Consider the following 114343-nt stretch of genomic DNA (forward strand, 5'->3'; position numbering starts at 1 on the left):
TATTTTCACTAAGGGTGTACGTAATACTTTGCATTATGTGGAGACAGACTAAAAATTTGCATGGGTGTACCTAATGACACGCATGTGAATTTGAGAAAGTAAATTAGAGCGACATTTTTCACGTTTAATCAAGGCGTTTTCTACCAGGTTGATCGAACGGACAGGGTTGTTTTTGAAATCAAGACTCACATCTACCGAACTTTGAGTTGATTTCGTCCTGCATTACGCGACTGAGTAAAGAACGAGATTCCTTATGCGTGAAAAGCTTTCTGTTTCGGCGGCTTTCCTTCGGCTCTTTCAAACTGGATTACTCCTTCAATTCATCACAGGCTTGCTTAAATTGCCCCGCCGCTTGCGACGCTATATTTTGTTCGCAGGCGACAGTATCATCTTTCTAATTGCTGCCTGTATTGCGCTCAATCTGCGGTTTGAAGATTCCCCTTTGATTGACCAATTCTGGTATTACCAAGCATCTCTTGCGCTAACTGTTCCGGTTAAATTCTGCATATTTTATTTATTAGGCATGTATCGACCTCTGTTACGGCATACAGGGGCAGAAATCTTATGGTTGGCACTAAAGGCAGTCATTTTGAGCGAAGCGGGACTGGTTGCATTCAGTACCCTGCTACATGTGCAGGTTTTACCTCGATCGGTTCAAATTATTTCTGCGCTGATTACTTGGATTGGAGTAGTCGGAATTCGGTTCTCAATCCGGCGCTTTTTGGTCCTGATCGATACTGCACCTCAGGCAACTCATGCGGCTGCTGTGCGATCGCGTCAGCGCCATAAGTCGCTGCCATATTCAACGTCACAGCGAATTATCATCTATGGCGCAGGGTCGGCTGGATTTCAGCTTTCGCAGGCACTGCTGCGTGAAACAGAATACCAAGTCATTGCTTTTGTGGATGACAATCCTGAAATTCATGGCAGATCGCTCGATCGCGCTCATATTTACAGTCCAACTCTGTTGAGAACGCTGATTGCTCAGTACCAGATTACGATGGTTTTACTGGCAGTGCCTTCTGCGAGTCCCCAAGACAAGCGTCGCATTCTTCAGAGTTTGAAGGGATTGCCTGTCAAGGTCAAAACAGTTCCTTCGGTGCGTGAAATTGTTGCAGGTCATGTGCCGATCGGTAAAATTCGGAATGTTGATATTTCTGATCTGCTCGGGCGCGCCGAAGTTCTGCCCGATCCGAGTCTACTTCGAGTTAACATCACTGATAAGTCAGTACTGGTGACAGGAGCAGGCGGCTCGATCGGGTCAGAACTCTGCCGCCAAATTGCCCAGCAAAATCCTCGACTTCTGGTGCTCTATGAGCTGAATGAGTTTGCTTTGTATTCGATTGAAACAGAGCTAGCAGAAACGTATCCCAATGTGCCTCGTTTTGCTTATTTAGGCTCGGTCACTGATGGCGATCGCTTATCGGAAGTATTGGAGAAGCATCAAGTTGAGACGGTCTATCATGCAGCGGCATACAAGCATGTTCCTTTGGTTGAAAGCAATGCAGCGCAAGGAATCATCAACAATGCCTATGGCACAATGGTGACTGCACAGACCGCAGAAAAATGCAGAGTTGAGACTTTTGTCTTGATCTCAACGGATAAAGCTGTGCGTCCAACCAATGTGATGGGTGCGACAAAGCGGATTGCAGAATTAGTGCTGCAAGCATTAGCAGCACGGGCGAAAACACGCACCCGCTTTGTGATGGTGCGATTTGGTAATGTGCTGAATAGTAACGGGTCAGTTGTCCCCCGATTTCGACAGCAGATTGCAGCAGGTCAGCCGATTACACTGACACATCCAGAAATGACGCGCTATTTCATGTCGATTCCAGAAGCGTCACGGCTGGTGATTCAAGCAGGTGCAATGGCTCAGGGCGGTGAAGTTTTTCTGCTCGATATGGGTGAACCTGTGCGGATTTATGATCTGGCGGTGCAGATGATTGAACTGAGTGGATTAGTACCCGGAGCAGATATTGATATTGAAATTACGGGATTACGACCGGGCGAGAAGTTGTATGAGGAGTTACTCATTAGCGGAAATTCGATGGCAACGAGTCATCCTAAGATTTTTGCAGCACGAGAAGCCATGATACCCTGGGAGCAGCTAGAGCCATTGTTGGATCAGCTTTTCTTAGCGGCGTATCAGAAAAATGCTACTAAACTACGATCGCTGCTCAAAACTTTGGTTCCAGAATATCAGCCCAGTAGTCCGAAGTCGATGGATTCGGTTCTCAATCCGCAGCGTCGAACGAGTTGAGACGAGTCTGTTTGAGATGGAGATGCTCAAAGAGTGGGGGTAGGGAGCTAGTAAGGAAACAACTCCCCACTCCTCACCCAACTTAGGGCTACGATAGCAACTAAAGCTTCTCTTGCGCAGGCGGTGTTACTCCCGTTTGAACTAAGCCCTGCTCGATTTCTCTGAGCAATTCAAAGTCCTCATCTGGTAAAACTCGATCGCTCTCTTTTTCCAAAAAGCTAAATGCCGATCGAAACTCTTGTGCATCTGCTGGAATAGGAGCATCGAAGTGGCAGGGAATAATCCGCTCAAAGTTCCAGCTTGCAACTTGATTTGCCCAATCCATCACCTTTTGCGGTTCACGATTGAGGATCAATTGCTGCAAAATCGGAGCAACCATTAATCGATGCTTGCGTAATGCTTCAAACGATCGCTGCCAGCCCGCTTTCCAATGAAACGGATACCAGCCGAATAGAGCTTTCTTTGAGCGATCGGGAGCTTTCATTGCTTCTCGAACCGAAGGAGCTAAGTCTGCGATATCCAGCGCACTAGGGCGAAAGTAAAATGTAAATAATGCCACGCGCTGCCAGCCTTTGAGACGATTGGCTTCTGTATCTTCGATGCGATCGACAGCAGTCTCACGCGCATGAAACAACAACGGATAAGGATCAAGCTGAATAATCTCTGGAGCAACTTCTGGCACTGAGACAACGGAATCTGTCACCAGTAAGGTGCGTGAGCTTTTATCCAACAATGCAATCTCTCCAAAAGGGCCGAGTCCCAATCCAATCGGGCCGAGAGTTGCAGACTCAAATTGGTTACTAAAAGAAACATTCTGCCCATCTAGCACATGAGTGCGTTGCTTTGGAAATCCCAACCAGGTCAGAGGTAAATTGGCTGGATAGCTCCATTGGCTCGGTGGAACATAGATTTGAGCTTTAGGAAACCGACGCGCAAAAGGCGGAACACAGACTTTATGCTCTAGTCCCGATATCGTTGGCAGAACAATGTATTTTACCTCGCCGTGTAGGGCGACTAGCTCATCGAGTAATCTTGAACATTCGCGGGTTAGGGCAACCGGAGCATAGATTAACAGTCCACCCTCATCGAGCTTAATCACAGTCATGCGAATCGGTGTGACCACATAAAAGATGCCTTGAAGCTGGTCAAATGTCCAAACGGCATCTTTCACAACTTCAGTTCTAAGGGTTCGACGCTGACGATAGGGATAAATGGGGAGGAGAAACCAATAGAACCACGATCGCTCTCTCGAATCTGTTGAAATGTCTTGCACCGATTGCATCCTTTCTCAAATCTTTCTTCATCTTAAAACGATGGGCTATACCGAATCGAGAAATAAATTCCATTCTCTTGTAAGGTGCGTTTCTCATTTTCGATCGACACGAGCGGAAAGCCAAAATCGATCCGCGCTGAAAAGTTTTCTCCTTGCCGCCACAAAAGCCCTAGACCCGCTCCGACGAGCGTATTCTTTTCAGGATTGTCTCCGCTGCGATTCCAGCCTGTTCCTAGGTCAACAAACGGTGTGAGTTGTACCAGTCCGTTTCTCGGTCTGAAAATCGGCAATCGTAATTCGGTCGAGAACAAAAAACCGTTATCGGTGAGCAGGGCATCTTGTCGATATCCTCGAACTGTTTCTTGTCCTCCCACGCCAATTTGTTCTAAAGGGACGAGTGTACGATCGGCAAGTTGCATATCTCCTCGCACTAGGAATAATGAGTCTCTTGCTAAAAGTCTTGTCCACTGTGCTTGACCTCGCCAAGCAAAAAAACGGCTGTCTGGTGCTTGCTCGTTGATGGTTGAATTCAAGAAATTCAAGCCCAAGCTAAATTGCGATCGCGCGGCAAAGACTTGGCGATCGCTGCGCTGCACATATTCCTGAAAGAAGCGTAAAGCTGAAATTTGAGTGCGTCCCTGTTCATCTGCGCCAGGAGAAAGGGGAAAAGGTCCAATATTATCTAGACCAAGCTCGGTCTGGCTTTCTTGGCGCGAGAACGTCCAACCGATTGCAAACTCATTGGTTGGGCGCTGAACAATCGGCTGTCTTAGTGTCAGTTCGTAGTAGCGCGATCGCGCTTGAATCTCCAAAATATCAAACGGCTCCTCAATCACTCGGCTGCGAGTGCTGCCATAAGCTAGTCGGAGTGTCCCGTTGCGCGCATTGAATGGAACAATATAGCTCAAATCAATGCCATTACTTCCGTCTGTGTTGGTGTAGCTAGCTCTAAGACCATCGCCTAAGCCGAGTAAATTTGCCTGCGAGACTTCGAGTTGTCTGCGGAACGAGCCGACACTCGGAGAACGGGAATTATCGAGCAAAGGCGAGAGGGTCAACGTTTTCGCTTCTGCGATCGTAATTTGTAAAACACTTGTGCCTGGGCGTGTACCTGCTTGCAAGTCGGCTGAAATCGAAGCAATCAAGGGGTCAAGCTGTAACAGCCGCAAGCCTTCTAGCAACCGATTTACATTCAAAGGTTTTTGAGCCACAAGCCCAATTCGGCTGCGGATATAAGCAGGATTAAGGCGACGGGTTCCGATGACATCAATGCTCGCGATCGCACCTTCAATGATTTGAATTTTGACGGTGCCACCCGTTAAAACCTGAGGTGGGAGAACTGCGGCAGAGGTGACATAGCCTTGTTTGATATACAGTTCAGTAATTTCAGTTCTAATTTGCAACAATTCTGCAAACGAGATCCTGCGATCGACATATTTACGAGTAATCTCCGCGAAATCTTGCGGGCGAAAAACAGTACTGCCGACAATTTCAATTTGTTTAATTTGAATCGTGTCTGAGACATTCTCCGGAGGTTCAGGAGTGGGGGGAGTTAGACCCGGGAGTAGTTGATCAGGTGGGGGAAGTGGAGTTGAAGTGGGTTCTGGTGGAGAAGGCTGCGGCGGTTGCGGTCTGGGTAAATCTTGAGGTGGGGGAATTGGCAAAACGCGCTGAGCGAGAGCAGGCGATGGATGAAAAAGAGGAAGTAGCGACAGGAGCAGAATTTGAAATCGCGAGTGAGAAGCCATATGTATTTTTCATCGTGGAGAATTATCGCCCACGTTTTATTTAAACCATAGTTAGGTCAGGAGATGAACGCGGCAAAATAAAAATTTCTCCTCGATGAAAAGGATTCAGCAGGAGGTGAATCAAACCAGAACGCGAATTTCAAGGTAATCTTGAAATCTGTCTTATCGGGACGCGTTTTCTAGTTTTTGATCCTCACTCCCATGCACAATTTCCTCCCCATCGCCTATTTCAAAAATCAATTTCTCCCTTTTGAGAATGCCAATTTGTCGATCGCAACCCATGCGCTGCATTACGGAACGGGTGCGTTCGGCGGATTACGCGGGATTCCGAATCCAGAGAATCCAAATCAGATTTTGCTGTTTCGCCTCGATCGCCATTGTCAACGCTTGAGTAATAGTGCAAGATTGCTGAATTTTGAGCTGCCTGCGGATAAGATCCAATCGATTATTACGGATTTTGTTAAGAAAAATCAGCCAAAAACATCGTTTTATATTCGTCCGTTTGTCTATACCTCGGATCTGGGGATCGCACCGCGATTACACAATATTGAACATGATTTCTTTGTGTATGGGCTGGAGTTAGGGGATTATTTGTCGCCGGATGGGGTGAGTTGCCGCATTAGTTCTTGGTATCGACAGGAGGATCGCAGTCTGCCGTTGCGCGGCAAGATTAGTGGAGCCTATATTACGTCTTCATTGGCGAAGACAGAGGCGGTGTCTTGTGGGTTTGATGAGGCGATTTTGCTGAATTCGCAAGGCAAAGTCAGTGAAGCGTCGGGAATGAATATTTTCTTGGTGCGCAATGGGGAATTGATTACGCCAGGATATGACCAGGATATTTTGGAAGGGATTACGCGGGATAGTGTGTTGACGATCGCGCGCGATTTGGGGATTAAAACGATCGAACGTCCGGTGGATAAGTCAGAGTTATTCATCGCGGATGAGGTGTTCTTAAGCGGAACGGCGGCGAAGGTAACGCCTGTGAAACGCATTGAGACGTTTGAGTTTAGTAAGCATCGTCCAGTGACGGATAAGCTGCGTGAAGCGGTGACGGCGGTAACGGAAAATCGGAATGAGACGTATCGCGACTGGGTGAATGTGATTGAGATTTAAGTCGGAAGTTGTGATGGTTGTAGAGCGCTAGCGCGAAGCTGATTATCACAAAGAATCCCCAGAAAATCGCTGTTATCCTTGATTAACGGAACGGTGATTTTCTGGGGATTTTGGAATTGATGCTGCGATCGCTTAATTGACTGCCGATGTGACCCAAGTCCGAATCAGTGCGTTCACTTGGTCAGGAATTTCGTCATGCGGACAATGTCCTGCATTCAAATAATGCTCGGTCAGTTGGGGATGATAGCTGCGGAATTTTGCACCGCGATCGCGCGCGTTAATCCAGGGGTCAGCTTCTCCCCACAACATTAACAAGGGTCGCGTTAGTTGTCCGAGCAACACATCGACTTTTTCTCCTTGTGGAGTGCGGAAGACTGATGCAAAGACTTTATCTGCGCCTTGATCAAAGGCAGGGCGTTGGATTTCCTCGATTAAGCGATCGGTGACTGCCGTTTGATCTAAGTAGACTTTTTCTAAGGTTTTTCGGATCGTTGATTTCTGCCGCACATACTGAAAGAGCAACCAACTTGCCCAGTCCTGGTGAAATAAGCTCATCACAAAGCTTCCCATGACTTGGCGAATCGGATCAGGCTTGGTTGTGCCTTGAATATCGGTAAAGGGACCTGCACTATTAATCAAAATTAATCCTGCTGACGATTCGGGACGTTGGGAAGCGGCACAAAGTCCAACATAGCCACCGAGCGAATTTCCAGCAACAACGGCAGGCGCACCGATGACTTCAGTGACAAATTCATGAATCTGGTCGCGCCACAGTTCACCGCTGTATTTCCAGTCTGGTTTTGCCGATCGCCCAAATCCGAGTAAGTCGATCGCCCACACTTCAAACTCTTGGCTCAATCCGATCACGTTTTTGCGCCAGTGATCAGTCGAAGCTCCAAATCCATGAATCAATAACAGCGGGGGGCGATTGTTCCGTTCGCCCATTTTTACATAGTAAACTGGCTCGTTTCGCCAGTTCCAATACTGTCCTGGAACCGTATCGATCGAAGAAGCGACCTGCATGAGACAATCCGCAATACATCACAGATTCAATTGTAAAACTTAGGGGATGTATCAGGGGCAGAGAGCCGGAGAACTGCCTCAAAGAATGAGGGGATTGGGCTTGCTGAAAGTCTGTAGAAATTTTTAAAATCATTCCGACACTTGAATCGTAGACAGCGATCGCAGAATTTCTAAGCGCGATCTCAATTACCCATTTAGCAAGCTACAGAGCTTCTCAACTAATACAGCATGAGTCTGCAGAGATAATTCGCCCAAGCGACGCTGAACCATCGATCGACGAAGCGTAATCAGATGATTCAGACGGAGCGTAGAAGGCTTTCGCAACCCACTCATCACAAAATCTGGGTGAGACAAATCTAGAACGAGATCCGAATCGAGTAGCATGGCCGGAATCCGACTCGTAATCAGTGCAAAAATCAGATGGCGATTCTCTCCAATTGGGTCAGTGAGACAATATGCAGGACGAATCTTGCTAGCTGAAAGATCATCATAAGGAAACTCGATCAAGACAATCCTATGCTTCATCACTCACAGGTTCGCCATCTTCTAACGTGTAAATATCTTCCGCCGGATCATCTAACCAATCCTGAACAGAAGCTTGAACTGCAGAGGATGACCACTCTTGATTCAAAGAACTCTCTGAGTCAGGGAAGAGCAAAATCCCTCGAAATCTGGTTGATTTTGCTGCAGGGAGCGGTTGATCGATCTGGATACAACCTTCCTCATTCACGCTGCCTGTTACTTCAATCGCTCTCATAAAGTAGTACTTAGACGATCTATTTCATTTTACGCGACTTCAAAATTGGCGCGCCATTTCTGAAGGGCAATTGCTATTTTCCAATTTGCGATCGCACCTTCACCTAAAACCGCTCAACGCCCTCAAAAACCTTCTGTCCATGCGCTTGTGCCGCTTCTCCACAAGTCCGAGGAGTCGGGAACAACTTCGTCGGATTGGCAATTCCCTGCGGATCAAATGCCAATCTCACCCACTGCATCGTCTCTAAATCCGCAGGCGAAAACATCTCTGGCATATAGCACCGCTTATCTGCTCCAATGCCATGCTCTCCAGAAATACTTCCCCCCACTTTCACACAGAGCTTGAGAATCTCTCCCCCCAACGCTTCGACTTCTTCTAATGCTCCTGGAATTGCATTGTTGTACAAAATCAACGGATGCAAATTCCCATCTCCCGCGTGAAACACATTCGCCACGTTGTAGCCGAACTTTTGTCCCAAGGCTTCAATTTCACGCAGCACATATTCCAACTTCGTGCGCGGAATCACCCCATCTTGGACATAGTAATCGGGGCTCATCTTACCCATTGCCGCAAAGGCAGCTTTCCGTCCCTTCCAAATTGTTAGCCGCTCATCCGCCTCGGTTGCTACCGTGACATTTCGCGCTCCATTCTTTTTACAGATCTCCGCGACTCGCTGACTATTCAAGTCTGCTTCAACTTCTAAGCCATCTACTTCCACAAGCAAAATTGCAGTCGCATCGCGCGGATAACACCCAGTCGCGACGACATCTTCGACTGCGTTAATACTCATGTTATCCATCATTTCCATCCCGCCCGGAATGATGCCCGCACTGATAATGTCAGACACTGTAGCTCCAGCCGCTTCAACACTCATAAAGTCTGCTAACAGCACCCGAATCGACTCTGGTGTTTTCAAGATTTTTAACGTGATTTCAGTTGCGATTCCGAGCGTTCCTTCTGACCCAACAAACACTCCGGTGAGATCGTATCCTGGCGATTCGGGAATCTCACTGCCCAAATCCACGATCGTGCCTTCGGGAGTGACAATCTTCACCCCCAACACATGATTCGTCGTCACTCCATATTTCAGACAATGCACCCCGCCGGAATTCTCAGCTACATTACCGCCGATCGAACAAATAATCTGACTCGATGGATCGGGCGCATAGTAAAATCCGGCTCCACTCACCGTCTGAGTCACCCAACTATTGATCACGCCCGGTTGAACAATCACGCGCTGATTTTCCAAATCCACCTGAAGAATTTTCCGCATCAAAGAGGTAACAATCAAGACACAATTCTCGATCGGTAAAGCGCCACCTGACAGTCCTGTGCCTGAACCTCTCGCTACAAAGGGGACCGAAGCGCGCGCGCAAATTTTCACGACTTCTGCGACTTCTTCTGTCGTGCGCGGTAACACTGCGATCGCGGGACGTTCTCGATAGCTCGTCAAGCCATCACACTCATAAACCAAAAGTTCTTCGCGGCGTTGCACAACCCCCGATTTTCCCACAACTGCTTCAAATTCGCGTGCGATCGCTTGCCAATTGGGTTGGGTCACTACTGCCGTCATGATCATTCCTGTGCAACGTTATCCTTAACGTACCAAATTACCCTGATTTCGGGTCACAAGATCGTAGATAGAAACTATCAATTGTCCGTCGATTGCTTCTCAATCTGGCAAACTTCTGACTTACATCTATATGACCGTGCTGATTTTGGGACATGCCGCGGATCTTCATGCATCACATCTGTATCAAACCTTAGAACGATTGGGAATTGTCTGCCACTACTGGGATGTGGCAACGTTTCCGACCCAAGCACAAATTACTTGGTCGCCCGTGTCTCAAGAAGGCTTATTGCGTCTGGCAGATGGGCGACAGTTAGCTGTCAGCCAGATTCGCAGTGTGTTTTGGCGACATTTTGCCGGGGTACGAGTGCCCAGATTACCTCATGCATCGGTGCAAAAAGCCGCGTATCAAGATGCGATCGCGCTCGTTCGCTCTCTGATTCAAATTCCTTCAATCCACTGGGTGAATCCCATACAGGCGTATCAACTGCATCGCGAGAAACCGCTGCAACTCAGCAAACTTCATCAATTAGGAGTCAACCTTCCCGATACGATCGTCACGAATGATCCAACTTCAGTGCGAGAGTTCGTCTATCGACATTCCAAAACGACCTTCAAACCAATTTATGGCGGAGCTAGAACCCAACTCATTTCAGCAGAACACTTGAATCCTGAACGCTTGAAATTGAGTCTAAAAATTGCGCCTGTGACGCTGTGCGAATACATTGCCGGAGCGAATATTCGATCGTATGTCATTGGTGACACGGTTTATGCAGCCGAGATTTGCAGTGCTGCATTGGATTTTCATGAGGATGACGATGTTAAAGTCATTCCGATCATCTTTCCGAAAGCGATGTGCCAGCAGGCAATTGCGATCGCTCAAGCCTTGGATGCGGAATGGCTGATGATTGATTGGAGATTAACACCGAGCGGCAAGTATCTCTTTCTCGAAGCGAATCCCAATCCATCCTTCTTAGCCTTTGAACAACAGACTGGATTTCCAATCACGCAAGCGTTGATTGAATTGTTGTTGAATTCAGACTGATGTGCTGCGGCTTGAGCAGGTTTGACAGTGTGAGAATCTTGACCAACTCTAGGGAGATGGAGATGGGGACGGAGATGCTGTCGATGAAGGAGATGCTGTCGGAGATGGCGATGCAGACGGCGACGGAGACGGTGAAGGCGCTTGAATTGTTAGGGGAATCCCATCACTGGTCGATCGCTCGGTTGCTTCTATTTGTCTTGGATTCGTGCTGGCTTGTAGCTGTGCTGCTGTCAAATTGGTTTGATACTCGGACAATTGCTTGCGGATTCGAGGAATTTGCGCCGCAGGTTTGAGAATATTGATCGCTAATTTCCAGCGATCGATCACCAGTCTCCAATCATCCTTCGACTGCGCCACTCTTGAAAGATTCGCAGCACTCGCCGCTTTATCATCGGCTTGAGTCAGTAAAGTCTTGATTTCTTCCTCAGAAAGTTTCTGACCCGGTTTTACTGTGACCGTTGGCGGGAGCTTTATCTCAGATCCAGAAGGCTTGGGTGCATCAGGTTGTACTGCAACCAAACCTTGTTTCTCGTAGGGCGTTGGATCAACGGGACGAGACTCGACGTAGGCTCTGATCTTTGTGGGTAAAGGAGTACAGCTTGTGAGAAATCCTAGCATTGCGACGAGTGACAAAACCTTAACCATGAGCAGAGAACAAATTCGACCCCGTTAGAATGCCTCAATTTCCACATTTGATCACACAACAGCGTTAAAATTTCTTAATGAAGTCATGTCAGTGAGATGAGCGAATGCGTGTTGCGATCGTTGGGGCAGGATTAGCGGGATTAGCCGCAGCCGTAGAATTAGTCGATGCGGGTCACGAAGTTGAAATCTTTGAAGCACGATCGTTTGTCGGCGGGAAAGTTGGCAGTTGGATCGATGCGGATGGCAATCACATTGAGATGGGATTGCATGTGTTTTTCAACAATTACGCGAATCTATTCGCCTTAATGAAAAAGGTCGGCGTATATCAAGAATTGCTGCCGAAAGAACATGTTCACACGTTTGTGAATCGTGGCGGTGAACTTGGCAAGCTAGATTTTCGCTTCTTAGTCGGTGCGCCATTTCACGGATTGAAGGCGTTCTTTACAACCGGACAACTCACGATTCAAGATAAATTGCAAAACGCGATCGCGCTGGGGACAAGTCCGATTGTTCCGGGGCTGATTAATTTCGATGCCGCGATGAAAATGATTCGCGCTTTGGATGGAGTCAGCTTTGCTGATTGGTTCCGCAGTCATGGCGGTTCTCAGAATAGTTTGAAGAAAATGTGGGATCCGATCGCTCTCGCTCTCGGCTTCATTGATACCGAAAATATTTCTGCACGCTGCATGTTAACCATCTTTATGATGTTCGCCGCGAAGACAGAAGCGTCGCAATTGAACATGCTATCTGGCTCACCTGCGGAATATTTGCACAAACCGATCGTAGATTATTTGGAAGCGAGAGGTGCAAAGATTCACACCCGCAGACAAACCCGACGGATTTTGTTTGAAGGTGAGGGAACGAATACGATCGTGACTGGACTTGCGATCGCGAATGGTGAAACAGAAGAGATTATTACTGCTGATGCCTATCTTGCAGCCTGTGATGTTCCTGGAATTCAGAGACTGCTTCCCCAGGAATGGCGCAGTATCAAGGAGTTTGACAATATCTACAAACTCGAAGCAGTTCCAGTCGCAACAGTGCAAATGAGATTTGATGGCTGGGTGACAGAAATGAATGATCCAGCCGCGAGAAAGCAAGTTGACCATGCAGCCGGAATTGATAACTTGCTGTATAGTTCGGACGCAGATTTTTCCTGTTTTGCAGATCTAGCACTGACAAGTCCCAAAGATTACTACCGAGAAGGTCAAGGTTCTTTGATGCAAGTCGTGCTCACGCCGGGTGATCCGTTTGTGCCAATGAGTAATGAAGACATTGCTCAACATGCTCTCAAGCAAATTCATGATCTGTTTCCTTCCTCGCGCGAACTGAATATGACCTGGTTTAACGTGGTGAAGCTAGCACAGTCGCTGTATCGGGAAGAACCCGGAAAAGATCCGTATCGTCCTTCGCAAAAAACGCCGATCGAGAATTTCTTCTTAGCAGGCAGTTATACTCAACAGGACTATATCGATAGCATGGAAGGTGCAACGATTTCAGGCAAGCAGGCGGCTCAGAAAATTCTGGAACCGACGGGCTATAAAGTTCAAGGGGTTGGATTGTTTAAGTATTAAGCGATCGGTTGCATCCATCTTGTGGGATGGGGAGACGGGGAGAAACAGCCATGATTTTAGAGTTTTGCCCTATCTCCCATCAGATTTACTCGGTTGCTATTGACTGAGGTAGTTTCCCATCGCTGAACCAAATCACATTTTCCTGACCCGTCACACTGACCCAACGAATATCTGAAAACCGATCGCCGTTGTAATCTCCAATTTCGGGAAAGAATGTAGCAGACTGCGCTGGAATATCGGAAATTTGCACTTCGATGTCTCCGGCGCGCCAGATTTGATTCTCGCCTGTACTTGGATTGCGAACGAGAAAATCTGTTTTGTGATTGCCATCAAAATCGCCCGTTTTGATCACAAAATCGCTGCTTGTGCTGGGTAAATCGATCGCGATTGGATCAGGTTGCAGACTGTCGCTTGTCCAAAGCCAAATTTGGTTTTGTCCGGTTAAGCGATCGCGCCAAAACAGATCACTGCGCCCATCGCCGTTGTAGTCAATTATTTCATAGTTCCAAGTTGGAGACTTCGCCTCAAGCCATTCTCCGGAGATACCCAGTGTCTGCGGATCGATTGTCCAGACGGCATTCTGTCCTGTCAACGGATTGCGCCAGAATAATTCATGGCGATGATCACTGGTGAAATTTGTAGCAGCAGGTTCCCAACCCGGTTCAATCTGAGCAATCGAGCGTTTCACACGCTGCGCCCCATTCATTGCCCAGATCTGGAACTCCCCAGTCGTAGAGTTATACCAAAACAAATCGCTGGTTCCGTTGCCGTCAAAATCGCCGACCACTTCTGTCCATGCCCCTTGCAGAGAATCAAGCCATTGGGCATCCAAGGATGAAGTTCCATCCATCAGCCAAATTGCATTTTCTCCAGTTTTGGGATTTCGCCAAACGAGATCCGTTTTACCGTCTTGATTAAAGTCGCCATATTTTGGAGTCTGCCAACCTTCTGGAATGAAGAAGATCGGACTTGATGCACTCGTTCTGATATTGGCGGATAAATTAATTTCTGGAATGCGTGTCGTGAGATCAAAACTGAATAAATCAGTCCGCCCATCTCCATTAAAATCAGGTGCTTTGAACGAATTCAAACTATCAAAAAATGTCATACTTCTCCTCACATAGGAACTCAGCAACAAGATGCCACGCTGGAATTCCGTTGCTTGAGTATCAGAGTGATGGACTCCGTGATGAACTCAATCATGAATTCAGCAGGCAGATGTAAAGTGATGAGAGCTAATCAGTTAATTTTTATCTTTAACCCTGGATTTTATCCCATTCAAAACAGAGATGGAACTGGATACAAATCCAAAGCATTGTTTGACATTATACAGAGTGGCTTGCCAACAAAAATCCGGCGAAGTTGTTGCCGTGCAATCTTCTAACAAAATGCAATCGTATCCTAAGAAATTTGCATCTTGTAGAGTTGCCATCACACACTGATCTGCATTTACGCCTGCAAAAAATAGCGTCGTTTTTCCTAAATTTCGCAGAATACTATCCAGCGGTGTATCCCAAAATCCACTCATTCGATATTTATCGATTTGAATATCACCTTCTATCGGTTGAAGTTCATCGACGATCGCTGCCGCCCAACTATCTTTTTGTAAAACAGGAGCCTGATTTTTCGGGAGCGGATCGCCGAGTCCTACACTTTGTCCGTCTGAATTGTAGACATATCGTGTTGCGGGGCTAATATTCAGTAAGTCAGGACGGTTTCCCCAATTGACCCAAACGATCGATAGACCAACTTGTCGCGCGATCGGTAGAAATTGTTGAATCGGCACAATTGACGATCGTGCAGGGGTAACATCCACTCCGATATGGGCTAACCATCCATCCGGGTGACAAAAATCATTCTGCATATCGATGACAATCAATGCAGATTTGTTTAGGTCTAATCGTATTTTTTTTGTTGCGGTTTCGACCGTAATGATTTGAGGAGGAATAGGAGATCGAGTTAGATCTGCGATCGCTGAATTCACATACCAGGCATTCGGTGGAAGACCGAGTGGATACATCGGCTCATTCATATTTGGGGAACTCTAGGTTTCAATTCTTCTTCAATAGGTACTACAACTTTTGATCACAAAGCTGTTCGAGGGATCACGAATTCATCCGTGAGATCAGCTCAATTTTCTGATACAACTACTCTTAAATCTTGGCTTCTGATTGTTGAATTGAGTGCTCTAATTCTGTGAGTTTAGCAATGCGAATTTCTACATTAACGGCTTGTACGATCGGATTAATTTCCATATCAGATCTCGCGCAAACAGCAGCAGCAACGAGCGCGACGAATCTCGATGAAATTGTTCCGATTGAAGCTGAGTCTACTCAGACGCAGAGTGTTTCAGACGCTCCGAGTCCGAAGAGTGCTGCCGTTACGCAAGCGATCGCGGCTCCAGAATTTTCGCGCTCCGCGCAACTCGTTCCTGCGATCGCAACTCCTGTCGCGGCTCCAGAATTTTCGCGCCCTTCCCAACTTGCTCAAGCCCAATTTGAGCAGACCTATCAACCCGTTTCTCCGACGCAAGAGTGGATCGTTCCGAGTCGTTCGCCTGCCTCAACCGCTCAAACTGCTCCTCGCCAAACTCCGCCGCGTCCAACCCCGACTCCTGCAACCCCGGCTCCGGTTCCTGCTAATCTCGTTCTCACAGCAACCGATGTGCAAATTGTGGGTGCAGACTCGGAGCTGCAATCGATCATTCGCTCTAAGATCCGCACTCAAGCGGGCGGAAATGTTAGTACTCCTCAGCTTCAGAGCGATATCGCCGCCATTTTAGAAACGGGGCTGTTTAGTACGGCAAACTTTACGACTCAGGCGAATCCGAATGGATTAAGTGTGACGTTTCAAGTGCAACCGACGACAGTACGCACAGTGAATTTGGTGAATGCTCAGGCGTTGACACCTGCGATCGCTAATCAATTTTTCCAATCACAACTTGGCGCGCCCGTCAGCCCAACAGCAATTAATGAAAGCATTCGTCAAATCAATGCTTGGTATCGCCAGAATGGATTCACTTTAGCGCGTGTGATTGGGGTCGTTCCGAGTCGGGATGGAGTCTTAACGCTGGAAGTTGCAGAAGGGGCAGTGAGCGATATTCAAATTCGCTTTACGGATGAGCAAGGCAGACTGGTTAATGATCAAGGTGAACCTGTGCGCGGCAGAACCCGCGAAAGTTTTCTACGCAATCAGATCCAACTAAAGCCCGGTCAGATCTTTCAAGAATCTGCGGCTCGTCAAGATCTTCAGCGCATTTTGCAAACAGGGCTGTTTACAAATGGGCGAGTTTCACTCGAAGGCGATGCCCGTCGCACTACGGTCGTGTATAACCTGACTGAGGCGCGCAGTCGTGCCTTAAATGTCAGCGGTGGCTTTAATGATGATTTAGGCATCTTCGGCAACTTCAACTACAGCGATAACAACTTCAATGGAGTTGGGCAACAGTTGAGTGGGAATGCCTCGATCGGGACAAAAGATGCACAGTTTGATGGCAGATTTGTCAGTCCTTATCGCGCGACAGAACCCGATAAGCTTGGCTACAGTATCAGCGGATTCCGGCGACGTGGGGTGTCGCGGGTGTTTGATGACGAGCAGAGCGAATTAGCAAATGGCGATCGCCCAAGAGAAGGGCGATTTGGGGGAACCGTTGCGGTCAATCGTCCGATTGGGAATGGTTGGGATGGAACGTTGGGCTTGAACTATACGCGAGTGAGTATTCGCGATCGCGATGGTGATGTCGCGCGACGCGATGCTAATGGCGCACCGCTTTCCTGGAGTGGTACTGGGATTGATGATCTGACGACGCTCAGTTTTACAGCCGTTCGAGATCAGCGCAATAGCGCGATCGATCCGTCGAGTGGTTCGATTTTGACGCTCAGTACCGAGCAATCGATTCCGATCGGTCGAGGGAACATTCTCTCGAATCGTCTGCAAGCGAACTACTCGCAGTATATGCCAGTGAATTTCTTTAATTTAGAAAAAACGCAGCAGCAGCCAGAAGTGTTGGCATTTAATGTGCAGGCAGGAACCACGATCGGAGATTTGCCGCCCTACAATGCCTATACGCTCGGCGGCCCCAATTCAGTTCGAGGGTATGGAGTCGGAGAAGTTGGAGTCGGACGGAGTTTTGTTTTAGCTTCGGCAGAGTATCGCTTCCCGATTTACAGCATCATTGGCGGAGCCGTGTTTGCCGACTTTGCGTCTGATCTCGGATCTGCAGATACAGTGTTAGGTGAACCTGGCATTGTTCGGAATCGTCCCGGAACTGGTTTTGGGTTTGGCTTAGGGATTCGCTTAAAGTCGCCTCTGGGAACAATTCGAGCAGGCTATGGAATTAACGATCAAGGCGAAGGGCGTTTCCAATTTGGATTCGGGGAGAAATTCTAAAATCGCGATCCAAAACCACTCCCCACTCCCCACTCCCCACTTCACAATTGATTCAGGACTGATAGAGAAGCGCTAAATTAAGCCGATCGCTGTTTCAACAATTTTTCAGGAGAAATTTTCAAAAGATTTCGTCGTTTGTAAAATATCGATAGGGCAACTTACAAAAACCATCCTGTGGAGTTCAGTGTCATGTCTAAGAAAAAATTCGCGCTCGGTTTGATTGCAGGGTTTGGAATAGCAATGATCGCTGCTCCCTCACATGCCCAACAAGCTCCGAGCAGTGCTGATCTGCTCAGAGATCCCCAATCTCAAGATTCGCTCAGCAACTTATTCAACAACCGAGGCGATAACGCAACGAGCAGTCTGATGGACTTGATTCAACGAGTTTCGCAAGGCAGCGTTGATCCCGAAGCCTTTCGTCAACAGCAGCGAGAAAGCCTAGACGCAGCAACCGCAGAGTTTCTCAACAAACGTCGCCAAATGCTGCAAACTCAGCCTCAAGTCGCACCTGCGCCTGTGGTACAGCCATTGAATTAGTTCAGCCACTGAATAGTTCAGCCATTGAAATAACCCCGCACGAGGTTAGAAACCCCGTGCTCATCGAACGAAGTCTCTGAAGAGACTGTATCTCTAAGCCATTAGCTAGGTTCGGGAGTCCCTTGAGGGAGTTCGCACAGTTAGCACCGGGTTTTGAATCCGGTGCAGGACAGGAACGCAGTCTCGAACCCTCTGCTATTTCGGAATCGGTTGAAAGATAAATTTGCCAGATTTCGCACCTGTGACTCGCACGAGCGTAATTTCTGTTTCACGATCGCCTTCTGGGGTAAAACTGACGGACTGAACTGCCCCAATTGTGGTAAAGCTTGGGGTTGAAAGTGTCGCTCGAATACCATTTCGCGTTGGGGCTTTTTGCAGTGCAGCGATCATGGCTTGCGTCGCATCGTAACCTAACGCCGATCGCCAGCCTGGGGCACGCCCCCAGACGGATTTCGCTTGCTGTTCAAAGGGCGAATTCTGAAGCTGAGTCTGTGCCGAAGGAATCGCCACAACCATTCCACTCGCTGCGCTTCCTAACTCAGTCAAAATTCGAGAATTGTACAACGCATCTCCTGCGAGAATAGGCAGACGTTTCTGATTGGCATTAATGATAAGTAGAGTGCGATCGAGCAATTCTGCATTCGGAGCCAAGAAAATCACTTCTGCGCCTTTTTTCATCGCTTGGGCAACGTTTTCTGCAACTTCGATCGCAGGATTACTCAAATCCACTTCATGCACGACCTTACCTTTATCCGCATAGTAGAGTGCATCTTTGAAGGCTTCTGTCAGCGATTTGCTATAGAGATTTTTGGAATTGAAAAAGACGGCAGCTTTTCGCTTCTTCAATTGTTTGGTCATATAACTTACGAGCCGCTTGGCGGGCAGTTCATCGCTTGGCATTGTGCGGAACACATAGCGACTAAATCCGGATAAATTCTTGGCTGAACTCACCGGAGATATTGCAACCAGTTCTCCTTCTTGGTAAATCTTGCCTGCTGCCAGCGTCGTATCGCTCGTTCCATGTCCAATCACGCCCAAGACGGTCGGATCGCGAACCAGTTGGGTCGCAATTTGGCGAGCGAGATCCGGATTCGCATCATCAGACGCGATCGCGATTTTCAATTTCATTGCTTTCGTTTGATTGATCCGATCTTGTGCCTGAGCAATTCCTCGCAAGACTTCAGCAGAAGCGGTTGGATTTGTCCGAATCGGCAGAACGACAGCGATCGTGTTTGCCTGCTCGGAACCAATTCGCGCATTGTTGAGATAGATCAGCGTTTCAGGATCGCTCTGATCGATTTTGTGGGCTTGTTCAAACAAACTGACGGCTTCTGCAAACTCGCCACTTTTCATTTTGTCGATTGCCGCTTGTTTCAAGGGTTGTGGCGGTGTGTTTGGACTGAGTAACGTTTGTCCAACGCTGAGAAATTGCCCGCGTTGTCCGGGTGGGTCGGTCGGGGTTGGAGTGTTGCGGGTCAGTGTCCAAGCTGAAGCGCCAATGATCGCAGTGAGTCCGGCCGCGATCGCGCTCATTTTCAACGGCTTGTTCAAGACAGGTTTTGGCGATCGCAGTCGATTTTTTGCCTCGGAAATTGGCATCTGCGTAAAAATCGAGGACTTGACCTGATTGAGCGCCTCTAAGATTTCTGCCGCAGTTTGATAGCGATCGTTGAAGTGAAACTGCGTCATCTTCTCTAAAACGGCGGCAAAATCATGGCTGACCGTGACGCGATCTCGCCAAAGCAAGTTATGAGTATTAGGATCGTAAGCCAGTTGAGACGGGCGTACTCCAGTCAAAGCCTGAATGGCAATCATGCCCAACGAATAGAAATCACTGTTATATCGGGGCTGACCTAAACATTGCTCACTGGCGGCATAGCCAGACGTATAGATTGGAACACTGAGATCAACGGGTTCAGTTGCGATCGACGATTCTAAAATCGTTTTAACGGCTCCAAAGTCGATCAGTACGAGTTTCTGATCGCGATCGCGCCGGATTAAATTCTCGGGTTTCAAATCGCGATGAATCACGCCCTGCTCATGCACATATCCTAGAACTTGAGTCACATCTTCGACCAAATCAACGACTTGTGCTTCTGCAAGTCTGCGATCTCCGCCGATTTCTTCGCTCAACGGATGCCCTTGAATGAATTCTTGAACGAGATAAAACTCTTGATCTTCTTCAAAATAAGCGAGAAGCCGTGGAATCTGATCGTGTCTGCCTAAGCGTTCCAGGGTTTCTGCTTCTGCAAAGAACATGCGCCGCACTTGACGTAGAATGGCTTCATCTTGACTCGAAAAACTCAAATGTTTGAGAACACAGCGAGGATTTCCGGGGCGTTTAGTGTCTTCGGCGATGTACGTTTGCCCAAAGCCACCAGAGCCAAGGGGTTGAAGAATTTTGTACCGTGCGTCGAGTATACGTCCTAGCATTGCAGCCCTGAAAAGCGATAATGGCATTGTAGGTCGATCGACAAGTTCAGGCACATCCAGTCATGAAAATTGAACAGCGTCACGAATGGGTGTTGACCGCAGAAGCCGCGATCGTCATTCAACAAGAACTATCCCAAGAAGTGATCACAGACGATCAGTTTGGGACAGTGAACTATGTGGCGGGGATCGATGTCGGATTTGAAGCAGAGGGAACGATTACCCGTGCTGCTGTCGCGATCTTAAAGTATCCCGAATTAGAGTTCTGTGACCATGCGATCGCGCGTCGCCCTACTACTTTTCCTTACATTCCCGGTTTTCTCTCATTTCGTGAAGTTCCAGCCGTGCTAGATGCGTTGGAGCAAGTCAAGACAAGCCCGGATTTATTGCTGTGTGATGGTCAAGGGTTAGCTCATCCGAGACGGTTTGGGATTGCCTGTCATTTGGGGATCTTGACGAATCTTCCCGCGATCGGAGTCGGCAAGTCTCGATTGGTGGGCAAGCACGAAGAACCGCCGGATCAGCGCGGGGCTTGGGTTCCTTTGATTTATAAAAGCAACACGATCGGAGCCGTTCTCAGAACTCGTCCAGGGACGAAACCGCTTTATATTTCATCTGGACATCGCATTCGTTTAGAAAGTGCGATCGCGTATGTAATGGGTTGTACAACAAAATATCGATTGCCAGAAACCACGCGACATGCTCATAAGTTAGCCAGTGGGTGATCGCTCGATCGCGAAAGATATCCCGATCGGCAAGCTTGAATTGATGGCGGCGCACCCTGTACGATCGAGCAAATTCCAACTTGTCGCTGAGAACCGTGAAAAGATTTCTGATTGCGTTGCTTTTATGGTTGAGCATTGCATTTCCCGCCTACGCTGCTGAACGCTGTCGCCCAGTCAACGATCAGGAAGTCTGCATTGTTTCAATTCGGCGCAGTGCTAAAAACTATTGGGAATACCGAGCGATCGTCAAAGTCGATGGCGCAGTCAAACCCTTACAGATTTACGATTGTCGATCGAAAACAACGATTCAAGACAACAAAGTTTTAGAACTGTTTGAGCAAGACGGAACCGCTGAAGCCGTCTGTAGTTTTTTCAAACCTCCGCGTGATGCTTTTGGAGTAGCAAACGGCAAACCCAGAATCATGTCCACATTACCGACGGCAAAGTTACCCAAACAAAAACTGCCACCGCAGCGATCGCCAGAACCAATTCAATAAGATTTCCAATCAGTGCGCCAAAGCCAATTCCCAATGTGACTCGTCCAGCCGTTCTCAGCCGCTCTGAAGTCGGCAAATCACTGCGATACAGAAACTCACCGATAAATCCCCCGAGCAATCCGCCGACTAAAATTCCAGCGATCGGTCCACCGAGCGGCAGTGCAGGTAGCAATCCAAAAAAGCCGATCGCCATCCCGATAAACATCCCCATCTGGCTCCACCGACTTGCGCCGATCTGTTTTGCACCCCAGTAAGATCCCAGCCATTCCACCACTGAACTGAGCAGCAAGGCGACAAAAATCAATCCCAATGGCAGCAGCGGAATCGCAAATTTCGTGACAATGCACCACAGCAAAATTGCCACTAAGATTAAACTCGGCCCCGGAATCCCTGGAACGACTGCTCCTACGACTCCGACCACCATTACTGCCACCAATATCCAATAGAGCACTGTCAATTCCATAGTTTTACTCCGTCTGACCTATCCAAACTCGCCCTATCTACGCAAGACTGCCTGAGCAAATCGATCGCGCCCATCTTCGAGATCTCTCGGCAATCCTTGTGGAAATTGTTTCTGAATTGCTGCTTTTAATGCCTGCAACCGATTGCCGGGATCGGGATGAGAACTGAGAAACTCCGGCTGTCGTCCACTCCCTGCACTCTTTGCCAAAATCTGCATCACTTCTAAAATGCCACGGGGATCGTAACCTGCGTCCAGCATAAACTTGAGTCCTAAGCGATCGCTTTCGGATTCATCATTGCGACCGTAGCGCAGATTCACTAACTGGTTCGTGGCTTGTGCGATTGCAGCTGCGCCCTGTCCGCCATCTTGTCCCCCACTGGCTGCCACCCCGACTGCTGTGACTAGCGCGCTTCCTAACTGCTGTTTTGCTAAATGTTCTGCTCCATGCCGACCCACGACATGCCCGATCTCATGTCCAAACACGGCTGCTAACTGTGCTTCTGACTTCATTTGTCCAAGCAATGCTGCTGTGATAAAAACTTGCCCACCCGGTAAAGCGAAAGCATTCACGATTTTCGGATCGCGTAAGAGGTGAAACTCATAGGTATAAGGCGATTTTGACGCATTAGAGCGCTGCACAATCCGCTGTCCTACCTCATCCATATAAGTTTGCAAGCCTTGGTCGGGAAACAATCCACCGTGCCTGGCTGCCATTTGCTGACGGCTTTGTAGTCCGAGCACAATTTCTTGTCGAGGAGTCAGTTGGACTCGCTGATTTTCGCCTGTGACTGGGTTTTGGCTGGTATTGCCGTAGTAGCTAAACAATCCCCCGATCGCGAAGATCAGCCCCAAAATTAATCGAATTAAAACACTCACAGCATATCTCTGTCTTAAACTTGCAGTCCATTAATTCTCAAATGCTCTGATCAGATAAATCAAGTGTTCTGCTCTGCAATTCATGATTTTTAGCATGAACGTTTTAGATACTGAGATCGTTCGGGCACTCTCTAGACTGAGAAATGAGGGAAAGACATGAGCGATCGAATTGCAATTTTGCTAGCCGGTAATAAGATGACTGGCGACACGAGAGTTATCTTTAATTTAGCCGAAGGACTGATTGCTAGAGGGTTTGAAATTGATTTACTGCTCGCATCTTCTGCACAATTTGTTTTATCAGATTTGTCGAAGCAGGTGAATGTGATTGATCTGCAAACTCCTGTCACCGCCCGCACGTCTAGTATGATCAAGCTGTTGTTTCCGTTGCTTCATTACCTTCGGCGTGTTCAACCCAAAACCTTGATCTCGAATTTGTGTTTTGCAAATGCGATCATGACCCTCAGCAAATTTCTCACGTTTCCAGCCCCAAAACTGGTTCTGGTGGAGCATCTTGCCCTCTCTACCGATGAACATGACGGTGAACCTCACAGTAAACTTCTCCCACTGCTGATTCGAGTGCTCTATCCACATGCGGATGCTGTGATTTCTGTGTCTCAGCAAATTGGTGCAGAATTGAGAAGTAAGTACAATCTCACGAATGTGCTGGCGATCGCAAATGCGGTCGTCAATTCTCGTCTCACTGAACAAGCGCAATCAGACCTAGATCATCCCTGGTTTGCATCCGATGAGATTCCGGTCTTTCTGGGAGCCGGAAGATTCGCGGCGCAAAAGGATTTTACGACGCTGATTCGAGCGTTCTCAATTTTGCGACAAGAGATGCCAGCTCGATTGGTGATTTTAGGAGATGGAGCTTTGAGATCTCAGTTAGAAGCTCAAATCCAATCCTTAGGGTTACAAGCCGATGTCGAGCTTCCAGGCTTTGTTTATAATCCCTACCAATACATGAGTCGCGCCACTGCTTTTGTTTTATCCTCGCGCTGGGAAGCTCTGCCGACCGTCTTGATCGAAGCGATGGCATGTGGGTGTCAAGTGATTGCAACTCAGTGCCGATCAGGCGTAGATGAGATTTTATCTGGCGGCGAGTTTGGGCAAATTGTTCCGATCGCAGATCCAGTAGCAATGGCTGCTGCGATGAAAAATTCAATTCAACATCCCATCTCACCGAGACTGCTAAAATTTCGCGCCGATGATTTCAGTATTGAACAAGCGGTTGATCGCTATCTAGAAGTAATCTAATTGCGATGATTATTGTGATAGTGAATTCTAGCGCCTGCCCATTGTAATTTCTCGCGTAACGTCTGGTAGTAAGAGTAATTTTCGCGCAGCACGATAAATCTTGCTTCTTCTGCTGCCATCCGAATATCCACCCGCTGTCCAGGCCAAATCGAAGTTGCCAGCACTCCGTCCATCCAAAGTTTTGTACTCAAGTCATAATCTGCCAAAGGCCAAATACTCACGACTGATCCAGACGGAATCAAAATCGGGCGACTAGATAAACTCAGGGGACAAATCGGCGTAACGGAGATCGCTGCCATACCGGGATGAATGATTGGACCATTCGCTGCAACGGTATAACACGTTGATCCCGTCGGCGTTGAAATAATCAGCCCATCTCCTTGATACTGATCGACGACTTCTCCATCAATTTCCATTTCTAAAATTGAGGTGATCATACGATCGGCAGATGCAGGCTTAATACACATCTCATTTAAGGCGAGAAAGCGATCGCTGACAGGCTCTAAATTTGTGCGATTTCCTTCATGTACGGTTGCTTGAAGCATCATTCGGGTCTGCACGGCATAGCGATCGGCTTCTAATCGATCCCAAATCGTCTCACTGTCAAAATCATCGGGTGATTCGGTCAGAAAGCCTAAATGTCCCCCAACATTCACCGCTAAAATCGGAATGCCATCAGAGGCTAAATTCCGAGCAGCAGACAATGCGGTTCCATCGCCCCCAAGTACGACAGCGAGATTGATCGGCAGAGACACGGAGGCTAGAAATACAGGATAGGGATTGTCTTTCGGACCACTTGGTCCCATGAGGACGTTGCAACCCCGCTTTTCTAACGCTTCGGCACACTTTTTCGCCCATCGTTGGCTGAGCGCATCACCGGATTTATGAATAATCAGAACTTGTTTTAACTGCACAGGACTCAATCGCAATTTTAGGACTGATTCTTATTGTGCAGCCATAATCCATCTCAGAAAATGAAACAAACTTTACGGGATTGCAGGCGTTGGCGATAGGGGGATAGGGAGATAGGGACGTGATCGACGATTGGCAGTGTGTTCGATCGATGAGCAGTGAGAGTTTCAAGTAGAATGAGGACAGCTATCTTCTCATGCCGCTTTATGGATTACCAACACATCATTACAATCGAGCCAGGAAAGCGCAGCGGCAAGCCGTGTATTCGGGGAATGCGAATCACCGTCTATGACATCCTAGAATATTTAGCAGGTGGGATGACTGAGGCGGAGATTCTAGAAGATTTTTCCGAACTTACTGTAGAAGACATTAAAGCTTGTCTTGCGTTTGCCGCTGATCGTGAGAAGAAGATATTTGTGGCATCGCTGTGAAATTGTTACTGGATGAAAACTTATCAGACCGGATCGTTCACAGAATTATTGATTTGTATCCGGATTCTGAGCATGTCAAGACATTGGGCTTGATCAATACCGATGATGCACTGATCTGGGAATCTGCCAGGACAAATGGCTTTGTGATTGTTTCCAAAGATGCTGACTTTCATCAGCGCAGTTTACTTTATGGACATCCACCCAAATTTGTCTATCTTCGGATTGGCAATTGCCCAACATCGGCGATGATTCAAATCTTGAGAGAGAGCTTTGATACGATTCTTCAGTTTGAAAGTAGCGAAACGGAAAGTCTTTTGGTGTTGACGTAGGTCAAAGTATTGCGATCGCGATCGAGTTGATTGGGGCAACTGAATCTAACATCTGTCCAACGGTACTGAAAGCAACAAACCCGATCGCAATTGACAAATCAAAACGAGAACATGCAAAGCAGGGGCTTATTTTTTCCTCACAAGTTCCTCAAATTTTTTTTCTATAACTTCAGCAGGTTGGAAGCCTATCCGATACATTCCGTTGGGAAGTGCAATTATGCTAGAAGCTCAAGTATCAAACTCCTTCATCCATGAGTCCACCAAAGCACAAGCGCTGGTGTTGCCCTTTCAGCAAGTTGGAATTGCAGATATTCCCATCGTCGGCGGCAAGAATGCTTCACTCGGTGAAATGATTCAACAACTTACATCCAAAGGCGTGAATGTTCCCAATGGATTTGCGACGACCGCATTTGCTTACCGCTCTTTCATTGCAGGTGCAGGATTAGAAACACAACTGCGTCAACTGTTCGCGGATTTGAATGTCGAAGATGTGCAAAATTTGCAAGAACGGGGCAGAAAAGCAAGATCGCTGATTCTCCAAACTCCTTTCCCGGTCGAATTAGAACAAGCGATCGCGAATGCTTACCAAACGCTGTGCGATGAATATGGAACAGATACCGATGTAGCAGTCCGGTCGAGTGCGACCGCAGAAGATTTGCCAGATGCCAGTTTTGCAGGACAACAAGAAACCTATTTGAACATTCATGGCTTATCGAGTTTACTAGAGTCTTGCCATAAATGTTTTGCTTCGATCTTTACCGATCGCGCAATTTCTTACCGTCAACTGCGCGGCTTTGAGCACTTAGAGATTGCACTATCAGTCGGGGTGCAAAAAATGGTGCGTTCAGACCTTGCTGCGTCGGGCGTGATGTTCTCGATCGATACTGAAACGGGATTTAGAGATGCAGCGTTGATCACGGCAGCCTACGGTTTAGGCGAAAACGTGGTGCAAGGAGCCGTCAATCCTGACGAGTATGTTGTCTTCAAACCGACGTTGAAACAAGGCTATCGTCCGATTCTAGACAAACGACTGGGTTCTAAAGAGATCAAGATGGTCTATGACCTCGGTGGAACTAAATCGACGAAGAATCGCTCGGTTTCACTCGAACAACGGCAGCAATTTGCGATCGCAGATGAGGAGATTCTGCAACTCGCAAACTGGGCTTGCATCATTGAAGACCACTATTCACAAGTGCGTGGCGTTCCGACGCCGATGGACATTGAATGGGCAAAAGATGGCATCACAGGCGAACTGTTTATTGTGCAAGCTAGACCCGAAACGGTGCAATCACAAAAGACTCAGCAAATTCTGCGCACGTATCGGTTAGTCGCTACGCCTCCAGAACCCATGATCACGGGGCGGGCTGTCGGTGAAATGATCGGGCAAGGTAAAGCACGAGTGATTCTTGATGTGCATCAGCTTGATCAATTCCAAACTGGGGATGTTTTGGTGACGAATCGGACTGATCCAGACTGGGAACCCATCATGAAAAAAGCAAGCGCGATCGTGACGAATCAAGGCGGTCGAACTTGTCATGCGGCAATCATTGCAAGAGAAATGGGGATCCCAGCGATCGTCGGCTGCGGCAATGCGACGACTCAAATCTATACGGGTCAAACGATTACCGTAAGTTGTGCAGAAGGCGAAACCGGGCGAGTCTATGCGGGAATGATCCCGTTTGAAATCAATGAAGTTGAGTTAGAAACCTTACCGCAGACCAAAACCGACATTTTGATGAATGTCGGCAATCCTCAGGAAGCATTTAGTCTTGCTGCCATTCCAAACGATGGTGTTGGGCTAGCACGCTTGGAGTTTATCATTGCCAATCAAATTCAAACGCATCCACTCGCATTGATTTACTTTGATGAGCTAGACGATCGCGTTGCCCAAGCTCAAATTGCAGCACTCACTCCCGGATACGACGACAAATCTCAGTTCTTTGTCGATAAGTTAGCCTATGGAATTGGCACGATCGCGGCTGCGTTCTATCCGAAACCTGTGATTGTTCGTATGTCGGACTTCAAGAGCAATGAGTATGCGAACTTACTTGGTGGACGGCAGTTTGAACCCCGCGAAGAAAACCCGATGATTGGCTGGCGTGGTGCTTCTCGTTACTATGATGAGCGGTATCAAGAAGGCTTCGCCTTGGAATGTCAAGCCATGAAGCGAGTTCGAGATCAGATGGGATTGACGAATGTGATTCTGATGATTCCGTTCTGTCGAACACCCGAAGAAGGAAAACGAGTCCTAGCCGAGATGGCAAAATACGGTTTAACTCGGGGCGAAAATGGGCTGCAAGTGTATGTCATGTGTGAGTTGCCGAGTAACGTCATGTTAGCGACTCAGTTCTGTGAAGTGTTTGATGGCTTCTCGATCGGGTCGAATGATCTGACTCAGTTAACATTAGGACTCGATCGCGATTCTTCACTGGTTGCTCATTTGTTTGATGAACGTAATGAAGCGGTCAAGCAAATGGTCGGACTGGCGATCGCGAAAGTGAAACGCTGTGGACGTAAGATTGGGATCTGTGGACAGGCTCCCAGTGACTATCCAGAGTTCGCCAAATTCCTAGTTCAGCAGGGCATTGATTCGATTAGCTTGAATCCTGATTCTGTATTGAAGACGAGAATGGCGATCGCACAGGCAGAACAGTAACGAGGACCCATGAGGTTATATAGCAAAACGGAGCCTTGATCTTCAAGGCTCCTAGCATGAAAGGTTATTTAGAACTGGGTCGATCGCAGTTTATGGTTTTTGCGACATCGGATCAGCAATATACTTGAACGTGGGTTCTGAATTCCAGGGACCACGCTGATCTTGACCATTTTGAGAGAGGTTGTAGTAAATATCCACGGTTTCATCCGGTTGAATATTACCAAACATCGGATCAGTCAGCTTACCCATAGAATCCAATGCTTTCATGAACATTTGGGTGTGCGAAATTTCGCGAGTTAGCAAATGGACTAGCGTTTTCTCAGTTCCTTTGTCTGGAGCGAGTTTAATCAGCGCCTCATAAGTTTGTCGCGCTCCTGCTTCTGCGGCAATGTTAGCGCGTAAGTCACGGACAACATCACCGCCTTCGTTAATGTAGGCAGCCGTCCAAGCTGAGCCTTGGCTATCGAGGAAGTGAGGTCCCATCCCGCGCACAGCAAACAGAGAACTCTTGTAAGCTTCGGTTTGGTCTACATTTTTGGTATGGGATTCGATCAGTTTGCCCACCATTTCCAAGTGCCCAAACTCTTCGATCGCAATGTCCTGGAGCATATCTCGAATGCCAGGATTTTCGCAGTGAAAAGACTGTACCCAGTACTGTAGAGCAGCAGTCAACTCACCCGTGGCACCCCCGAATTGTTCTAATAGTAATTGAGCAAATTTTGGATTTGCGTCGTCAACATTGACAGTATGGATAGATTCTTTTTTGTGAAAAAACATTTTGTCCCCTTGTTCTAGCTTATGAAAATACTTTCTTAGAAGGCTTTATCGTTTGGTGAATGAAACACATCTAAGAGATTAGGTCAGGGTTTTAGGAAGTACCTTGACCTTTAGGAAGACTTCTGCCAAATGTTCTAAACTCTGCTCTTAGACGTTGCTGGATTTGTTAGAAATAGTTTTAAGCTGTGGCTCCGGGTACTAATTCTACTTTGACCCATCCTGGTTTACGTTGATCAAACGATTTATAAGCATCTAGCACCGAAGTCATCGGCTCGATTTGTGACAGAATTTGCGTGGGTGTTACCATTCCGCTTTGTACCATATCAATCAGTTTCGGAATGTATTTGCGGTGATTGCAATTTCCCATCTTGATCGTGAGATTTTTGTTCATTGCCATCCCGATTGGGAAAAACTTATGCGTCAGGGGGTACACCCCAATAATCGATAATGTTCCTGCTTTTGCTAGTGCTTGGACTGCCCATTCCAACGCTTGAGAAGGAGCATTGCCCGGATGCCAATTCCCATTCTGCGGATTGATTTGAGGCGCAATCTCATGGACTTGTTGCTGAAACTGCTGCATTTGTGCTTGAGCTTTTTGAGCAGCAGCACCTGAATGCGGCGCAACAGCATCGACACCGACAGCATCGATCGCTCGATCGACTCCTGCTCCTCCCGTTAAACTTTTCAGCGCCTCGACCAGATCTTCGATATTAAAATCAATGATTTCGGCTCCGAGTGCCTTTGCCATTTGCAAACGAGACGGAATCGTGTCGATCGCAAAAATTCGTCCTGCACCCAAGAGTTGTGCGCTCTTAATAGCAAATTGTCCAACTGGACCGCAGCCAAAGATTGCCACTGTATCTCCAGGTGTAATTTCTGCTAGTTCTGCTCCAAAGTAAGCGGTTGGGAAAATATCGGATAGTAGAATTGCTTCATCGTCAGTCACGCCTTGAGGCAGTTTGACAAGACCCGTGCTGGCATAGGGAATCCGCGCATACTCGGCTTGCAGTCCATCGATCGGGCCTGTGGGTTCGGGTCCACCAAAGAATGCGGTTCCGGCATCGGGACCATTGGGATTAGCAACGTCGCATTGAGCATAGTAACCCGATCGACAATATGAACAGTAGCCACACGCAATGGTAGACGGAATCACCACTCGATCGCCTTTGTTCAAATTCCGCACATTTGCGCCGACTTCTTCAACGATTCCTACGCCTTCATGTCCGAGGATTGTTCCTGGCTTCATGCCTGTAAACGTTCCGCGAATCATGTGGAGATCGGTTCCACAGATCGCACTGGCAGTTAGGCGCACGATCGCATCTAGGGGATCTTTTATCTTGGGTTCAGGGACATTATCTAACCGAATATCACCGACTCCGTGAAACACAACAGCTTTCATCACTAAGTTCCTCTATTGTCTGAACCGTGAAGTCGATGTCATTCGCCATTTGTTGGCAGGCTGAAAGCAGAGACAACACTTGGACGGATGATAGAGAGGCAGGATCCGAACTTCGTCTAACCAGAGGCAGAGCGATCGAGACAAAAGCTGTCGCTGAGAATTGTTTGTTCAGAATCTAATTTTGGCTATCCGCGATCGACTCGGCTCTCGATCGCGGTTTGCACGGCTTCCGGTACGTTGGTCAAAAAGTTATAGCCTGTTTTTGCTTCAAGCTGATCGACACTCACTCGAAAGTCTCGCCAAGTCTTATCTTTAATGCCTTGAATATTGGGAACATCGACTGCAATCACCCGCGTTTTATTCGTGACATTTGCCGCTCTTAACCCCGGCTTATCCAGAACGACAATTACTTTCCAAGTCGAAGCAGGAATCGAAATTTTTGCTGCCCCAATCGTGCCTTTTTCCCCAACTCCACCTGCAACGATATAAAGTTCTTTGCCCAGATTTGCCAATCGACGAGACTCGCTTTCTAAGCTCTCCCAAACATCACGATTGTTATCTGGCGTTTGGGGAACAATGTTGGTCATCAAGAAAGTTGCAGAATTCGTCGCGATATCTTTGGCGCGATCGGCAGAAGGAGCCATATGTCCACGATCGTATCCACTACCGTTGTAGTCGCTTGATTTCACTTGATACCAGCCCTTCGGCAAAGTGGGATCGGCACGAAAATCATTAGTTCGAGGAGCTGTGCCTAACCAGCTTTTATTGAGCTGCCAACTCACCCAGTTGGGAATCCGTTTGCTGTTGTTGTATGACAGTGCATAGGGGCGCTGATTGTCGTCAATTAAATAATCATTGGCATTTTGAATGTCGCGAGTTGCTTTGCTCGGAATCCCCATCGTCAGATGAACATTGCCGACAACTGGAGGGAGAAAGGGTTGAGTTCCAGTCGGTTCCTTGGGGCGATTGATTAAAATAATGCCGCCTACAATTAAGGCAATGACCAGAGCCGCGATCGCGAAAATTTGCCAACGAGGTTTCAGCATACGAAAACTAATCTTTTGGACACCATTATGCAGTGGTTTTTGACTTCCATAGTACGCAAAGTGTTCAATCTTAACGCTAGAGTAGTGATGTGCCCGCTACTTCTAAGAAATAGAGAAATGTATTGCAATCATGTTACCGACTGAGTTATTAATTCATCGATTCAATGGAGAAGAAATTGCACCAAAACGGTTAGAGTTTGATGCGAAAGTTTTAGCGATCGCTGAAGATTTAATCACTTTATTTCAAGAAGCTCGGAACGGAACTAGAGGCGCACTCAATCGGCAACTGCAAGAGCTTGAAGGAGAAGAGACGGACTATCGAGTCAAGCGAGGATTAGCCCATTTACTCAATAGCTCATTTAGTACGTTTGAAACTGTGAGTCCCCTTGATCCGCCGATGTTACGAGAGCGGGTGTTTGCATTGTCCGCGCAAAGTGTTCCGAGTGCTCAGGCAACTCAGATGACGATCGAGAAGGTTGCCAATGATTTGGGTCAGGAACTCGATCGCGAAGTCTTACCCGAACAAGTAAAAGCTGGACTGTATGCGGACTTACCAGAGAATCAAATTCTAACGAGCTTTGAAGCTCCAACGCCAGAAGCACTGCTCCATCGCTACAATTTATCGCAAGTGCAAGGTGTGTTTTATCGGGCAAGTCATTTGGTGATCAATGCTCACCGCAATGATCCGGGACAGTATAAGCTCTTGTTTCGGTACATGAAATTGTTTCAGTTGATGACGTATATCGAAGGCGATGCGGATCATGGATTTACGTTGACGATCGATGGACCTACCAGTTTGTTTAAGCCTTCAACCCGGTATGGACTTGCGATCGCAAAGTTACTTCCTGCTTTACTGCATGTAACTCGCTGGAGCCTTGCAGCAGAATTGCAGATCAACGATAGCTATTCAGGTCAAAAGCGACAAGGGCGATTTGCTCTAGATTCTGAATGTGGATTGGTCAGCCACTATCCGCCTGGAAAGACCTACGATAGTCTACTAGAAGCAGGATTTGTCGATCGCTGGAATAAAGCGAAGACGGAATGGCAATTAGAACGAGAAGTGGATTTAATCCCGATTCCCGGTAGCGTGATGATTCCAGATTTTCGAGTGGTGCATCCAGATGGGCGATCGTTTTTAGTGGAAATTGTGGGCTATTGGCGACCTGAATATTTGCGGAAAAAGTTTTCACAAGTTAGACAGTCGGGACGGGATGATCTGATTTTGGCTGTTTCAGAGCGATTGAACTTAGAGAATGCAGGGGTGAAAATCTCAGATACACCTGCTCGAATTGTTTGGTTTAAGGATCAATTGCTCCCGAAGGCGATTTTACAAGTCTTAGAGGATGTTTGAACAGTATCGTTCATCGCATTCACCCGCCCTGGAATGGAATTCCGGGCTAGTTGAACAAAGTCCACTCAAGGGACTAACAGTCAGTTAGAACCGGGTCTTCAGTCCTTTTCAAAGGACTTTGCGCCGTTAGCCCTGGACTTCTAGTCCGGGGCGAGCTAGAACGGAGCGAGGAGACTGTTGATACGTTTCAAACACCCTCTTAGAGGCGAAATTAAGATGAAAAGCTAGAACTCTTCGTCGATCGTATCTGAAATGAATACTGAGTTTTCAGTAGCTTCAGAACTGTGGCTGTTTCACAATTAATGATGCCAGGTTTTGCTCTTAACGCGGTTAGAAAGTCAAGCAATCCTTCATTCGTATCGTAAGTAACTTCTACAAATAGATCATAGCTTCCTGCGACGAACGCAACATAGCTCACTGAATCTTGCTCGACTAACTCAGAGGCGATCGCTTGTGCTCGCTCTAAATTAACCGTTTTCAATTCAATCAGCGCAATGCTGCGGAATCCTAGCTTATTCGGGTTTAAGTAAGCCTGAATTGTAATTGCGCCAGAATTCGTCAAGCGCTGAACCCGATTGCGGATCGTGGCTTCTGACACGCCTAGCTTTTTAGCAATTTCCGTAAACGGCATCCTTCCATCTTTGTGCAGGAGTTGAACAATTTCAATGTCCAGCTCATCTAAGTTTGACTGAGTGCCTTCGACTCCTTGAGATGCGGGTTCATCAGACATAGCACCAACTTTATCGCACGGAACCCGTAGTATACATCGGAATGTCTGCAACTCATTCGATAGAGTTAAATTCGATATTCGCAGTTATAGGCAGAATTTTGTAGCTAAAACAAATCTGAATAGCTTTGAGGCTCTAAATTCGCAATTATTTTGGCACATAAGTACGAATTTTGTTGCTTGAGACACATTTTTCTACTAGATATCCTCCTAACCTAGACAATGATTTTATCCCTATCGCTTGTTTGTCGTGCCTTTGAGTGACTACTTGAGTGACTACACAGTTCCATCTAAAACGATTGGAGAGTGACTAGAGTGATACAGCGTCGTCAACTGCTGAAATATGGCTTGCTGGCTGGAACAACAACAGCGATCGCAGCCTGTCAAAATCGAACGAACTCCTCATCATCAGACAAACCCAGTTCTCTCAAACCGATCAAAATTGCGATTTTGACCTGGGTTGGGTATGGTCCTTTCTTTGTTGCGAAAGACCAGAAACTCTTTGAAAAGTATGGACTCGATGCAGAAATTCTCAAAATTGAAGATGCAGCCCCCCGTCGCAGTGCCTTAGCTTCGCAAGAAGTGCAATTTTCGATTTCTACACTCGACTGGTTTGCGATCGAAGCGGCTCAGGGACTCCCTGCATCCTGCATTCTCAAATTAGATGATTCTTACGGCGCAGATGGCATTGTTTCGAGTAAAGAAATTGCGAAAGTTGCCGACTTGCGAGGACAATCGATCGCCGTTGAAAAAGGCTCTCCCTCTCATTTCTTTCTCCTGTCTTTGATGAAAGAAGCTAAGTTATCGGCTCAAGATGTTCAAGCCATATACATGCCAACCGCAGGCGATGCGGCAAGCGCATTCAGCGCAGGGCGTGCCAAAGCTGCTGTAACCTGGGAGCCATATCTATCCACTTCTGCAAAACAAGCCCCGAATGCTCATATCCTGACCACTAGCCGAGAAAAACCAGGACTTTTACTCGACTTGTTGATTGTTCATCAGGAATATGCCAAAACAAATCCAGATGCCGTGAGCGGGGTAATTAAAGCCTGGTTTGATGCAGTTGAATACTGGAAAGCGAACCCAACTCAAGCAAATGCTGTGATTGCGAAAGGTTTAGGTGTGTCTGAGCAAGAAGTCAGCGAAATGGTCAAAGGGTGTAAGTACGCAGATCTCCAAGAGAACGCCACTTATTTTGGCTTAAAGGGAAATGGGACTGCTCCATTCTTTGAAAGCTTTCCGAAAGCACAACAAGTTTGGATAGAAGCAGGATTGATGACGAAGACTGTTAAAGCTGATTCGGTCGTCAATACCTCTTTTCTGAAAGGGATTCAAGCTTAGATCGATCAATAAGGAGTTGCATTTATGACCGTCTGTTCCCATCCGCAAAAGCTTGTTGAACTCCAACAGAAGATTTTAGAAGCTGCGAGTAGACCTTTAGAAACTGCGATCGCACTACCCGCAGAAACTTACACTGATCCAGACTTCTACCAATGGGAAGTTCAACACATTTTCAAACGACAATGGCTCTGTGTCGGGCATTGCTCACAAGTGCCTCAGCCCGGCGATTATATTAACCTTGATCTAATCGATGAACCTCTTGTAATTGTCCGAGGCAAAGATAATCAGATTCGAGTGTTGTCGCGAGTCTGTGCTCATCGCGGGATGGACATGATGCCAGAAGGATTTGGACATGCAGCACAAGGCAATCGTCGGAGCTTTCTCTGCCCGTATCATCATTGGGTGTATGGATTAGACGGAACGCTCGTCGGCGCGCCAGAAATGCACCAGAGTCAGCAGTTTGAGCCGGACAAAGTTTGTTTACCCAAGTTTCGGTCTGAGATTTGGCACGGCTTTATTTTTATCACCTTCGACCCTGAGATTGAATCGGTTAGCACTCACTATGCTGCACTCTCTCCCTATCTAGAACGTTGGAACATTGCAGAAATGCAGATGGTTGCGAACCTAGAGTGGAATTGCCAATTTAATTGGAAGGTCTTAGTTGAGAATTTTATGGAACCCTATCATCATTTAGGGACTCACGCTAAAACCTTTGAACCGATGCTGCCTGCGGCAAAAACATGGACAGAGCCAGAAGTCTTAAACGGAGTTGTCTGTCATTTACCGTTAGCAAAATCGATCGTAGAACGGATTAACGCAGGGCAGTCTCCGACAATGTTTCAAACGCCAGCGAATCTGCTCCCTCAAGACCATTATGAATATGCGGTCTATCTTGGAACTCCAAATTTCTTATTGTTTACAGGACCAGATCGCGTTTATTGGTACTTGCTACTGCCGACGAGCGCAGGTGAAATGACGCTGCATACAACATTGTTAGTGACTTCTGAAAGCAAAGATATGCCAGAGTTCCCGCAGATTCTCGAACGAGAGATTGCCGGACTCAAAGAGTTTCACTTAGAAGATGTTGAGGTTTGTACTGCGGTACAGCGAGGATTGCGATCGTCGGTTTATTCACCCGGAGCGTTGGGACATTTAGAAATGCCGATTTGGTTATTTCAAAAATATCTAGCCCAGCAAATTCAAGTCGCGAATTCACAATGAAACTATTGATGCTACGTTCAGTCTGGTCAGGTTCATCCGATCTCGATGAATTGATTGAGCAGACGCTTCAGGGCGGGTTCGATGGGCTAGAAGGCCCGATTCCAAAAGAAATTGAACACCGCCACAAGCTACGTCAAAAATTAGCTGAACATCAACTAGTCTACATTGCTGAAGCGACCACTGGAATCCATCCCGATGCACCTGAAGATTGGTGGATTCCTCAGCGCGATCGCACAATTCAAGATCATCTCAATGATTTACGCTGGACTGTCGAACATGCGATCGACATGGGGGCGATGTTTGTTTCGACCATGTGTGGTTATGATGCTTGGTCATGGCAGCAGAATGTAGACTTTTTTGGACAAGCGCTTGAACTAGAGCAAACGTCAGGAGTAACAATTAGCTTTGAGACACATCGAAGTCGATCGCTGTTTAATCCTTGGATTACGCGAGATTTACTCGCACAATTTCCAGAGATGAAATTGACGTGTGATTTTAGCCATTGGTGCGTCGTCTGTGAACGTTTACTCGATAGTGAATGGACAATTCTAGAGCAGTGTGCTCAGCGAGCGATGCATATTCATTGTCGAGTCGGCTATGCTCAACATGCTCAAGTTCCTGATCCGCGAGCGCCAGAATATACGGCAGCTTTGGCGGCGCATGAACGCTGGTGGGATCTCATTTGGAAGGCACAAAAGCAACGAGGATTCTCTCAAGTCACGATGAATCCAGAGTTTCTATGGGATGGCTATATGCAGACCTTACCGTTTACGAAAATGCCGATCGCGGATGTGTGGGATGTGACCTGCTGGATGGCAGAACGCCAGCGGCAACAGTTTATGCAATCCGGATTTGGAGAAGCTGCACTCATCAACAAAAAGCTCAGCTAGTGCTTTTAAACTAGCTGAGCTTCAAGACAATTGAAATAGCAAACCAATTAGATATCGAGGTCTGCTAAATTCATCTTCGAGCCATAAGTCTCGATGAATTCGCGACGGGGGGCAACGCGATCGCCCATCAACACCGTAAAGACGCGATCTGCTTCTGCTGCATCTTCGATTTCAACTCGTTTGAGTGTCCGAGTTTCAGGATTCATCGTTGTATCCCATAGCTGCTGCGGCATCATTTCACCCAACCCTTTGAAGCGCTGAATGTTGTAACTCGCATTGTCTGGGAAGGTTGCTAAGCGTTCTTGCAGTTCTCGCTCACTGTAGCAATAGTAGTGATTGCGTCCACGTTCGACTTTGAACAATGGAGGACAAGCAATATACACATAGCCTTGATCCACCATCATGCGCTGATAGCGATAGAAGAAGGTCAGTAGCAAGGTGCGGATGTGCGCTCCATCTACGTCTGCGTCCGTCATGATGATGATGCGGTGGTAGCGAAGCTGAGACACATCGAATTCTTCGCCTTTGATACCCAAGCCCAATGCAGTAATTAAAGCTTGAATTTCAGTATTCTTGTAGATCTTCGAGTCATCGGTTTTCTCGATGTTGAGAATCTTACCGCGCAACGGCAGAATCGCTTGGAATCGGCGATCGCGTCCTTGTTTTGCAGAACCGCCCGCAGAATCCCCTTCCACAATGTAAATCTCGGATTCGCTTGGATCGCGAGATGCACAGTCTGCGAGTTTTCCAGGCAGTGTAGAAGATTCGAGAACCGACTTGCGGCGCACCATTTCTCGTGCATGTCGAGCCGCTTCTGCTGCTTTGAACGCCTGAACTGCTTTCTCAATAATCGCATCCGAAACGTTCGGACGGAATTCGAGATACTCAGTCAGCACTTCACCGACCAGCGAATCAACAATCCCACGAACTTCGGTATTGCCTAATTTCGTCTTGGTTTGACCTTCAAATTCAGGATCAGGAACCTTCACCGAAATCACAGCCGTTAAGCCTTCTCGGATGTTTTCCCCGGCAAGATTCGATTCGTTTTCTTTAATCTTGTTCCGCTTACGCGCGATCGTATTCAGGGTGCGAGTCAGAACTGCTTTCAAGCCTTCTAAATGCGTTCCACCATCGACGGTACGAATGTTATTCGCAAAGCCAATAATATTGTCGTTGTAGGCATCGGAACACCATTGCAGCGCCACTTCAACTTGAATGCCGTTGCGTTCCCCACTAACAAAGATGACTTCTTCATGCAGCGGTTGCTTTTCGCGGTTCATGTAAGAGATGTACTCACGAATTCCGCCTTCGTAGAAGTAGACATCTTCTCGTTCAGAGCCTTCTCGGTGATCGGCGAATTTGATCCGAACCCCACCGTTAAGATAAGCAAGCTCCCGCAATCGTCCAGAGAGGGTAGTGTAGTCGAACTTCGTGGTTTCCGTGAAGATCGAAGCATCGGGCAGAAAGGTGACGGATGTTCCGGTTCTCGCTTGAGGATAAGGCTCGACTTGCAATTCCCCCATCGCAATTCCCCGCTCAAATCGTTGCAGGTGAACTTTCTTCTCGCGCCAGACGGTGACTTCGACCCATTCGGAGAGTGCGTTAACAACTGAAATCCCAACCCCGTGCAGACCGCCTGAGACTTTGTATCCACCGCCGCCAAACTTACCGCCAGCGTGTAGAATCGTCATCACGGTTTCCAGTGCTGACTTCCCGGTTTTAGGATGAATTCCAGTGGGAATGCCGCGTCCGTCATCGGTTACGGTGACAGAACCATCGGCGTTAATTGAAATATCGATCGCTTTACAGTAGCCCGCAAGTGCTTCATCGACGGAGTTATCGACAACCTCGTAAACAAGATGGTGCAGTCCGCGAGGTCCAGTACTGCCGATATACATGCCGGGGCGTTTTCTTACGGCTTCAAGACCTTCAAGGACTTGAATCTGCTGCGCATCGTAGTTTGTCGTCATAGGAAGCGTTCTTTTAGGGCAATAAGGAGCGAAATCAGTAAGAGAGAGACAAATTTCACCAAAATTATAGCACAAATGGCTTATGAGCGGTTTTAGGACAGTCTCTGATGAATTTTGAAAGTAGGATGGATCGGTCTATTTTGGCTTATAAATCGCAAAACGATCAAAAAAGATTAAGCAATACACCTGTACTTATTATAATCGCTGGCGCGACGGCAAGTGGCAAATCGGGTTTAGCGATCGAGCTTGCAAAACGCTCGCAGTCTATCATCTTGAGTGCCGATTCGCGCCAAGTGTATCGAGAGTTTACCATCGGAACGGCAAAACCGACTCAGCGAGAGTTAAATCAAGTGCCGCATTTTTTGATTGATATTTGCGAGCCGACGGAGACGTTGACGGTGGCGGATTATCAGGAGCGGGCGAATGGGTTGATTGAGAAAGTGGGGAGTAGATCCACTCCCCACCTTTTCCTGGTTGGTGGAACTGGACTCTACATTAAAGCGATCGCGCGTGGGATGAAGATTCCGCGAGTTGCGCCTCAGTTGGAATTGCGATCGCAGTTGGAAACACTCGGGCAGAAGACGCTTTATGCAATGCTGCAACAAGTAGACTCGGCTGCGGCAGAGCGGATTCATGCGAATGATCAGGTGCGAACGTTGAGAGCGTTGGAAGTCTTTTATGTAACGGGTCACCCGATTTCTGAGCAGCAAGGGGAGAATCCGCCGAATTATCCGATTTTGCAGATTGGATTGGAGTCGGATCAACTAGAGCAGCGGATTGCGAAACGGGCAGGACAAATGATTGAAATGGGATTTGTCGAAGAAGTAGAACGACTGTGCCAGAAGTATGGCGAGGATCTGCCACTGTTGAATACGTTGGGTTATGCAGAGATGCGGCAGTACTTGAGAGGAGAATTTTCTCTGCAAGAGGCGGAACGATTGACGGTGCAGCACACGCGGCAGTTTGCAAAGCGGCAAAGAACTTGGTTCCGAGCCGTCCCGGAACTGGAATGGTTTGATGCGGATGCAGGAAATTTAGTCGATCGAGTTTGGGATCGGATTCAGGTGTTTTTAGCAGAAGCGCGATCGCTGCCTGGATGAGGACTAAGAGGATGTTTAAAAGGTATTGTTCATCGCCTTCACCTGCCCGTGATTGAAAATCCGGGCTAGTTGAACAAAGTCCACTAAAGGGACTAAAAGCTAATAAGAATGGGGTCTTCAGTCCTTTGAAAAGGACTTCGCACGGTTAGCCCCGAATTCATTCCGGGGCGAGCTAGAACGGAGCGAGCAACTGTTGATACATTTCAAAGACCCTCTAAAAGCAAAGAATTTCGCGATCGTAGTTCTCTGGCAAGGGTTCTGTTTCCCAGACTAAAGTATCGCCAGGGCTAAGCCGCACTTCTAGATAAAGACACTCGATCGCATTCATGGCGACATCTTCGTTATTTTCAAACGGCATCAAATCTTCTAGAAGCAATCGCAGCTTAAAGCCACCTGGAATTAATGCTCCAGAAGTACTTTGTAGCTCAAAACGCCAGACATCATCGCTCTTTTGAAACACTCTCAACTCATAAGGTTTTCCAGCGATCGACAAATGGCGTAACAATGCCTTTTGTGAGCTAATCTCAGACCCACGCGCCCAAGCCAGATTTGACTGCATCTCTGTTGCTCCCCAGCCGAATTGTTCTGCTAGCGTGGAAATGCCGCTCTGAAGCCATTGTTGTACTGACCATTGTTCGGGTAGACCTAAGCGTCGTTGATACAGACGTTGCCGCCAACCGCCATGCTCCAGTAATGCGCCCCACTGCTGAAAGGGTATCGCTAAACGCGGCACAACCACATCCGTAGTTCCCAACCGAGCAAGTAGATTTTCAGCTTGCTGAAGGGAAAGCGCAGGTAAAGGCGCAAGCTGCGATCGCAAAACTTCATCCGGACAAAGCCGTCGCGTAATCCACAGCACATTCGTATCAGGAATCAGATCGGCTTCATCGAGCGAATATGTTCGATCAAGAGGATCATACTGAGCGCGCTGCTTGAGCATTTGATGGGTGGTGTATCCCAAAACCTGAATTTCATCGTCTTCTAAATTGACGGCAACCGATAGATAATAATCCCCTGCCCAACTGGGAAGATCCACCCATTCTTGGGGCACTCGCAGTTCGCGATCGTCGATCGCAGCAGTTGGAATCACCACTAAACGCTGATTCTCAAACTCGATCGCTCCGCCGTTCACCACTTCCCAAAAACTAGAAAGCGCGGCTGAATTTGCCCAAATTCGCGCATTCGGCGCAAAACTTTGTACCCAGGGCAAGAGCGTTTTGAGACTCGCTTGATTGAGTGCCGCTTGCCAATGAATTCCATCCGTCGTAAATGCTTGTTGCTGCCAAACCTGGGACAACGCATCGCTCGGAATTTCTAATTGAAGTTGCGGGGTGTCAGCGATCATAATGGGTGATGTACCAGGATAAGACATAGGACTTGCCTCAGAACGCGCTAAATATCGCTCGATATTTAGGAGGGCAGGTCTGGATGACTGTAGTGCAGTTTCAGCCATTCCTCCAAAATCGTACTCATATTAGACACTACGTTCGAGTTGAGAGTTTGATGCAGGGTTGTCTGACTCCATTCTGCAAGAATTTGTAACAGGGTTTGCTTGAGATTGGTTAATCGTCGCGAAACTGTGTATTGTTTTGTGTCTAATTCTTTCGCAATTTCTTGCTGCGTCATGCCTTTACCGTAGTACATTTGCAGCAACCGTTGCGCGGGTAAATCCAGTTTGACGAGGGCTTTCAAAAGAGTCGCATTCAACTGCGATCGCGTTTGTTTCCGCTGATCTTCCTCTTCTGCTTCAATAATTTGGCTGAGATTTGACTCCTGAAAGGTCGATTCAAAATTGTCTAACATTTCCGTATTCTCGGCTCCCGGCTGCGGTGTGTCTGCCGAAATCAAAGACGGGTAGAGATACGATCTCGCTGCCTTGCCGCAAGTGGTCAGCCATTGCTCTAATAAAGCTGGATTGCAAGGTTGGGCAGTTGCGCCTAACGTGGCAACGCGATCGCGATTATAAAGATCGACGATCGCTTGCAGGGTCGAAAGGTCAGGTTTTGCTAATTTTCGTAAGCCTTTGCCTTGAGCAGGTGCGTAGATGATTTTGAAACATTGCCAAGCGAACACTCGTTCTGCGATCGCAGAAGCATCTAGCCCAAAATTCTGCAACGATTCGACAAATCGTTTGTGGCTGAGTTTGTGCATCAGTGCCCAATCGGTGCAGATATCGACTTCTTGGCGCAGACGCAATGTATCTTTAATCACATTGCTAAACGCTAGGCTTGCGTAGCGTTTCAGACCTGAACTGTGTTGAGGATTGAACCCTTGCAGGACACGGTGAATTTTGACGATCGCGATTTGAAAGAAATCCGCAAGCGACTGACTGCTGCCGATATTCAATGCCAGCTTTCGAGCTGACCAAAAGCAGACTTCTTGCAAATAAGCAGATAAATGAGCGACTGCGAGAGGATGACTGTCGGCTTGCCAGAGCCGATGCCAATACAGCGACCAAACCATTTCGGAAAGGTCTTGTTCATCGGATTCTTCAAGACAGCGTTGCATACTCCGACGCAGGCGAGCATCTGAAACCCATCGAGTCGCTGAATCGCTCTCAAACTGTAGAAACGTGGAAAAGATTTCAAGAATACTTTGTCGCGATCGCATGAGTTCAGATTGAGCGAGAGCTAGTCTTCAAACTATATCCATTTTCTAGAAAAAGCACCAGAACTGCATATTCTTCTTCACCCGGTCGTAAGAATGACTAGAAGCAATTTTTGGAGGTGGGTGATGAATGATTGGCGATCGCTCAAGGTGAGCCAGGAGCAGGAGAAGAGCTTGCGGTCGGTGAAGCATCAGGTGTTGATGCAGGAGATTCTGACGCAGGCGAAGCAGTGGGCGAAGCAGGAGCAGGTGAAGCAGCTTGAGGCGCTGCTGGCTGTCCATCTGTAAACAGTCGAACGGGTTTTTGGGCGAGTAAAGCTGCACCTTCAGCGCGATCTGCCGGAAAAATTGCACGCACACGATCGACGACCGAAATCATATATTTGTAGTCCGGAACAGTTCCCGTCGGAACAAATCCTGCTTCTTGGGCAACGACTGAAGGCGTATCTCCCAGAACTTTGCGAATCGATTCTAGCAGTGTGCGATCGACACTCGGACTAACTAGCACGACTCCCGCTGGAACTTTGTGCGGGTCGTTGTACAAAATGCGAAACTCTGCTGAGCTAAGTTGCGATTTGTAAAGATTGAATTCTTCGAGGGACAGCGCTCCCGCATCTGCTGTTCCTTGTGCGATCGCTTCTAAGACTGCTTTGGGAGTGGATGTCACCAGAAGCTCTTTGAGCGTCAAACCATAGAGATTAAAAATGGGAAAGTAATAGCCTGTCGCTGATCCAGGTTGTCCGATTGCTAACCTTTTACCTGATAAGGCTTGCAAGTCTGAAATAGGACTCTCTTTGGGAACGACCAGAACCGAGCGCAGATTGTTCACCCCGACTAAGGGAAACAGCGGCGTGTATTGATATTGCGACATCGCGATCGCGGCAAGTCCAGGAGGTGCAAACACGATTGACCAAGCTTGTGCTTTGATGCGCTCTAAGGCTTTGCGTTCATTAAAAGCAGGCTCAAATTGGATGACCGCTTGCAGTTTCTCAGCCAGATATTGTTTAAAGCGATCGTACTGATTGCCAGAATTGGCGGCTCCGTAGCTAACCGTTCCAATGGTGAGTTGAATTGCTTGAACTGAACGTGAACCGATGCCACATCCTGATAGAAATAACAGAATTAGAAATGAGCGCCGGGAGGTTCTGCTATCCATTGCTGAATGAATTTATGAATGCTAGTTATTGTTTCATACTGCCGGATGCTCGTCTTGTTTTGCTCGGAATACTACCTAACGTTTTGTGAACCGTAACTGTTTGTAGCGCTTTGATAGGAAAAGACCCAAAATTCGCTACTTTTAAGAAGAGCATACAGATTGATTCGATCTCCTTTTCCCTGCCTGAATGAGCATCTATTTGTTGATGTTTCTTGATCCCCGCGAGGTTGTCTGAGTCATGATTTTAAAGAAACTAAAGCTTGGCGCTAAATTTAATGTCTTGTTAGCAGCCGCATTTTTAATTGGATTGCTGTTGAGTAGTTTGGCACTATCGCAGGTGCTCGAAAATCGAGCTAGGGGAGAAGTGACGACGAAAGCTTTGATTCTGATTCAATCCATGAACTCAGTGCGCGATTATACGAGTACTAAGATTCAGCCGTTGCTCAAATCGCGCTTAGAAACAGAGCCGACTTTTATTGCTGAAACGGTTCCTGCTTACTCTGCAAATGAAGTTTTTCAGCGGTTTCGTGAAAATAACGAGTACAAAGATTTCTTTTACAAAGAAGCCACTTTGAATCCAACTAACCCGCGAGATAAGGCAGATGTATTTGAGGCTTCTTTAGTCGAGCGGTTTCAAAAAGAACCTAACACTAAGGAAATCTCTGGGTTTCGCGATCTACCGGGTGGGCAGGTTTACTATATTGCTCGTCCGTTAAGTGTGAGTAAGCAAAGCTGTTTGGAGTGCCATTCGACCCCGGATAAAGCACCGAAAAGTCAAATTGCAACCTATGGCGATGCGGGTGGATTTGGTTGGAATCTCAATGAGATTGTTGCAACTCAGATTATTGCTGTACCAGCAGGTGAAGTGATTAATAACGCTTGGCGATCGCTCTTAACCGTGATGGCAATTTTAACGGCAGTCTTCATTGCGCTCGCGCTGTTAATTAACACCTTGCTCAGACGATCGGTGATTCGTCCGATTCGTCGGATCTCGAATGCTGCGGAAGCAGTCAGTATGGGGCAAATGGATATGGAGTTTGAGCAAGATACTCAAGATGAGATTGGAGCGTTGGCCGCAGCTTTTAATCGGATGAAGTCGAGCCTGGAGATTTCAATGAACTTGCTGAACAAGCGCAAGTAAAGGATTTACGATTCAATAAAATCCTGTTGTTTATCGCGTTCACCCGTTCCTGTAGAAGTCAGGGCGGGTGAACGCGTATCAGCGAAAACTTTTCATTCACCCGCTCAGATGCGCTTCGCGAACCGCTCAAAATTGAGGATTTTTCGCAGGTTGGGGCGAAGTCGAGACCCAATTCATACAGCCTCAATGAACCTAAGTTCGCCGAGATGTTTAATTAACATATGAGCGATCGACGAATCGAATTCGCGCCGATTCTAATCTCTTAATTTCTCAATATCTTCCGCCGAAACTCGTCTGCTTTCTGACGATCGGGAATCTCTGTGATCAACTCCTCCACAAACGTGGTCAGAGACACCTGATTCTCTAAATCTCGTTTCGTTGTCACAATAAACTTCGCGATCGGCCCAATCAAACAGGTCAGTTCTTGCTCACAGACCTGAATTAAGTGAGCATTGACTAAGCGATCGCTCAGCGCTTCTTGAGTCTGCTGTGGCTCTCGGACAGCAACTCCATACCCTTTTGCCGTACTCAAGCGAGGACTCTGTGGTTTCGGAGGCAACTGCATCAGTGCAGTAATGCGCTGCGCTAATTTTGTCTGCTGCACAGGTGATAGATGCACGGCTAACTCTTCCTGCATGACTATCGGATCACAAGCTGCGGGAGAGAGTTGCCCTAAGAGCATGGGTGCGATCGGTCCTACAAGTTCAATCAGAAATTGCTCAATGCTTGCAAGCTGTTCTGCGGTGAGACGGGGAGCCGTTTGATCGACAAATTGGTCGCGTTGCTGAGGGGGTACGCTTTGCTGGATAGATGGATGAGTTTGTGGCTGAATTTGCTCGGGGATCGGTAAAGCGATCGCTCTTGCTTCACTGACATTTTCAGGCTGAGCAGGAACTTGGATCAGCGATCCTGCCTCTTGTTCAAAATATGTGCGATGCTTGGCGGGGATCAGTGCAGACAAGGCGCGAATCAAAAGTTGAGGACTGCTTTCTTGCAGCGGTTCTGCTGCCTGCTCGATTAAACTCGGCGCGATCGGCCCGACTAATTTCAACAACAAGGGCTTAATCCGAGCGATGAATTCATCCAACGGAATTTCAGTACTCGCCGCTTGCGAATCATGCGAAGTGTCTGACTGAACCGATTGAACGGTTTGCGTCTCTAGGACTGGAGGCAGCATTTCAATCAATCCTTGCGTCCCAGACAGCCAAAGGTAGCACGTCAATCCCAAACCATCTAAGTTCGTTTGCAGCTTTGCCAGCAATCCTGCCATCGACAACCCTGTTTGAGCCGGAGCCGCAATCAATGCTTCGAGCAAGACTTGAGCAAACAATTCTGGTTCATCTTGAGGCGAAGCACAGGCAAGAATGCACTGACCATGATCCGACGAAAACTTGAGATCCTCGACCCAATCTTCTAAAGAAGTTGCGCCCGGACAATCGAGAATGACAATTTGCTGAGCCGTGCGCGATCGCCGAAGTTCTTGCCGCAGCCAAGTTCGACTCAGCCAAGCCCCATCTCCCAAAAATAACCAGGAATCGCCATCCTCTGAAGATTCAATCCGTCCTCGCAAATACAATAATCGCGTTGCCACGGTTTGAATCGACCCGGACGATCGCTGTTCCGGCACCGTCATGTCTTGCTGAAGAAATGTTGCAATCTCAGATCGAACATTCGACCAAGCATCACTGGGCTGGGGGAAGTAAGTTAGGTCAAAATTACCATCCTGACGCAGAACGTCCGATACGGCAGGACTGACTGTATGATGAATCAGCCCGTCCACAATCAAAGCTTGTCGTTGTTGCACTACTTCAGTGTGAGTTGGTTTAAGTCCTAAAATTGTCTCTCCGATCCCCTCAACAATCCGCTTTGGTGTTTGCAAGGAATACTCTGGATGTAAATCTGTTTCGCCTTTATTGCGTTTCTGCTGATTGATTAACCGTAACTGCTGATTCGTTTGCTCAATATACTGAAGTGTTTGATGATACACATAGCGATAGAGAGCATCTGCATCGATAATGCCATAAGCTCCCGCCGCTTCTCCGCGCAATCCGCGCATTAAGTAGTAACTAAATACACCATGACCCAAATCGGGAAACTCCCAAGATTGCTGTCCTTGATCGCACGAAAGCAAGGCATAAAATCCGCGACTCTTTGCTGCTCTTTGGCGCAGCATTTCTAAAAGTTGCGGCGTTGGATTGAGCAGAGCAGGTTCAGAGAAGTGTCCACGCGCACCAGATAGGGAAATATTGCCGCTGTGACAAGCGTCGAGCCAAATCAGTTGACTATGAGCCGCACAGTTGCCCAAAGTCGCTAATAGATTTTGAAAACATAGTCCAGTCTTGAGCAGATGCTGTTTTTGTGTGTCCGCAAGACATAACACGGTTTGCTGGCTCTCGGGTTCTAGAACACCATGCCCAGAAAAATAGAATAAAACTGTATCTTGCGTTTTTGCCGAGGCAACAATGCGGTCTAAGCTCGCCTGAATTGCTTGTAGCGTCGGTTTGTCTGGAGTCAGATCGTGATGAATAAAAAACTCTTTCTGCGGAAATGCTTGCGTTGCTTCAGCGAGTGCTTGGCTCAACCCTTGACAGTCAAAAGCGGCATAGCGTAACTTTGGCAATGTTGCATCTTGGTAATCATTGATCCCAAGCATCATTACCCAGAGTTTTGCTTCACCTGTTTCTAAGGCGGAAGCAAATCGACTCGCACCAACACCGACTGGGGGCATTTCTTGACCTCAAGCGAAACAACACGAATGTGTCCGTTCTGTCATAAAACGCGGAAAATGTGACGATACTCCCTATCAAGATTACAACGTACTCTCGATAGATACAGCAACCGTAGGGGGTTAGTTCGCATTTTTTGCTACCTAATGCGAACTGCAACACCCAATCTTCCGCAGATTGTGGCTGATATTAATTAATATGTTCAAGCCTGCTCGCTTATGCAGTCAAAGAATTGCTGATTCAGATCTAGAAATCTGAATCAGTGAGGTTTATCCGCTATGAGGGAGGATTCGCTACGATCGTGCAATTGAAGTACATTCTCAGGAACACAAACTCTCATGCTCGATCTCTACTACTGGACAACACCCAATGGGCATAAAATTACAATCTTTCTAGAGGAAGTAGGGCTACCTTATAATCTTGTGCCGATCAATATTGGCAAGGGCGATCAGTTTCAACCTGAATTTCTCAAAGTTTCTCCAAACAATCGGATTCCGGCGATCGTAGATCATGAACCAGCAGACGGCGGTGAGCCGATTTCTCTGTTTGAATCGGGTGCGATCTTGCTCTACCTGGCTGAAAAGACAGGTAAATTGATTCCAAGTGATCTTCGAGGTCGGGCAGATACATTGCAGTGGTTGTTTTGGCAGATGGGAGGGTTAGGTCCGATGGCAGGACAGAATCACCATTTCAGCCAGTATGCGCCTGAGAAAATTTCGTACGCGATCAATCGCTACGTGAATGAAACGGGAAGGCTTTATGCGGTGATGAACAAACAGTTGAGCGATCGCGAATTTTTAGCAGGCGAATATTCGATCGCGGATATTGCTTGCTACCCGTGGATTGTGCCTTACGAGCGTCAGGGGCAAAAGCTCGAAGATTTTCCCAATTTGAAGCGCTGGTTTGAGACGATTCAATCTCGTCCAGCAACGGTACGAGCTTATGAGAAAGCAGAGGCGTTTAAGGCAGATCAGATTAGCCCAGAACAATCACGAGAACTGTTGTTTAATCAATCGGCGGGGACAGTCAAGCCTGCAAGTTGAGGATGCTCATTCAAGTTCGCTTAATTGCTAGGGTAGGGAGTGGGGAGTTGTTTGTTTGGTAGCTCTCTACTCCCTACCCCCTACTCCCCACTTTTTCTAGCCGTTGCAACTCAGACAGGATCGCTACATATCACTTCCTCGAAACTCGATGCTTCGGGTACTCACCCATCCACGACCAACCCATCTTTCACATGAATCGTCCGCTGAGTTTGTGCGGCAATATCAGGTTCATGCGTCACAATCACGATCGTAATTCCTTGCTGATTGAGTTCCGTCAACAATGCCATCACTTCGGCTGAAGTTTGCGTATCTAAAGCACCTGTTGGCTCATCAGCGAGGACGAGCGCCGGACGATTGACTAAAGCTCGTGCGATCGCAACTCGTTGCTGTTGTCCGCCAGACAGTTGATTGGGACGGTTGGATAAACGTTCTGCAAGTCCAACTCGTGTGAGAGCTTCTTCGGCTCGGCGTTTTCTTTGCGATCGGGCAACGCCTGCATAGACCATTGGCAACATCACATTTTCTAAAGCCGTTGCCCGGCTGAGCAAATTGAACTGCTGGAAGACAAACCCAATGCGTTGATTGCGAATAAAGGCAAGTTCATCATTATCTAAGGTGGTTAAATTCCGACCTTCGAGCACATAATTGCCATCGGATGGGCGATCCAGACAGCCAATGATATTCATCAACGTGGACTTACCCGATCCGGACATGCCCATGATGGCAACATACTCGCCTTCTTCGATCGCCAGATCAATCCCTTTGAGAACCGGAACATCTACTTCACCTAAGCGATAGGTCTTGGTGATGTCTTCCATCCAAATCATATTTGCCATTGGATTAACCTCGATACTGCACTCGCCAACGTCTGACCGTTTCCGGTTCGTTCAGGTCTTCAAACTTGACTTCATGCAGTCCAGCTTGAGTAAAACCAGATAGCTCTATTTTAGTCAGCGGAAATGGCACGGTCGCTAACGGCTGTTCCGGTTCTCTGCCGAGACAAATCACAAGCAGTTGTCCCGATTCTGCAACAAGTTCGGCGATTTTGGGAATCGCTTGAGCGCGCAATTCTGGCGGCATCGCTTGAATCGTGTAAGACTCTAGAACAAAGTCGAATTTGCCTAACGCAAGCTGGAATAAATCAGCGACTTGATAGTTCACAGATGAGTCGGGAAATCGTTTTTTGCACCAAGCGATCGCGGTTTCCGAAATATCAAAAGCTGTCACTTCCATGCCTCGTTTTGCGAGTTCTTCGGCATCGTCTCCTAATCCGCAACCGATGACGATCGCCGTTTTTCCGACAAGCGAGTGTTGATTTAACCATTCCACAAACAGCGGATGCGGGGTTAACCTTGCCCAAGGAACTGTGGTGGGATCTCCGTTTGCAGTCGCATAGAGTTCTTCAAACCATCCCAAGGGGTCGCCCTTGCCGATGAAGTCAGTTGCGAGTTGAACGGTGCGGGTAGATGCATCTGTCATACTGCTACCTGAGCTTGCCGAGCAATGATACCGCGATCGAAGACTAGCCCATCTGTGCCGATGCCTTCGATTTGGAGGCGATCCGGATAGACTTCGATCGCACTAAATCCAAAGCGAGAAACTGAGTATTCAGTTGTTTTTGAAGTTCCAACGGGACGGAGACTTGCGCCTCCAATACCAGTGACTAAGTAAGTCGTGCCATCAATGGATGTCGATCGCTCATAGTGATGCTCGTGCCCATTGATATAAAGCTGCACTTGATGTTTTTTGAACAATGGCGCAAATTTTCGGATCATCTCTCGATCGGTTCCGTAATGCCCGGAGGAATAGATCGGATGATGTCCATAGACAATTTTCCACGGAGCATTACTCCGTCCTAGCTCAGCATTCAGCCAAGCCATTTGATCTTTCCAGTCAGCATTGCCATTAGTATCCAGCACGAAGAACTGCACATCTTTTTCGCGGTAGGTGTAGTACCGTCCTTTCATGTGAAAGTTCTTGTATTGAACTTGTGGATCGCCGTTTGCTGTGCGAATGTCATGATTGCCCAGGCAGGCTTGGAAGCGAACATTTTGCTTCAACAAAGGTGCATAAGGCTGCTCGAAAGCAATGCCAATCCGCTCCATTTCGCCACTGTTGTAAATATTATCTCCGGCGAGCGTGACGAGTGAATAGGGATGCTTCTTGTGATAGTTTGCCATTGCATTCGCAGAATCAAACTGATTTTGATCGCCTGCTCCTGAATCTGCGACCGCAACAAATCGCAGCATCAATTCTTGACTTGCAGGTTTAGGCGGTTCAGAAACCGTTTGTGGCATTGGCTCAAATTGCCGACTAAAGCTCTTTCCGGCGACGGCAAGTCCGGCTGCACCGACTCCCCCTAACACCAGCAGTTGACGACGACTTAATCTCATACGACTTTGTTCTTAACAACAGTTGCGATCGCTCAGATGGTAGATTGAAGATCTTACCGCTCTTTACTCTACTGGATTCATACAGATTTCTGTTGTCGAGGAGGTCACATCTATGTCACAAGACTCAAACCAAACCCCAGAATCCCAGTCTAGTGTGGCACAGTCTCAGACAACGGATTTTATTTCTTCGCTAAAAACTGGCACGATTAAGCTCTTACGATCGACGATTCAGTTTCTCGAAAAAACTGCCAATACGCTAGAAGGTTCGTCAGAACCGAATCCAACGGTTGCGAAGATTTTGAAGTTCTTCTCTGTCGTGTGGGAGAAGTTTTTACCGATTTGGAATCAGTTGTTAAAACTGGTACGCGATCGACTCTCGCCCGAATGGAATGAGAAATTAGGCGATCGCGCTTTAAGCGGGATTTTGGCAGGCGCGATCGTGATTTTATTCTGGTTCACGACATCGCTTTTTTCCTCGAAACCCCCTCAGCCACAAGTCGCAAATCGTCCCCCGCTGATTCTGCCAGATCAGACAAAATCGTCTTTTCCCTCTGATTTATCCACTCCTGACACTGCACCACAAACCGTGACGACTCCGGTGGTGAGCGAGCCGGAAGTAGTGAGTGAACCGATTGTCGTCAGTGAGCCAGAAGTGGTCAGCGAACCGATCGTCGTCGGTGAACCAGAAGTAGTTGGTGAGCCAATTGTTGTAAGTGAACCGATTGTCGTCGGTGAACCAGAAGCGGTTAGCGAACCAGAAGTCGTTGCAGAGATTCCAGTTGAAGCAGCAGAACCGATTGTAGAAACGCCAGAAGTAGAAGTGCCGGAAGTTGTTGCAGAACCAGCTATTCCTCAACCAGAATTGACACCTGAAGAGAAACGCATCGCTGCGATCGAGGATCAAGTGATAGAAATTAGCGATCGCTTCATCAATGGTCTAGTCGTGTCAGTTGAGCAGAACGAAACACGAGGTCAGATGAAAGTTACGGTTTCAAATGACTGGTATCGATTTAATGCTGAACAGCAAGACCGATTTGCAGACGAATTGTGGACACGATCTCAGACGTTCAAGCTTCCCAAATTAGAGGTTCGTGATCCGCGAGGTGTGTTACTAGCACGACCGCCGATCGTAGGAGATTCAATGGTTGTCGTGAAGCGAAAAAGCGCGATCGCATCATAGCTCTTAAAAATCCCCACTCCCTATCATCTAAATTCCGGCAAACTACTAGCCTTCCCCAAACCCACCCCCGCCCGGAGTTTCAATTACAAACACATCTCCCGGCAACATCTGTACTTCCGCTTTTCCCGACACTTCTACGATCGTTCCATTCGCTCGTTCGACCCAATTTCGTCCTGTCTTTCCGGCTTGACCTCCGGCTAATCCAAACGGCTGAATGCGCCGATGTCCTGACAAGATTGCAGCAGTCATTGCCTCGCGAAACCGAATCCGACGAATCACCCCATTTCCGCCTGAATGCTTCCCCTGACCGCCACTTCCTGCCCGGATTGCAAACATATCGACTAAGACAGGAAAGCGCCATTCCAACACTTCAGGGTCAGTCAATCGCGAATTGGTCATATGAGTTTGAACTGCATCTGTCCCATCGAATGTCACGCCTGCTCCAGACCCGCCACAAATCGTCTCATAGTACTGATACTGCTCATTGCCGAATGTGAAATTGTTCATTGTGCCTTGAGAAGCCGCTAAAACTCCTAATGCACCATAGAGAGCATTCGCGATCGCTTGTGATGTTTCCACATTGCCAGCCACGACTGCTGCCGGATATTGAGGATTCAACAAGCATCCTTCAGGCACAATAATTTCTAGAGGCTTCAAACACCCTGCATTCAGTGGAATATCATCTTGAACTAAGGTACGAAAGACATAGAGAACTACTGCTTTACAAATGGCGAGCGGTGCATTTAAGTTCGATGACTGTTGCGGAGAAGTTCCAGTAAAATCAACGATCGCGCTGTGGTCTTTGATTTTGACACTGACTTGGATCTGATTGCCATCATCCATTTCGTAAGTAAAATCGCCATCTTGCAGCACTGTAATCGCTTTACGCACAGCTTCTTCAGCATTGTCTTGAATATGCTGCATGTAAGCTTGAACCGTTTCTAACCTATAGCGATCGACCATTTGTAAAAGCTGCTGTGATCCTCTCTCATTCGCTGCAATCTGAGCTTGCAAATCAGCGATATTCTGCTGAGGATTGCGAACTGGATAAGGCTGATTCCGGACCTACTCGATACCGAGATCCATCAAAGCGAAGGATGGATCCGCCTCCTGCTGCAACCGTGTGAATTGCCATCATTGGCGATCGCAATCTCACTCCGGCAACTTCAGTTTCAAAGGTGCGTTCATACTGTCCATTAAAATGCGAGACATCTGTAGAAGTCCCGCCCATATCAAAACCAATGATTTTATCAAACCCCGCTAATGCACTGGTTTTTACCGCTCCGACAATTCCACCCGCAGGTCCCGATAAAATACTATCTTTATCTTGAAATTGCTGAGCATTGACTAAGCCCCCATTAGACTGCATAAACATCAAATCAGTGTTGTTGAGCGCGGCTGAAACTTGATCGACATAACGGCGCAAAATTGGAGAAAGATAAGCATCAACAACGGTTGTATCGCCTCGACTCACAAGCTTCATGAGTGGACTCACCTGATGCGAAACAGAGATTTGAGTAAATCCAATCTTTTGAGCTATCTCAGCGAGCTGTTGTTCGTGCTGAGGATAGCGATATCCATGCAGTAGAACGATCGCACAAGCTTGAATCCCGTCTTCATACGCAGCAGTGAGCGATCGAATAAGTTCCTCCGTAATTTGAACCGGACAAAGTTCTGCGCCTTGAGCGCTAAAGCGTTCTTCTACTTCGATCACTCGCTCATACAGCATTTCTGGTCGCACGATCTGTTGAGCAAAGATGTTGGGGCGGTTTTGATAGCCAATTCTCAGCGCATCTCGAAAGCCTTGAGTAATAAGTAATACAGTGCGATCGCCTTGACGCTCTAACAAAGCATTGGTTGCTACAGTCGTTCCCATTTTCACAACTGCGATTTGGTCGCAAGGAATCGGCTGATCATTCGTCAGTCCTAACACATCTCGAATGCCTTGAATTGCAGCATCTTTATAGCATTCAGGATTTTCAGACAGCAATTTGTGAACGACGATCGTGCCATCTGGACGTTGAGCAACAACATCAGTGAATGTGCCACCTCGATCAATCCAAAACTGCCAGCCCTGATTTGCCATAAGAAAAATTGAGTGAAATACGGGGTAAGGTGCGGTGAGACTTTGCTCAAAAATTCAAATCTGAGTCCTCGGAGGTTAGAGGACTTTAAAGAAGTATCGTTCATCGCAATCACCCGCCCTGGAATGGAATTCCGGGCTAGTTGAACGAAGTCCACTCAAGGGACTAACAGCCAATCAGAATCAGCTCTTTAGTCCTTTTCAAAGGACTTCGCACCGTTAGCCCTGGACTTTCAGTCCGGGGCGAGATCGAACGGAGCGAGGAAAGGTTGATACTTAACAAACGCCTTCTTAAACGCAGTCAAAATCAAATCCCCACGACAAAAACCTCGTTATCGAGATTCTTGTGATTTTACCTTGCTTCTTAGTTGCGCGATCGTCGCTGAAATTCCCTGATATGCTCTGGAATTGATCTGACCATTCTCTCGCAACAAGTTCATCACAGCCTCATAAGCAACGATCGCATTTTGCAGATCTCCTATCCGCTCATACGCCATCGCTTGCACCGTATAAGATTCGCTCAATTTCGGATCAAGCCGACTCGCTGTTTTCGCATCTTGAATCGCATTCTGAGGATTGTTTAAGCCAAGCCAAGCAAATGCTCGATCGGCATACGCGATCGCATAAGTAGGATTGATCTCGATCGCGCGATTACAATCATTCAAAGCTGCCTGATAACGATCCATTCCCATTTGAATAAAGCAGCGCAGATCGTAAGCAACGGCTGAGCTAGGATCGAGTGCAATCGAGCGATCGAGATCTTTCAATGCACTCGGTAATTGTTGCAGTCCGAGATAGCTACGTCCTCGTTCTCGATAAGCAACTGCATCTTTAGGCTGAAGTACAATTCCCGCTGTAAAATCGTCTACTGAGGCTTGATAGTTCCCCAGTCGGCTGTGTGTCATGCCTCGATTGAAGAGCAAACTTGGGGTTTGAGGAGCATGTTGTAGGGCTTCGGTGTAATCTGCGATCGCGCCTGTGAGATCATTCCATTGAATGCGCATTTGTGCCCGTGCAGATAACGCATCACTGCGATCTGGATTGAGCCTCAGCACTGCCTCAAAATCGCGCATTGCACCTTGTCGATCGCCCATTCTGGCTCGAATTGTAGCTCTCGTTCGATACGGCATCATCAACTTGGGATTTAGCTCAATTGCTTTTGTCAAATCAGCGAGTGCAGATTGAGGTTGATCAATTTGACTGACTCCTCGCAAAAAGTAATCTTCAGCCGTTTGAGGTGTGCTCAACTGTGGTCGAGTTCCGGTGAGAGCAGAGCGATCGACAGTCAGTGTCATCTGATTTAACTTCGACGATTTTTGCAATAAATCCGAGACAAAATTCGAGGGAATGCCTGCTAAAACGCCCATATCGCCGGATTGCCCAAAAATGGCAATCACTCGCCCGCTTGCATCAAAGATCGGGCTACCGCTCATTCCAGGAGCCGCGATCGTTGTAAACATCAATGAGTAACCTTCACTATGAGGATCATTCACCTGAGAGGTGAAAAAGCCTTTGTGAAATGCAACAGGCTCTGTCCCAGGAGATTGCTGCGGACTGCCTGGATAACCATTAATCCAGATCAGATCCCGCTTAGCTAATTGGGTTGAATCCCCGAATGTTGCAACTGGATAACTTTGTGAAGATTGAAATAAAACCACTGCAACGTCAGGAATGCCTTTTAACTGCTCAAATGTATGAGTATTTGCGACTGGATAGCGTTGACCATTGGCAGTCCGAATCTGAAGTCTTAAATTGCGATCGCATTGTCCCGCGAAATCCAAATTGCAAATTACATGGCGGTTGGTTAACACTGCATAAGTATTGCCCTGTTTCGCAATGATCACACCTGATCCCGTCTGACTTCCTTCTGGACTAAAACCTAAGATCTGAACGGTCAGTGGTTGAGCCGTTTGGCGAATTTCAGACGGAGAAAGAACTGCTTTGGCAAGTGTAATCGAAGCTTGACTAAATGCGAGTGTGATGCCGGAGAACAAGCCGACTATCCAACCAATTCGAGCCATCTGGGAACCCTCTTTGAGCAAAATTTTGTAGGCGAAAATCTGAACCGGGTAGGAGATAAGCGAATGATTGGCGCAAGTTATGAAGGTTCGAGATGATGTCTTTTCATCTCTCAAAAGGTGTTTTGAAAGTATCAACAGTTTCCTCGCTCTGTTCAATCTCGCCCCGAATTCATTCCGGGGCGGGTAAATGCGATGAACGATACTTTGTCAAACATCCTCTTATACTTGCACCATCACGCTCAATCAATTCGGTACTAAGACAAGCCCTGAGACAAAATCTTGAAAAGCTCAATGAGTAAAATTCTACAACTTGTTGCGTTTTGATAGGTATCGCTTAAGCTTGTTTACGGATTGCTTTCTCTAAACTCCCTATGCCCCAACCCATTCTCTATCTTGCAATTACGAATCATGGCTTTGGTCATGCAACTCGCGCGGCAGCGATCGCGGCTGAAATTCAACGCCTTGATCCCGAAATTGTTTTAATCCTGGCGACAACGGCTCCACGCTCGGTCTTAGAAGCTTACATTCCCGGCAATTTTATCCATCGCCCCAGAGCATTAGACGTGGGAATTATTCAGCAAGACAGTTTAATCATGGATAAGCCTGCAACGCTAGAGAAATTAAGAGAAATTCGATCGCGTCAACAAGCAACGATCGCATCAGAAGCGAATTTTATTTTGCAAAACAAAGCCGGATTAGTGCTTGGAGATATTCCACCTTTAGCGGCTCCCATTGCTAAAGCAGCAGGTGTTCCAGGTTGGATGATGAGTAACTTTGGTTGGGACTTTATCTATCGAGATTGGGGCGGTGAGTTTCTAGAAATGGCAGATTGGATCAGCGATTGTTTTTCACAGTGCGATCGCTTATTCAGAATGCCATTTCACGAATCGATGCAAGCGTTTCCAACTGTCACAGATGTCGGTCTAACTGGCGTTGCTCCAAGATTCGAGGCAGCAGAAGTTTTAGCAAAGTTCAACCTCACGGATACTCCAAAAGAAAAAATCATCCTAGTAACGTTTGGTGGACTAGGACTCGATCGAGTTCCGTACGAGAATCTCACTCACCTGTCTGACTATCAGTTTCTCTGTTTTGATAACAATGCTCCAGACTTGCCCAACTTGATTAAAGTAGACGATCGATTTTACCGTCCGATCGACTTAATGCCCATCTGCGGTCGCTTACTGTCAAAGCCTGGATATAGTACTTTCTCTGAAGCCTGCCGTTATGAAATTCCGGTGATGACTGTGACTCGTGAAGGCTTTGCAGAATCTCCGATTTTACTAGAAGGCATTCAAGACTACGCTGAACATCAAATCTGGTCACTCGATGAATTTTTTAACGGAGATTGGATCAACATCCGTCAACCGATGAATCCACCACGTAAATCTGAAAAATTGCCGAAAGATGGGAATCTTACGATCGCTCAAGCGGTTGTTGATTATTTGCGATCGTAGAATCGTTAAACTTCCGGTCGAGATGCGATGTATTTTGTCTCGACCTAGTAGTTCACTACAATTAATCTGATAGGGGGATAGGTAGAAGATCTAAAATCATGGTTGTTGCTCCCCACTCCCCACTCCCTACTCCCTACTCCACAAAATGCTCGACGACTAGACAAACTCTCACTTCGGAACCGCACTAACCCGCTCATCATCCGATGTCCGCGATCGCGCAACCTGGCTCTGCTGATGATAGCTCATTGCTTCTGCGATCGCTCCTTGCCGCCGCGCCTGATCTCGACTAATCCCTTCTAGCGTATTGCCCAATCCAGGAGCCTCCCATCGATTGGTGCGAGGATTGAGGTAAGAGTAAGTTCGAGCCTGCAACACTGCCTCAGAACCGCGAAAACCTCGCTCATAAGCTTGCCGTAATCGATCGACATAACCTCCTTCATCCAAAGCTGCAAGTGGTGCTTGGTTTGCTAAATCAATGCCATTGAGTTGTTCTTCTAACCCTAATCGCAATCCAGCCGCGATCGCAGATTCTTGAATCACCTGATACTGCCGCCATAAGCGATCAAGCTGTCGGCGATCGGCATCATCTGGAGAGCTAGCACCATGCTGATAAGAAAAGCTTCCCATATTCCAAGCCCCATTACCTGGATCAACATGTCCATAGTACGCCCAAGTCTTTCCTCCTTCTGGTGTGCGAGTTCCTTCAGCACTTCCGACTGCTCTTGCAACGAGCGAATCCGATCCTCCTGCAAAGAGTTCATCCGGTGCAACGGCAACTAAGCGAGTGTCATCGGTTGAAGTATCAATGTTTTGGGGTTTCGGTTGGGGTTGTGGTGGACTCGATGGTTTGAGAGGAGTGAGAATTGCAGGCGAACTTGCTTGAGTCTTAGAAGAGGGACTCTCTTGAATCTCAGACGGGGTACTTTCTTGAATCTTTGGAGATTTTTTTACTTCAGATTTGGGTAGGTTCGGGGTGAATTCCAATACTTGAGCTTGCGTCGATCGTACTCCACTTAAGGTGAGAACAATCACGCTTATCATCAGGGAAACAATTTTCTTCATCGTGGCTTCAGGGTTCGTTCCAATAGGCTTTTATCAGGCTCGACGAGTGCCCAAGTTCCGTCGGATTGTTTGAGTAACGTTGCAAATTGCAAGATGTCTCCAGTCGCGATCGCGTCTCCAGCTTTCAATGCTCCGAGCTTCGGAGACTTTAATCCACAGAGCCGAAACAAATAGGCTGGAGTATCTGTCCCTGCAAAGTACACACAGCCTCGCTGACCTAAATAAACATTGCCTGTCGATGGAGCGTAGACAGACTTACCGTTTAATGCGATCGAAATATCTCCTAATCCTCCTATCACAGTTGATCCAGCAATTTGATCTCCGAGCTTCAGTTGCCAACTTTGGTACAACTTCGGTTCTGAAATGCTATGGTTTGGCTGTTGAGAAGAAGTACAACCCGAAATCAGCAGCAGCAACAAAAAAATAGTTCCGAGCTTAACGAATCCAGAACTTATACCCCAGATATTGATCACCTTCATAGGAAACCACAATAAACGTTTGAGAAGTTGATTTTTCTAGGGCATCGGATGCGACCCGATACGCTTCCCGCTCAGTCTGCATCCCGCTGCGAATGGCAATTTTCGGCAGAACACAGTACGGCTCTTTAAGCACCTTGCGAACTGAATCTTTTGTATCTCCTGTTTTGAATTGAATCAGATTCGCGATTTTGTCTTTCGCAAGTGCAGAGTCCGATCGCACGGTTCCCTGACACTCTAAAGTCGCCTCTTTACTTCCAAAAGACGGTAAGCCCATCGCTTGAATGAAGATCCCAATGGCGAGAACACCTGCGATGCTTGCTAAAAATTGATTCGAGTTGAGTTTATCAATCATAGCCGTCCTCCAACGAACAGTCCTAAGGCTAAAAGCAACAGTCGATAGACCCCGATTCGATTGACGTTCGGAATAAACAATGCAGCATAAGCAGCGAGCAAGGCTGGCACAAACACAAGAATCATCACGGGAAGTTCCAACATTGGAAATGCCATGACGACGTATTTCAAGCCAACTCTCAGTCCGGCAGCCGCCATCACCCACAAGGCAGCATCGATCGCGATGCCAGAATTTTGTACCGGAAGCCGTAAGACACTCTGCATCAGCAGATCAAACGGCTTGCGGCGACGGACTCGCACCGAAGTCGGAAAACCAGAAGTCGGGCGAAAGGGTGGAATCGCAGACTGCGGCGCTGTCTCTGGTACACGTGCCCGTGTTCGCGAGACTGGAACAGATTGTGCAGGTTGGTGAGGCGTAACATCGCTCATCTGTGCCTTGGGTGGTTCTAAAGGCAGTTGGACGCTTGCGGGTCTTGCCGTTTGAATTTGCATCTGTTCGACGGTAGCTTTGAGTTCGTCGATCGCCATCCAAGTTGCATTCAATTGCTCATTGAACTGTTGCAAGCTTGCTTCGATCGAAGGAGACGGCTCCCAAGTTAATTTCACGCGGGTAGAAGCGGATTGATTGGTAGACTTACTTGCCGCTTGACGGGTTTGAGTTGTTTTTTTAGTTTTCGTGGTGCGCGAAGTTTTTTTCGCAATATCTTCAGTGTTAGACTCAGCAGGCGCTTCAGACGGGGATTCTTTGCCAGCCGCGATCGCTGATTTCTTAGATTGTCGTCTTGCAGTCGGTTGGGTCTGAACGATCCGAGTAGACTGACTTTCTGTTTTAAGTTCTGTCATCGCGGCTCCTAAGGCATATGAATCTTTAGTACGCAAGTACTATAAATAGTATTAATGTACGATTCATCAGAAGTCAAGAGGCAAGTTCAAAAAACGTAAAAACGGGATGCTTTACCATAAGGTGTCACACTTTAGAAGTATTTATTATCTTTTGTAATAATAAGCACAGCCGCTTCCCAGAGCAGCGATTAGATTAGAAAAAATGCGATCGTCACTAGGAGATTCGTATGGGTATCACAACGCAAATTGAGATCATTCAATTGCAATCGATTAAAGGCGGAATGGCAGAATTCTACACGCCGCAATCGAGTCATGAAACCATGTTGGTGAATGTCCCCGCCAATACGATCGATGACCTTTTCGTTCACCGGACTCAAACCGACCAATTGCTGGTGGTACGGGGAAGTTTTATCCTGGTTGTGTTACAAAATCGTAAGTATGAATACATCCCATTAAGCGAGTCTTACCCGCAAGTGGTCAAGATTCCGCCAGGAGTGCCACATGGAGCCATTAACTTGAGTGATTCGCCCTGTGTTTTAGTGAATGCTGTGCTGCGTCACCGACCCGCGATTGAGCAAGATTATCGTCCAATGCGCCGACCAATCCCCTACGATATAGATATTGCTCACCAACTCCAAGAATTTTTGCGTCCTAGTGCCGCATAATAAATCGCTTTAATATCCGATATGCCGCAATTTCCGGCATCTGGAGTTCTTGCTAACCTGTGTTTCATGCCCCTGACGATCCTCGTTGCTGAGGATGATGTCGGAACCCGACTCTCGATCAGCGACTACCTTGAATGTTCTGGTTATTCCGTGGTCTCGGCTGAGAATGGGGCTGATGCGATCGCACTGCTTGACACGCATCAACCCCATCTCATCGTGACCGATGTTTCGATGCCTTTAATTGATGGCTACGAGTTAGTTCGCCACGTCCGTCGCCGTCCCGCTTTGCGGCTTTTGCCGATCGTGTTCCTCACAGGACGGACTGAGACAACGGAGCGAGTGAAAGGGTATCAGCTTGGCTGTGATGTTTATCTTGCCAAACCGTTTGAATTGTCTGAATTAGGTGCGGTCGTGCGAAATTTACTAGATCGCACTCAGATGATCGAAACAGAATGGCGATCGCGGCAGGGATTTGAAGCATCCGGTGAGGTCGGAGAAAAACCGATCGCAGATATCGATATTGCTTTAACCGATCGTGAGAAACAGGTTTTAGCGCTCTTGAGTGATGGGCTATCGAATATTCAAATCGGCAATCATTTACATCTGAGTGCGCGAACCGTAGAGAAGCATGTCAGTAGTTTGCTGAGAAAAACTGAAACGAGTAATCGAGCCGAATTAGTTCGATTTGCGATGGAACATCATTTGGTCGTTTAGAGGATGTTTGAACAGTAATCGTTGAGACGCATTCACCCGCCCCAGAATAGAATTCCAGGGCGGGATGGAAACGTGAGCGAAGAGTCTTTTGCATCCTCTTAGAACATCTCTCAACAGTCGATCGCTCTATCCAAAGCGTTATCCTCAAATTTCACAGCAATTCGCCTGCTTTATCCACAAAGCTTTTAATCTTGTCATCAATCTCGCGCAAATAGATTAGCCACACTTTCTGAATTGGCTGTGTCAACGTTTGTACCAAAGCAGAAAGCTCTCCAATTTCTCGCAGTCCGGTTGTTGTTTGAATATGAATGCCACGATCGTACAACGTATACCCTCGACTCACCGCGATTCTCAGCCCGCAGTAAGTCGATGAATCAAATCCCGCTTGCGTTGTCCAATATCGAGCCTTTTCTAGCAGTAAATCTCGATCGCTTTCTTCTAACTGGGAAATATCCAAAGATTTCAGCAAATCTCGATCGAGAAATCGCCGCGATAAATCCGCCAAAACAGGATCACTATGCGATCGCCACTGCTGAAAATGATAGAGAAAAGCTCCATCATCTCCGGCTAAATACTGGTCTAATTCGATTTGATTACCGTCTTGATTCAGCCAAGCTCGAACATTTTGATCGGCTTCTAGATTGCCAAGCTTCAACTGATATCGAGCTTGCTGAAATGTTTTGAGTAAAACCCAAGTCGCAGCAATATTTTTACGATGGTTATAAACCTGAGAATACATAAAATAGCGCACGATCAAATAATGCTCGATCGCGGCCATTCCCTTTTTCGCAACCACTAACTGCTGAGTGACCGGATCGTAGCGCATCGCCATCAAAATACGATCGAGATCAATATGTCCATAAGACGCGCCCGTAAAGTAGCTATCGCGCATCAAATAATCTAACCGATCGCAATCTAACTGACTGGAAACCAACTGCCAAACCAACGGCAACGGATATTTTTTCAAGAAAACGGCTTCGAGTTGATCAATCAAATCTGGCGCAAAGCGATCGAGTAATTGCCGAATCGGTTCTGACTCCCGCAAAATCCGCCGCGTCCAAAGCTCATGATCACTGCCAAAAATCTCTTCTGCCGTATGGCTAAACGCCGCATGTCCAATATCATGCAGCAATGCCGCACAGAGTACGATCGTGCGATGCGGAAGCAATTGCGGATAATCCCGTGCAATCCGATCAAATGCCCGTCTCGCGACCGCTAACACGCCCAAAGAATGCGTAAATCGCGATCCTTCCGCGCCATGAAACGTCAAACTCGCAGGACCCAACTGCCGAATCCGCCGCAAGCGTTGGAATGCAGGCGTATCGATCAATTGAATCAACAATGCCTCAGTCGGATCGCTTTGATCGAGCGCGATCGCGCCATGTAACGGATCGTGATAAACGCGCTCAACCATGACTATTGAAAACTAATTCACTCACTACTTCGCCCCAGCTACGAGCGAATCCGAAAACGCCGCGATCGCAGCTTGATATTGGCGATCCGCTTCTGTTCCAATCTGCTCCAGCGTAAACGTTTGGTCGATCGGCACAACTCGATCGGGCTGAATCCCCAACCGATTAATATCTGTGTGATTTGGCGTTTCGTACTTGGCAACGGTGACAGCTAAGCCCGATCCATCTGACAAATCAAACAACGATTGAATCAACCCTTTGCCGAATGTTTTCTCTCCGATAATCGTTGCTCGTGCGTTATCTTGCAGTGCTCCTGCTAAAATCTCGCTGGCACTTGCCGTACCTTGATTGACCAAAACAACAAGCGGATCATGCGTCAAGGCTTTCCCAGTCGCTTCAAAACTTCCTAATGTCCCTTGGCGATTGACCGTGTAAACGATCGCGCCTTCATCTAGCCATAATCGCGCAATCTCAATTCCAGCATTCAACAATCCGCCCGGATTATTCCGCAAATCGAGAATATAGTGATCGGCTCCATTTTTCTCTAATGATGCGATCGCATGTCCCAGTTCCATCGCTGCGTTCGCATTAAACTGGCTCAACCGCAAATATCCAACCTTCAATCCATTCGGCTGCGATCGCAATTCAGCCACAACCGGATTCAACTCCACACGAGCGCGCACCAAATCAAATTCGCGTTCTTCGGTTTCTCTCTTGACTGTCAGCATCACATGACTTCCGATCGTCCCGCGCATTTTCTCTGCCGCTTCATCGAGACTCAATCCTTCGGTAGTCACGCCATCAATTTCAAGAATGCTATCTCCCGCCAAAATCCCCGCTTTTGCCGCAGGCGATCCGACGATCGGCGAAATCACCTTCAAGCGCTTCGTCTCCATATCCAGCGCGATCTGCAAACCCACGCCTGTCAATTCACCTGACGTACTCGTTTGCAAACTGCGATACTGATCGGGCTTGAGCAATCGGGTAAACGGATCGTCAAGCACTGCCAACATTTGGCTAATCACTCCATACGTCGCCTCTCGATTCGGCAAAGATTGCTTGAGATATTTTTCTCTCAGTGCCCACCAATTTTTATGATTAAAAGTCGGATCGACATATCCGCGATCGATAATCCGCCAAACCTCGTTGATTAACTTTTGTTCTTCCGTCAGTGCCAGTGCTGGAGCCGCAAGAAACAGGAGCGCCGCCGCGATCGACAACCCAACAATCGTAAGAGAGCGAACCCAAATGAATCGTTTTTCCATAGCGATCGTGATAGTAGCGCCAAATATTGCGTCAATCGGTGTCCCAATTCAAGCATGATTCACTCTGCCAGAAATCGAACGTTCCGATAAAAAATTCTCAGAATGAAATTATTCTTCATGAAGACTTATAAAAGCCTAACATCCCAAAAAGCCGTAAAACCCCTGACGAATTGACTCTTTCCGCGATGAAATGAAGCGTTCTCATATGTTACATTTTTTATGAACAGCAATCATTTTTTAGGAACGCTTGCTTTATGGCAAATGTGTATGACTGGTTCGATGAGCGCCTAGAAGTCGGTGCGCTCGCCGAAGACGTAACCAGCAAGTACGTGCCTCCCCACGTCAACATCTTCTATTGCTTGGGCGGCATTACTCTGGTGTGCTTTTTGATCCAGTTCGCAACTGGATTTGCAATGACCTTTTACTACAAGCCCACCGTTGCCGAAGCATTCACTTCTGTTCAGTACATCATGAACGAAGTCAATTTCGGTTGGCTGATTCGCTCCATCCACCGTTGGTCTGCCAGCATGATGGTGCTGATGATGATTCTTCACGTGTTCCGCGTTTATTTGACTGGTGGCTTCAAAAAGCCCCGCGAATTGACCTGGGTAACGGGCGTTATCTTGGCTGTGATCACCGTTTCTTTCGGTGTGACGGGCTATTCCTTGCCTTGGGATCAAGTCGGCTACTGGGCGGTGAAAATCGTATCCGGTGTGCCTGAAGCGATTCCAGTTGTGGGAACCCTGATTGCAGACTTGCTGCGCGGTGGTGCAAGTGTTGGTCAATCGACCCTGACTCGCTACTACAGTGCTCATACCTTTGTCTTACCTTGGTTGATCGCCGTCTTTATGCTGGCGCACTTCCTGATGATTCGGAAGCAAGGAATTTCCGGTCCGTTGTAATGAATTTTAGATTTTGGATTTTGGATTCAACCGTAAGATGAAATCAAAGTCTAAATTCTGTCTCTGCTGATCTCTAGAACTAGGAGAGCCTCCGTTAAATGGCAACGATTAAGAAGCCGGATCTTAGCGATCCTCAATTGCGCGCTAAGTTGGCGAAAGGCATGGGTCACAACTATTATGGTGAACCTGCTTGGCCCAACGATTTGCTTTACATTTTCCCGGTCGTTATTTTAGGTACGATCGCGCTTTGTGTCGGTTTGGCAGTGCTTGACCCTTCAATGAATGGTGAACCTGCAAATCCCTTCGCAACTCCGCTGGAAATTCTGCCTGAGTGGTATCTGTATCCTGTTTTCAACATTCTGCGCCTCGTGCCGAACAAGCTCTTGGGTGTGGTTTTGATGGGATCTGTGCCTTTAGGCTTGATTGCCGTTCCGTTCATCGAAAACGTCAACAAATTCCAAAATCCCTTCCGTCGTCCTGTGGCGATGGCAGTGTTCTTGTTTGGAACCTTTGTGACCATGTGGCTTGGAATTGGTGCAATTATGCCCGTCAGCCAAGGTTTGACGCTCGGTTTGTTCTAAATTGAATTTTGAACCAAAATTTAATGCCTGCTAGATCGCTTGGAGAAGTTCAAGCGATCTAGCAGGCATTCTCTTTGTGATTGATAGAATCAATTCATGGATTTGGAGCATTTCTGATGACTCAAGCGACCACTTCGTACAGCGGAGCTACCGCACAAGAACAGCGTCTTTACACACCAGAAGAGTATCTTGATCTAGAAACAAACGCTGAATTTAGAAGCGAATACGATAACGGAGTGATTACCCCAACGACAGGTGGAACTGCAAATCACAATCGCATCTGTCGGAATCTCTGTACTGCTTTAACAATCGGGTTAAGAGGACAGAGGTTTGAAGTATTTATTTCAGATTTGAAAGTTTGGGTTCCAACTTCCCAAAAGTTTCGATATCTAGACATTATGGTGACTGCTGGAGAACCAGAATACTATCAGAATCGCAAAACAACAGTTACAAATCCACAGATTATTATTGAAGTCTTATCGGAATCTACAGAAGAATTTGATCGAGAAGATAAGTTCAGACTTTATCAATCGATTCCGTCTTTTCAGGAATATCTCTTGATTGATCAAAGCCAGATCGCGATCGATCATTTCTACAAAACTCAACCAAAACACTGGCAAATTGATCAGTTTGACGATCAAGACACTGAAATTAAACTGAAATCAATCGATGTCACCTTGTCGATCGCTGAAATTTACGACAAAGTGACACTTTGAAAGGATGATACAGTGAGCAAAAAGGTTTGAAATCCATGGATGCAGCTCAACTGATTCCGATTTTTGCAACTGCGATCGCGACTTCTACTCCGCTTGTCTTTGCTTGCCTAGGAGAAACGATCGGAGAACGAGCGGGAGTGATCAATCTCTCGGCTGAAGGCACGATTTTAATGGGTGCAATGACCGGATTTGCGATCGCGAAAACGCTCGAATCCACCGGAACTATTCCCAGCTTGCTCGCAGGCTTTACAGGTGCGGCATTGGTTGGAGCCGCGATCGCGTTCATCGTTGCGTTTGGAGCGTTAACACTGAAACAGTCTCAAGTTGCGATCGGGTTTGTGTTGGCACTGTTAGGAGCGAGTTTATCGTCATTTCTGGGGAATCCGTTTGTGCGAATTCCAGGACCGACCGTTCCCAGTTTTAGAATTCCATTGCTGCAAGATATTCCCTTGATTGGGCAGCTTTTCTTTCAGAGTGATTGGCTCGTTTATTTGAGCTATTTCGCGATCGCGTTTGCCTGGATCTACTTCTATCGGACTCGTGCCGGATTGATGCTAAGAGCGATCGGAGAACAGCCGAATGCTGCCTTCGCTAGAGGTACAAATGTTGTTTTGATGCGCTACATCTATACTTTGGTGGGCGGTGCATTCATGGGCATTGCAGGAGCAGCATTCTCGCTGAATTTCAAAGCGGGTTGGAGCCAGTTACATACTGCCGGATATGGTTGGGTTGCTTTAGCGATCGTCATTTTTGGTGGTTGGAATCCTTTAAGAGTGGCGATTAGCTGCTACCTGTTTGGCATTTTGCAATCTCTAGCTGGGGTCGCTCAAAGTACAATTCCTGATGTTCCGACGCAAGTGTTCACTGTTGCGCCATTTTTGCTGATGATTGTGCTGTTGGTTTTGACTTCGAGCGAATGGGTGGAAAGAGTGTTGAAAGCTCTACCTTCACCTCTCGATCGCACAGCTTCGGAATTGATTCGGAGTACTCCACCTGCTGCATTGGGGAAAGTATTTGAGCAGGATTAGGCAGTAGTTTAGCTCTGCTCACAACAGCCGTTGAGCAGAGCTGAACTGAGCAGAGCTAGCCAACTTGAACGATTAAGGTTGCTTAAGGTGATTTCATTCAACAACAGCTTTGTGGACTACAGCAATCACCGCTTTCGGTCGTCACGTTATAGTTCAATCCTTTCGTTTGCTTTGGATCACGAATCATGTCTTTTGTACAAGGAAAGGGCGGTGCTGAATCTAATGGGACTTCTTCATAAGGTGCGATCGCAATAATATCGGCATGATAAGCCCCTTTTGGATTGGTATAGATATGGAAAGTCTTATCACAGACTGCCATGCGTTCTCCACGCTGTAGCGTATGTCCATCGTCATCTTGTACCGCTTTCCAAGGTCCACGATAGATCACCGCTTGATTGCGGTCTAAACATTCACCTTCTTTCCCTTTGAAAGCTTGAACCGTCAGCGATCGAAATTCCACACCATCAATCACTTGCCAAGGCTCACTCTGCCTTGCCAAAATCTCAATGCCATAGAATCCAGTTTGCTCAAACATTTGGAGAAACTCATTCTCTCGAAAGGCTCCAGCAATACAGCCGCTCCACAATTCAGGATCATTTAGAATCTTGGCTGTCGGAGCTTCATCACAAACAATGTCAGAAATTACAGCCCGTCCCCCGCGTTTGAGAACCCGAAAGATCTCCTGAAACAATTGTTTTTTATCTTGAGGACGCACCAGATTTAAAACACAATTGGAAATGACAACATCAACGCTATCGGTTGAAATCAGCGGTTGAGATTGGCGTAAGCGATCGCATTCTGCTTCAAATGCTGCAATTTGCCCGACCGAAGTAATGGGGGTCTTTTCCAGCCAAGCTTGAACTAAGTCTAAGTTCAATGCTAGATCCTGAATTTTACCTTTCACGAATTCCACATTCTGATAGCCAAGCTTCTCGCTCATCGGTGCAAGATATTTGCGCGACAAGCCTAGCATTTCATCATTAAAATCAACGCCAATCACTCGCCCACTTTCACCGACTTTCTGCGCCAGAATGTAGCAATTTTTTCCAGCCCCAGATCCCAAGTCAACCACGACTTCGCCTGCATTCACGTATCGTGTCGGATCGCCACAGCCGTAGTCTTTCTCGATAATTTCTTGCGGCAAAATCTCTAAGTAGCGACTCTCATAGCCATCAGTCGGACAACAGAGTGCAGCCTGAGGCTGTCGCGCTCCTGCTTCGTAGCGTTCTAAAACTGCTTGCTCGACATCGTATGTGAGAGGATTGATTGTAGTGTCGGTCATACTGATTGTTGTTTCAAGATATCAATCCAGTGTAATCAGTTCGCAAGCCAGTACGATCACGGAAATTTGAGAGTGCAGGCATTTTCATAAAAGCTCATGAGTAAAGATTTAAGAGTTCAATGCTTGCCAATCTTTTGTCAAAACTTCGCCCCATTTTGCTGCGAGTTTGACATTGGTAAACGGTACTTCGATCGCTCGATCGCCCAATTGAAACTTCAATACAATCTGCTTGCCTTTTTCAGGGGGTGCTGCAATATCAACCGTTTGCCCGTTTACTTGTAATTGAATGCTTTCGACTGCTTTGAGTGAGAACGTTTCGATGACTTGAATCCCTTTCCGAGAAGCCTTGCCGAAAATCAGCGTTTCGCTTTGCTGTCCTAAAACGGAATAGATATCATACTTCGCCCGTTGAAACGGGTCTGCCCAGCGTCGATATGTTTCTAGAGTTTGATATTCATTCCATCCGGCATAGGCCAAGCCGATGAATACTGCGAGTAAGGGAAACCATAACAGTCCGTGAATCATAACGTAAACGCACGATCGACACCCTTCATCCTGCCACAGCTTTACTACTCTTTACGATTTTGTCTCCCCAAGGGCGGATTTGATTCGCTATCGTTGGATCGCAAGCACGATTTCTAAGTATGAAAAAACTCCTGATCATCGCCCTATTTCTGGTTGGATTGGGGTGGACAATTGCACAGTTTCCTGGGTTGGCAACGCAAGGAAATTACGATCAGATTGTTCTCGATTTTCGCGAAGATATTGCAGATACAGCAATTCAGCAGCAGCTTAACGCGATCGCACAAACTTATAAGGTTCGTCCTCAATTCAATAGCCAGTTTTCTAAACCAGAACATCTCTACATCGTTAAAGGTGATAAATCACTGCTAGATGCTTTGAGAAAATCTGATCTGAAACGCTATACCGAAGCGATCGAGCCAGATTATATCTATCGTATTCCAGACGGCGAATCTCGAAAATTCGTCGGTTCAACTTCAGAACCACGGGCGAGTCAGGCTCCAAACGATCCGATGTACAGCAAACAGTGGAATATGCATAACATCGGAATTGAGCAAGCTTGGATTGAGACAAAAGGGCGCGGTGTAACGGTTGCCGTGATTGATACCGGAGTATCAAAAGTTCCTGATTTAGAAAAAACGAATTTTGTCAAAGGCTTCGATTTCGTCAACGATCAAGAAAATGCCGCAGATGATAACGGGCATGGAACTCATGTCGCAGGCACGATCGCACAATCGACCAATAACAATTTTGGCGTGGCTGGAATTGCTTACGAAGCCAATATTATGCCGCTCAAAGTTCTCAGTTCTTTTGGAGGCGGAACGGTTGCAGACATTGCCGAAGCGATTCGATTTGCCGCAGATAACAAAGCAGATGTGATTAACCTCAGTTTAGGTGGAGGCGGTGAAAGTGTAGTGATGCGAGATGCGATCGACTATGCCCACAGTAAAGGGGTCGTCGTCATCGCTGCTGCCGGAAACTCGAATCGTAATGCAGCCGATTATCCAGCGCGATATCCCCATGCGATCGCAGTTGCCGCTCTCGATGCTTCGGGAGCCAAAGCCCCCTATTCTAACTTTGGTGCAGGCGTTGATATTGCGGCTCCAGGTGGCTCAACTGAGCAAGGAGAATCGGGTGGCATTCTGCAAAATACATTCAATCCAGAAACAGGAGAATCCGTCTTTGCAGCTTTCCAGGGCACAAGTATGGCCGCTCCTCATGCAGCAGGCGTAGCAGCCTTGATCAAAGCAGCAGGTGTAGACAATCCAGATGAAGTCTTAGCAGTTCTCAAGCAATCTGCACGCAAAGTAGAATCCGATGATCTCAATCATTACGGAGCCGGAAAATTAGATGCGGCTGCGGCTGTGAAGCTTGCACTACACGGCAAAATTACCTTTAACGATTTCTTCCGATGGTTGCGAGATAATGGCTACCTCAATCCGCGATTTTGGATTGATGGGGGCGTAGTCGCACTGTTGCCTAAACTTGCGATGGTGCTTGGATCTTATTTACTTGCCTGGTTCCTGCGGGTCTATTTCCCCTTCAACTGGAGTTGGGCAATGGGTTCAGGTTTAGTCGCGGGTAGCTCTGGTTTGTTCTTGCTCAAAGGCTTCTATTTATTTGACTTGCCGCAATTTCCGTTCCGGATTTTGGGAAGTTCGCTTCCAGAGTTAGGCAGTGCAGTGCAAGGTAGTGCAGCCTTGAACCCGATTTCTGCCAGTGTGCTGATTCCATTTCTGCTGCTTGCGCTATTGTTAGGTCATTCCTGGGGGAAACCGTTCGCGCTCGGAGCAACGATCGGGGTTGCGGCTTGCTTAGGAATTAGCGCAATCGTCGATCCGCAAGTTATGTGGCTTGGTGACGGATGGATTGGACGTGCTTATTTGAGCATCAATGCACTGCTCTGTTTTGGCTTAGCTCGCTTAGCGTTGAAACCGAAGGATCGATGGGTATGACAGTCACAGGTGTGATTCAGCGAAAAGGATTTGGAACCGGAACTTGGGCGATCGATGCCGAAGACGGGAAAACCTACGAATTGCATAAACCGCCGAAAGACTTGCAAAAAGCGGGTCTGAAAGTCAAAGTTGACGGCGAGATCCGCGATGATGTGATGAGTTTTGCAATGGTCGGACAGATTCTCGAAGTGAAAACGTTTGAATTGCTCTAAAACACAGCTTGAACTGTGTTTCGACTTCGCGCAGCATCCAAAAAACTTGAGATGCTGCGCGGGTTGACACCTAACTAATTTGATTCCGCCAAAATCGCTTGCAATCGGCTGCGAAACTCTCCTTTGGGATGCCCTCCTTTGACTTCACCCAAAATCTTAAATTCCGCTTCTGGCGAATCACAAATAATGTAAGTCGGCCATCCCATATCCGCCTTGTCCGGATATTGCGCCAACAAAATCTTGCGATACATCCGATAAGTCGCGGTATCCTGCATTTTCACATCCACAAAGCTTAAGCCCAATTCTTCCACCACTTTCTGGTCATAGAACGACATTTTGTGGCAAATTCCGCAATCTTCAGACGAGAACTTAATTACAGCACGAGTCATATTGAAATCATCATTTTGAATACAGTTTCTAGGGTAAAAGATCCTGCGTTCCGAAGGGCAGAAACGTAAACCTGTGTAAATCTGCGATCGAGAATCAATCCGCTTTGCTGCACGTTCCCGAAAGCGGTGATAATAAAAGTTAACAAACTTTGCAAAAAACTCGTCTTATGTCATCGCTACTTCGTCGATTGCCTCCTTTGGCTGCGTTGTGCCTCGGTGGAGGAGCCATCATCACAATCATCGGATTTACCGCCTACGCGCTCAATTATGCAGCGCTCAACATGATTGGCTTCTTCTATGGAATTCCGTTACTCCTAGGCGGCGTAGCGCTCAAAATTACTGAACTTCGCCCCGTGCCTCTGACGATTCCCACAACTTCCGAAGTAGAAGCACTCAAAGCGACCCAAGCGACCGACACTCAGAAGCAAATTTTTGATGACCTGACTCGGTATCGCTATGGGCAAGAAGCACATTTAGACAGCGCTTTGAAATTTTTGGGTCTTGCTCCGACCGATGACGATCGACCCACGATCATCGGCATTCGCGAAGAGAATATCGATGGAGCCTACGCCATGATTCTCGAATTCGATTCGCCCTTCATCACCCTGGAAATGTGGCAGAAAAAGATTGAAAAAATGACTTCATTCTTCGGCCCAAATGTCCGCGTCGATGTGACTCAACCCGCAAACGAACGAGTAGATTTATCCATCATTGCTGTCCCCGCAGTCACAGCACCTGTTTAGAATCTAGCCAGCATCAACACCAAAAAAGCCGCCTAAATCCTAGGCGGCTTTTCAATATCCTCAGATTTCGATCTATGCCGAAACAGGGTAAACGCTCACTTTCGTGCGGCTCTTGCCCAAGCGCTCAAATTTCACTTCACCTTCGATCAATGCGAACAGGGTATCATCGCTACCGCGTCCGACATTGTTACCTGGATGCACTTTGGTTCCGCGCTGACGAACCAAGATGTTTCCAGCCAAAACCTTCTGACCACCGTAACGCTTCACGCCTAAACGCTGAGCGTTAGAATCGCGTCCGTTTCTTGTACTTCCTGTACCTTTCTTATGAGCCATGATTTCCTCTGAAATTCGTGCTTGTATTGACTAGACTAACCGCGCGGCTGATCTTTGGTATCAATCGCGGTTCCACCGACCGTGATCGAATCGATCATGATGCGGGTGAGTTCTTGACGATGACCGCGTTTTTTGCGGGTTTTCTTTTTCGGTTTCATCTTGTAGACGAGAACTTTACGTCCGCGCATGTGACGCAAAATCGTTGCCTGAACGGTTGCCCCTTCTACAACGGGTGCACCGATGCTAACTTCGCCTGCGTTATTCACATACAAGACACGATCGATTTCGAGCTGCGAGTCTACATCTCCGACGAGACGGTTCACATCATAAAAACGACTCGGTTCAACCCGAATTTGCTGTCCTGCGATTTCGATAATTGCGTGAGCCATGAGTTTATCCTGATAAGCGCCGTACAGGTCGCGATCGTCGAGAATCGCAGTTGCCAATACCTGATCCGAGCATGAATTAATAGCCAGTTAACTAGTATGCAAAATGTAACACGTTTATGTCAAGCGACATTTTTGGCATTTGCGAGATAAACTCTAAGAAATAGCAGCGTTTTGGCAAGATATGGCGGAGATCGTTCGGCAAAGTGAGGTTCTGAATCAGACTGTCCTCGATCGCGGTTCGATGCAAGAGCTAGGACAGATCGAAGTGCTTTGGATGTATCCGAAAGTGCATCGGGTGCTGGGGTTTATTTGTAAGTCGGGTTGGCTTGGCAGTAAGAAAACGGCGTTTAATCTCGATCAGCTGGACACGATCGGCAGTAACGGCGTTTTGGTCAATTCTGCTCCTGTTGAAACCGATGCCGAGAAAGTGAAAAAGCTCGAATCGCTGGTTGGCTCCGAAGTTTGGACAGATCGAGGCGATCAGGTCGGTCGAATTGTGGATTATTTATTCGATCTCGAAACGGGCGAGATTCAACATTATCTCTATGTATCGGATGGGTGGGGCGGCATTGTCGGCAGCGTTTATCTGTTGCCAGCAAACTATATTCTGCGATTTGGCAATCAGCGGGTGCTTGTGCCTCAAGAATCAGTCGAATCGTTTGCGGTGTACCGAGGTGGCGTTCAGGAGAAATTCTCGAAGGTAAAAGATCGCCTAAAAGAAGAGCGATCGCAAGTCACTCAACAAGTCAGCCAAGAAGTAAAATCTCTGGCTGACCTGGCACGCGAAAAAGCGCGTCGATTAAAAGAAAAAGCGCTATCCGTTGCCGAACAGACCTATGAATTTGTCGAAGAAATTGCCTTGGAAGAAACCGAGCCGTATACTGCACCTTCTTCTGATCCTGATCCCTGGGACGATTGGGAAGTAGAACCGCCCAAAAAGCCAGAAGTTAAAACAAAACCAGAAGTGAAAGCGCCTCAACCTCAATCTCAACCTCAATCTCAGCGATCGCAGTCCTCCACTTCAGATGTTTGGGACGATGATGACTGGACATAAATTAGGAAGATGAAATGGGAAGAGAGTCGCTCTCGTCTGTGTCCCGCCCCAGAATGAATTCGGGGCGGGTGAGCAACGAAGCGAGAGAACTTGCCGAGCAGATGCCGAGCAGATGTTGAATTACGCCCATCTACTGAATCATCACAATTAGTCATCACAAAATGAGTGAGATACCAAAACGAGTTCTAATCGGTGTGGGCGGCGGAATCGCAGCTTACAAAGTCTGTCATGTGGTTTCAGCCCTAGCTAAAGAGCAAATTGAGGTGCGCGTGATTCTCACCGATTCGGCTCAAGCCTTTGTCACACCTCTGACGTTTGCAACGTTGAGCCGCAATCCTGCTTACACCGATCAAATGTTTTGGGATGCGTCAAATCCTCGCCCCTTACATATCGAATTAGGCGAATGGGCAGATCTGTTTCTGATCGCACCTTTGACAGCAAATACGCTGGCAAAGTTAACCTATGGACTTGCAGACAATTTACTCACGAATACAGTTCTCGCTTCAACCTGTCCGATATTGCTCGCTCCTGCGATGAATACCGACATGTGGGAACAGCGATCGACTCAACGTAATTGGCGCGAACTTTTGTCTGACACACGCTATCACTCTGCTGCTCCCGGAGAAGGAATTCTCGCGTGCGATCGTGTCGGCACGGGACGCATGGCAGAGCCAGAAGAATTACTGCTACAAATTCGATCGCTCTTACAAACTCACGATCGCGATTTAACAGGCAAACAGATTCTCGTCAGTGCAGGCGGAACGCGAGAACACTTTGATCCAGTGCGATTTATCGGCAATCCTTCAACTGGAAAAATGGGAATTGCGATCGCACAAGCAGCATTACATAGAGGTGCACAAGTAACGCTCGTCCACGCGCCAATCGACTCGCATTTACTCGCTCCCCTCCGCTCGATTCGCTGCATTCCTGTTACAACATCACAAGAAATGCAGCAAGCGATGAAACAGAACTTTAGCAGTGCAGATTATATTGTTATGTCTGCTGCGGTCGGGGATGTCAAACCTAATTTTTACAGTGATGCGAAATTGCCAAAAAGCCAACTGCCAGAGAAGTTAGACCTAGTTCCCATTCCTGACATTCTTGCAGAACTATCAACATTGAAACGCCCGAATCAGCAATTGATTGGATTTGCTGCGCAGACCGGAGATTTCGTGACTCCGGCACTCGAAAAACTGCACCGCAAAAACTTAGATGTGATTATTGCCAATCCGATTGACCAACCGAATAGCGGATTTGGCAGCGATACCAATCAGGCAATGTTCATCGATCTCACTGGACGACAAGTTGCGATTCCTCCCTGTACAAAACTAGAACTTGCACACAAACTCTTCGACTTTATCCATCAGCGAATTTCCTGCCAATCTGGGCAATCTGAACTGTCTAGCCAGCCATAGGGATGAAATCCGCAGACTAATGCAGTGCGGCTCTCGCGGCTATAGCCGTAGGCAACCCCGTGATAATTTGCACAGCCTCGGCAAGCTCTTGGGCGAGACGGTTCTACATCACTAAATCCCTGTTGCGATCGCAGAATTTGGCGATTACTCTGCTGGCGATGCCAATTCACATAGTCAGCCTTACGCAACAAGTAGTCAATTCGTCGAAGCGGGCTTCTAGCTGCATCCATCGATTTAGAGTTCCGGGAAAGGATAAGAGGATCGGAATCGAAGCGAATAGTTTTAGCGTAATCGAAACCAAGGCGATCGGTGCTCATCCCTACGTCTCATTTTTGGCATCAGGGAAATGTTTGCCAGACTTTAATTGTATTGTCAGAACTGCCGCTGGCAAACCATTGACCATCACTACTCATCGCGATCGCATTTACAGAATGAGAATGATCCGTCAGAGTGCAAATTAGATCACCAGTATTAAGATTCCACAATTTCACGGTTTTATCGTTGCTACCGCTAATGAGCGTCTTACTATCGGGCGTAATTGCGACCGAGTTAATGATGTCCGAATGCCCGGTTAAAGTTTGCACAACTTGCCCAGTATTGGGTTCCCAAATTTTAATCGTTTTATCTTTGCTGGCGCTGACTAAATGTTTGCCGTCTGAACTGATCACGATCGAGGTGATCGAATTTTGATGTCCTGCTAATTCTCTGACAGGTTGCCCTGTGATCAGATTCCATAGTTTGACGAGATTGTTCAATCCACCACTTGCCAAAATTTGCCCATTCGGACTAATTGCTACGGTTTTCACCATGCCAGACAAGCCTGTAAAACTGTGAATCATTTCACCTGTATTCATTCGCCAGATGCCAATCGAGCGATCTTCGCTACCACTGGCAAAAAAGCTCCCATCCGGGCTGACTGCGATCGAGTTCACATCGCGCAAATGACCTTGGAGCGATCGAATCATTTCTCCAGTGGGCAGTCGCCACATTTTAATCGAGTCGTCATCGCTCGCACTAATTAACGTTCGCCCATCAGGACTAAAAGCCAGTGAATTAATCGAGTTTTTGTGCCCGGTTAGAGTTCCTAAGCGTTCGCCCGTGGTTAAATCCCAGAGCATAATGCGATCGTCTAAGCTGCCACTGACAAGCGTGCGACGATCGGGACTGATGGCAAGCGATACGACCCATGAGGTGTGACCTGTCAGCGTGTAGAAGCATTTTCTTGGCTGAGGTTTCGGAATCCCAGAGTGTCGCGTCGCGCTGAGAGGCAGAGACGGCGGGGGCGGGGGTGTTGAAACTCTTTGCGGTGCAGATAAGGGAGATGGGAGGTCAGCAGGCGGTTGAGTTGCAGGATACGCGATCGCCGAAAGATGAATGCTTCTGCCACGGCTGGGGATTGAAGTCTGAGGAGCCGCACCGACCGCAGGTTTTGAGAGCGCCATGCGTAAATCGTGCATGACTTCATCAGCGGTTTGATACCGTTCGCTGACTAAATCCTTCAACATGCGATCGAGAATCTGTCCAATATTTTCACTAATACCGCCGCCATGACTGGCTAAGCGTTCACGCCACAACCATTTACCAGAGAGCGGATCATGCAATTCTTCAGGACGCACCTGCGTCAATAAATAGAGACAGGTTGCACCTAAGCTGTAGAGATCACTCGCTGGATAAGCTTTGCCATTACGAAGTTGTTCGATCGGCGCATATCCCTCTGTGCCAATTTTAGTTCCAGGCTTGCTGGCATTCTCTTCTGAGAGCACCTTCGCAATGCCAAAATCGATTAACACTAAGCGCCCGTCAATATTGCGACGAATGATATTGGCAGGGGTAATATCGCGGTGGATCACATTGCGATCGTGAACGAACTTCAACAGCGGTAAGAGCCGTACCAGCACCTCGCGAATCTTCTGTTCGCTGAAAGGACCATTTTTGTTCAATTCTTGAGAGAGCGTTGATCCTTCAATAAATTGCTGAACGAGATATAAGCGTTGGTCTTGCTCAAAATATGCCAGCAGCGTCGGAATATGCGGATGTTCGCCCAGTTCATGCAGGCGAACCGCTTCTTGCTCAAATAATTGAATCGCTTTCTCTAGTCCTTTTGTGCCCTTCAGTTGCGGGGAAAATTGTTTAATGACGCAGCGAGTTCCAAGACGATCGTCATCTGCTGCCAAAAATGTTTTCCCAAATCCCCCTTGCCCTAGGGGTTCGAGAATGCGATAGCGCCCTCTAAGGCGGTCGATTAATGTTGTACCGCAAGTTTGACAGGAGTCTAGTCCATCTGGATTTTGAGGCTGGGGGCAATCCGGGTTAATACAGTACGTCATACTCAGAGAAGGGCGAGGATCGTCATCTTTAGATTGATCTTTTCTGCCTGATTTTGAACAAGCGTTTGTAAATTTTGCTGAAATGAATAATTCAATTACCGTAACCGTGAAACTTTTTGCGGCATATCAGGATGCGTATGGCGTACCCGAACTCTCATTGGAAATCCCGACTGGGCAAACGGTGGAGCAGATTTGCGATCGCTTAATCCTGGATCACCCGGAGCTTTCTGCATTCAAAGAAATTACTCGGTTCGGTGTAAACCTGCAATTTGTCGAACCGGACACCGTTGTGCAAAATGGTGACGAAATTGTCTTGATCCCGCCTGTGAGCGGCGGTTGAGCTATACCCGATAAAATTTGTCGGGTATGTTTGACTCCGTATTTTTGCCGTGCTACGATTTCAAACGAAATCACAGTCAAACGATAAAAAGCTTGCAGTTAGGGAGTTTCGAGAGATGACCGCAACGTATTCTAAAACCCGTTCCAGCCAATCTGCATTTGAAGCACTGAAGTGTAAAGAGTGTGGCGCAGAATATGAACCGAAAGCGACTCACGTTTGTGAATTGTGCTTTGGCCCGTTGGAAGTGAAGTACGACTACGATTGGCTCCGCAAAACGGTCACTCGTGAAACGATCGAAGCAGGCCCGAACTCGATTTGGCGGTATCGTCAGTTCTTGCCTGTCGAAACTGACAATGTGATTGATGTCGGAACCGGAATGACTCCCCTGGTTCAAGCAAATCGTTTGGCACGTCGGTTAGGTCTGAAAAAGCTGTTTATCAAGAATGATGCGGTTAATATGCCGACGCTCAGCTTTAAGGATCGCGTCGTTTCAGTAGCATTGAGCCGCGCGCGCGAATTGGGCTTTACGACGGTTTCCTGTGCAAGTACTGGCAATTTGGCAAATTCAACAGCAGCGATCGCGGCTCACGCAGGTTTAGATTGCTGCGTGTTTATTCCATCTGACTTAGAAGCGGGTAAAGTTCTCGGAACGCTGATCTACAACCCAACCCTGATGGCAGTTCATGGCAACTACGACCAAGTGAATCGTCTCTGCTCTGAAGTGGCAAACACTCACGGCTGGGGCTTCGTCAATATCAACTTGCGTCCTTATTACTCAGAAGGGTCGAAGACCTTGGGCTACGAAGTGATCGAGCAACTCGGCTGGCAATTGCCGGATCATATTGTGGCTCCTCTCGCTTCTGGCTCGTTGTTCACCAAGATCTACAAAGGCTTCAACGAATTCGTCGAAGTGGGATTGGTCGAAGAAAAAGCAGTGCGGTTTAGTGGTGCACAAGCTGAAGGCTGTTCTCCGATCGCAAAAGCATTCCAAGAAGGCAGAGACTTCATTTCTCCGGTTAAGCCGAACACAATCGCAAAATCGATCGCAATTGGAAATCCGGCAGATGGCGTTTATGCCGTTGATATTGCTCGGAAGACCAATGGAAATATCGAATCGGTCACCGACGCGGAAATTGTAGATGGCATCAAACTCTTAGCTGAAACTGAAGGCATTTTCACAGAAACCGCAGGTGGAACCACGATCGCAGTTCTGAAGAAATTGGTTGAAGCCGGTAAGATCAATCCTGATGAAACAACTGTGGTTTACATCACGGGTAACGGCTTGAAGACGCAAGAAGCGGTTCAAGGTTACGTCGGTGAACCCTTGACGATCGAGCCGAAGCTGGAAAGCTTTGAGCGTGCTTTAGAAAGATCTCGCACCCTCGATCGCCTAGAGTGGCAACAAGTTTTGGTTTAATTAATTTCTGTTCTTTTTACGCATTTTCTGAACTATGGCTGTCAAAGTCCTCATTCCCACCCCTTTGCAAAAACTTACCAACGATCAAGCGACTGTTGAATGCAGTGCCGATACGATCAGTGGATTGCTAGAATCGCTTGAATCGAGTTGTCCGGGCATCAAGGCTCGTCTCGTAGACGAACAAGGCAAGCTTCGCCGCTTCGTCAACTTCTATGTCAACAGCGAAGATATTCGCTTTCTCGATAACGAGAATACGGCACTGAAAGATGGCGATGAAGTCAGCATCATTCCGGCGATCGCTGGCGGCTAAATCAATTTCAATTCAACTCGCTCTCAATGAGGGCGAGTTTTTTTTTTGCGTAAAATTTCTCGCGTTTTCTACGAACATAAAAATCCTGGGCAAGATTACGGATTGAAACCCTGAGGAAATCCGTAGATTGATGAGCATCATTGAGTTCTTCTCCAATCATGTCTCAACGTTTGCGCGATCGTCTGCTTGTCGGTTTATTGCTGAGCTTCATTTCGTTTCCTGCAATCGCAGGAGAGCCGGAAGCACCTGAAGCAACAGAATTAGATCAGGTCACTTCTGTTTCTCAGTTAACCGATGTTCAGCCGACCGATTGGGCATTTCAGGCATTGCAGTCTCTAGTCGAGCGCTATGGTTGTATTGCAGGCTATCCTGACAAAACCTTTCGCGGCAATCGCGCCCTGACTCGGTACGAATTTGCAGCAGGCTTGAATGCTTGTCTTGATCGTGTGAATGAACTGATTGCGGCGAGCACCGCTGATTTGGTCAAGCAGGAAGACTTAGAGAAACTGAAAACGCTGCAAACTCAATTCTCATCGGAGTTAACTGCACTTCGAGGTAAGGTTGACACTCTAGAAGCACGCACTGCAAAGCTCGAATCTCAACAGTTTTCGACCACGACCAAAATGAATGGATTTTCGGTCATTGGCGTACAGGGAAGGACACCCAATCGGGGCGATCGTAATCCCAGAGATGGGCAACGGGATACCGATGATCCAGGAACGAATTTTAATGTCATCACAAACAACTATCTGTCTTTCACCACGCAGTTCAGCCCGCGCGATTTTCTCTACTTCGCACTATGGCAGCAAAATGGAAACGGCGATCCTCGGCTCACCAATGATGGTCGAGTTGGCTATGACCTAGGTGGATTTCCGCTTTATATCAGTGACTTAAAATATCACTTCATGGTCACGGACAAATTGGTCGGGATGGTTGGAACAGAAGGCATTTACAGCAGTTTGGCATTTCGAGGACCTAATCGAGCTGAAGGAGCATTTACAGGCCCGGTTTCTTACTTTGCTCAGCGTAATCCGATTTTGAATATTGGCTTTGGTCGGGGTGGCGTTGCTTTTGATTGGCAATTTGCCAAGCGGGCAAGTTTGCAGGCTATTTACTCCACCAATATTCCTGGATTCTTCCCTAACTCAATTGGCGGCAAAGGACACAATACAGCAGGTGTCCAGCTTGCTGTGACTCCGACCGATCAAGTCGATGTTGCCCTGTACTACATCAACAACTATTCTCCGAATGGTCAGTTGCTTAGTTTTGTGGGGGATGCTCAACTGACAGCGATCGATCCGGTACGCGGAAGTTCTGCCCCTACTCAAACTAATGCAGTTGGGGGAACGGTAAACTGGCAAATCAATCCACGGCTAAATCTGGGAGGATGGTTTGGCTATACCAACTCTTACATTCCGGGTGAATCGGGTCGAGTTGAGACAACGAATTATATGGTCTACTTGAATTTCCCGGATCTGTTTGGCAAAGGAAATCTGGGAGGTCTGTATGTAGGACAGCCACCGAAAATTACGCATAGCACTTTACCCATCGGCAGTAATATTCCAGATTCACTCAATACTGGATTGGGTCGCTCAGGTGGACAACCTGGAACGACGACGCATGTTGAAGCGTTCTACCGTTGGCAGTTGAATAACAATATCAGCGTGACTCCTGGACTGATCTGGATCATTCAACCTGGACATACACCGGATAGCGATTCGTTTGTGACAGGGGTCGTCCGGACAACTTTCGCCTTCTAGGTTTATCAGTTCTTCACAAGAAAATCAGTGGAAGTGCTCAACGCGATCGACTAGGGAGACGGGCTACGGTGTGAGCATCCATTTCCCACGCTGATTATGTCTTCTTCACTCTTGCGTTCAATCGTCTTTTTGGGTTTTGCAGGTGCGATGGTCAATCCGGTAGTGGCTGAGACGGCTCCTGAAGCCAAACAACCTGTTTCTGAGAATCAGCAGGTTGTCGTGCAGAAAGAGGCTCCAAAGCAGGAACAGCCAGTTCTCGTATCACAATCCGATGTGGTGAAACCCGTTGCTCAAAAGACGCAAGCCAGAGTGCCATTGAGCAGTCGGATTTTCTCGGCTCCTTCAATGCAGCAATAGCATTGTCAATCACAAGTTTTCTCCATGAAGAATCTTCGGAGAGATGTAGCGACTGCATCTCTCCATTTTTTTGTTTGTTGAAATTTCGTTTGTTGAAATGAATACCACAAGTTGTAGTATGGTGAGATTTCCTAAAATCACGTTGCTATGACTCAGAAGAAGCCTCACCCACTGCAACGGTTGTTTAACTACGATCGCATTTACCGTGCTTCAGCACTACAAGCTAGCATCAACTCTGTTCTCAATAAGACATTTGACCTTGCTCCTCCTTATCTGATTGGGATTGCAGTTGATATTGTCGTCAAGCGGGATCAATCTTGGATTGCTCAACTTGGGGTAAAAAGCATTCCAGGACAATTGACGGTCATTTCATTCCTGACTTTATTAATTTGGGGCTTAGAATCCCTGTTTGAATATTTCTACGATCGACAATGGCGAAATCTCGCCCAAACGATGCAGCATGATTTGCGGCTCGATGCCTACCAACATTTGCAAGAGTTAGAGCTAAGCTTTTTTGAAACTGAGACAACTGGCAATTTACTCGCCATTCTCAATGACGATATCAATCAGCTAGAGCGCTTTCTCGATAGTGGTGCAAATCAGATTCTGCAATTCTTCACGACTGTATTGCTCGTCGGTGGAACATTCATCGCTTTTGCACCCTCGGTTTCATGGCTAGCAATGTTGCCGATTCCATTCATTATTTGGGGCACGTTGGTGTTTCAGAAAATGCTTGCTCCTCGCTATGCCGATGTGCGACAGAAGTCAGGCTTGATCAATGCCAGATTGGCAAATAACTTGTCAGGGATTGCAACGATTAAAAGCTTTACGGCTGAGGATTATGAACTCGAACGAGTTGGCATTGAGAGTGAAGCGTATCGCCGCAGTAATCGAAACGCGATCGCACTTTCTGCTGCATTCGTGCCGTTGATTCGATTTGTGATTCTGGTTGGATTTACTGCAACCTTGTTTCTCGGCGGATTGGAAGCAGCAAATGGTCGGCTATCGGTTGGAACATATGGATTTATGGTGTTCATTATCCAACGGTTGTTGTGGCCGTTTACACAATTGGGACAGACCTTGGATCAATATCAGCGAGCGATGGCATCGATTAACCGCGTCATGAATTTGCTCGATACACCGATCGCAATTCCCACTGGAAATCGAGCTTTTCCGACCCATCAAGTTCGAGGCGAAGTGGAGATTCGAGACATTACTTTTGCATACCCCGATCGCACACCCGCGTTGACGAATCTTTCTTTGCATCTTCCGGCGGGACAGACGATTGGAATTGTCGGTGCAACGGGTTCAGGGAAAAGCACCTTAGTTAAATTGCTGCTGCGATTTTATGAAATTCAGCAAGGGCAAATCTTGATTGATGGAATTGATATTCGGGAGTTGCAACTGCGGGATCTAAGACGCTGCATCGGTTGGGTCAGCCAAGAAGTCTTTCTCTTTCATGGAACGGTCGCTGAAAATATTGCTTATGGCAGTTTTGATGCGAGTCGTGCAGAAATTATGCAAGCCGCGAAGCTCGCTGAAGCGGATGAATTCATTGCAGATTTGCCCCAAGGGTATGACACGATCGTTGGAGAACGCGGTCAGAAATTATCGGGTGGGCAAAGACAAAGACTGGCGATCGCGCGTGCCATTCTGAAAGATCCACCTATCTTGATTTTGGATGAAGCAACCTCTGCGGTCGATAACGAGACTGAGGCAGCCATTCAGCGATCGCTCGACACGATCACCCAACATCGCACGACGATTGCGATCGCGCATCGGCTCTCAACGATTCGACAAGCGCACTGCATCTATGTTATGGAGTATGGGCGCATTGTGGAGCAAGGAACGCACGAAGAATTACTGGCTCAAGATGGCGTTTATGCTGCACTGTGGCGAGTTCAGTCGGGTATCCGCTCTTGAGCGGGACGGAGCTTCTCAATATTGGGTTTGAGGTGGGTGAGATCGATAAAGTGATCCGACACATGAATCAAGCTGTCACTGGTCATCGTCGGTAGGCTAACGACCTCGATTTTGACTCCGCGATAGGACACATGGTCAACGGCATAGGTGAGGTCGCCTGTGCCGCTGAGCAAGATGATCGTGTCACAGTGCTGGGAAAGGGTGATCATATCGACCGCCATTTCAATGTTGAGATCCGCTTTTTTAGAGCCATCTGGATGCTGAATTAACTCTTTAGAGACAACGCGGAATCCGTTATGGCGCATCCATAAGAGAAATCGCTGCTGTTTTTCGTTAGCGCGATCGACTCCGGTGTAGAAATAGGCGCGAACCAGCGATCGATCTCCGGTTAGGCATTGTAAGAGGCGAGTATAGTCAATCTCCATGCCAAGCTGCATCGCTGCATAAAACAGGTTTGCACCATCAATCAGGATGACGACTCGTTCTTCTGGATCAGAGGGAATCAGTTGTTTGTATTGAGAAGTTTTGCCTAAAGAAGAATTTTCCGGAAAGGAGGAGTGAGACGGTCTGGGGACTAGCTGCATTGAAACCGCTCCTAAACGATAAGAACACTTTGATAACAGGGCAAAAACGACGAAATTTTAATAACTTAATACTTTCTTTAGATTTAACCTGATTTTTCTTGAAAATGCAGGTCTGGCTGAGGATATGAACACAAATCTTAGTATTCTGAAAATTCTGAATTTCAGGCTAGATTTTGCCGATGCGATTCAAAGCATGATACTGCATACATCGGCAATCCACACTGCAATCCCCATCAGCGATCGCGTTAAAATCCAAGGAAAATCATGTGAGCGTCAAAATCAATGGTGTTATTTGGATTTGGGAAAAAATCAGCGATGCCGTCGCAGAGTGAGGCTTTAAAAGGGCGATCAGAAAAGATGCCCGTTCCTGAGAAGCACTTTGTCAATGGTCATCCTTTGCAAGCGCCGTTTCCCGCAGGTCTGGAAACCGCCGTTTTCGGATTAGGATGCTTCTGGGGTGCAGAACGCAAATTCTGGCAGCAAGAAGGCGTTTACACAACCGCCGTCGGGTATGCAGCCGGATACACGCCGAATCCAACGTATCAAGAAGTGTGTTCTGGCATGACTGGACATAATGAAGTCGTTCTCGTCGTCTATGACCCGAAAAAAATCAGCTACGAGCAACTTCTGAAAGTCTTCTGGGAAAGCCATGATCCGACTCAGGGAATGCGCCAAGGCAATGATGCGGGAACGCAATATCGATCGGGCATTTATGTCTATTCGGATGAGCAGCGTCAGTTCGCCGAGGCTTCTCTGAAAACCTATCAGGCGGAACTGGCGAAAGCAGGCTACAAAGCCATCACGACCGAAATTCTGGACGCACCAGAGTTTTACTACGCAGAAGCTTATCATCAGCAATATTTGGCTAAAAATCCCAATGGCTACTGTGGCTTAGGTGGTACAAAAGTCTGCTATCCCGGTGCGTGATCTGCATCTTGTTGAGTCGGCTGTGGATCAAGCTCGGTTCGCGCCGACTCAAACGCGGGACAATATCCCTCCGGCGTGACTTTGAAATTAAACAAGGGCGATGCTGGATTCCAACAGCGTTGCCCTCGGAAATGCCGACAGCGAAAACAGCTATCTCTTTCAGCTTCTTCTAACCAAATCGACGATCGATCTTGATTCATCAATTCTCGCTGATTCAATCCCCGCAAGATTAAATCCTGTCCTTGCCAACGCGCTTCGATTAATCCAGTGTCAGACAGCGATCGCCAACGTGGATCAGCCGTAATCGCCTCGGGTAAAGAGACGATGACTTCTGTTGCCAGTTCTGTAATTTCTCCTTCGTAAGTTGTCTCCGGCAAGACAGGCTGTAAGAATGTTTCTCCGATCGGTAACTCAACGAGCGTGCCGGATGCAGGACAATGCAGATGGTAGCGATTGTGCAACTCATCAAGTCCTGTTAAATCTGTCAAATAGCTCGGATTTCCGTGGACGAAAATTACGTGTTGAGGGCGCAGATTGTGAATAAATTGCGTCGTGCTTGCGCCATCACAATGCTGCGCAAGCAGGTAGGTTTCGACGGCATAGTTCTGAGGAATGTTAAAGACAGATCCTTCAAGGTTCTGCGGTAGTAAAGTGAGCCAACGTTCTGGCTGATCGTCAAAGAACTCATCCCAATTGACTGAGAAATCGGTCAGCACAATGCACGGAGACGCGCTGACCGTCGATCGCTGTTCTGGATGCAATCGTCGCACTCTCGGACGCACGCGATCGTCCCAAAACAAAGACTGATGACGCGCAAAGTTTTGCACAGAAGCAGGCAGATGAGGCAGCAAATCTAAATACGCATCACAGCCTGCCGCGACCATGCCATCGACCCAAATATCGAGATCCCGCCCTGTAAACGAATGATGGCTTCTGAGCAACATCAGCAACTCTTGCCCCAATCCAATCATCGGAGTGGGCAGTAAAACAGAATGTCGATCGCTTAATGCTCGGCTGATTCTTTCTGCGAGTTGATTTTCCTGCTGTCGTCGATGGGGAAATCGAGCCGTGCCGTAAGTTCCTTCAATAATCACGACATCGGGATGCAATCCGCGTAATTCTTCCAGGCGCAGTCCTTCTACTAATCGAGAATTGGAAAGGAAAAAATCTCCGGTATAGAGAACACTGCAAGGACGTTCTCCCGTACTCGGCGCATAGGTTAATAAAATCGCTGCTGCTCCTGGCAGATGTCCCGCCGGAAACAATTCAGCCGTCAGACCATCTTGAAACTCAACTGGCGATCGCCAAGGCAAAGCCTGGACAAATTGCGGCACTTTGTCCGCCTCATCCATCCAGTTGAGCGGCAACAGTTGAGTGGTTGCTTCGCTGGCGTAAATTGGCAGTTTGGGAAACGATCGATATAAGGCAAGCAAGCCTTGAGCATGATCAGGATGGGCATGGCTGCAGAGAACCACGTCTGCCGGGAGCGGGGCTGCACTATCAGAGAGCGCGGAAATATCGGGGAGTCCGCAATCCAGCAAAATCCGATAGGGACCCATCCGAACTAAGAGTGCGACTCCCTCGTCGCCATGTCCCGCACCGTAGGGAAAACAGTCCAGTTGCGTCACGAATTCACCCTAAAACGATTCAGAATTCGGCGGAGAGAAGGCGGAATTCCGAGAACGGATTGGGCAACTCAGAATTCTGCTTTCTGGAGATTAGTGTGCGGAACCATTGCCGTGATAGTTATCGGTATCATAAAACCCATTGCGCGTGCCAAAGAACAGACAAGCGACGGTAAATACGACGCTGAGAACTAGTAAGACGAGTTTTACATCCATAATCGCTTACAACCTTTTGAATCTTTTATTTATGAGTGTACAGGAGCAACAATACAAAGTGATGCTACGAACTGTGAACGATTTTAGAGCCAGATTGCTGAAAGTTTATCAAATCACAGATTAATCACAGATTTACCCAAGGAGAGACTATTGCGGTTTAATCAATTGTCCGCGATCGGTAAATCGGACTGATTTAATTTTCAGGGCTGGATTTTGCGTGAGCGTGCGTCGCACACTGCCAAATAAAGCAAGTTGTTCGCAGTTCGCAAGCGTGGTTAAGGATTTTCGTGCATTTGGAACCGGACGGAAATCGACGGTCGCAACTCTAGATTTGACTTTAACGCGATATCCTGCAACATCCAAACTCTCACTGTTTGCTTTTTCTAAAGTTTGAGCGATCGCTTGAGTCACAGGCTGATTCGCGGGAACGCTTGCCTTGGTCGTCTTGAATTTGTTGCATTCGCTATCAATCTGATAGATGTTGATCGTCAGCGTCTTTCCTTTCGTTGTGGGTTTAGCAGCAGGAGAAGCCGCAACTGGGGAAGGAGATATTTCGAGTTTGATCGGGTCAGGCGATCGACAGCTACTCAGTGTCAGCAATACGGCACCCAAGAGAAATAGATTGCGCATCATCGTCGTATGATTTTCCTGTTTTTGCTTCCGTACTTGGAAAGAGAAACTATACCAATCTCGGTAGAGCATCGTGCTGCGTCTCTTTCGACTAAAGATAGGATTTTCTATCTTATGCGCTTGTACAGATTGTGAAATTGCTGTTTCAGGGGTAGCATAAGCGTAGCAATGCCTGCAACTGGTATTGATGTTGATTTTTTTTAATTTCATGGACGACGTCCATTTAGGCAACACAACACGCATTTCCTAGCCTGGTTACCCTCTGAGGTCTTCCAGCGCGCGGAAGATTATGGAGGGAAAGTTAGATGCTGACTCAAGACAGTCGAGCAACGCTCGATCGTATCTCGGATCTCAATCGCTTAAAGTTAGAGCTAAACGAACTGCCTGCGATCGATGTAGGTGACTATATTTCTGACCTGGCTCCTGAACAACGAGCCATTACATTTCGCTTATTAAATAAAACTCAGGCAACGGATGTCTTCGAGTATTTGCCACCGGATGTGCGCGAATCGCTGATTGGTTCGCTGCACAATATCCAGGTTTGTCAAATTGTCGAATCGATGCGTCCTGACGATCGCGCAGAATTATTTGATGAATTGCCTGCGGGGATTGTCAAACGGCTTGTTCAACAACTGAGTCCAGAAGAACGGCAAGCGACGGCAACAATTTTGGGGTACGCCGAGGAGACAGCAGGTCGGGTGATGACGACCGAGTATGTCCGCTTGCGAGAAGGACTGACGGTGGGCGAGGCGTTGAGTAAGATTCGACTCGCTGACCGAGATAAGGAAACGATTTACTACGCTTACGTGACGGATAATAACCGCAAGCTGAAGCAGGTGGTTTCGCTGCGACAATTATTATTTTCGATCCCGGATGCCAGAATTGAGGACATTGGCAGCGATCGTGTGATCAAAGCCCGGACTGAAATGCAGCAAGAAGAAGTAGCGCAGTTGATGAAACGCTATGACTTGCTAGCAGTTCCAGTGGTCGATCGCGAAGATCGTCTAGTTGGAATTATCACGGTCGATGATGTCGTCGATATTCTCGAACAAGAAGCAACCGAGGATATCCAAAAACTTGGCGGTGGCGGGGGCGATGAGTCTTCGCTGTCGCTGCCGATCGACAAAATTCGCAATCGGTTGCCTTGGTTGTTGGGGATTATGGCGCTTTATATTGGAGCGTCGAGTGCGATCGCGCCGTTTCAAACGACGATCGCGGCTGTTCCAGTTTTGGCGGTAATTATGCCGTTGTTCTCGAATACGGGTGGAACGGTTGGAATTCAGGCGTTGACGGTGACGATTCGATCGCTCGGCGTTGGAGAAGTATCTTCAAAAGATACGATGAAAATTCTGCGAAAAGAATTGATTGCAGGAGTTGGAACGGCACTGGCATTGGGATTGACGATGTTATTGCTGTCGTTGATTTGGACAAAGCCGGAGGAACGGTGGGTTGGATTTGTAGCGGGCTTTGTGATGGCATCAAATAGCATTGTTGCTGTGACGTTGGGAACGCTGCTACCGATGGGCTTGAAGCGATTGAACCTTGATCCAGCGTTGGTGAGTGGCCCATTGGTGACGACATTGCTCGATACGATCGGCTTTATTACCTTCCTGACTCTGATTACATTCAGTTTGAATGTGTTGAAGCTTGGAGTTTAAAGGCTTTGAAAGCATTCAAGCAGTTGTTCTCGTGAAAATAAAAACTTCCCATGCGACGATCCGTTCTCTTTCAAGAAATTTTGAATGCAATTCATTCATCTGTACATGCCAGCTAAAAATCATCGCTTCCGTCTAAAGCAAATCATCGTTTTGCAGAAAACAGTGTTGCACATTTGGGCAAATTAATTTGTTCAAAAAAATCGGATGCTCTTCATGATGACGTATCATTAGGACGCTTTTTGATTGTCGAGTGTCAGTCATGTCTTGGAATCGTCGCCACGTTTTATCGCTTGCCGATTTTTCGGTTGAAGAATATAACACTGTTTTGCAGACTGCAAGTAGTTTTCGAGAAGTGTTGACTCGTCGTACTAAAAAGGTTCCGACGCTGCAAGGTCAAGTCGTGGCAAATTTGTTTTTTGAACCTTCGACTCGAACTCGCAGTAGTTTTGAACTTGCAGCGAAACGTTTGTCAGCTGATACATTGAACTTTGCTGCGAGTACTTCTTCGATCACTAAAGGAGAAACCATTCTCGATACCGCTAAAACATATTTAGCAATGGGAACGGACATGATGGTGATTCGGCATAAAGAAGCCGGAGTGCCCCAAGCGATCGCTGACGAAATGGATCGCCTGAATGTCAAAGTCGGAGTACTCAACGCAGGCGATGGGCAACATGAACATCCTTCTCAAGCCTTGCTCGATCTGTTTACGATCTGTTCATTGATGGATGTCGAAAAACCACGATCGACGTTACTCGAAGGCAAAAAAATTGCGATCGTGGGCGATATCTTGCATTCGCGGGTGGCTCGATCCAACATTTGGAGCTTGACTGCTAGTGGAGCAGAAGTTCACTTAGCTGCGCCCCCGACATTGCTGCCAAAAGAGTTCGCGGATTTTGTTAAAACAAGCAATCCAGAAATTTCTCGAAAATTGTTCATTCATTGGACATTAGAGCCTGCGCTAATTGATGCAGATTTTGTCATGACATTGCGCTTGCAAAAAGAACGAATGACCAGCCATCTGTTGCCGAGTTTGCGTGAGTATCATCAACAATTCGGGATCACGCGCGATCGCTTAAAGCTGTGTAATCCAGACGTGAGAGTGCTGCATCCCGGCCCGGTGAATCGAGGCGTTGAGATCAGTTCGGATTTGATGGATGATCCGGTGCTGAGTTTGATTTCGCAGCAGGTAACGAGTGGAGTAGCGGTGCGGATGGCGTTGTTGTATTTGATGGGAGGGGGGAAGGTTGGGTAGAAGATTTGGGGACTCCCCACTTCGTCCCCAAATCCCTATACACTAAGAACTGTAAAGTTGAGCGATCGCTAAATTTCATGAGTTCTACCGACTACGACGTAATTGTGATTGGGTCTGGCATTGGCGGATTAGTCACCGCTTCCCAACTCGCGGCAAAAGGAGCAAATGTTTTAGTCTTAGAACGGTATTTGATTCCTGGTGGGAGTGCTGGCTATTTCGATCGCGACAGTGGCTATCGCTTTGATGTCGGTGCATCAATGATTTTTGGATTTGGCGATAAAGGCACAACCAATTTACTGACTCGGGCATTGGATGGGGTCGGAATGTCTATCGAAACAATTCCTGATCCGGTACAAGTTCACTATCATTTGCCCGATGGGTTAGATCTCAAAGTTCACAAAGACTATGAGAAGTTTCTCCAAGAATTGATCGCTTACTTTCCCCATGAAGAGAAAGGCATTCGGCAGTTTTATGATGAATGCTGGAAAGTGTTTAACTGTCTCAATGTGATGGAGCTACTCTCGCTTGAGGAATTGGGATACTTGACGCGAGTGTTTTTCCAGCATCCTTTTGCTTGCTTAGGCTTAGTTAAATATTTGCCGCAGAATGCAGGTGATATTGCACGTCGATACATTCATGATCCGCAATTGCTGAAATTCATTGATGCAGAGTGCTATATCTGGTCAGTTGTGCCAGCCGATCGTACGCCGATGATCAATGCGGGCATGGTGTTTAGCGATCGACATTACGGCGGGATTAACTATCCTAAAGGTGGCGTTGGACAAATCGCGCAGAAGCTAGTTGAAGGGTTAGAAAAGGCAGGCAGTCAGATTAAATACAAGGCGCGCGTCACAGAAATTTTAATTGAGAACAATCGTGCCGTTGGTGTGAAACTCGCATCGGGTGAAACATTTCGAGCCAAGAGAGTGGTTTCAAATGCAACACGATGGGATACGTTTGAAAAGTTACTTCCTGCATCGCAAAAGCCCAACTCAGAAACAAAATGGCAACAACGCTATCAACAATCTCCTAGTTTCTTAAGTTTGCATTTAGGAGTCAAGGCTGAAGCATTGCCTGCGGATGTAGAATGTCATCACATTTTGCTGGAAACTTGGGATGAAATGGAAGCCGAACAAGGCACAATCTTTGTCTCGATTCCAACCTTGCTTGATCCGAGCTTAGCGCCTGAAGGACATCATATTGTGCATACCTTTACGCCCAGTTGGATGCAGGAATGGGAGAATCTTTCACCCAGTGAATATAAGGCAAAAAAAGAGGCAGCAGCGAATCGATTAATCGATCGCTTAACTCAACTTTTCCCGAATTTAATTCAGGGCTTAGATTACCAAGAAGTCGGAACCCCAAGAACGCATCGACGATTTTTAGGACGGGAGAATGGCACCTATGGTCCGATTCCTGCACGGAAATTGCCTGGATTGCTCGGAATGCCATTTAATCGGACTGCGATCGCCAATCTTTATTGCGTGGGAGATAGTACATTTCCGGGACAAGGCTTAAATGCAGTCGCGTTTTCGGGCTTTGCTTGCGCGCATCGAGTTGCAGTCGATTTGGGGCTTTAATCCTAAGTCATAATGTAAACAATCGTCTTCATTATTAGTGATGTCATGAATGCTTCAGACACAATTAGTACAGAAGTGACGTTGCCGATCAACTTATATCAAGCGATCGCGCATCGGGCACAGGGACAAGGAAAATCTGTCAATAGCGAAATTGTCTCACTGCTTGCTTCCTTGATCGACGATTCATCTCTCGCACAAGAATTTGCGGATTGGGAAGCTGCAAGCGATGAGGATTGGATCAATTTAGACGCAACACTGGCATCTCAGGAGAACTAGATGGCAAGAGGAGACATTCTCCTGGTCAGTCTGCCAGATTCAGATAAGCGAGAAGAAAAAGGCAACCGACCTGCGATCGCAGTACAGACCGATCTTGGAAACTCCCCAATGTTGATGGTTATCCCCATCACATCTTCTTTAGGTGCGCTTCGTTTCTCATTTACGGTAGAAATCAAGCCGTCGAAGCAGAATGGGTTGACCTTACCGTCAGTCGCAATGGTTTTCCAAATGCGGGCAATCGATCGAAAACGCATCATCCGCAAGATTGGACAGCTAGAGTCAGAATATCTGGTGCAAGTTGATGCAGCAATTTGGCAGATGTTGAAGCCTGTACAACCTGATGAATCTTGAACCGCGATCGCGAATCTTTACTGTGTAGGAGATAGCACATTTCCGGGACAAGGTTTAAATGCAGTGGCATTCTCGGGGTTTGCTTGCGCGCATCGAGTTGCTGTTGATTTGGGGCTTTAGCCTTTCCAGACTCGCGATGAGCCGCGATACCGCATTTTTCGACGCGCACCTAAGTTCCGCATCACATGCGGCATATCCACTTGATGACCTAAGATAATCACGGCATCGCCTTCATGCAAGAAAGTAGACTGAGACGGATGCGTCACCGTTGTCCCGTCCGCTCGTCGCAGCGCCACAATAATCATCGTGCCTTTGCCCCGAAGTTCAATATCCCCGATCGTTGCTCCAATTAGTCCAGACGCTGAATCAATCAGCAATTCATCGACTTGAATATCGAGTTGTCCTAGTAACTCATTCAACGTCGCGCGCTCATCGCCTTGGCTGAAGAAATCGAGTGTCGCTGGATGAGTGATCATATGTGCCATACGGAACGCACTAATTGAAGCCGGAAGCACCACTTGATCCGCGCCTGCTAAACGTAATTTCTTTTCAGTTGAAGGCAATTCACCCCGCGACACAATCATTAATTTGGGATTCAGTTCACGGGCTGTCAACGTAATGAAAACGTTTGCCGCATCATCTGGGAGAACGGTTGTTAGAGCTCTTGCTCGATCGATACCCACTTGATACAGCACAGTGTCATCGGTTGCATTGCCGGTGTAGACCAAATACCCTAACGTTTCGGCTTGCTCAATCCGCTCAGCATTGTTATCAATCACCACAAACGGAACGAGCGAGTCTGTCAGTCTTTTTGCCAGAATTTGACCCATACGCCCAAAGCCGCAAATAATCACATGGTCTTTCAAACCTTCGATCGTGCGCGTCATACGTCGTTTTCCTAAAAGCTGGTTGATTTCGCCTTCTGTAATCATCTGCACAAATCCTCCAACCGCATATACAGCTGAAGATGTGCCACTAATAATCACCAAAATGGTAAAGACCTTCAGAGCGGGTGTATTAATCGGTTGCACTTCCCCGAAGCCCACCCCAAACACCGTAATCACAACCATATAGATCGCATCGAGCGGCGACCAGCCCGCTAAAATATAGCCGCCTGTTGCCGCCAAAACTGTGATGAGAAAGAAGATGACTCCCGTGAGAATTCGCCTGAGTGGGGATTGCATGATGACGATTCAACAAGATTGGATGCTTATCTTCGCAGATCGATCGCGCTTTTGAATGTTCGCTATATATCTGCTCGATCGCCTGCCTGGATTTTAAACATTTCCACTGAGGATTGCAGTTCTTCAGCTACACCAACCGTTTGCCGCAATGCATCTGAAACTCGCAGCGAAGAATCAGATGTGCGATTTGACACTTCGGCAACTTCTTGAATCAAGCTCGTGACTGAGCGAGAAGTCATCGCTTGAGCTGCCATCGTTTCCGAAATCGATTTCACGAGCTGATCCATCTGTTGAGAGACTTGAACCACATGCAGCAAGCTCTGCTTCGCATTGCGGGCAGAATGAGCGCTTTCGACGGCTTGAGTTGCACCATGCGTCATCGTGCTTACAACTTCACCCGTTTGCTGCTGGATCGTTTCAATAATGGCAGCAATTTCGCGAGTGGCATTTGCTGATCGAGATGCTAGCTCTGCAATTTCATTTGCCACAATGCTGAATCCTCGTCCGTGTTCGCCAGCGCGAGTTGCTTCAATACTGGCATTAATGGCGAGTAAATCCGTTTGAGTTGCTAAATCATTAATCAGCGATACGACTCGTCCAATGTGTTGAGACGATTCGCCGAGTTGTTTGACTTTGCGCGTCGCATCTTCAACGGTTGCTCTGAGGCTGTAAATGCTGGTCACGGTTGAATCCATGATCGTTTCGCCAGATTCAGCCGCGATCGCAGCTTGTTCGGCAGAGATCGCAGCTTTTTGCGCCCGTTCTGCTACAGCTTGCATGGCTTGCGTCATTTGCTCAACCGAATCTAACGTCCGAATTGTTTCCTGAGCTTGCTGTCTCGCTTGCACGGCAAGCTGTTCGACTTCGCCTTCGTTTTGGCTGAGCAGGTCATTCACTTGTGCAGACGATTGTTTGACTTTGACAACGATCGTGCGGAGATTTTCGACGATCGCATTAAAGAAGTCTGCGACGATACCTAAATCACCAGCATTCGTATTGGCATGCACGGTCAAATCTCCGGCGGAAACGTTTTGCACTTCGCCTAAGAGTTGAATGATTTGCCGCTGTAAGGAATCTTTGCGAGTTTCGGCATCTTGTAGCGCGCGTTGGTGCTCTTGAAGCAGATTTGCTTGATCGAGCGCGTAACCGATTTGTGTCACCAGTTGAGACAGGAAATTGACCTCAGATTGTTGCCACTTGTGCGGGGAATTACACATCTGAGCACACACTAATCCTGTAACTTGCTCATTCTGCTTGAGCGGGACGATCAGTTCAGCTTTTGTATTCAGGGTTGCGGCTTGCTGTCTGTACGTATCGTTGGGTTCTGCAGCTGAGTTCTGAATCACCCAAGGTGACTGGAACTGATATTGCTCAATGCGTTGCAGTCCTAGGGGATCTTGAATGGATTGATGGATGACACTAAAGCTTTCATTGCCGATCGATTCATTCGAGATCAGCGCATCAAGCGTTTCCGGATTTTGGAATTGATACACAATCACACGATCGAGCTTGAGAAAATTCCGAGTTTCAGTGATTGCCGTTTGCAAAATCTGAGCAGCATTCAACGATCGCCGCATTCGCACCGTAATCTCGCTCAAGGCTCTTGCTTCTCGGGTCTGTTCTTCTTGACGCGAAACTTCCGTTTCGAGCGCACTTTCCGAAGACCGAATGCTATCCGCCATGTGATTAAACGCCATCGCCAGTTTCCCGACTTCATCTTTCGCATAGATCTCGGCTCGGACTGTGCGATCCCCATCCGCAAATGCTTCTGTCGTTTGCTGAAGGTTCTGAATCGGTTTGACGACCATCCGACGGAACAGAGCCGTCCAAGCCACGATCGTCACGAATGCCAGCGCAAACGCCATGCCTTGTTGCTGCATACTCTCCCAGAGCAATTGATTCAAGGCGCCTTCAGGAGTTCCCCGGACAATCAGCGCAGTGGGTTGATCCGCATTGATGCGAACGGCTCGCTCTGGAGTTTCGATAATTCGATTTGGCAAAGCTTTGACCGCGACGGTATGCATTTGTCCATTAATCTCAAGTCGTTGAGTCACAGTTTCTCCGTTGGCCGCGATCGCGGATTGGAGAATCGCAGGATCAGCCAGTGCGACATCAATTTGAGACTGTTGGGAATCGTCTTTTGTGAGTGAGGTAGCTAAGCTAAAGTTGCCATCTGCGCGGCGTAGATAAATCGCACTATAGCCGCCACCAAATGAATTGAGGGTATTTTCAACGATCGGAAGTTTGCGATTGGCAATGTCTCCAAAAATCAGCACGCCGAGAACGTTCTCGTTGTCCGGATCACGAACAGGCGTGACGACATAGCGAATCAAAGCATCTTGAGGTTTGAATCCGTCTGGAAGCGGTGGAGCTTCTTTGCTAAGTTCGTCTCCACTGACGATTTCGTTGGCTTTGATTTGGTTGCCGTCTTTGAGAACTTGCTGAATCAGGGCGACGAGTTTGGGTGAAGTGATCGTTTCCTTCGATCGCGAATTGTTGGCACTGGCAATGATGCGTAAATCCTTGCCAACGAGCGTGGCATATTCCATGCGGCGGGCTTTGACTTCGTTTTGCAAAATCTTTTGCAAGTCCGCAGGTGGAGCTTGATTGTTTTGATGATTTTTAGTCGCTGCGATCACGGCGGAATTGTCAGATTGCCCCCGAGAACCGAATCCCATCTGATTGACTTTGATGTTGTAGTTCGTTTCAGTGACCGCGAGTTCGGATTTGGCTTGAGACAGCAGTTGAGTTCTCAAACTGTTGGTGAGCACGAAGGTCGAGCCAATCCCAAATCCCACCATGGGAATGAATTCACACAGCGTTAAGGCGAGAAGTTGTTTGCGCCCGATCGGTAAGTTGTAGAACCAGTTGATCCAAGCAGGACGAGATTTTGGAGATTGAGAACTAGGACGGCGACTGTCTAACATAGGTGCGAGTATTTCGGCAATTGAATATTAAAGGAGATCTGGGTATTTTGAGTGTGTTTTTTGCACTGAGTTTTTCCGTATGGAAAACTTTGAATGCATCAGGATTCGCTGAATTTTATGCTGTAGCATTCGGTGTTGTCTTGCTCGCCATCTATGAAACGCAATCTGATTATTCTGAGTGTCGGATTTTCTCTACTGTGTAATTTCAAGACTTCTGCACACGCAGTTCCGGGTAATTCTGTGCAAACCGTGAAAAATTGGGCGAAACAACATTCGCTTTTATCGCCGTTAGGTCGAGGGATTGCAGAGTTAAGTGGGTTGCCCTTCTATACGAGTCAAGCCACGCTATCTAATGGTACGGTTGTGTTTTCGATGAGTCCGGATCGTCAAGATAAAATTTCGCAAAGAGAAACAATCGCATTCGCTACGGCTGAGCCGTTTGCTGGATTTACTCGGCAAAATTTGGATTTGATTCGCCGGATTTATAGCAGTGCGATCGCCAATGATTTTCGCGCCTCGCAATATATCGCGAAGGTTGACTATCATTCAGTAGAAAATCGATATTTTCGCGGAAAGCAGTTTGGATATCGCACGACTGCCTTCAAAGAAGCAAATGACGGGCGAAAGTTTTATCATTTCACGATACTGCCTCTAGAAAGCTTGAATGGTACGATTCAAGGCGATCGCCAATGCCGTCAACAAAGTCAGTTTGGATGTGAATAGTCCATGTTCGATCGCCAATTTGCGCAAGTTCTAGAAACCATGCCTGCGGTACTCGCAACCGTGATTCAAACCCAAGGTTCTGTTCCGCGTGAAGTGGGTGCAAAGATGCTGATTTGTGCAGATGGTCGCATTTTGGGAACGATTGGGGGCGGTGCAGGGGAAGCGAAAGTGATTCAGCAAGCTCACGCCATTCTCGAAACGGGTCGTAAACAATGGGTTGATATCGATCTCACAGGTGCGCTACACCGAGAAACCCAAGGAATTTGCGGCGGCACAATGCGAGTTTGGTTAGAACGCTGGCAAGGTGAGCGATCGCTTTCTCTAGTTCGTCAAATGATGACGATGCTGGAATCGGGACAAACAGTATCGATCGTGACTCCTTTTGACGATCGCTTTCCTTATTTGTCGCAAGACTGCCCGGAGCAAGCCTTTATCGAAACGCTGCACCCTGCACCAACGCTGCTGATTGTCGGAGCGGGTCACTGCGGTATTCAGTTGGCAAAGGTTGCAGATTTGGTTGGATTTCAGGTAATCGTGCAAGACGATCGAGCAGAGTGGGCAAATGCAGAGTTGTATCCGCAGGCAAGAGTTGCCCATTGTGCGATCGAGCAAGTTGTCGATGAGCTTGCAGATCATACAGAGCTTTATGCAGCTTTAGTAACACGCGGTTATCAGTACGACCTTGCTGCATTAAAAGCTTTATTGAATCGAAAATTGCCTTGCCGCTACTTAGGCATGATCGGCAGCGAGAAGCGAGTGCGAAAGGTTTATCAGACTTTGGGGATTGACCCGGAGAAATTACGATCGATTTACGCGCCGATTGGATTAGAGATTGGAGCCTTAACGCCAGAAGAAATTGCCGTAAGTATCTGTGCAGAATTGATCATGGTGCGACGGGGAGGAACAGGTCGATCGCTGTCAGAAAGATTGAGAACGGCAAACAGCAGCGGCGGCAGATAGCCTTAAACTCAGCATCAGTATCTTTCGTCTGTCCGTCACCGCGAACGATTAACCCTCAGTAAAACCTCACTGCTCAATACGCTCTAATTCTTCACGAACAACTCTACGTAGGGTTTCTTCTAAAGGCTCATGGCTCTGTTGAATGTGCTGGCGTAAAGCTTCGTTAATCATCGTTTGATAATTCCCTCCGCCTGCACTGTGAGCTTGTTCACGAAACCATGTTAAAACCTCGTCATCTAATCGAATGGTGATCCGAGTTTTTCCTGCTGGTGTTGGGTCGATCGCCCCTCGTTTCCCCTGGCTAAAATCGTATTCAGCTTCCATAATTATCCTTCCTCATACTGCTGCCGTTCTTGCCGAGTCGCTCTGCGAGCCGAGATAACCCGGATTTCATCGTCCCGCAAGGTGTAGACAACCACCAAAACTCTTCCAAATGCATCGACACCGATCGTGACAAATCGCTCTTCGTCAAACCGCTCATCTGGAATAGTGATTGCCAGATCATCCGAGAAAACGGATACTGCATCAGCGAAGTCAATACCATGCTTGCGAAGATTGGCTGCTGCCTTGTCTCTATTCCATTGGTAAACCATCTCAATTATAGTATGCACACTTGTACATACTACTAGGGGCTTAGCTCTACTACCTCTGCTGACTTGGGAAATTAAGCATCCCAAGTTGTATTAAATTGATTTTTCAGCACTTGGGATCTTCCCAAACATGCAACTCTATCCAAGAGCCACATTCATTCCAACTTTCTTTTATGCCTCAAGTCTCCCTAGCGACCCTAGTTACCTCCGTTCGGGCTGGAACTCATCTTGCTAGCTTCCCGACCGATACCGTCCCTGCACTCGCTGCCAAACCCGATCGAGCCGATCTCATCTTCACCGCTAAACAACGCAGTCTCGACAAACCGCTGATTCTGATGGCAAGTGAGATCGACGAACTCTGGCAATACGTCAAAGGCAGCGATCGCGAACTTGAAATCTGGAACGAAACTGCCCAAAAATATTTACCCGGAGCCTTAACGCTCGTTTTACCATCGAGCGATCGCGTTCCAGCCATTATGAATCCCACTGATCCCACCACGATCGGCGTAAGAGTCCCAAATCATACGCTGGCACGACAGATCTTGGCGCAAACTGGGGCGTTAGCGACAACAAGCGCCAATCGGTCTGGACAGCCCGCTCTATTGTCAATGGATGTGATCGCAACCGAATTTCCAGACGTGCTCATGTTGCCGATTGAATCAGCAGAACCTTTGTCTGGCACACCTTCAACGGTTGTGAAATGGACAGGAGAAGACTGGGCAGTCTTGAGACAAGGGGCAGTCAAACTGTGACGATCGCACAATGATGCGGCTGAGATTCGACTGAACTGCACATGACAAAAGACCGATTGAGGTTCTACCTATTTCTCGATACAGTAGATCCACGCATTCTGCTTATTTCTCAACTCAGACTTGACTTCAGGGCGTTTGATCTCAGGGTTTACTCTCACAGCCTTTCAGCCTGATTGTCTTATGTTAAACGTGTCACCCGCGGATCATGACTCGATCGACGAGACTCCGCTTCATGAAAGTCCCCCTCTGCCGCCGATTCGATCGCTGGAGCGTCTCAGCCTTGATCCGCCTCCTGTCAATCCATGGCGCTATGTTAAGACGGTCAATCGGCGGCGCTATCGAGCAGAGCCGTTTGACCATGCTGCCCCGATTTCGCCTTTGCGCGATCAAGATCTCGCCATTATGTCAAGTTGGTTCGATCGCATTGACATGAACGAAGTTGAACGGGATATCGACTATCATTTGGCACTACTTTATCCAGAGCCACCGTGGGAAGATAGCCTCGATCTCAACTTCTTGCAAGACCACCTTTGACACAGAATTTCATAAAGTTTAGTTGAAAAATGCGGCATTCTTTGAGGTCCGATGCGACTATTGAGAGGCTTGCAACCCTTTAAGAAAATGCTGGATTTAAACTTACTATTTGAACTCTCTAGAGCAAATTGTGTCGGGATTTGCGCGGTGCTGGTTCCCACCAATTTGTTGCTCACTGGTTTGACCTTGACGCTGACAGGTCTAGGTCGCCCCACTCGCCAAGTTTTAATTGCTGCTGGTTTTGCATCGCTATTTTCAGGGGTCATGGTGTTGCATGTGCTCACCTGGTTTTTAGTGGGTGTCGTGATGATGCCGACTTATATTTTGTTGAGTCTTGGCAGTCTCTGTCTGATCACGAATTTGGTTGCGGTTTTCCAACGAAAACAGGTTGAAAGCTTCCTGCGATCGCTTGTGAGAATTTGCACTAAAGTAGATCAGCCCGCCAGTATCAAATTCAATGACTGATTTGCCAAACGATCGAATTGATCCGACTGAACTCGACGAAGAATGGATACCGGACAGCGATCCTACCCCTCACGATATTGAGGATCGCCGTCCGGTTCGTCGTCAAGTCGATCCGGATAGTCCGATCATTATGGTCGAGACTGCATTTATGGCGAGTGCTGCCAGTTTAGTCTGGCTGGTCAATACCTATTTCCCAATGGGTCCGATTTTGCAGATCTTTTTCCCCATTCCGATCGCGTTAATTTATCTGCGGTGGGGAAGTCGGGCAGCTTGGATGGGATGCGCGATCGCGGCTTTGTTACTCTCCGTTTTATTAGCCCCCGTCAGAAGCATTCAATATGTGATGCCCTATGGATTTTTGGGCGTTTTACTCGGTGCGTTGTGGTATCGCCGGGTGAGTTGGTATGTCTCGATTCCACTCGGCACACTGCTCGGCGTATTGGGGTCGTTTTTCCGTATTTGGTTAGTTTCGCTGCTGCTTGGCGATGATCTGTGGCTTTACAGTACGGCTCAGATTACGAACTTTCTCGATTGGATTTTTACGCTGGTCGGCTTGATGGTTCAGCCTTCCTTAGCGTTGGTTCAAGCGTTTGTCTTTGTATCTATTCTGCTGGTAAATACAATTTATCTCTCGGTCGTTCATCTCGTCGCATGGCTACTATTGGATCGCTTAGACTCTCCGATTCCCCGTCCGCCGAACTGGGTGCAAGTGCTATTTGACAATGATTGATGCACTCGCGATTTATACAGAAGTCGATCGAGCAAAGGCTTGGATCGCTCGGCATCAGGGGAAAAACCCTCATTTTGCTTGCATTTTAGGATTTACGGACACGGGATTAATTCCAGGAATTTCTGCTGCGGGTGCAACGCCGCACGATCGTCAATTTACTGCGATCGCAGATGCCGAATTTCTGGTGAATGGCATTCAACCGAATCCTGAATTTCCGCTGCCACCTTTACATGTGGGAATTTCTCCCGTTTTTATTTCTCGCGCAGTGATTGAAGCGCTGAAGATTCCAGTCACCGTTTTTAATGCGGGCTTATCGCGATCGCCTGCCATTCCAGCCGTTGATTTAGGGGGTGCGCCTGCTCGATGTGTGAGTACGGGCAGCGCGATCGATCTGCAAATGGTGCATCACTTATTCAACCAAGGCTTGAAATGGGGTGAAAAGCTAGCTCAAAGTGCAGATTACCTGGTTTTAGGGGAATGTGTCGTCGGCGGGACAACGACGGCTCTCGCTGTGCTGACAGGTTTAGGAATTAATGCGATCGGAAAAATCAATAGCAGTCACCCAGTTTGCAATCACACGCAGAAATGGGAACTCGTGCAGCAAGGACTCAGACAATCACAGTGTGATTTGGTTGGTGATCCGTTTGCAGTCGTTGCTGCGGTCGGTGATCCGATGCAAATTGTTGTAGCAGGAATGATGATCGCAGCCAGCCGAATCTGCGGCGTATTGCTGGCAGGGGGCACGCAGATGTTAGCCGTTTATGCGCTAGCAGCGGCGATTGTGCAGACCAAAGCGATCGCGTGGAATCCAGAGCAAATTCTCATCGGCACAACGCGCTGGGTTGCAGAAGATCCGACCGGGGATACTGTTGGACTGGCAAAAACTTTGCAAAATGTTTCCCTAATTGCGACTCGATTGAGCTTTGCAGAGTCGCGATGGAAAGCCCTGCAAATGTATGAACAAGGCTTTGTCAAAGAAGGTGTAGGAGCGGGTGGATGCGCGATCGCAGCAACGGTCTTCCAGAGCTGGGGACAGGCTGAATTATTAGCCGCGATCGAACATCTTATTGAACAAAGAAACCAACAGACTGAATAGAGCCAATCTATTCGATGAGTTATAAGCACATCGATACATTCATCAACTCACTTCTTTAGGCTAGTGAATGCGCTGTGCCAAAAGTTGTTCTTCTAACGCTGCAATGCGATTATAAGCAGCCGTCAATTGAGCCGTCAGGCGTTGAATCTGGATTTCTGGCGAGAGAGATTTTTCGCCTGTTTGAGACGTGGATTCAACAGTATGGTCATCCGATAAAACATCCTTGTGTTCGAGCGAAGCATTGCCAGAACGCGCATAGGAATAGCTAAACCGACTATTCGAGGTTCCAAAGCTCGATCGACTGATTCCTTGGTTGTTGTCAGCTCTAATTTCGGTCAGTGCTTGCGTCACATTTGACCCTAAATTTTCAATGACTTGATGCAGGGAATCAACCTTGCTATTGAGAGCGTTAATTTGAATTTGGATAGTATCCATTGTTAACCTGTTACCCCTACTTTTCTACGACCTATAGTAGTCATAAATTTCGATTGAACTAGTTTATTCCTGAATCATTTAACGTTTCGTGGCGATTCAAAATGTAGCGAAATATTCACATGAGTAAGGACTTTAATCAAAGTCTCTAAGTGTAAAGTGAATCTAAAGCAAAGCTAAAATCTAAAGCAAAACTAAACTCCAGAGTTCTAGGTTTCATGGGGCTTTCGTGAAATCCTAACCACATAAAAATCAGCTAAATTTCTTTCGTCAAGCTGAAGTTAAAATCTAGCCTATTCTCGACAGAAATTCTTTCAATTCTTGGCAGCTTTCAATTTGAAGGTCAATGGAACTTGTATCGCTAAGGTCACAGCTCTAACTAACATAAAGGTCGTCAGTCCAAGCCAGAGTAAATGGCTCGATCGTAGAACTGTAGCGAATACTGCAATTGGCAAAAATCCAACGAATGTTGCCCAAAGTGATGAGATTCTTAAACTTCGTCCGGCAGTTAATCCTAAGAAATATCCATCTAATAAATAAGCAATTGCTCCAAATCCTAAGACAGGTAAGAGCCAGCCTGTAAAGTGCTGAATTTCGCTCAGAATGGATTGATGATTGGTGAGTAACTGAAATAAAGCGGTTGGAAATGTAATGAAGACGATCGCGAACAAAATGCCAACGCTGACGCAATGAATTCCAGCGATTTTCAGCAAGCGGATTAAGTGCGATCGCGATTGATAATACGTTCCGGCAAGTGTTTCTGTCGCAAAAGCAAATCCATCAATGAAGTAAGCCGAAAACGTGACAACCTGAAGCAGCAACGTGTTGACGGTTAAAACAGTGGTTCCCAAAGTCGAGCTAACATTCGTGAAGATGGCAAACGTTGAAATCAGTGCCAATGTCCGAATCAGCAAATCGCGATTCAGAGTAAAGATCGCTTTGAGTTCAGTCCGATCGAATAATTGCGCGATCGCCACTTGCCCAAAGATGTCTCGACTCATGAACAAACCGACGCAGAGCATCAAATACTGAGCCAAAGCGGTTGATGCGCCTGCTCCCGTGCTTGCCCAGCCCCATTTGACGACAAATAGATAGTCTAAAGTGACATTTGCAATGTTGCTCACCGCAGACAGGAGCAACACTTTCCCACTTTGCGATCGCCCTAAAAACCATCCAAGCAAAACAAAGTTCACCAAGGTCGCAGGCGCACCCCAAATCAATGCATTGTAGAAAGCCTGCCCCGATTCTTTAACTTCTGGAGTCGCGCTGAGAAGGGCAAATCCGAGCGTTTGCAGAGGAGTTTGAAAGATCAGAATCAAAATGCCAATTGAGATCGCGATCCCGCCATTGCGGAGCGCAATCATTCTGACCGCTTCTGAATCATTGCGCCCAATTGCCTGTGCGGTCATCCCGGTCGTTCCCATGCGGAGAAATCCGAACGTCCAGTATAAATAGTTAAAAATTACAGTCGCGATCGCGACTCCTGCCAAGTGACGAATTTCGGTCAAATGTCCCAGGAATGCCACATCGAGTAGACCCGCGATCGGAACGAGCAGATTCGAGATGATGTTAACGATCGCAAGTTGCCAGAAACGGTGCAATAGATTTGAAGAAGAAGACATTACTCAAAAATGAGACGACCTGCATGAATCAAAAAACTCCTCCAAACAAAATTTGGTAAGGCATTCATGCAGCGGTCTATTCATCATAAGCACCAACTCATAAGTACCAAAAGCCGTGAACCTAAAAAAGCTGTGGCGTTACCTCAAGCAGAATATCCCGCCTGTAAAACGCCACAGCTTCAATTGGCAAATCCGTGAACCAGAATTTAGACTCGCGCTAAGGTCACTCGTTCAACTTGATCTTGATATTTACCGCGTCGATCGTCATAACTCACCGCACAGGGCAACCCTTCTAAGAATAACAATTGCACAATACCTTCATTGGCATAAATCCGACAATCTGCACTCGACGAATTCGAGAACTCAAGCGTCAAATGTCCTCTCCATCCCGCCTCTGCTGGAGTCAAATTCGCGATCAAACCAATCCGCGCATAAGTCGATTTGCCAATACAAATCACCGTTACATTATCCGGCACTTCCAACCGTTCCAACGCCACACCCAACCCATAAGAATGAGCGGGCAAAATAAAGAAGCTTCCATTCTCATCGTGATGCAAGGGGGCAGGTTCAAGATTTGCATCGCTAAAATTCTTCGGATCGACCACCGTTCCTGGAATGTGCTTAAAGATCCGAAACTCAGAAGCCGACAAGCGCAAATCATATCCGTAGCTGCTCAACCCGTACGAAATCACAGGCAGCCCTTCAGCACGGCGTACAAGCTGAGGCTCAAAAGGTGTAATCATGCCCTCTTGTGCCATCTGCGAAATCCAGGTGTCGTTCTTGATCATGACGCTGTTTGTTTTAGATTTAGGAGTTTGAATTTTGGATTTTGGATCAGTCGCCAAAATCATCCTACGGTTGGTGAGTGCGGCGCAGTTCCGTGATTTGATCCGCTACATCTAAAATCGCTTCAGGCATATCAGGCCCCGTCAAAATCACATCCACATGACGCGGACGATTTTGCAAAAAGTCAAGCACTTCAACCTCGGGAATAAACCCAAAATGAATCGCCAAACTTAGCTCGTCTAAAACCACTAAGTCGTAACGATTTTGCTCAACAACTCGGCGGGTATGCTGCCAAAGCTCTAACAGCGATCGCGCTTCTTGTGGATCAATCTGAGGGGTGTCAATGCACCGCACCACATTGCACCGAATCCAATCGAGATTCTGGCTCAACTGCATCGGTCGATCGTATCCCTGCCCGATGCCCCCTTTGAGAAACTGCACCACCAAAACAGGTGTGCCCTGCCCTGCAATCCGCATCGCCTGCGCCATCACCCCAGTAAAAAAACTGCGATGAAACGAGGTAAACACCTGCACCAATCCTTCCACGCTCAGATTGCGCGATCGTGGTGCATCAAACGTCGGTGTCTCAACTTGCGAAACCATAGGGGTTATCTCTCTAAATTAGGGCGAATGAATTTAGATATAGCGTCTCTTTCCAAGCCGCTTCACTATAAAACACTACATATAGTCAAGCGTCAAGATCTTTCTGACTAGATTTTCCCTGATGCCCATAAAGATACAGAAAAATCTGCAAGAAGTACAGACGTTCTGAGTAGAAAAACTGTCAATCAATCGTATGAATTTTGCAGAAAACAACTACAATCCTCGCCCAAGCGCCTGTCCTGGGCCTTGAAACATTAACCAAGACAAGAAGAAATTCACGACAAAAATGGCTAGCAGCGACGTGACAACGGCAGTTGTTGTGGATTGTCCCACTCCTTTCGCACCTCCGGTTGTCGTCAGTCCCCAACTCGACCCAATGACCGCAATCAACGCTCCAAAAACAAATCCCTTAATCGGCGAACTGCATAAATCCCACACACTTAAGAAATTTTTTGCCGAATTCAGAAAAACATTATGCGAGATGCCATACAGCCATTCCGCAATAAACATTCCCCCTGTCATCCCCGTTACGAGAGAGAGCAAGGTCAAAATCGGCAACATCAAACAGCACGCAATCACACGGGGGATGACCAGATAATCGATCGGATCAGTTCTCAACATATACAAAGCATCAATCTGCTCTGTCACTCGCATTGTCCCGATTTCTGCTGCAAATGCCGACCCCACCCGTCCCGCTAAAATTACCGCAGTCAGAACCGGAGCTAACTCGCGGGACAGCGAAATTGCCAAAACTCCGCCAACTGCCGTTCCAGCACCCAAATTAATAAACTCGCGAGCGACTTGAATCGTAAATACAGCGCCGACAAACATCGCCGTCAACAATGCAATCAACAGCGATTCTGGGCCTACGGCTGCCATCTGCTCCACTGTATTTCGACGATTCAGTTTACGGGACAACAAATGGACGATCACTTGTCCCCCCAGTAAAATGGCGGCAATCAAGCGTCGGCTCCATCGTCCTAATGCAGAAGAAGAGTTATCGGGCGATTCAGTCAAAGGGCACTCCCTTGTTCAAAGTCGATCGAAGCATATCAGGTATTAGTTATAGCTGAGTTTGATTCGATTACAGTAGAAAGACTTCTGTTGATTGTAAGGGGATTGAGCATGGTAGGAAAGCGAATTCAACTGACGAGTCTGGTCGTCGATCCGGACGATGACGATCAATCGATCGAATATCACTACGATGCTCCCGGAACGGTTCCTGGAACGCTAACAATTCCCAAAGACGCAGAACCTCCAGTGATTGATCTGATCGATTACAACGAGGAAAATGCTGTGCGTTTGCCCATTGATCAACCTGAAAAATGCCAACCTTACCTTGATACAGAATCGGTTTCTTGGGTCGATGTGCGTGGCTTAGGGAGTGAAGATATCTTGCTGCGACTGGGACGAGTCTTTAGTCTGCATCCGCTGTTGTTGGAAGACGTGGTGAATGTGCCGCAGCGTCCAAAAATGGAGGAATACGATGACCAGGTGGTCATTATTACGCGAATGGTCGTTTTGAAAGAGTCAGGCAAAGGATTTTATTCAGAACAGGTGAGTTTGATTCTGGGCAAACATTACGTTTTATCGGTTCAGGAAGAATCGAAACATGACTGCTTTGGTATCGTGCGCGATCGCATTCGTTCTGGAAAAGGTTCGATTCGCAAACGCAATGCAGATTATCTTGCCTATGCCTTACTAGACGCGATCGTAGATGGCTTTTTCCCGATTCTCGAAGTCTATGGAGAGGAAATTGAAGAACTCGAAGAAGAAGTCGTTGAGAGTCCAAGTCGACAGACGCTAGAAAAGATTCATCACGTCAAGCGAGAACTTTTAACCCTACGGCGATCGATCTGGCCGCTCCGAGATGCCATCAATTCTCTGATCCGAGATAGCAGCAATGATCTCGTCAGTGAAGAGGCGAAGATCTATCTGCGTGATTGCTACGATCACACGGTTCAGGTACTAGACATGGTTGAAACCTATCGCGAACTGGCTGCAAGTTTGATGGATGTGTATCTTTCCTCAGTCAGCAATCGAATGAATGAAATCATGAAAGTGCTCACTGTAATTTCAACCATTTTCATTCCCTTGACGTTTGTAGCTGGCGTTTATGGAATGAATTTCAATCCGGAGAAGTCGCCGTTAAATATGCCCGAATTGAATTGGTATTGGGGATATCCGGTCTGCTGGGCAGTCATGTTGTCGATCGCGATCGCGCTAGTCTTCTATTTCAAACGCAAAGGCTGGTTTGAAGATTTTGCCACCACTGTCAAAAAATAAGGCTTTCAAAAAGTAGAGTGTTCAGAAATCTCTACCAATTCACCACGATTGATAGGGAGAGGGGGAGCCATCTAAGTTTGCATTCTCTCCCCCTCCCCAATCCAAAATTGCTGATGACTAGGAACCCTACTTTAATTCTTCTTCAATCGCCGCAATTCTTCCTGTAGATCTGCAACCTGTTGACGCATCTCATCGACTGTTGTTGTCGTCTGGGTGGGTGCAGGCTCATCATCATCTAAAATCTCGATTTTGCGCGGCTCAGTCGGCTTTTCACTCTCTGAAGTTGGAGCAGACACACTAGGTTGTTGCGCTCGCTGCACCATCTCATCGACAAAACGGCGCGCCTCTTCTGAACTCATCTCACCGCGTGCCACCATCTCATCCGCCAGCTTTTGCACCTGCGATCGCAGTTCGGTCAACTTCTCGCCAGCTTTCTCACCCGCGTAGGAAGCAACTCCAATCCCTAAATACATCGCTTTTTGTACAATATCTCCCAAACCCATAACAATCGCGCTCCTGGTACTCGTTACCTCCAAGATACGCAGAATTCCACCGATTGCCCAGAGTGAAAAATCCGATGAGTCGGAGTGAAGAGAACCGACCCTTTAAAACGAAGGCGACCCGGAGACTACGCCTACCATAAGCATCCCGTATTGCTGCTACCTTCCGGTCCTGACAAAGTTTGGGCGTTACGATCGCATAGATCCGAGTCATTTACTAGCATAGCACTCTCTGTGACAGACCGATGACAAATTCTGAAGTTATTCCACGACCACCTTCCATTCATACAGCTTGTAATGGACACAGTGATTGCGAATCAGCGGATCTTCAAGAATGATTTTTTCGGCTTCATCCATCGATTTTGCCTTAAACATCAACATTCCACCGCCAAAACAACCCCAATACCCGGTCTTTGCCTCATAGCCCTTCGCAATCAAATCTTTTACAAATGCTTTATGGGCTGGCACGTACCGATCAAATGTCGCTTTATCGACAATTCCTTCTTCAATTTTGACGAACCAAGGCATTGACCGCTTTCCTCTATCATTTTTGTCAAAGGGAACCTATGCTGTAGCTTAAGATCGCGACAGCAGTGGAGTAAAGTTTTTACGTGACTTTAAGGGGCGTGAGTCAGTTTTTTCCTAAGTAGAGCAGCTTATGAACGCAGAGCACTTATTTTTCATTGCGTTGCTACCCCCACAAGCAATTCAAAACTATGCTACCGAAGTTAAATGCCATTTTGATCAGTACTATGACAGTCGTCATGCTTTCAACTCACCTCCGCATATCACGCTATTTCCACCATTTAAATGGAGACATCAGCGCTTAGATATACTGACTGAATCTCTTGCTACTTTTACGACGAAACACCCTGCTATTTCTATTACACTAGATGGCTTCGGGGCTTTTCCACCGCGTGTGATTTTTATTCATGTCGATCGCTCTGATGCGCTCTTAAATCTCCATCAAAAGTTGATTGAGCACCTAGAAACCTCGATCGAACTCAGTGATCCCAGAGAGAACTCCCGTCCCTATGCACCCCATATGACGGTCGCATTTCGCGATCTAACCCCAGAGAATTTTAAACTTGCCTGGAAAGAATTTAAAGCGCAACCGTTACATTTTGAATTTGACGCGACTCATCTGACACTACTTAAACACGATGGGCAACGCTGGCAAATTCATGCTGAATTTCCCTTTAAAGTGGAGAGATGAAGCAACTTAACAAAACCCAGTTTTATCAATGGAATCAGTATCGATGCGCCTATGACTTTCACGAAGGTCAGGGTGTTCCGCTGCTGTTAATTCATCCAATCGGGGTTGGTCTTTCGCGTCAGTTCTGGCAACGATTCATCAATTCTTGGCGACCGAATCCGATTTACAACCCTGATTTACTCGGCTGTGGCGACTCTGATATGCCGCGAATTGCTTATGCGCCGATCGATTGGGCACGTCAACTGCAATTCTTTTTGCAAACCGTGATCAAAACCCCTGCGATCGTGGTTGCTCAAGGAGCGCTATCTCCAGTCGCGATCGAGCTTGCCAATATCGAACCGGATCTTGTTAAAGCGATCGTGCTGAGCGGTTCTCCTGCAATGTCGCTGTTGAGTCGAGACACTTCAGAAACCTCCCATCGAATCGCCTGGAATCTGTTCGATTCTCCGTTTGGAAATGCCTTTTATCGCTATGCTCGTCGCACTAAGTTCCTAAGACGATTTTCGATTCGCCAACTGTTTGCGAATGAAACTCAAGTTGATTCTGAATGGCTATCGACGTTGAAACAAGGATCAGACGATTTAGAAAGTCGTCATGCGGTGTTTGCGTTTTTATCGAGCTTTTGGCGGCAGGATTACACAGACAGAATGACAAAGATTCAGCAACCTGTTTTGGCAGTTTTTGGAGATAAAGCTTCGAGTATTAGCCGAGAGGGGAAAGGGGAGAAAGTTCGCGATCGCTTAAACGATTACCTCGAACAATTTCCGAATTCTGAAGGTGTCATCATTCCCGGTCGAAATGTATTGCCCTATGAATCGACTCAGGAATTTGTGGATAGTATTGCGGGGTTTGTGCGATCGCACTCCGAACGATCTGAGTGACAATAAACCAAAAAATCATGAGGCATAGCGATGTCAAATGAACTGAAAGCCAGTCAAAAAACTCTTTATGAAACCGATTTTGTTCAATGGATTGAGACGACAGTGGAGCAATTGCGATCTCAAAACTACAGTTGTGTGGATTGGCAAAACCTGATTGAAGAAATCGAAGATATGTCAAGACGGGAGCGGAAAAGTCTCAAAAGCAATCTCGTGGTGATTCTGCTTCACCTGCTGAAATGGCAACATCAACCAGAGTTGCGAAGTGGAAGTTGGCGGGGCAGTATTCGAGAACATCGTCGGCGAGTCAACGATGACTTGAAAGATTCACCAAGCTTAATTCCCTATTTTCAAGAGGTTTTTGCGGAATGCTATGCGAATGCTCGTGAGCAGGCAGCAGACGAAACGGGTTGGCCGTTAGAAACTTTTCCCGTGAATTGCCCTTATTTTCCTGAGCAAGTACTGAATTCTGAGTATCTGCCAGATTGAGAATGATTGAATGGCTGCTTAGCCAGAGCATGAAACTCCTTTAGCATTGAGATTCCTAGCCTGCATGATTGTAAGCAGGACGATGCACGATCGTTTCCGTCACTCTTTGACGATCGCGAATTCCAACTAATCGAATGTAATCTTTCTGATGCTCATTCAAGCAAGTCTCTAACGCTGCAATTGCTGCTGCTCCATCTCCTTCAAACATGCCATAACAGCTCCAGGAATTCATTTTGAATCGGCGATCGTCTACGACTTCAATGCCGAGTCGCTGTCCTTGTCCCAAAATACGATTCACCTCTCCAACAATTTCAGAAGTAAGCCGCGTACTCGAAGGCTTGCCGCTATAGCTACGAGCGGGTTCAGGTTCAGGGTCGGGAGTCATTTTAATTTCGCCCAATCCTCGATTCTTAATCGTTTGATTGTATTCCTCAACCAAACGCAATTCTTGTAATCGTTTCTGTTCGCGCACCATTGCCGCGCCCACTTCTAGTAAGTGAGGCAGACTGAAATCTGGTCGGCGGAACTCTGGCGGTTTTTCTGTACTATTGACCACTCGCTGAGAAATACGATCGAGCCCGACATCATCAATCAATCTGCGAATTTGCTCATCGTACAACCGCGATCGCAATGCACCAAAGAAATCGATCGATTGCTCCGGAAAGTGATCAACGAGTTGTTCAATATCGCGGTGTGCAACTTGATCGATTTCAAAAATTCCGCTGACAATCCCAACGCGATCGTCACGATCAGGTTCCCAGAAAAACTTATCCATCCGTCCGTCACGGGTCAGCGGCGCATACAACGTCGAGAAATCATTTCCGGTCAAAATAATCGGAATCCGTTGCGTCGGCTCGGCATCATAACTGCCTGGAAGCTGAACATTAGTCGGATTATCCGCAATGTTCATCAATGTCCCATGCACCAGTTGCGTATTGACGGTGTACTGCGTGAACTGATCAACCCGTCCCGCACCCGCATCAAAATCATTAATTAGCAGAACCGCCATTTTGCCGCGAACTTTCACCAATTCGCCTGCTTCTCGGTATCTCAGCCGAATCAACCGTCCTGGATCGCCCGCATCAGGACTTTCTAATTCCCCGGCTGACATATAAACTGCCTCAAGTCCCATGCGCTCAAACACCAGATCGCACTGGAACGATTTTCCTTCACCTTTGCGCCCGTGAATGCCCAAAATTAGAGGTGCTTTCACATTCGGCAGCGCCAGATAGTTCTTTGTAATATGAACCGCAAGCTTATCGAGGAAACGGGGAGCGATGTAATAACTCATAAAAATCCCACTAAAAAATGGCGTAAGACGACTTACCCCATTTGTCAAAATTTCATAACACTTGTTTATCGTAATCGAATTTATGGCGAAATGTTTCGCACAGCCTGAGAAATTGAGCGAGATGCCGAAGCACTCATATACATCTGATCTTGTTCTTCTAAATAGCGGGCAACCGACTCGTAGGCTTCCTGATTCAAGGCAGTTTCACGGGGAGAGAGATGACTCACATATCCCATGTAATTGCCCATGACAAAATAGACACCAACCAGTGCTGATGCTGCCACTGCGACCAATG

114 protein-coding genes and 1 other RNA gene (1 of these 115 cut by a window edge) are annotated in these 114343 nt (G+C 47.3%); 56 read left to right on the top strand and 59 right to left on the bottom strand.

Going from position 1 to position 114343, the window contains the following annotated elements; all coding sequences use genetic code 11:
* The first annotated feature begins 253 nt into the window (after window positions 1-253).
* Entirely contained in the window at window positions 254-2260 is a 2007-nt protein-coding gene (locus J0L70_RS03940) for a polysaccharide biosynthesis protein (RefSeq protein WP_287453182.1), read from the top strand.
* 100 nt (window positions 2261-2360) lie between these two features.
* Here the strand turns inward: J0L70_RS03940 and J0L70_RS03945 are convergent, their stop codons facing one another.
* Window positions 2361-3542: a DUF4336 domain-containing protein gene (locus J0L70_RS03945; RefSeq protein ID WP_287453183.1), complete on the bottom strand. Its 1182-nt coding sequence runs from the start codon at window positions 3540-3542 to the stop codon at window positions 2361-2363.
* Window positions 3543-3565: 23 nt separating this feature from the next.
* A complete protein-coding gene (locus tag J0L70_RS03950; RefSeq protein ID WP_287453184.1) occupies window positions 3566-5281 on the bottom strand; it encodes a ShlB/FhaC/HecB family hemolysin secretion/activation protein in 1716 nt (571 codons plus the stop codon).
* A gap of 201 nt (window positions 5282-5482) precedes the next feature.
* Here J0L70_RS03950 and J0L70_RS03955 point away from each other — a divergent pair, with 201 nt between their 5' ends.
* A complete protein-coding gene (locus J0L70_RS03955; protein WP_017287799.1) occupies window positions 5483-6394 on the top strand; it encodes a branched-chain amino acid transaminase in 912 nt (303 codons plus the stop codon).
* A gap of 132 nt (window positions 6395-6526) precedes the next feature.
* Here the strand turns inward: J0L70_RS03955 and J0L70_RS03960 are convergent, their stop codons facing one another.
* The 4 genes from J0L70_RS03960 to glcD form a co-directional block, all read right to left on the bottom strand.
* On the bottom strand, window positions 6527-7417 hold the full coding sequence (locus J0L70_RS03960) for an alpha/beta fold hydrolase (protein ID WP_017287798.1): 891 nt from the start codon (window positions 7415-7417) through the stop codon (window positions 6527-6529).
* 186 nt (window positions 7418-7603) lie between these two features.
* Window positions 7604-7942 (bottom strand): type II toxin-antitoxin system PemK/MazF family toxin, encoded by a 339-nt coding sequence (locus tag J0L70_RS03965; RefSeq protein ID WP_287453186.1) that lies wholly within the window; start codon window positions 7940-7942, stop codon window positions 7604-7606.
* A complete protein-coding gene (locus tag J0L70_RS03970) occupies window positions 7932-8174 on the bottom strand; it encodes a hypothetical protein (protein ID WP_287453187.1) in 243 nt (80 codons plus the stop codon). Before J0L70_RS03970 ends, J0L70_RS03965 begins: the two co-directional genes overlap by 11 nt.
* Window positions 8175-8277: 103 nt before the next feature.
* A complete protein-coding gene (gene glcD, locus J0L70_RS03975; RefSeq protein ID WP_287453188.1) occupies window positions 8278-9747 on the bottom strand; it encodes a glycolate oxidase subunit GlcD in 1470 nt (489 codons plus the stop codon).
* 130 nt (window positions 9748-9877) lie between these two features.
* On the opposite strand from glcD, the gene J0L70_RS03980 reads away from it, so the two are divergent.
* Window positions 9878-10789 (top strand): MvdC/MvdD family ATP grasp protein, encoded by a 912-nt coding sequence (locus J0L70_RS03980; protein WP_287453189.1) that lies wholly within the window; start codon window positions 9878-9880, stop codon window positions 10787-10789.
* Window positions 10790-10837: 48 nt separating this feature from the next.
* On the opposite strand, the gene J0L70_RS03985 is transcribed toward J0L70_RS03980, so the two are convergent.
* Complete coding sequence (locus J0L70_RS03985; protein ID WP_287453190.1) at window positions 10838-11434, bottom strand: hypothetical protein; 597 nt, start codon at window positions 11432-11434, stop codon at window positions 10838-10840.
* Between the two features lie 104 nt (window positions 11435-11538).
* On the opposite strand from J0L70_RS03985, the gene zds reads away from it, so the two are divergent.
* Window positions 11539-13008 (top strand): 9,9'-di-cis-zeta-carotene desaturase, encoded by a 1470-nt coding sequence (gene zds, locus J0L70_RS03990; RefSeq protein WP_190649876.1) that lies wholly within the window; start codon window positions 11539-11541, stop codon window positions 13006-13008.
* 85 nt (window positions 13009-13093) lie between these two features.
* On the opposite strand, the gene J0L70_RS03995 is transcribed toward zds, so the two are convergent.
* Both J0L70_RS03995 and J0L70_RS04000 read right to left on the bottom strand, forming a co-directional pair.
* Complete coding sequence (locus J0L70_RS03995; protein ID WP_287453191.1) at window positions 13094-14116, bottom strand: FG-GAP repeat domain-containing protein; 1023 nt, start codon at window positions 14114-14116, stop codon at window positions 13094-13096.
* Window positions 14117-14251: 135 nt separating this feature from the next.
* Window positions 14252-15040, bottom strand: a complete 789-nt coding sequence (locus J0L70_RS04000; RefSeq protein WP_287453192.1) for a cysteine hydrolase family protein — start codon at window positions 15038-15040, stop codon at window positions 14252-14254.
* Between the two features lie 176 nt (window positions 15041-15216).
* On the opposite strand from J0L70_RS04000, the gene J0L70_RS04005 reads away from it, so the two are divergent.
* Window positions 15217-17397: a BamA/TamA family outer membrane protein gene (locus J0L70_RS04005; protein WP_287453193.1), complete on the top strand. Its 2181-nt coding sequence runs from the start codon at window positions 15217-15219 to the stop codon at window positions 17395-17397.
* Between the two features lie 189 nt (window positions 17398-17586).
* Window positions 17587-17934 (top strand): hypothetical protein, encoded by a 348-nt coding sequence (locus tag J0L70_RS04010; RefSeq protein ID WP_017287788.1) that lies wholly within the window; start codon window positions 17587-17589, stop codon window positions 17932-17934.
* Between the two features lie 195 nt (window positions 17935-18129).
* Here the strand turns inward: J0L70_RS04010 and J0L70_RS04015 are convergent, their stop codons facing one another.
* Window positions 18130-20421, bottom strand: a complete 2292-nt coding sequence (locus J0L70_RS04015; RefSeq protein WP_287453194.1) for a bifunctional serine/threonine-protein kinase/ABC transporter substrate-binding protein — start codon at window positions 20419-20421, stop codon at window positions 18130-18132.
* Window positions 20422-20429: 8 nt separating this feature from the next.
* Between J0L70_RS04015 and nfi the strand changes: the two genes are divergently transcribed.
* Both nfi and J0L70_RS04025 read left to right on the top strand, forming a co-directional pair.
* A complete protein-coding gene (gene nfi, locus J0L70_RS04020; RefSeq protein ID WP_190649888.1) occupies window positions 20430-21089 on the top strand; it encodes a deoxyribonuclease V in 660 nt (219 codons plus the stop codon).
* A 95-nt stretch (window positions 21090-21184) separates the two neighbouring features.
* Window positions 21185-21586 (top strand): hypothetical protein, encoded by a 402-nt coding sequence (locus J0L70_RS04025; protein WP_287453195.1) that lies wholly within the window; start codon window positions 21185-21187, stop codon window positions 21584-21586.
* Here the strand turns inward: J0L70_RS04025 and J0L70_RS04030 are convergent.
* Window positions 21510-22049, bottom strand: a complete 540-nt coding sequence (locus J0L70_RS04030; RefSeq protein WP_017287784.1) for a DUF456 family protein — start codon at window positions 22047-22049, stop codon at window positions 21510-21512. The two genes, J0L70_RS04025 and J0L70_RS04030, sit on opposite strands and share 77 nt — an antisense overlap.
* 33 nt (window positions 22050-22082) lie before the next feature.
* Window positions 22083-22925, bottom strand: a complete 843-nt coding sequence (locus tag J0L70_RS04035) for a M48 family metalloprotease (protein WP_287453197.1) — start codon at window positions 22923-22925, stop codon at window positions 22083-22085.
* A 156-nt stretch (window positions 22926-23081) separates the two neighbouring features.
* Between J0L70_RS04035 and J0L70_RS04040 the strand changes: the two genes are divergently transcribed.
* Window positions 23082-24182, top strand: a complete 1101-nt coding sequence (locus tag J0L70_RS04040; RefSeq protein ID WP_190649896.1) for a glycosyltransferase — start codon at window positions 23082-23084, stop codon at window positions 24180-24182.
* Here J0L70_RS04040 and J0L70_RS04045 read toward each other — a convergent pair.
* The gene (locus J0L70_RS04045; RefSeq protein ID WP_017287781.1) at window positions 24179-25096 is read right to left on the bottom strand and encodes an NAD(+) kinase; all 918 of its coding nucleotides are present in this window, start codon (window positions 25094-25096) and stop codon (window positions 24179-24181) included. The genes J0L70_RS04040 and J0L70_RS04045 overlap by 4 nt on opposite strands.
* Before the next feature lie 204 nt (window positions 25097-25300).
* On the opposite strand from J0L70_RS04045, the gene J0L70_RS04050 reads away from it, so the two are divergent.
* From J0L70_RS04050 to ppsA, 3 genes are all read left to right on the top strand, one after another.
* Window positions 25301-25525 (top strand): DUF433 domain-containing protein, encoded by a 225-nt coding sequence (locus J0L70_RS04050; protein WP_287453199.1) that lies wholly within the window; start codon window positions 25301-25303, stop codon window positions 25523-25525.
* On the top strand, window positions 25522-25854 hold the full coding sequence (locus J0L70_RS04055; protein ID WP_287453200.1) for a DUF5615 family PIN-like protein: 333 nt from the start codon (window positions 25522-25524) through the stop codon (window positions 25852-25854). Before J0L70_RS04050 ends, J0L70_RS04055 begins: the two co-directional genes overlap by 4 nt.
* Before the next feature lie 217 nt (window positions 25855-26071).
* A complete protein-coding gene (ppsA, locus tag J0L70_RS04060; protein ID WP_287453201.1) occupies window positions 26072-28510 on the top strand; it encodes a phosphoenolpyruvate synthase in 2439 nt (812 codons plus the stop codon).
* A gap of 90 nt (window positions 28511-28600) precedes the next feature.
* On the opposite strand, the gene J0L70_RS04065 is transcribed toward ppsA, so the two are convergent.
* The 3 genes from J0L70_RS04065 to J0L70_RS04075 all read right to left on the bottom strand — a co-directional run bounded on the left by J0L70_RS04065 (window position 28601) and on the right by J0L70_RS04075 (window position 31732).
* Window positions 28601-29287, bottom strand: a complete 687-nt coding sequence (locus tag J0L70_RS04065) for a manganese catalase family protein (RefSeq protein ID WP_268184309.1) — start codon at window positions 29285-29287, stop codon at window positions 28601-28603.
* A gap of 178 nt (window positions 29288-29465) precedes the next feature.
* Window positions 29466-30686, bottom strand: coding sequence for a zinc-dependent alcohol dehydrogenase (locus J0L70_RS04070; protein ID WP_287453202.1), 1221 nt, complete (start codon window positions 30684-30686; stop codon window positions 29466-29468).
* 185 nt (window positions 30687-30871) lie between these two features.
* The gene (locus tag J0L70_RS04075; RefSeq protein WP_287453203.1) at window positions 30872-31732 is read right to left on the bottom strand and encodes a DNA/RNA non-specific endonuclease; all 861 of its coding nucleotides are present in this window, start codon (window positions 31730-31732) and stop codon (window positions 30872-30874) included.
* A gap of 130 nt (window positions 31733-31862) precedes the next feature.
* Here J0L70_RS04075 and J0L70_RS04080 point away from each other — a divergent pair, with 130 nt between their 5' ends.
* Window positions 31863-33083 (top strand): DUF790 family protein, encoded by a 1221-nt coding sequence (locus J0L70_RS04080; RefSeq protein WP_287453204.1) that lies wholly within the window; start codon window positions 31863-31865, stop codon window positions 33081-33083.
* Between the two features lie 211 nt (window positions 33084-33294).
* Here J0L70_RS04080 and J0L70_RS04085 read toward each other — a convergent pair whose 3' ends face one another.
* A complete protein-coding gene (locus J0L70_RS04085) occupies window positions 33295-33813 on the bottom strand; it encodes an Lrp/AsnC family transcriptional regulator (protein ID WP_190649908.1) in 519 nt (172 codons plus the stop codon).
* A gap of 303 nt (window positions 33814-34116) precedes the next feature.
* Here J0L70_RS04085 and J0L70_RS04090 point away from each other — a divergent pair, with 303 nt between their 5' ends.
* The 3 genes from J0L70_RS04090 to J0L70_RS04100 are packed head-to-tail and all read left to right on the top strand — an operon-like array spanning window position 34117 to window position 37262.
* On the top strand, window positions 34117-35151 hold the full coding sequence (locus tag J0L70_RS04090; protein ID WP_081614735.1) for an ABC transporter substrate-binding protein: 1035 nt from the start codon (window positions 34117-34119) through the stop codon (window positions 35149-35151).
* Window positions 35152-35175: 24 nt separating this feature from the next.
* Window positions 35176-36372, top strand: coding sequence for an aromatic ring-hydroxylating oxygenase subunit alpha (locus J0L70_RS04095; RefSeq protein ID WP_287453206.1), 1197 nt, complete (start codon window positions 35176-35178; stop codon window positions 36370-36372).
* Window positions 36373-36380: 8 nt separating this feature from the next.
* Window positions 36381-37262 carry a sugar phosphate isomerase/epimerase family protein gene (locus J0L70_RS04100; protein ID WP_287453208.1) on the top strand — a complete coding sequence of 294 codons (882 nt, stop codon included), beginning with the start codon at window positions 36381-36383 and terminating at the stop codon, window positions 37260-37262.
* A gap of 47 nt (window positions 37263-37309) precedes the next feature.
* Here the strand turns inward: J0L70_RS04100 and gyrB are convergent, their stop codons facing one another.
* Complete coding sequence (gyrB, locus tag J0L70_RS04105) at window positions 37310-39232, bottom strand: DNA topoisomerase (ATP-hydrolyzing) subunit B (RefSeq protein ID WP_017287770.1); 1923 nt, start codon at window positions 39230-39232, stop codon at window positions 37310-37312.
* A gap of 125 nt (window positions 39233-39357) precedes the next feature.
* On the opposite strand from gyrB, the gene miaA reads away from it, so the two are divergent.
* Window positions 39358-40332, top strand: a complete 975-nt coding sequence (miaA, locus tag J0L70_RS04110) for a tRNA (adenosine(37)-N6)-dimethylallyltransferase MiaA (protein WP_287453209.1) — start codon at window positions 39358-39360, stop codon at window positions 40330-40332.
* Between the two features lie 214 nt (window positions 40333-40546).
* Here miaA and J0L70_RS04115 read toward each other — a convergent pair whose 3' ends face one another.
* From J0L70_RS04115 to J0L70_RS04125, 3 genes are all read right to left on the bottom strand, one after another.
* Window positions 40547-41704, bottom strand: a complete 1158-nt coding sequence (locus J0L70_RS04115) for a DUF1822 family protein (protein ID WP_242044324.1) — start codon at window positions 41702-41704, stop codon at window positions 40547-40549.
* 38 nt (window positions 41705-41742) lie between these two features.
* A complete protein-coding gene (locus J0L70_RS04120; protein ID WP_287453212.1) occupies window positions 41743-42942 on the bottom strand; it encodes a sigma-70 family RNA polymerase sigma factor in 1200 nt (399 codons plus the stop codon).
* 142 nt (window positions 42943-43084) lie between these two features.
* Window positions 43085-44095: a phosphate/phosphite/phosphonate ABC transporter substrate-binding protein gene (locus tag J0L70_RS04125; protein WP_017287766.1), complete on the bottom strand. Its 1011-nt coding sequence runs from the start codon at window positions 44093-44095 to the stop codon at window positions 43085-43087.
* Between the two features lie 238 nt (window positions 44096-44333).
* Between J0L70_RS04125 and J0L70_RS04130 the strand changes: the two genes are divergently transcribed.
* Window positions 44334-45236: a c-type heme family protein gene (locus J0L70_RS04130; RefSeq protein WP_017287765.1), complete on the top strand. Its 903-nt coding sequence runs from the start codon at window positions 44334-44336 to the stop codon at window positions 45234-45236.
* A 262-nt stretch (window positions 45237-45498) separates the two neighbouring features.
* On the opposite strand, the gene J0L70_RS04135 is transcribed toward J0L70_RS04130, so the two are convergent.
* Window positions 45499-47964 (bottom strand): DUF8082 domain-containing protein, encoded by a 2466-nt coding sequence (locus J0L70_RS04135; RefSeq protein ID WP_287453213.1) that lies wholly within the window; start codon window positions 47962-47964, stop codon window positions 45499-45501.
* Window positions 47965-48300: 336 nt separating this feature from the next.
* Here J0L70_RS04135 and J0L70_RS04140 point away from each other — a divergent pair, with 336 nt between their 5' ends.
* Window positions 48301-49005, top strand: coding sequence for a glutathione binding-like protein (locus tag J0L70_RS04140; protein WP_287453215.1), 705 nt, complete (start codon window positions 48301-48303; stop codon window positions 49003-49005).
* A gap of 161 nt (window positions 49006-49166) precedes the next feature.
* Here the strand turns inward: J0L70_RS04140 and J0L70_RS04145 are convergent, their stop codons facing one another.
* From J0L70_RS04145 to J0L70_RS04155, 3 genes are read right to left on the bottom strand one after another with little or no spacing between them, the layout of a single operon-like run.
* Window positions 49167-49841 (bottom strand): ABC transporter ATP-binding protein, encoded by a 675-nt coding sequence (locus J0L70_RS04145; protein ID WP_017287753.1) that lies wholly within the window; start codon window positions 49839-49841, stop codon window positions 49167-49169.
* Between the two features lie 4 nt (window positions 49842-49845).
* Window positions 49846-50484 (bottom strand): class I SAM-dependent methyltransferase, encoded by a 639-nt coding sequence (locus tag J0L70_RS04150; RefSeq protein ID WP_287453217.1) that lies wholly within the window; start codon window positions 50482-50484, stop codon window positions 49846-49848.
* Window positions 50481-51398, bottom strand: a complete 918-nt coding sequence (locus J0L70_RS04155) for a metallophosphoesterase family protein (RefSeq protein ID WP_268184256.1) — start codon at window positions 51396-51398, stop codon at window positions 50481-50483. The genes J0L70_RS04150 and J0L70_RS04155 overlap by 4 nt, the downstream gene beginning before the upstream one ends.
* A 112-nt stretch (window positions 51399-51510) precedes the next feature.
* On the opposite strand from J0L70_RS04155, the gene J0L70_RS04160 reads away from it, so the two are divergent.
* Complete coding sequence (locus tag J0L70_RS04160; RefSeq protein WP_268184254.1) at window positions 51511-52578, top strand: hypothetical protein; 1068 nt, start codon at window positions 51511-51513, stop codon at window positions 52576-52578.
* A gap of 45 nt (window positions 52579-52623) precedes the next feature.
* On the opposite strand, the gene J0L70_RS31950 is transcribed toward J0L70_RS04160, so the two are convergent.
* The 3 genes from J0L70_RS31950 to J0L70_RS04170 all read right to left on the bottom strand — a co-directional run bounded on the left by J0L70_RS31950 (window position 52624) and on the right by J0L70_RS04170 (window position 56682).
* Complete coding sequence (locus J0L70_RS31950) at window positions 52624-53592, bottom strand: hydantoinase B/oxoprolinase family protein (protein WP_353736606.1); 969 nt, start codon at window positions 53590-53592, stop codon at window positions 52624-52626.
* Window position 53593: 1 nt separating this feature from the next.
* Window positions 53594-54664: a hydantoinase/oxoprolinase N-terminal domain-containing protein gene (locus J0L70_RS31955; RefSeq protein WP_353736607.1), complete on the bottom strand. Its 1071-nt coding sequence runs from the start codon at window positions 54662-54664 to the stop codon at window positions 53594-53596.
* A gap of 329 nt (window positions 54665-54993) precedes the next feature.
* On the bottom strand, window positions 54994-56682 hold the full coding sequence (locus J0L70_RS04170) for a serine protease (RefSeq protein ID WP_287453219.1): 1689 nt from the start codon (window positions 56680-56682) through the stop codon (window positions 54994-54996).
* Between the two features lie 371 nt (window positions 56683-57053).
* Here J0L70_RS04170 and J0L70_RS04175 point away from each other — a divergent pair, with 371 nt between their 5' ends.
* The gene (locus J0L70_RS04175; protein ID WP_287453220.1) at window positions 57054-58136 is read left to right on the top strand and encodes a glycosyl transferase; all 1083 of its coding nucleotides are present in this window, start codon (window positions 57054-57056) and stop codon (window positions 58134-58136) included.
* Between the two features lie 168 nt (window positions 58137-58304).
* On the opposite strand, the gene J0L70_RS04180 is transcribed toward J0L70_RS04175, so the two are convergent.
* Genes J0L70_RS04180 through J0L70_RS04195 form a run of 4 tightly spaced genes read right to left on the bottom strand, consistent with a single transcriptional unit; the run spans window position 58305 to window position 60871 of the window.
* Window positions 58305-59198, bottom strand: a complete 894-nt coding sequence (locus tag J0L70_RS04180; protein ID WP_017287745.1) for a hypothetical protein — start codon at window positions 59196-59198, stop codon at window positions 58305-58307.
* On the bottom strand, window positions 59195-59677 hold the full coding sequence (locus J0L70_RS04185; protein ID WP_026148575.1) for a hypothetical protein: 483 nt from the start codon (window positions 59675-59677) through the stop codon (window positions 59195-59197). The genes J0L70_RS04180 and J0L70_RS04185 overlap by 4 nt, the downstream gene beginning before the upstream one ends.
* Window positions 59634-60029, bottom strand: coding sequence for a hypothetical protein (locus J0L70_RS04190; RefSeq protein WP_017287743.1), 396 nt, complete (start codon window positions 60027-60029; stop codon window positions 59634-59636). Before J0L70_RS04190 ends, J0L70_RS04185 begins: the two co-directional genes overlap by 44 nt.
* Complete coding sequence (locus tag J0L70_RS04195) at window positions 60026-60871, bottom strand: hypothetical protein (RefSeq protein WP_287453221.1); 846 nt, start codon at window positions 60869-60871, stop codon at window positions 60026-60028. Before J0L70_RS04195 ends, J0L70_RS04190 begins: the two co-directional genes overlap by 4 nt.
* 227 nt (window positions 60872-61098) lie before the next feature.
* On the opposite strand from J0L70_RS04195, the gene J0L70_RS04200 reads away from it, so the two are divergent.
* On the top strand, window positions 61099-61536 hold the full coding sequence (locus J0L70_RS04200) for a cupin domain-containing protein (protein WP_017287741.1): 438 nt from the start codon (window positions 61099-61101) through the stop codon (window positions 61534-61536).
* Window positions 61537-61602: 66 nt separating this feature from the next.
* Window positions 61603-62250, top strand: a complete 648-nt coding sequence (locus J0L70_RS04205; protein ID WP_190649970.1) for a response regulator transcription factor — start codon at window positions 61603-61605, stop codon at window positions 62248-62250.
* 151 nt (window positions 62251-62401) lie between these two features.
* Here J0L70_RS04205 and J0L70_RS04210 read toward each other — a convergent pair whose 3' ends face one another.
* Window positions 62402-63664, bottom strand: coding sequence for an HD domain-containing protein (locus tag J0L70_RS04210; RefSeq protein ID WP_287453222.1), 1263 nt, complete (start codon window positions 63662-63664; stop codon window positions 62402-62404).
* Between the two features lie 24 nt (window positions 63665-63688).
* On the bottom strand, window positions 63689-64927 hold the full coding sequence (gene ctpA, locus J0L70_RS04215) for a carboxyl-terminal processing protease CtpA (RefSeq protein ID WP_268184238.1): 1239 nt from the start codon (window positions 64925-64927) through the stop codon (window positions 63689-63691).
* 254 nt (window positions 64928-65181) lie between these two features.
* On the opposite strand from ctpA, the gene petB reads away from it, so the two are divergent.
* The 4 genes from petB (at window position 65182) to J0L70_RS04235 (ending at window position 68154) form a co-directional block, all read left to right on the top strand.
* Window positions 65182-65829 carry a cytochrome b6 gene (gene petB / locus J0L70_RS04220; protein WP_017287737.1) on the top strand — a complete coding sequence of 216 codons (648 nt, stop codon included), beginning with the start codon at window positions 65182-65184 and terminating at the stop codon, window positions 65827-65829.
* Window positions 65830-65927: 98 nt separating this feature from the next.
* Window positions 65928-66410 carry a cytochrome b6-f complex subunit IV gene (gene petD, locus J0L70_RS04225; RefSeq protein ID WP_017287736.1) on the top strand — a complete coding sequence of 161 codons (483 nt, stop codon included), beginning with the start codon at window positions 65928-65930 and terminating at the stop codon, window positions 66408-66410.
* 116 nt (window positions 66411-66526) lie between these two features.
* Window positions 66527-67126 (top strand): Uma2 family endonuclease, encoded by a 600-nt coding sequence (locus J0L70_RS04230; RefSeq protein WP_287453224.1) that lies wholly within the window; start codon window positions 66527-66529, stop codon window positions 67124-67126.
* Window positions 67127-67161: 35 nt separating this feature from the next.
* The gene (locus J0L70_RS04235; protein ID WP_287453226.1) at window positions 67162-68154 is read left to right on the top strand and encodes an ABC transporter permease; all 993 of its coding nucleotides are present in this window, start codon (window positions 67162-67164) and stop codon (window positions 68152-68154) included.
* A gap of 97 nt (window positions 68155-68251) precedes the next feature.
* Here the strand turns inward: J0L70_RS04235 and J0L70_RS04240 are convergent, their stop codons facing one another.
* The gene (locus J0L70_RS04240) at window positions 68252-69436 is read right to left on the bottom strand and encodes a DUF8838 domain-containing protein (RefSeq protein ID WP_268184230.1); all 1185 of its coding nucleotides are present in this window, start codon (window positions 69434-69436) and stop codon (window positions 68252-68254) included.
* 108 nt (window positions 69437-69544) lie between these two features.
* Window positions 69545-69961, bottom strand: coding sequence for a hypothetical protein (locus tag J0L70_RS04245; RefSeq protein WP_287453228.1), 417 nt, complete (start codon window positions 69959-69961; stop codon window positions 69545-69547).
* 119 nt (window positions 69962-70080) lie between these two features.
* Here J0L70_RS04245 and J0L70_RS04250 point away from each other — a divergent pair, with 119 nt between their 5' ends.
* Complete coding sequence (locus J0L70_RS04250; RefSeq protein WP_287453229.1) at window positions 70081-71913, top strand: DUF5942 domain-containing protein; 1833 nt, start codon at window positions 70081-70083, stop codon at window positions 71911-71913.
* The gene (locus J0L70_RS04255; RefSeq protein WP_017287730.1) at window positions 71910-72125 is read left to right on the top strand and encodes a hypothetical protein; all 216 of its coding nucleotides are present in this window, start codon (window positions 71910-71912) and stop codon (window positions 72123-72125) included. Before J0L70_RS04250 ends, J0L70_RS04255 begins: the two co-directional genes overlap by 4 nt.
* 74 nt (window positions 72126-72199) lie before the next feature.
* Here the strand turns inward: J0L70_RS04255 and J0L70_RS04260 are convergent, their stop codons facing one another.
* Window positions 72200-72514: a hypothetical protein gene (locus J0L70_RS04260; protein WP_026148573.1), complete on the bottom strand. Its 315-nt coding sequence runs from the start codon at window positions 72512-72514 to the stop codon at window positions 72200-72202.
* A 167-nt stretch (window positions 72515-72681) separates the two neighbouring features.
* Here J0L70_RS04260 and J0L70_RS04265 point away from each other — a divergent pair, with 167 nt between their 5' ends.
* Entirely contained in the window at window positions 72682-73257 is a 576-nt protein-coding gene (locus J0L70_RS04265) for a DUF2854 domain-containing protein (RefSeq protein ID WP_017287728.1), read from the top strand.
* A gap of 72 nt (window positions 73258-73329) precedes the next feature.
* Here the strand turns inward: J0L70_RS04265 and rpmA are convergent, their stop codons facing one another.
* A complete protein-coding gene (gene rpmA / locus J0L70_RS04270; RefSeq protein WP_017287727.1) occupies window positions 73330-73590 on the bottom strand; it encodes a 50S ribosomal protein L27 in 261 nt (86 codons plus the stop codon).
* 35 nt (window positions 73591-73625) lie between these two features.
* Window positions 73626-74036 carry a 50S ribosomal protein L21 gene (gene rplU / locus J0L70_RS04275; RefSeq protein ID WP_017287726.1) on the bottom strand — a complete coding sequence of 137 codons (411 nt, stop codon included), beginning with the start codon at window positions 74034-74036 and terminating at the stop codon, window positions 73626-73628.
* A 124-nt stretch (window positions 74037-74160) separates the two neighbouring features.
* Between rplU and J0L70_RS04280 the strand changes: the two genes are divergently transcribed.
* Both J0L70_RS04280 and coaBC read left to right on the top strand, forming a co-directional pair.
* The gene (locus J0L70_RS04280) at window positions 74161-75033 is read left to right on the top strand and encodes a PRC-barrel domain-containing protein (protein WP_287453231.1); all 873 of its coding nucleotides are present in this window, start codon (window positions 74161-74163) and stop codon (window positions 75031-75033) included.
* Window positions 75034-75194: 161 nt separating this feature from the next.
* Complete coding sequence (gene coaBC, locus J0L70_RS04285) at window positions 75195-76448, top strand: bifunctional phosphopantothenoylcysteine decarboxylase/phosphopantothenate--cysteine ligase CoaBC (protein ID WP_287453232.1); 1254 nt, start codon at window positions 75195-75197, stop codon at window positions 76446-76448.
* Here coaBC and J0L70_RS04290 read toward each other — a convergent pair.
* Together J0L70_RS04290 and J0L70_RS04295 are read right to left on the bottom strand one after the other, a co-directional pair.
* On the bottom strand, window positions 76397-76678 hold the full coding sequence (locus tag J0L70_RS04290; protein WP_197693272.1) for a hypothetical protein: 282 nt from the start codon (window positions 76676-76678) through the stop codon (window positions 76397-76399). The two genes, coaBC and J0L70_RS04290, sit on opposite strands and share 52 nt — an antisense overlap.
* Window positions 76679-76786: 108 nt before the next feature.
* A complete protein-coding gene (locus J0L70_RS04295; RefSeq protein WP_268184215.1) occupies window positions 76787-78775 on the bottom strand; it encodes a serine/threonine-protein kinase in 1989 nt (662 codons plus the stop codon).
* A gap of 82 nt (window positions 78776-78857) precedes the next feature.
* On the opposite strand from J0L70_RS04295, the gene J0L70_RS04300 reads away from it, so the two are divergent.
* The 6 genes from J0L70_RS04300 to J0L70_RS04325 all read left to right on the top strand — a co-directional run bounded on the left by J0L70_RS04300 (window position 78858) and on the right by J0L70_RS04325 (window position 84882).
* The gene (locus J0L70_RS04300) at window positions 78858-79115 is read left to right on the top strand and encodes a MoaD/ThiS family protein (RefSeq protein ID WP_190649979.1); all 258 of its coding nucleotides are present in this window, start codon (window positions 78858-78860) and stop codon (window positions 79113-79115) included.
* A gap of 115 nt (window positions 79116-79230) precedes the next feature.
* Complete coding sequence (gene thrC / locus J0L70_RS04305) at window positions 79231-80532, top strand: threonine synthase (RefSeq protein ID WP_017287721.1); 1302 nt, start codon at window positions 79231-79233, stop codon at window positions 80530-80532.
* A gap of 34 nt (window positions 80533-80566) precedes the next feature.
* Complete coding sequence (locus tag J0L70_RS04310) at window positions 80567-80842, top strand: MoaD/ThiS family protein (protein WP_017287720.1); 276 nt, start codon at window positions 80567-80569, stop codon at window positions 80840-80842.
* Window positions 80843-81000: 158 nt separating this feature from the next.
* On the top strand, window positions 81001-82602 hold the full coding sequence (locus J0L70_RS04315) for an iron uptake porin (RefSeq protein ID WP_287453233.1): 1602 nt from the start codon (window positions 81001-81003) through the stop codon (window positions 82600-82602).
* Between the two features lie 96 nt (window positions 82603-82698).
* Window positions 82699-82959, top strand: a complete 261-nt coding sequence (locus tag J0L70_RS04320; RefSeq protein ID WP_190649982.1) for a hypothetical protein — start codon at window positions 82699-82701, stop codon at window positions 82957-82959.
* A gap of 147 nt (window positions 82960-83106) precedes the next feature.
* The gene (locus J0L70_RS04325; RefSeq protein WP_287453235.1) at window positions 83107-84882 is read left to right on the top strand and encodes an ABC transporter ATP-binding protein; all 1776 of its coding nucleotides are present in this window, start codon (window positions 83107-83109) and stop codon (window positions 84880-84882) included.
* Here the strand turns inward: J0L70_RS04325 and J0L70_RS04330 are convergent.
* Window positions 84861-85466 carry a LabA-like NYN domain-containing protein gene (locus J0L70_RS04330; RefSeq protein WP_017287716.1) on the bottom strand — a complete coding sequence of 202 codons (606 nt, stop codon included), beginning with the start codon at window positions 85464-85466 and terminating at the stop codon, window positions 84861-84863. The two genes, J0L70_RS04325 and J0L70_RS04330, sit on opposite strands and share 22 nt — an antisense overlap.
* Window positions 85467-85781: 315 nt before the next feature.
* On the opposite strand from J0L70_RS04330, the gene msrA reads away from it, so the two are divergent.
* A complete protein-coding gene (gene msrA, locus J0L70_RS04335; RefSeq protein WP_353736608.1) occupies window positions 85782-86393 on the top strand; it encodes a peptide-methionine (S)-S-oxide reductase MsrA in 612 nt (203 codons plus the stop codon).
* Here the strand turns inward: msrA and J0L70_RS04340 are convergent.
* From J0L70_RS04340 to J0L70_RS04350, 3 genes are all read right to left on the bottom strand, one after another.
* On the bottom strand, window positions 86378-88021 hold the full coding sequence (locus J0L70_RS04340; RefSeq protein ID WP_017287714.1) for an MBL fold metallo-hydrolase: 1644 nt from the start codon (window positions 88019-88021) through the stop codon (window positions 86378-86380). The two genes, msrA and J0L70_RS04340, sit on opposite strands and share 16 nt — an antisense overlap.
* Before the next feature lie 90 nt (window positions 88022-88111).
* Window positions 88112-88234 carry a DUF8629 family protein gene (locus J0L70_RS04345; RefSeq protein WP_036044547.1) on the bottom strand — a complete coding sequence of 41 codons (123 nt, stop codon included), beginning with the start codon at window positions 88232-88234 and terminating at the stop codon, window positions 88112-88114.
* A gap of 147 nt (window positions 88235-88381) precedes the next feature.
* Complete coding sequence (locus J0L70_RS04350) at window positions 88382-88867, bottom strand: GerMN domain-containing protein (RefSeq protein ID WP_287453238.1); 486 nt, start codon at window positions 88865-88867, stop codon at window positions 88382-88384.
* A 302-nt stretch (window positions 88868-89169) separates the two neighbouring features.
* Between J0L70_RS04350 and mgtE the strand changes: the two genes are divergently transcribed.
* From mgtE to J0L70_RS04375, 5 genes are all read left to right on the top strand, one after another.
* Window positions 89170-90522 (top strand): magnesium transporter, encoded by a 1353-nt coding sequence (mgtE, locus tag J0L70_RS04355; RefSeq protein ID WP_287453239.1) that lies wholly within the window; start codon window positions 89170-89172, stop codon window positions 90520-90522.
* A gap of 259 nt (window positions 90523-90781) precedes the next feature.
* Window positions 90782-91777 (top strand): aspartate carbamoyltransferase catalytic subunit, encoded by a 996-nt coding sequence (locus J0L70_RS04360; RefSeq protein ID WP_017287711.1) that lies wholly within the window; start codon window positions 90782-90784, stop codon window positions 91775-91777.
* Window positions 91778-91854: 77 nt separating this feature from the next.
* The gene (gene crtH / locus J0L70_RS04365) at window positions 91855-93357 is read left to right on the top strand and encodes a carotenoid isomerase (protein WP_287453241.1); all 1503 of its coding nucleotides are present in this window, start codon (window positions 91855-91857) and stop codon (window positions 93355-93357) included.
* A gap of 45 nt (window positions 93358-93402) precedes the next feature.
* Window positions 93403-93633, top strand: a complete 231-nt coding sequence (locus J0L70_RS04370; RefSeq protein ID WP_017287709.1) for an Arc family DNA-binding protein — start codon at window positions 93403-93405, stop codon at window positions 93631-93633.
* Entirely contained in the window at window positions 93634-93984 is a 351-nt protein-coding gene (locus J0L70_RS04375) for a type II toxin-antitoxin system PemK/MazF family toxin (RefSeq protein WP_268184188.1), read from the top strand.
* A gap of 116 nt (window positions 93985-94100) precedes the next feature.
* On the opposite strand, the gene J0L70_RS04380 is transcribed toward J0L70_RS04375, so the two are convergent.
* A complete protein-coding gene (locus J0L70_RS04380; protein WP_017287707.1) occupies window positions 94101-95168 on the bottom strand; it encodes a potassium channel family protein in 1068 nt (355 codons plus the stop codon).
* 62 nt (window positions 95169-95230) lie between these two features.
* Window positions 95231-98095, bottom strand: a complete 2865-nt coding sequence (locus tag J0L70_RS04385; protein WP_190652840.1) for a methyl-accepting chemotaxis protein — start codon at window positions 98093-98095, stop codon at window positions 95231-95233.
* 153 nt (window positions 98096-98248) lie between these two features.
* Here J0L70_RS04385 and J0L70_RS04390 point away from each other — a divergent pair, with 153 nt between their 5' ends.
* Complete coding sequence (locus J0L70_RS04390) at window positions 98249-98818, top strand: hypothetical protein (RefSeq protein ID WP_287453245.1); 570 nt, start codon at window positions 98249-98251, stop codon at window positions 98816-98818.
* Between the two features lie 3 nt (window positions 98819-98821).
* Window positions 98822-99778: an XdhC family protein gene (locus J0L70_RS04395; RefSeq protein ID WP_287453246.1), complete on the top strand. Its 957-nt coding sequence runs from the start codon at window positions 98822-98824 to the stop codon at window positions 99776-99778.
* 66 nt (window positions 99779-99844) lie between these two features.
* Here the strand turns inward: J0L70_RS04395 and J0L70_RS04400 are convergent, their stop codons facing one another.
* Both J0L70_RS04400 and J0L70_RS04405 read right to left on the bottom strand, forming a co-directional pair.
* A complete protein-coding gene (locus J0L70_RS04400) occupies window positions 99845-100102 on the bottom strand; it encodes a BrnA antitoxin family protein (protein ID WP_017287702.1) in 258 nt (85 codons plus the stop codon).
* 2 nt (window positions 100103-100104) lie between these two features.
* Window positions 100105-100371 (bottom strand): BrnT family toxin, encoded by a 267-nt coding sequence (locus J0L70_RS04405; protein ID WP_017287701.1) that lies wholly within the window; start codon window positions 100369-100371, stop codon window positions 100105-100107.
* A 170-nt stretch (window positions 100372-100541) separates the two neighbouring features.
* Between J0L70_RS04405 and J0L70_RS04410 the strand changes: the two genes are divergently transcribed.
* From J0L70_RS04410 to cobT, 5 genes are all read left to right on the top strand, one after another.
* Entirely contained in the window at window positions 100542-101120 is a 579-nt protein-coding gene (locus J0L70_RS04410; protein WP_287453249.1) for an L-threonylcarbamoyladenylate synthase, read from the top strand.
* Between the two features lie 180 nt (window positions 101121-101300).
* Window positions 101301-101654 (top strand): hypothetical protein, encoded by a 354-nt coding sequence (locus J0L70_RS04415; protein ID WP_287453250.1) that lies wholly within the window; start codon window positions 101301-101303, stop codon window positions 101652-101654.
* A gap of 87 nt (window positions 101655-101741) precedes the next feature.
* Window positions 101742-102119, top strand: a complete 378-nt coding sequence (locus J0L70_RS04420) for a hypothetical protein (protein ID WP_051077856.1) — start codon at window positions 101742-101744, stop codon at window positions 102117-102119.
* Window positions 102112-102849, top strand: a complete 738-nt coding sequence (locus J0L70_RS04425) for a DUF2232 domain-containing protein (protein ID WP_287453252.1) — start codon at window positions 102112-102114, stop codon at window positions 102847-102849. The genes J0L70_RS04420 and J0L70_RS04425 overlap by 8 nt, the downstream gene beginning before the upstream one ends.
* Complete coding sequence (cobT, locus tag J0L70_RS04430; protein ID WP_287453253.1) at window positions 102842-103945, top strand: nicotinate mononucleotide-dependent phosphoribosyltransferase CobT; 1104 nt, start codon at window positions 102842-102844, stop codon at window positions 103943-103945. The genes J0L70_RS04425 and cobT overlap by 8 nt, the downstream gene beginning before the upstream one ends.
* A 60-nt stretch (window positions 103946-104005) precedes the next feature.
* Here cobT and J0L70_RS04435 read toward each other — a convergent pair whose 3' ends face one another.
* Window positions 104006-104380 carry a hypothetical protein gene (locus J0L70_RS04435; protein WP_287453255.1) on the bottom strand — a complete coding sequence of 125 codons (375 nt, stop codon included), beginning with the start codon at window positions 104378-104380 and terminating at the stop codon, window positions 104006-104008.
* A gap of 311 nt (window positions 104381-104691) precedes the next feature.
* Window positions 104692-105999, bottom strand: coding sequence for a guanitoxin biosynthesis MATE family efflux transporter GntT (gene gntT, locus J0L70_RS04440; protein WP_287453257.1), 1308 nt, complete (start codon window positions 105997-105999; stop codon window positions 104692-104694).
* Window positions 106000-106065: 66 nt separating this feature from the next.
* Between gntT and J0L70_RS04445 the strand changes: the two genes are divergently transcribed.
* The gene (locus tag J0L70_RS04445; RefSeq protein ID WP_287453259.1) at window positions 106066-106197 is read left to right on the top strand and encodes a hypothetical protein; all 132 of its coding nucleotides are present in this window, start codon (window positions 106066-106068) and stop codon (window positions 106195-106197) included.
* 8 nt (window positions 106198-106205) lie between these two features.
* Here the strand turns inward: J0L70_RS04445 and dcd are convergent, their stop codons facing one another.
* The 3 genes from dcd to J0L70_RS04460 form a co-directional block, all read right to left on the bottom strand.
* Entirely contained in the window at window positions 106206-106787 is a 582-nt protein-coding gene (dcd, locus tag J0L70_RS04450) for a dCTP deaminase (protein ID WP_017287693.1), read from the bottom strand.
* Window positions 106788-106851: 64 nt separating this feature from the next.
* Complete coding sequence (locus J0L70_RS04455; RefSeq protein ID WP_017287692.1) at window positions 106852-107388, bottom strand: P-loop NTPase family protein; 537 nt, start codon at window positions 107386-107388, stop codon at window positions 106852-106854.
* A 213-nt stretch (window positions 107389-107601) separates the two neighbouring features.
* Entirely contained in the window at window positions 107602-108405 is an 804-nt protein-coding gene (locus tag J0L70_RS04460; protein WP_017287691.1) for an MlaE family lipid ABC transporter permease subunit, read from the bottom strand.
* 108 nt (window positions 108406-108513) lie between these two features.
* Here J0L70_RS04460 and corA point away from each other — a divergent pair, with 108 nt between their 5' ends.
* Window positions 108514-109674, top strand: coding sequence for a magnesium/cobalt transporter CorA (gene corA / locus J0L70_RS04465; RefSeq protein ID WP_017287690.1), 1161 nt, complete (start codon window positions 108514-108516; stop codon window positions 109672-109674).
* A gap of 131 nt (window positions 109675-109805) precedes the next feature.
* Here the strand turns inward: corA and J0L70_RS04470 are convergent, their stop codons facing one another.
* The 3 genes from J0L70_RS04470 to J0L70_RS04480 all read right to left on the bottom strand — a co-directional run bounded on the left by J0L70_RS04470 (window position 109806) and on the right by J0L70_RS04480 (window position 110702).
* Window positions 109806-110177: a phasin family protein gene (locus J0L70_RS04470; protein ID WP_017287689.1), complete on the bottom strand. Its 372-nt coding sequence runs from the start codon at window positions 110175-110177 to the stop codon at window positions 109806-109808.
* A 112-nt stretch (window positions 110178-110289) separates the two neighbouring features.
* An RNA gene (gene ffs, locus J0L70_RS04475) (signal recognition particle sRNA small type) lies at window positions 110290-110386 on the bottom strand.
* Between the two features lie 49 nt (window positions 110387-110435).
* Complete coding sequence (locus J0L70_RS04480; protein ID WP_017287688.1) at window positions 110436-110702, bottom strand: YciI family protein; 267 nt, start codon at window positions 110700-110702, stop codon at window positions 110436-110438.
* 130 nt (window positions 110703-110832) lie between these two features.
* Here J0L70_RS04480 and J0L70_RS04485 point away from each other — a divergent pair, with 130 nt between their 5' ends.
* Genes J0L70_RS04485 through J0L70_RS04495 form a run of 3 tightly spaced genes read left to right on the top strand, consistent with a single transcriptional unit; the run spans window position 110833 to window position 112757 of the window.
* A complete protein-coding gene (locus J0L70_RS04485) occupies window positions 110833-111390 on the top strand; it encodes a 2'-5' RNA ligase family protein (protein ID WP_017287687.1) in 558 nt (185 codons plus the stop codon).
* A complete protein-coding gene (locus J0L70_RS04490) occupies window positions 111387-112271 on the top strand; it encodes an alpha/beta fold hydrolase (RefSeq protein ID WP_287453263.1) in 885 nt (294 codons plus the stop codon). Before J0L70_RS04485 ends, J0L70_RS04490 begins: the two co-directional genes overlap by 4 nt.
* A 30-nt stretch (window positions 112272-112301) precedes the next feature.
* A complete protein-coding gene (locus J0L70_RS04495) occupies window positions 112302-112757 on the top strand; it encodes a DUF29 domain-containing protein (RefSeq protein WP_287453265.1) in 456 nt (151 codons plus the stop codon).
* A 55-nt stretch (window positions 112758-112812) separates the two neighbouring features.
* Here the strand turns inward: J0L70_RS04495 and J0L70_RS04500 are convergent, their stop codons facing one another.
* Together J0L70_RS04500 and J0L70_RS04505 are read right to left on the bottom strand one after the other, a co-directional pair.
* Window positions 112813-114048, bottom strand: a complete 1236-nt coding sequence (locus J0L70_RS04500; RefSeq protein ID WP_287453267.1) for an AAA family ATPase — start codon at window positions 114046-114048, stop codon at window positions 112813-112815.
* Between the two features lie 80 nt (window positions 114049-114128).
* Window positions 114129-114343: the 3' portion of a hypothetical protein gene (locus J0L70_RS04505; protein WP_017287683.1), read on the bottom strand. 106 nt of this gene lie beyond the right edge of the window; the window shows 215 of its 321 coding nt (coding positions 107-321); its start codon lies off the right edge, out of view; its stop codon occupies window positions 114129-114131.

This window comes from Leptolyngbya sp. UWPOB_LEPTO1 (genome assembly GCF_017302695.1).
Classification (GTDB): domain Bacteria; phylum Cyanobacteriota; class Cyanobacteriia; order Leptolyngbyales; family Leptolyngbyaceae; genus Leptolyngbya; species Leptolyngbya boryana.

Bases quoted from the DNA above. Each gene is read 5' to 3' on its own strand.
- J0L70_RS04065 (WP_268184309.1), bottom strand. From the start codon at position 29,287: ATGTTTTTTCACAAAAAAGAATCTATCCATACTGTCAATGTTGACGAC.
- J0L70_RS04070 (WP_287453202.1), bottom strand. From the start codon at position 30,686: ATGAAAGCTGTTGTGTTTCACGGAGTCGGTGATATTCGGTTAGATAAT.
- J0L70_RS04330 (WP_017287716.1), bottom strand. From the start codon at position 85,466: ATGCAGCTAGTCCCCAGACCGTCTCACTCCTCCTTTCCGGAAAATTCT.
- J0L70_RS04320 (WP_190649982.1), top strand. From the start codon at position 82,699: ATGTCTTCTTCACTCTTGCGTTCAATCGTCTTTTTGGGTTTTGCAGGT.
- J0L70_RS04485 (WP_017287687.1), top strand. From the start codon at position 110,833: ATGAACGCAGAGCACTTATTTTTCATTGCGTTGCTACCCCCACAAGCA.
- rpmA (WP_017287727.1), bottom strand. From the start codon at position 73,590: ATGGCTCATAAGAAAGGTACAGGAAGTACAAGAAACGGACGCGATTCT.
- J0L70_RS31955 (WP_353736607.1), bottom strand. From the start codon at position 54,664: ATGGCAAATCAGGGCTGGCAGTTTTGGATTGATCGAGGTGGCACATTC.
- J0L70_RS04345 (WP_036044547.1), bottom strand. From the start codon at position 88,234: ATGGATGTAAAACTCGTCTTACTAGTTCTCAGCGTCGTATTTACCGTC.
- J0L70_RS04080 (WP_287453204.1), top strand. From the start codon at position 31,863: ATGTTACCGACTGAGTTATTAATTCATCGATTCAATGGAGAAGAAATT.
- J0L70_RS04235 (WP_287453226.1), top strand. From the start codon at position 67,162: ATGGATGCAGCTCAACTGATTCCGATTTTTGCAACTGCGATCGCGACT.
- J0L70_RS04210 (WP_287453222.1), bottom strand. From the start codon at position 63,664: ATGGTTGAGCGCGTTTATCACGATCCGTTACATGGCGCGATCGCGCTC.
- petD (WP_017287736.1), top strand. From the start codon at position 65,928: ATGGCAACGATTAAGAAGCCGGATCTTAGCGATCCTCAATTGCGCGCT.
- miaA (WP_287453209.1), top strand. From the start codon at position 39,358: ATGGATCGGTCTATTTTGGCTTATAAATCGCAAAACGATCAAAAAAGA.
- J0L70_RS04350 (WP_287453238.1), bottom strand. From the start codon at position 88,867: ATGATGCGCAATCTATTTCTCTTGGGTGCCGTATTGCTGACACTGAGT.
- glcD (WP_287453188.1), bottom strand. From the start codon at position 9,747: ATGACGGCAGTAGTGACCCAACCCAATTGGCAAGCGATCGCACGCGAA.
- J0L70_RS04415 (WP_287453250.1), top strand. From the start codon at position 101,301: ATGTTAAACGTGTCACCCGCGGATCATGACTCGATCGACGAGACTCCG.
- J0L70_RS04315 (WP_287453233.1), top strand. From the start codon at position 81,001: ATGTCTCAACGTTTGCGCGATCGTCTGCTTGTCGGTTTATTGCTGAGC.
- crtH (WP_287453241.1), top strand. From the start codon at position 91,855: ATGAGTTCTACCGACTACGACGTAATTGTGATTGGGTCTGGCATTGGC.
- J0L70_RS03995 (WP_287453191.1), bottom strand. From the start codon at position 14,116: ATGACATTTTTTGATAGTTTGAATTCGTTCAAAGCACCTGATTTTAAT.
- J0L70_RS04185 (WP_026148575.1), bottom strand. From the start codon at position 59,677: ATGAAGGTGATCAATATCTGGGGTATAAGTTCTGGATTCGTTAAGCTC.
- J0L70_RS04500 (WP_287453267.1), bottom strand. From the start codon at position 114,048: ATGAGTTATTACATCGCTCCCCGTTTCCTCGATAAGCTTGCGGTTCAT.
- J0L70_RS04410 (WP_287453249.1), top strand. From the start codon at position 100,542: ATGCCTCAAGTCTCCCTAGCGACCCTAGTTACCTCCGTTCGGGCTGGA.
- J0L70_RS04390 (WP_287453245.1), top strand. From the start codon at position 98,249: ATGAAACGCAATCTGATTATTCTGAGTGTCGGATTTTCTCTACTGTGT.
- J0L70_RS04150 (WP_287453217.1), bottom strand. From the start codon at position 50,484: ATGACAGATGCATCTACCCGCACCGTTCAACTCGCAACTGACTTCATC.
- J0L70_RS03985 (WP_287453190.1), bottom strand. From the start codon at position 11,434: ATGGTTAAGGTTTTGTCACTCGTCGCAATGCTAGGATTTCTCACAAGC.
- J0L70_RS04040 (WP_190649896.1), top strand. From the start codon at position 23,082: ATGAGCGATCGAATTGCAATTTTGCTAGCCGGTAATAAGATGACTGGC.
- msrA (WP_353736608.1), top strand. From the start codon at position 85,782: ATGCCGTCGCAGAGTGAGGCTTTAAAAGGGCGATCAGAAAAGATGCCC.
- corA (WP_017287690.1), top strand. From the start codon at position 108,514: ATGGTAGGAAAGCGAATTCAACTGACGAGTCTGGTCGTCGATCCGGAC.
- J0L70_RS04420 (WP_051077856.1), top strand. From the start codon at position 101,742: ATGCTGGATTTAAACTTACTATTTGAACTCTCTAGAGCAAATTGTGTC.
- J0L70_RS03980 (WP_287453189.1), top strand. From the start codon at position 9,878: ATGACCGTGCTGATTTTGGGACATGCCGCGGATCTTCATGCATCACAT.
- cobT (WP_287453253.1), top strand. From the start codon at position 102,842: ATGATTGATGCACTCGCGATTTATACAGAAGTCGATCGAGCAAAGGCT.
- J0L70_RS04280 (WP_287453231.1), top strand. From the start codon at position 74,161: ATGGCGGAGATCGTTCGGCAAAGTGAGGTTCTGAATCAGACTGTCCTC.
- J0L70_RS04250 (WP_287453229.1), top strand. From the start codon at position 70,081: ATGAAAAAACTCCTGATCATCGCCCTATTTCTGGTTGGATTGGGGTGG.
- thrC (WP_017287721.1), top strand. From the start codon at position 79,231: ATGACCGCAACGTATTCTAAAACCCGTTCCAGCCAATCTGCATTTGAA.
- J0L70_RS04470 (WP_017287689.1), bottom strand. From the start codon at position 110,177: ATGGGTTTGGGAGATATTGTACAAAAAGCGATGTATTTAGGGATTGGA.
- J0L70_RS04255 (WP_017287730.1), top strand. From the start codon at position 71,910: ATGACAGTCACAGGTGTGATTCAGCGAAAAGGATTTGGAACCGGAACT.
- J0L70_RS04075 (WP_287453203.1), bottom strand. From the start codon at position 31,732: ATGCTGAAACCTCGTTGGCAAATTTTCGCGATCGCGGCTCTGGTCATT.
- J0L70_RS04140 (WP_287453215.1), top strand. From the start codon at position 48,301: ATGCTCGATCTCTACTACTGGACAACACCCAATGGGCATAAAATTACA.
- J0L70_RS04085 (WP_190649908.1), bottom strand. From the start codon at position 33,813: ATGTCTGATGAACCCGCATCTCAAGGAGTCGAAGGCACTCAGTCAAAC.
- J0L70_RS04245 (WP_287453228.1), bottom strand. From the start codon at position 69,961: ATGATTCACGGACTGTTATGGTTTCCCTTACTCGCAGTATTCATCGGC.
- J0L70_RS04325 (WP_287453235.1), top strand. From the start codon at position 83,107: ATGACTCAGAAGAAGCCTCACCCACTGCAACGGTTGTTTAACTACGAT.
- J0L70_RS03945 (WP_287453183.1), bottom strand. From the start codon at position 3,542: ATGCAATCGGTGCAAGACATTTCAACAGATTCGAGAGAGCGATCGTGG.
- J0L70_RS04295 (WP_268184215.1), bottom strand. From the start codon at position 78,775: ATGACGTACTGTATTAACCCGGATTGCCCCCAGCCTCAAAATCCAGAT.
- J0L70_RS04050 (WP_287453199.1), top strand. From the start codon at position 25,301: ATGGATTACCAACACATCATTACAATCGAGCCAGGAAAGCGCAGCGGC.
- J0L70_RS04190 (WP_017287743.1), bottom strand. From the start codon at position 60,029: ATGATTGATAAACTCAACTCGAATCAATTTTTAGCAAGCATCGCAGGT.
- J0L70_RS04100 (WP_287453208.1), top strand. From the start codon at position 36,381: ATGCTACGTTCAGTCTGGTCAGGTTCATCCGATCTCGATGAATTGATT.
- J0L70_RS04095 (WP_287453206.1), top strand. From the start codon at position 35,176: ATGACCGTCTGTTCCCATCCGCAAAAGCTTGTTGAACTCCAACAGAAG.
- J0L70_RS04005 (WP_287453193.1), top strand. From the start codon at position 15,217: ATGCGAATTTCTACATTAACGGCTTGTACGATCGGATTAATTTCCATA.
- J0L70_RS04240 (WP_268184230.1), bottom strand. From the start codon at position 69,436: ATGACCGACACTACAATCAATCCTCTCACATACGATGTCGAGCAAGCA.
- J0L70_RS04030 (WP_017287784.1), bottom strand. From the start codon at position 22,049: ATGGAATTGACAGTGCTCTATTGGATATTGGTGGCAGTAATGGTGGTC.
- J0L70_RS04125 (WP_017287766.1), bottom strand. From the start codon at position 44,095: ATGGATAGCAGAACCTCCCGGCGCTCATTTCTAATTCTGTTATTTCTA.
- J0L70_RS04205 (WP_190649970.1), top strand. From the start codon at position 61,603: ATGCCCCTGACGATCCTCGTTGCTGAGGATGATGTCGGAACCCGACTC.
- J0L70_RS04000 (WP_287453192.1), bottom strand. From the start codon at position 15,040: ATGAATGAGCCGATGTATCCACTCGGTCTTCCACCGAATGCCTGGTAT.
- J0L70_RS04260 (WP_026148573.1), bottom strand. From the start codon at position 72,514: ATGACTCGTGCTGTAATTAAGTTCTCGTCTGAAGATTGCGGAATTTGC.
- J0L70_RS04490 (WP_287453263.1), top strand. From the start codon at position 111,387: ATGAAGCAACTTAACAAAACCCAGTTTTATCAATGGAATCAGTATCGA.
- J0L70_RS03960 (WP_017287798.1), bottom strand. From the start codon at position 7,417: ATGCAGGTCGCTTCTTCGATCGATACGGTTCCAGGACAGTATTGGAAC.
- J0L70_RS03940 (WP_287453182.1), top strand. From the start codon at position 254: ATGCGTGAAAAGCTTTCTGTTTCGGCGGCTTTCCTTCGGCTCTTTCAA.
- zds (WP_190649876.1), top strand. From the start codon at position 11,539: ATGCGTGTTGCGATCGTTGGGGCAGGATTAGCGGGATTAGCCGCAGCC.
- mgtE (WP_287453239.1), top strand. From the start codon at position 89,170: ATGCTGACTCAAGACAGTCGAGCAACGCTCGATCGTATCTCGGATCTC.
- J0L70_RS04360 (WP_017287711.1), top strand. From the start codon at position 90,782: ATGTCTTGGAATCGTCGCCACGTTTTATCGCTTGCCGATTTTTCGGTT.
- J0L70_RS04160 (WP_268184254.1), top strand. From the start codon at position 51,511: ATGTCACAAGACTCAAACCAAACCCCAGAATCCCAGTCTAGTGTGGCA.
- J0L70_RS04130 (WP_017287765.1), top strand. From the start codon at position 44,334: ATGATTTTAAAGAAACTAAAGCTTGGCGCTAAATTTAATGTCTTGTTA.
- J0L70_RS04180 (WP_017287745.1), bottom strand. From the start codon at position 59,198: ATGAAGAAAATTGTTTCCCTGATGATAAGCGTGATTGTTCTCACCTTA.
- J0L70_RS04375 (WP_268184188.1), top strand. From the start codon at position 93,634: ATGGCAAGAGGAGACATTCTCCTGGTCAGTCTGCCAGATTCAGATAAG.
- coaBC (WP_287453232.1), top strand. From the start codon at position 75,195: ATGAGTGAGATACCAAAACGAGTTCTAATCGGTGTGGGCGGCGGAATC.
- J0L70_RS03950 (WP_287453184.1), bottom strand. From the start codon at position 5,281: ATGGCTTCTCACTCGCGATTTCAAATTCTGCTCCTGTCGCTACTTCCT.
- J0L70_RS04425 (WP_287453252.1), top strand. From the start codon at position 102,112: ATGACTGATTTGCCAAACGATCGAATTGATCCGACTGAACTCGACGAA.
- J0L70_RS04010 (WP_017287788.1), top strand. From the start codon at position 17,587: ATGTCTAAGAAAAAATTCGCGCTCGGTTTGATTGCAGGGTTTGGAATA.
- J0L70_RS04170 (WP_287453219.1), bottom strand. From the start codon at position 56,682: ATGGCTCGAATTGGTTGGATAGTCGGCTTGTTCTCCGGCATCACACTC.
- J0L70_RS04230 (WP_287453224.1), top strand. From the start codon at position 66,527: ATGACTCAAGCGACCACTTCGTACAGCGGAGCTACCGCACAAGAACAG.
- J0L70_RS04175 (WP_287453220.1), top strand. From the start codon at position 57,054: ATGCCCCAACCCATTCTCTATCTTGCAATTACGAATCATGGCTTTGGT.
- J0L70_RS04290 (WP_197693272.1), bottom strand. From the start codon at position 76,678: ATGGATGCAGCTAGAAGCCCGCTTCGACGAATTGACTACTTGTTGCGT.
- J0L70_RS04495 (WP_287453265.1), top strand. From the start codon at position 112,302: ATGTCAAATGAACTGAAAGCCAGTCAAAAAACTCTTTATGAAACCGAT.
- J0L70_RS04200 (WP_017287741.1), top strand. From the start codon at position 61,099: ATGGGTATCACAACGCAAATTGAGATCATTCAATTGCAATCGATTAAA.
- petB (WP_017287737.1), top strand. From the start codon at position 65,182: ATGGCAAATGTGTATGACTGGTTCGATGAGCGCCTAGAAGTCGGTGCG.
- nfi (WP_190649888.1), top strand. From the start codon at position 20,430: ATGAAAATTGAACAGCGTCACGAATGGGTGTTGACCGCAGAAGCCGCG.
- J0L70_RS04435 (WP_287453255.1), bottom strand. From the start codon at position 104,380: ATGGATACTATCCAAATTCAAATTAACGCTCTCAATAGCAAGGTTGAT.
- J0L70_RS04120 (WP_287453212.1), bottom strand. From the start codon at position 42,942: ATGCGATCGCGACAAAGTATTCTTGAAATCTTTTCCACGTTTCTACAG.
- J0L70_RS04455 (WP_017287692.1), bottom strand. From the start codon at position 107,388: ATGGTTTCGCAAGTTGAGACACCGACGTTTGATGCACCACGATCGCGC.
- J0L70_RS04370 (WP_017287709.1), top strand. From the start codon at position 93,403: ATGAATGCTTCAGACACAATTAGTACAGAAGTGACGTTGCCGATCAAC.
- J0L70_RS03965 (WP_287453186.1), bottom strand. From the start codon at position 7,942: ATGAAGCATAGGATTGTCTTGATCGAGTTTCCTTATGATGATCTTTCA.
- J0L70_RS03970 (WP_287453187.1), bottom strand. From the start codon at position 8,174: ATGAGAGCGATTGAAGTAACAGGCAGCGTGAATGAGGAAGGTTGTATC.
- J0L70_RS04405 (WP_017287701.1), bottom strand. From the start codon at position 100,371: ATGGTTTACCAATGGAATAGAGACAAGGCAGCAGCCAATCTTCGCAAG.
- J0L70_RS03955 (WP_017287799.1), top strand. From the start codon at position 5,483: ATGCACAATTTCCTCCCCATCGCCTATTTCAAAAATCAATTTCTCCCT.
- J0L70_RS04300 (WP_190649979.1), top strand. From the start codon at position 78,858: ATGAATAATTCAATTACCGTAACCGTGAAACTTTTTGCGGCATATCAG.
- J0L70_RS04145 (WP_017287753.1), bottom strand. From the start codon at position 49,841: ATGGCAAATATGATTTGGATGGAAGACATCACCAAGACCTATCGCTTA.
- J0L70_RS04155 (WP_268184256.1), bottom strand. From the start codon at position 51,398: ATGAGATTAAGTCGTCGTCAACTGCTGGTGTTAGGGGGAGTCGGTGCA.
- gntT (WP_287453257.1), bottom strand. From the start codon at position 105,999: ATGTCTTCTTCTTCAAATCTATTGCACCGTTTCTGGCAACTTGCGATC.
- J0L70_RS04445 (WP_287453259.1), top strand. From the start codon at position 106,066: ATGCAGCGGTCTATTCATCATAAGCACCAACTCATAAGTACCAAAAGC.
- J0L70_RS04380 (WP_017287707.1), bottom strand. From the start codon at position 95,168: ATGCAATCCCCACTCAGGCGAATTCTCACGGGAGTCATCTTCTTTCTC.
- J0L70_RS04195 (WP_287453221.1), bottom strand. From the start codon at position 60,871: ATGACAGAACTTAAAACAGAAAGTCAGTCTACTCGGATCGTTCAGACC.
- J0L70_RS04265 (WP_017287728.1), top strand. From the start codon at position 72,682: ATGTCATCGCTACTTCGTCGATTGCCTCCTTTGGCTGCGTTGTGCCTC.
- J0L70_RS04310 (WP_017287720.1), top strand. From the start codon at position 80,567: ATGGCTGTCAAAGTCCTCATTCCCACCCCTTTGCAAAAACTTACCAAC.
- J0L70_RS04385 (WP_190652840.1), bottom strand. From the start codon at position 98,095: ATGTTAGACAGTCGCCGTCCTAGTTCTCAATCTCCAAAATCTCGTCCT.
- J0L70_RS04135 (WP_287453213.1), bottom strand. From the start codon at position 47,964: ATGCCCCCAGTCGGTGTTGGTGCGAGTCGATTTGCTTCCGCCTTAGAA.
- ctpA (WP_268184238.1), bottom strand. From the start codon at position 64,927: ATGGAAAAACGATTCATTTGGGTTCGCTCTCTTACGATTGTTGGGTTG.
- dcd (WP_017287693.1), bottom strand. From the start codon at position 106,787: ATGATCAAGAACGACACCTGGATTTCGCAGATGGCACAAGAGGGCATG.
- ppsA (WP_287453201.1), top strand. From the start codon at position 26,072: ATGCTAGAAGCTCAAGTATCAAACTCCTTCATCCATGAGTCCACCAAA.
- gyrB (WP_017287770.1), bottom strand. From the start codon at position 39,232: ATGACGACAAACTACGATGCGCAGCAGATTCAAGTCCTTGAAGGTCTT.
- J0L70_RS04480 (WP_017287688.1), bottom strand. From the start codon at position 110,702: ATGCCTTGGTTCGTCAAAATTGAAGAAGGAATTGTCGATAAAGCGACA.
- J0L70_RS04400 (WP_017287702.1), bottom strand. From the start codon at position 100,102: ATGGAAGCTGAATACGATTTTAGCCAGGGGAAACGAGGGGCGATCGAC.
- J0L70_RS04395 (WP_287453246.1), top strand. From the start codon at position 98,822: ATGTTCGATCGCCAATTTGCGCAAGTTCTAGAAACCATGCCTGCGGTA.
- J0L70_RS04115 (WP_242044324.1), bottom strand. From the start codon at position 41,704: ATGTCTTATCCTGGTACATCACCCATTATGATCGCTGACACCCCGCAA.